This is a genomic window from Capnocytophaga gingivalis (assembly GCF_002302415.1).
Taxonomy (GTDB): Bacteria; Bacteroidota; Bacteroidia; order Flavobacteriales; family Flavobacteriaceae; genus Capnocytophaga; species Capnocytophaga gingivalis.
Window position 1 is genome coordinate 287,005 of sequence record NZ_CP022386.1, and the last position, 115,343, is coordinate 402,347.

The 115,343-nt window shown below is 38.0% G+C and carries 93 protein-coding genes, 2 tRNA genes, 5 pseudogenes and 1 CRISPR repeat array (2 of these 101 only partly in view); of the genes and pseudogenes, 46 read left to right on the forward strand and 54 right to left on the reverse strand.

Annotated features, from left to right (window positions below):
• Positions 1-1,242: the 5' portion of an excinuclease ABC subunit UvrC gene (uvrC, locus tag CGC50_RS01420; protein WP_198541621.1), read on the reverse strand. Its footprint begins 546 nt before the window's first position; only the first 1,242 of its 1,788 coding nucleotides appear in the window; the start codon lies at positions 1,240-1,242; the stop codon falls past the left edge of the window.
• Positions 1,243-1,613: 371 nt separating this feature from the next.
• Here uvrC and bioD point away from each other — a divergent pair, with 371 nt between their 5' ends.
• The 7 genes from bioD to rpsT all read left to right on the forward strand — a co-directional run bounded on the left by bioD (position 1,614) and on the right by rpsT (position 7,217).
• The gene (gene bioD, locus CGC50_RS01425) at positions 1,614-2,231 is read left to right on the forward strand and encodes a dethiobiotin synthase (protein WP_095909390.1); all 618 of its coding nucleotides are present in this window, start codon (positions 1,614-1,616) and stop codon (positions 2,229-2,231) included.
• A gap of 240 nt (positions 2,232-2,471) precedes the next feature.
• Complete coding sequence (locus tag CGC50_RS01430) at positions 2,472-3,953, forward strand: GDSL-type esterase/lipase family protein (RefSeq protein ID WP_095909391.1); 1,482 nt, start codon at positions 2,472-2,474, stop codon at positions 3,951-3,953.
• A gap of 9 nt (positions 3,954-3,962) precedes the next feature.
• Positions 3,963-5,645, forward strand: a complete 1,683-nt coding sequence (locus CGC50_RS01435; RefSeq protein ID WP_095909392.1) for an MBOAT family O-acyltransferase — start codon at positions 3,963-3,965, stop codon at positions 5,643-5,645.
• A gap of 161 nt (positions 5,646-5,806) precedes the next feature.
• On the forward strand, positions 5,807-6,541 hold the full coding sequence (locus tag CGC50_RS01440) for a hypothetical protein (RefSeq protein ID WP_095909393.1): 735 nt from the start codon (positions 5,807-5,809) through the stop codon (positions 6,539-6,541).
• A gap of 196 nt (positions 6,542-6,737) precedes the next feature.
• A tRNA-Glu gene (locus CGC50_RS01445) sits at positions 6,738-6,809 on the forward strand.
• A 29-nt stretch (positions 6,810-6,838) separates the two neighbouring features.
• Positions 6,839-6,910, forward strand: a tRNA-Glu gene (locus CGC50_RS01450).
• Positions 6,911-6,959: 49 nt separating this feature from the next.
• Positions 6,960-7,217 carry a 30S ribosomal protein S20 gene (rpsT, locus tag CGC50_RS01455; RefSeq protein WP_002668130.1) on the forward strand — a complete coding sequence of 86 codons (258 nt, stop codon included), beginning with the start codon at positions 6,960-6,962 and terminating at the stop codon, positions 7,215-7,217.
• 286 nt (positions 7,218-7,503) lie between these two features.
• Here rpsT and ppk1 read toward each other — a convergent pair whose 3' ends face one another.
• The 14 genes from ppk1 to CGC50_RS01525 all read right to left on the reverse strand — a co-directional run bounded on the left by ppk1 (position 7,504) and on the right by CGC50_RS01525 (position 27,130).
• Positions 7,504-9,558: a polyphosphate kinase 1 gene (gene ppk1, locus CGC50_RS01460; RefSeq protein WP_095909394.1), complete on the reverse strand. Its 2,055-nt coding sequence runs from the start codon at positions 9,556-9,558 to the stop codon at positions 7,504-7,506.
• Positions 9,559-9,568: 10 nt separating this feature from the next.
• Positions 9,569-11,407, reverse strand: coding sequence for a BatD family protein (locus CGC50_RS01465; protein ID WP_095909395.1), 1,839 nt, complete (start codon positions 11,405-11,407; stop codon positions 9,569-9,571).
• A 31-nt stretch (positions 11,408-11,438) separates the two neighbouring features.
• Positions 11,439-12,365 (reverse strand): tetratricopeptide repeat protein, encoded by a 927-nt coding sequence (locus CGC50_RS01470; RefSeq protein ID WP_198541622.1) that lies wholly within the window; start codon positions 12,363-12,365, stop codon positions 11,439-11,441.
• A gap of 343 nt (positions 12,366-12,708) precedes the next feature.
• The gene (locus tag CGC50_RS01475) at positions 12,709-14,763 is read right to left on the reverse strand and encodes a S9 family peptidase (protein WP_198541623.1); all 2,055 of its coding nucleotides are present in this window, start codon (positions 14,761-14,763) and stop codon (positions 12,709-12,711) included.
• Between the two features lie 27 nt (positions 14,764-14,790).
• Positions 14,791-16,914: a Tex family protein gene (locus CGC50_RS01480; protein WP_095909396.1), complete on the reverse strand. Its 2,124-nt coding sequence runs from the start codon at positions 16,912-16,914 to the stop codon at positions 14,791-14,793.
• Positions 16,915-16,997: 83 nt separating this feature from the next.
• Positions 16,998-17,804, reverse strand: coding sequence for a M48 family metallopeptidase (locus CGC50_RS01485; RefSeq protein WP_002667987.1), 807 nt, complete (start codon positions 17,802-17,804; stop codon positions 16,998-17,000).
• A 138-nt stretch (positions 17,805-17,942) separates the two neighbouring features.
• Positions 17,943-20,402, reverse strand: coding sequence for a M1 family metallopeptidase (locus tag CGC50_RS01490; RefSeq protein ID WP_198541624.1), 2,460 nt, complete (start codon positions 20,400-20,402; stop codon positions 17,943-17,945).
• 42 nt (positions 20,403-20,444) lie between these two features.
• Positions 20,445-21,338 carry a site-specific tyrosine recombinase XerD gene (gene xerD, locus CGC50_RS01495; RefSeq protein WP_198541625.1) on the reverse strand — a complete coding sequence of 298 codons (894 nt, stop codon included), beginning with the start codon at positions 21,336-21,338 and terminating at the stop codon, positions 20,445-20,447.
• A gap of 125 nt (positions 21,339-21,463) precedes the next feature.
• Positions 21,464-23,119: a ribonucleoside-diphosphate reductase subunit alpha gene (locus CGC50_RS01500; RefSeq protein ID WP_095909399.1), complete on the reverse strand. Its 1,656-nt coding sequence runs from the start codon at positions 23,117-23,119 to the stop codon at positions 21,464-21,466.
• A 240-nt stretch (positions 23,120-23,359) separates the two neighbouring features.
• Positions 23,360-24,142, reverse strand: a complete 783-nt coding sequence (gene mazG, locus CGC50_RS01505; RefSeq protein ID WP_095911254.1) for a nucleoside triphosphate pyrophosphohydrolase — start codon at positions 24,140-24,142, stop codon at positions 23,360-23,362.
• 84 nt (positions 24,143-24,226) lie between these two features.
• On the reverse strand, positions 24,227-25,084 hold the full coding sequence (locus CGC50_RS01510; RefSeq protein WP_002668189.1) for a hypothetical protein: 858 nt from the start codon (positions 25,082-25,084) through the stop codon (positions 24,227-24,229).
• Positions 25,085-25,366: 282 nt separating this feature from the next.
• Positions 25,367-25,711: a preprotein translocase subunit SecG gene (gene secG, locus CGC50_RS01515; RefSeq protein WP_002668058.1), complete on the reverse strand. Its 345-nt coding sequence runs from the start codon at positions 25,709-25,711 to the stop codon at positions 25,367-25,369.
• A gap of 2 nt (positions 25,712-25,713) precedes the next feature.
• Positions 25,714-26,634 (reverse strand): hypothetical protein, encoded by a 921-nt coding sequence (locus CGC50_RS01520; RefSeq protein WP_095909400.1) that lies wholly within the window; start codon positions 26,632-26,634, stop codon positions 25,714-25,716.
• A gap of 1 nt (position 26,635) precedes the next feature.
• Positions 26,636-27,130, reverse strand: coding sequence for an LptE family protein (locus CGC50_RS01525; protein ID WP_002668411.1), 495 nt, complete (start codon positions 27,128-27,130; stop codon positions 26,636-26,638).
• A 78-nt stretch (positions 27,131-27,208) separates the two neighbouring features.
• On the opposite strand from CGC50_RS01525, the gene CGC50_RS01530 reads away from it, so the two are divergent.
• The 21 genes from CGC50_RS01530 (at position 27,209) to uvrB (ending at position 53,602) form a co-directional block, all read left to right on the forward strand.
• A complete protein-coding gene (locus CGC50_RS01530) occupies positions 27,209-27,919 on the forward strand; it encodes a hypothetical protein (RefSeq protein WP_095909401.1) in 711 nt (236 codons plus the stop codon).
• Positions 27,920-27,932: 13 nt separating this feature from the next.
• Positions 27,933-29,180 (forward strand): aromatic amino acid transporter, encoded by a 1,248-nt coding sequence (locus CGC50_RS01535; RefSeq protein WP_095909402.1) that lies wholly within the window; start codon positions 27,933-27,935, stop codon positions 29,178-29,180.
• 75 nt (positions 29,181-29,255) lie between these two features.
• The gene (locus CGC50_RS01540) at positions 29,256-30,479 is read left to right on the forward strand and encodes an aromatic amino acid transporter (protein WP_095909403.1); all 1,224 of its coding nucleotides are present in this window, start codon (positions 29,256-29,258) and stop codon (positions 30,477-30,479) included.
• A gap of 70 nt (positions 30,480-30,549) precedes the next feature.
• Entirely contained in the window at positions 30,550-31,797 is a 1,248-nt protein-coding gene (locus CGC50_RS01545) for an aromatic amino acid transporter (RefSeq protein WP_095909404.1), read from the forward strand.
• A 2,155-nt stretch (positions 31,798-33,952) separates the two neighbouring features.
• A complete protein-coding gene (locus CGC50_RS01570; protein ID WP_198541626.1) occupies positions 33,953-35,713 on the forward strand; it encodes an ABC transporter ATP-binding protein in 1,761 nt (586 codons plus the stop codon).
• 113 nt (positions 35,714-35,826) lie between these two features.
• Positions 35,827-36,813 (forward strand): 6-phosphofructokinase, encoded by a 987-nt coding sequence (pfkA, locus tag CGC50_RS01575; RefSeq protein WP_095909410.1) that lies wholly within the window; start codon positions 35,827-35,829, stop codon positions 36,811-36,813.
• A 78-nt stretch (positions 36,814-36,891) separates the two neighbouring features.
• Positions 36,892-38,211 carry a UDP-glucose dehydrogenase family protein gene (locus CGC50_RS01580; RefSeq protein ID WP_095909411.1) on the forward strand — a complete coding sequence of 440 codons (1,320 nt, stop codon included), beginning with the start codon at positions 36,892-36,894 and terminating at the stop codon, positions 38,209-38,211.
• Positions 38,212-38,228: 17 nt separating this feature from the next.
• Positions 38,229-39,086 (forward strand): NAD-dependent epimerase/dehydratase family protein, encoded by an 858-nt coding sequence (locus tag CGC50_RS01585; protein WP_095909412.1) that lies wholly within the window; start codon positions 38,229-38,231, stop codon positions 39,084-39,086.
• Positions 39,086-40,189, forward strand: coding sequence for a UDP-galactopyranose mutase (glf, locus tag CGC50_RS01590; protein ID WP_095909413.1), 1,104 nt, complete (start codon positions 39,086-39,088; stop codon positions 40,187-40,189). The genes CGC50_RS01585 and glf overlap by 1 nt, the downstream gene beginning before the upstream one ends.
• Before the next feature lie 4 nt (positions 40,190-40,193).
• Positions 40,194-41,420 (forward strand): oligosaccharide flippase family protein, encoded by a 1,227-nt coding sequence (locus tag CGC50_RS01595; RefSeq protein WP_095909414.1) that lies wholly within the window; start codon positions 40,194-40,196, stop codon positions 41,418-41,420.
• Positions 41,417-42,406, forward strand: a complete 990-nt coding sequence (locus CGC50_RS01600) for a glycosyltransferase family 2 protein (RefSeq protein WP_095909415.1) — start codon at positions 41,417-41,419, stop codon at positions 42,404-42,406. The genes CGC50_RS01595 and CGC50_RS01600 overlap by 4 nt, the downstream gene beginning before the upstream one ends.
• Before the next feature lie 66 nt (positions 42,407-42,472).
• Positions 42,473-43,588, forward strand: coding sequence for a non-hydrolyzing UDP-N-acetylglucosamine 2-epimerase (gene wecB, locus CGC50_RS01605; protein ID WP_095909416.1), 1,116 nt, complete (start codon positions 42,473-42,475; stop codon positions 43,586-43,588).
• Entirely contained in the window at positions 43,588-44,601 is a 1,014-nt protein-coding gene (locus tag CGC50_RS01610; protein ID WP_095909417.1) for a glycosyltransferase family protein, read from the forward strand. The genes wecB and CGC50_RS01610 overlap by 1 nt, the downstream gene beginning before the upstream one ends.
• A gap of 3 nt (positions 44,602-44,604) precedes the next feature.
• A complete protein-coding gene (locus CGC50_RS01615) occupies positions 44,605-45,648 on the forward strand; it encodes an EpsG family protein (protein ID WP_095909418.1) in 1,044 nt (347 codons plus the stop codon).
• Positions 45,645-46,694, forward strand: a complete 1,050-nt coding sequence (locus CGC50_RS01620; RefSeq protein ID WP_095909419.1) for a glycosyltransferase — start codon at positions 45,645-45,647, stop codon at positions 46,692-46,694. The genes CGC50_RS01615 and CGC50_RS01620 overlap by 4 nt, the downstream gene beginning before the upstream one ends.
• On the forward strand, positions 46,691-47,497 hold the full coding sequence (locus tag CGC50_RS01625; protein WP_095909420.1) for a glycosyltransferase family 2 protein: 807 nt from the start codon (positions 46,691-46,693) through the stop codon (positions 47,495-47,497). Before CGC50_RS01620 ends, CGC50_RS01625 begins: the two co-directional genes overlap by 4 nt.
• A gap of 36 nt (positions 47,498-47,533) precedes the next feature.
• Positions 47,534-48,691, forward strand: coding sequence for a GDP-mannose 4,6-dehydratase (gene gmd, locus CGC50_RS01630; RefSeq protein ID WP_095909421.1), 1,158 nt, complete (start codon positions 47,534-47,536; stop codon positions 48,689-48,691).
• A 10-nt stretch (positions 48,692-48,701) separates the two neighbouring features.
• On the forward strand, positions 48,702-49,241 hold the full coding sequence (locus tag CGC50_RS01635; RefSeq protein WP_095909422.1) for a hypothetical protein: 540 nt from the start codon (positions 48,702-48,704) through the stop codon (positions 49,239-49,241).
• Positions 49,242-49,273: 32 nt separating this feature from the next.
• On the forward strand, positions 49,274-50,443 hold the full coding sequence (locus CGC50_RS01640) for a metallophosphoesterase (RefSeq protein ID WP_232781160.1): 1,170 nt from the start codon (positions 49,274-49,276) through the stop codon (positions 50,441-50,443).
• An 85-nt stretch (positions 50,444-50,528) separates the two neighbouring features.
• On the forward strand, positions 50,529-51,602 hold the full coding sequence (locus CGC50_RS01645) for a GDP-L-fucose synthase family protein (protein ID WP_095909424.1): 1,074 nt from the start codon (positions 50,529-50,531) through the stop codon (positions 51,600-51,602).
• Complete coding sequence (gene uvrB / locus CGC50_RS01650; RefSeq protein WP_095909425.1) at positions 51,599-53,602, forward strand: excinuclease ABC subunit UvrB; 2,004 nt, start codon at positions 51,599-51,601, stop codon at positions 53,600-53,602. Before CGC50_RS01645 ends, uvrB begins: the two co-directional genes overlap by 4 nt.
• Here uvrB and aroC read toward each other — a convergent pair.
• The 4 genes from aroC to CGC50_RS01670 form a co-directional block, all read right to left on the reverse strand.
• Complete coding sequence (gene aroC, locus CGC50_RS01655) at positions 53,584-54,657, reverse strand: chorismate synthase (protein ID WP_095911255.1); 1,074 nt, start codon at positions 54,655-54,657, stop codon at positions 53,584-53,586. The genes uvrB and aroC overlap by 19 nt on opposite strands.
• A gap of 114 nt (positions 54,658-54,771) precedes the next feature.
• Positions 54,772-55,380: a DUF6707 family protein gene (locus CGC50_RS01660; protein WP_157909404.1), complete on the reverse strand. Its 609-nt coding sequence runs from the start codon at positions 55,378-55,380 to the stop codon at positions 54,772-54,774.
• Positions 55,381-55,492: 112 nt separating this feature from the next.
• Positions 55,493-56,101 (reverse strand): hypothetical protein, encoded by a 609-nt coding sequence (locus CGC50_RS01665; protein ID WP_095909427.1) that lies wholly within the window; start codon positions 56,099-56,101, stop codon positions 55,493-55,495.
• Positions 56,102-56,224: 123 nt separating this feature from the next.
• Positions 56,225-56,833: an IMPACT family protein gene (locus tag CGC50_RS01670; RefSeq protein ID WP_095909428.1), complete on the reverse strand. Its 609-nt coding sequence runs from the start codon at positions 56,831-56,833 to the stop codon at positions 56,225-56,227.
• A 208-nt stretch (positions 56,834-57,041) separates the two neighbouring features.
• On the opposite strand from CGC50_RS01670, the gene cas9 reads away from it, so the two are divergent.
• Both cas9 and CGC50_RS14005 read left to right on the forward strand, forming a co-directional pair.
• On the forward strand, positions 57,042-61,331 hold the full coding sequence (gene cas9 / locus CGC50_RS01675) for a type II CRISPR RNA-guided endonuclease Cas9 (RefSeq protein WP_095909429.1): 4,290 nt from the start codon (positions 57,042-57,044) through the stop codon (positions 61,329-61,331).
• Between the two features lie 38 nt (positions 61,332-61,369).
• Positions 61,370-61,597, forward strand: a pseudogene (locus CGC50_RS14005) (CRISPR-associated endonuclease Cas1); the annotation flags it as partial.
• Between the two features lie 289 nt (positions 61,598-61,886).
• Positions 61,887-62,454: direct repeats of the CRISPR family, unit length 45 nt; unit sequence GTTGTTTGAGGTCACAAAGTTACAAATTTGAAAGCAACTCACAAC.
• 95 nt (positions 62,455-62,549) lie between these two features.
• Here the strand turns inward: CGC50_RS14005 and CGC50_RS01685 are convergent.
• From CGC50_RS01685 to CGC50_RS01735, 11 genes are all read right to left on the reverse strand, one after another.
• Positions 62,550-63,557, reverse strand: a complete 1,008-nt coding sequence (locus CGC50_RS01685; protein WP_095909430.1) for a 3-oxoacyl-ACP synthase III family protein — start codon at positions 63,555-63,557, stop codon at positions 62,550-62,552.
• Positions 63,558-63,621: 64 nt separating this feature from the next.
• The gene (sucC, locus tag CGC50_RS01690) at positions 63,622-64,815 is read right to left on the reverse strand and encodes an ADP-forming succinate--CoA ligase subunit beta (protein WP_002668555.1); all 1,194 of its coding nucleotides are present in this window, start codon (positions 64,813-64,815) and stop codon (positions 63,622-63,624) included.
• 97 nt (positions 64,816-64,912) lie between these two features.
• On the reverse strand, positions 64,913-65,311 hold the full coding sequence (locus CGC50_RS01695) for a ribonuclease P protein component (RefSeq protein ID WP_232781161.1): 399 nt from the start codon (positions 65,309-65,311) through the stop codon (positions 64,913-64,915).
• A 111-nt stretch (positions 65,312-65,422) separates the two neighbouring features.
• Positions 65,423-66,148, reverse strand: a complete 726-nt coding sequence (locus CGC50_RS01700) for a response regulator transcription factor (RefSeq protein WP_095909431.1) — start codon at positions 66,146-66,148, stop codon at positions 65,423-65,425.
• Between the two features lie 55 nt (positions 66,149-66,203).
• Complete coding sequence (locus tag CGC50_RS01705; protein WP_095909432.1) at positions 66,204-67,799, reverse strand: sensor histidine kinase; 1,596 nt, start codon at positions 67,797-67,799, stop codon at positions 66,204-66,206.
• A gap of 61 nt (positions 67,800-67,860) precedes the next feature.
• Positions 67,861-68,469: a dephospho-CoA kinase gene (coaE, locus tag CGC50_RS01710; RefSeq protein ID WP_095909433.1), complete on the reverse strand. Its 609-nt coding sequence runs from the start codon at positions 68,467-68,469 to the stop codon at positions 67,861-67,863.
• On the reverse strand, positions 68,466-69,395 hold the full coding sequence (locus tag CGC50_RS01715; RefSeq protein ID WP_095909434.1) for a CdaR family protein: 930 nt from the start codon (positions 69,393-69,395) through the stop codon (positions 68,466-68,468). The genes coaE and CGC50_RS01715 overlap by 4 nt, the downstream gene beginning before the upstream one ends.
• A 118-nt stretch (positions 69,396-69,513) precedes the next feature.
• A complete protein-coding gene (locus tag CGC50_RS01720; RefSeq protein ID WP_002668348.1) occupies positions 69,514-69,933 on the reverse strand; it encodes a DUF5606 family protein in 420 nt (139 codons plus the stop codon).
• 13 nt (positions 69,934-69,946) lie between these two features.
• Complete coding sequence (def, locus tag CGC50_RS01725) at positions 69,947-70,543, reverse strand: peptide deformylase (protein ID WP_002668472.1); 597 nt, start codon at positions 70,541-70,543, stop codon at positions 69,947-69,949.
• Between the two features lie 63 nt (positions 70,544-70,606).
• Positions 70,607-71,059 carry a hemerythrin domain-containing protein gene (locus tag CGC50_RS01730; RefSeq protein ID WP_095909435.1) on the reverse strand — a complete coding sequence of 151 codons (453 nt, stop codon included), beginning with the start codon at positions 71,057-71,059 and terminating at the stop codon, positions 70,607-70,609.
• Between the two features lie 71 nt (positions 71,060-71,130).
• Positions 71,131-71,502, reverse strand: a complete 372-nt coding sequence (locus CGC50_RS01735; RefSeq protein WP_002667942.1) for a DUF1573 domain-containing protein — start codon at positions 71,500-71,502, stop codon at positions 71,131-71,133.
• 158 nt (positions 71,503-71,660) lie between these two features.
• On the opposite strand from CGC50_RS01735, the gene CGC50_RS01740 reads away from it, so the two are divergent.
• Together CGC50_RS01740 and CGC50_RS01745 are read left to right on the forward strand one after the other, a co-directional pair.
• Positions 71,661-74,300, forward strand: a complete 2,640-nt coding sequence (locus CGC50_RS01740; RefSeq protein WP_095909436.1) for a valine--tRNA ligase — start codon at positions 71,661-71,663, stop codon at positions 74,298-74,300.
• Between the two features lie 147 nt (positions 74,301-74,447).
• Positions 74,448-77,009 (forward strand): ATP-dependent Clp protease ATP-binding subunit, encoded by a 2,562-nt coding sequence (locus CGC50_RS01745; protein ID WP_095909437.1) that lies wholly within the window; start codon positions 74,448-74,450, stop codon positions 77,007-77,009.
• A gap of 72 nt (positions 77,010-77,081) precedes the next feature.
• Here CGC50_RS01745 and CGC50_RS01750 read toward each other — a convergent pair whose 3' ends face one another.
• The 3 genes from CGC50_RS01750 to CGC50_RS01760 form a co-directional block, all read right to left on the reverse strand.
• Entirely contained in the window at positions 77,082-79,382 is a 2,301-nt protein-coding gene (locus CGC50_RS01750; RefSeq protein ID WP_095909438.1) for a helix-turn-helix domain-containing protein, read from the reverse strand.
• A 157-nt stretch (positions 79,383-79,539) separates the two neighbouring features.
• The gene (locus CGC50_RS01755) at positions 79,540-80,304 is read right to left on the reverse strand and encodes a hypothetical protein (protein WP_095909439.1); all 765 of its coding nucleotides are present in this window, start codon (positions 80,302-80,304) and stop codon (positions 79,540-79,542) included.
• A gap of 7 nt (positions 80,305-80,311) precedes the next feature.
• The gene (locus CGC50_RS01760) at positions 80,312-80,737 is read right to left on the reverse strand and encodes a hypothetical protein (RefSeq protein ID WP_095909440.1); all 426 of its coding nucleotides are present in this window, start codon (positions 80,735-80,737) and stop codon (positions 80,312-80,314) included.
• Between the two features lie 138 nt (positions 80,738-80,875).
• On the opposite strand from CGC50_RS01760, the gene mtaB reads away from it, so the two are divergent.
• The 5 genes from mtaB to CGC50_RS01785 all read left to right on the forward strand — a co-directional run bounded on the left by mtaB (position 80,876) and on the right by CGC50_RS01785 (position 86,206).
• Positions 80,876-82,192, forward strand: coding sequence for a tRNA (N(6)-L-threonylcarbamoyladenosine(37)-C(2))-methylthiotransferase MtaB (mtaB, locus tag CGC50_RS01765; protein ID WP_095909441.1), 1,317 nt, complete (start codon positions 80,876-80,878; stop codon positions 82,190-82,192).
• 14 nt (positions 82,193-82,206) lie between these two features.
• Entirely contained in the window at positions 82,207-84,303 is a 2,097-nt protein-coding gene (recG, locus tag CGC50_RS01770) for an ATP-dependent DNA helicase RecG (protein ID WP_198541627.1), read from the forward strand.
• A 146-nt stretch (positions 84,304-84,449) separates the two neighbouring features.
• On the forward strand, positions 84,450-85,400 hold the full coding sequence (locus tag CGC50_RS01775) for an acetyl-CoA carboxylase carboxyltransferase subunit alpha (RefSeq protein ID WP_002668442.1): 951 nt from the start codon (positions 84,450-84,452) through the stop codon (positions 85,398-85,400).
• Between the two features lie 146 nt (positions 85,401-85,546).
• The gene (locus CGC50_RS01780) at positions 85,547-85,780 is read left to right on the forward strand and encodes a hypothetical protein (RefSeq protein ID WP_095909443.1); all 234 of its coding nucleotides are present in this window, start codon (positions 85,547-85,549) and stop codon (positions 85,778-85,780) included.
• An 18-nt stretch (positions 85,781-85,798) separates the two neighbouring features.
• On the forward strand, positions 85,799-86,206 hold the full coding sequence (locus CGC50_RS01785) for a hypothetical protein (RefSeq protein WP_095909444.1): 408 nt from the start codon (positions 85,799-85,801) through the stop codon (positions 86,204-86,206).
• Positions 86,207-86,213: 7 nt separating this feature from the next.
• Here the strand turns inward: CGC50_RS01785 and CGC50_RS01790 are convergent, their stop codons facing one another.
• Complete coding sequence (locus CGC50_RS01790; RefSeq protein WP_095911256.1) at positions 86,214-87,206, reverse strand: helix-turn-helix domain-containing protein; 993 nt, start codon at positions 87,204-87,206, stop codon at positions 86,214-86,216.
• Positions 87,207-87,398: 192 nt separating this feature from the next.
• Here CGC50_RS01790 and CGC50_RS01795 point away from each other — a divergent pair, with 192 nt between their 5' ends.
• The 3 genes from CGC50_RS01795 to CGC50_RS01805 all read left to right on the forward strand — a co-directional run bounded on the left by CGC50_RS01795 (position 87,399) and on the right by CGC50_RS01805 (position 91,875).
• The gene (locus CGC50_RS01795) at positions 87,399-89,726 is read left to right on the forward strand and encodes a TonB-dependent receptor (RefSeq protein WP_095909445.1); all 2,328 of its coding nucleotides are present in this window, start codon (positions 87,399-87,401) and stop codon (positions 89,724-89,726) included.
• Positions 89,727-89,749: 23 nt separating this feature from the next.
• Entirely contained in the window at positions 89,750-90,985 is a 1,236-nt protein-coding gene (locus CGC50_RS01800; RefSeq protein ID WP_095909446.1) for a hypothetical protein, read from the forward strand.
• A 77-nt stretch (positions 90,986-91,062) separates the two neighbouring features.
• The gene (locus tag CGC50_RS01805) at positions 91,063-91,875 is read left to right on the forward strand and encodes a class I SAM-dependent methyltransferase (protein ID WP_232781162.1); all 813 of its coding nucleotides are present in this window, start codon (positions 91,063-91,065) and stop codon (positions 91,873-91,875) included.
• Here CGC50_RS01805 and CGC50_RS01810 read toward each other — a convergent pair.
• Positions 91,865-92,587: a FadR/GntR family transcriptional regulator gene (locus CGC50_RS01810; protein WP_002668494.1), complete on the reverse strand. Its 723-nt coding sequence runs from the start codon at positions 92,585-92,587 to the stop codon at positions 91,865-91,867. The two genes, CGC50_RS01805 and CGC50_RS01810, sit on opposite strands and share 11 nt — an antisense overlap.
• A 264-nt stretch (positions 92,588-92,851) precedes the next feature.
• Between CGC50_RS01810 and CGC50_RS01815 the strand changes: the two genes are divergently transcribed.
• From CGC50_RS01815 to CGC50_RS01835, 5 genes are all read left to right on the forward strand, one after another.
• A complete protein-coding gene (locus CGC50_RS01815) occupies positions 92,852-94,273 on the forward strand; it encodes a S1C family serine protease (protein WP_095909447.1) in 1,422 nt (473 codons plus the stop codon).
• Positions 94,274-94,485: 212 nt separating this feature from the next.
• The gene (locus CGC50_RS01820) at positions 94,486-95,724 is read left to right on the forward strand and encodes a hypothetical protein (RefSeq protein WP_095909448.1); all 1,239 of its coding nucleotides are present in this window, start codon (positions 94,486-94,488) and stop codon (positions 95,722-95,724) included.
• Positions 95,725-96,002: 278 nt separating this feature from the next.
• Positions 96,003-96,767: a murein L,D-transpeptidase catalytic domain family protein gene (locus tag CGC50_RS01825; protein WP_095909449.1), complete on the forward strand. Its 765-nt coding sequence runs from the start codon at positions 96,003-96,005 to the stop codon at positions 96,765-96,767.
• Positions 96,768-96,796: 29 nt separating this feature from the next.
• Positions 96,797-97,891 carry a Nif3-like dinuclear metal center hexameric protein gene (locus CGC50_RS01830; protein WP_095909450.1) on the forward strand — a complete coding sequence of 365 codons (1,095 nt, stop codon included), beginning with the start codon at positions 96,797-96,799 and terminating at the stop codon, positions 97,889-97,891.
• A 2-nt stretch (positions 97,892-97,893) separates the two neighbouring features.
• Positions 97,894-98,670 (forward strand): zinc ribbon domain-containing protein, encoded by a 777-nt coding sequence (locus CGC50_RS01835; protein WP_095909451.1) that lies wholly within the window; start codon positions 97,894-97,896, stop codon positions 98,668-98,670.
• 94 nt (positions 98,671-98,764) lie between these two features.
• On the opposite strand, the pseudogene CGC50_RS01840 reads toward CGC50_RS01835, so the two are convergent.
• From CGC50_RS01840 to nirK, 15 genes and pseudogenes are all read right to left on the reverse strand, one after another.
• A pseudogene (locus tag CGC50_RS01840) lies at positions 98,765-99,384 on the reverse strand (hypothetical protein).
• A gap of 84 nt (positions 99,385-99,468) precedes the next feature.
• A complete protein-coding gene (locus CGC50_RS01845) occupies positions 99,469-100,359 on the reverse strand; it encodes a hypothetical protein (protein WP_095909452.1) in 891 nt (296 codons plus the stop codon).
• 260 nt (positions 100,360-100,619) lie between these two features.
• On the reverse strand, positions 100,620-101,189 hold the full coding sequence (locus CGC50_RS01850) for a hypothetical protein (RefSeq protein WP_095909453.1): 570 nt from the start codon (positions 101,187-101,189) through the stop codon (positions 100,620-100,622).
• A 65-nt stretch (positions 101,190-101,254) separates the two neighbouring features.
• A pseudogene (locus CGC50_RS01855) lies at positions 101,255-101,458 on the reverse strand (IS1595 family transposase); the annotation flags it as partial.
• Between the two features lie 81 nt (positions 101,459-101,539).
• Positions 101,540-101,989: a hypothetical protein gene (locus CGC50_RS01860; protein WP_095909454.1), complete on the reverse strand. Its 450-nt coding sequence runs from the start codon at positions 101,987-101,989 to the stop codon at positions 101,540-101,542.
• Positions 101,990-102,014: 25 nt separating this feature from the next.
• Complete coding sequence (locus CGC50_RS01865) at positions 102,015-102,533, reverse strand: hypothetical protein (RefSeq protein ID WP_095909455.1); 519 nt, start codon at positions 102,531-102,533, stop codon at positions 102,015-102,017.
• A gap of 56 nt (positions 102,534-102,589) precedes the next feature.
• Positions 102,590-102,790 (reverse strand): annotated as a pseudogene (locus CGC50_RS01870) (IS1595 family transposase); the annotation flags it as partial.
• 84 nt (positions 102,791-102,874) lie between these two features.
• Positions 102,875-103,324: a hypothetical protein gene (locus CGC50_RS01875; protein ID WP_095909456.1), complete on the reverse strand. Its 450-nt coding sequence runs from the start codon at positions 103,322-103,324 to the stop codon at positions 102,875-102,877.
• 55 nt (positions 103,325-103,379) lie between these two features.
• Positions 103,380-104,270 (reverse strand): annotated as a pseudogene (locus tag CGC50_RS01880) (IS1595 family transposase).
• 61 nt (positions 104,271-104,331) lie between these two features.
• Positions 104,332-104,892: a hypothetical protein gene (locus CGC50_RS01885; protein WP_095909457.1), complete on the reverse strand. Its 561-nt coding sequence runs from the start codon at positions 104,890-104,892 to the stop codon at positions 104,332-104,334.
• 85 nt (positions 104,893-104,977) lie between these two features.
• Entirely contained in the window at positions 104,978-105,613 is a 636-nt protein-coding gene (locus CGC50_RS01890) for an endonuclease III domain-containing protein (RefSeq protein ID WP_095909458.1), read from the reverse strand.
• 22 nt (positions 105,614-105,635) lie between these two features.
• Complete coding sequence (locus CGC50_RS01895) at positions 105,636-107,066, reverse strand: L-serine ammonia-lyase (RefSeq protein WP_095909459.1); 1,431 nt, start codon at positions 107,064-107,066, stop codon at positions 105,636-105,638.
• Between the two features lie 104 nt (positions 107,067-107,170).
• Entirely contained in the window at positions 107,171-107,836 is a 666-nt protein-coding gene (locus tag CGC50_RS01900; RefSeq protein WP_198541628.1) for an SCO family protein, read from the reverse strand.
• An 86-nt stretch (positions 107,837-107,922) separates the two neighbouring features.
• A complete protein-coding gene (locus tag CGC50_RS01905) occupies positions 107,923-108,690 on the reverse strand; it encodes a formylglycine-generating enzyme family protein (protein ID WP_095909460.1) in 768 nt (255 codons plus the stop codon).
• Between the two features lie 49 nt (positions 108,691-108,739).
• A complete protein-coding gene (gene nirK, locus CGC50_RS01910; RefSeq protein WP_095909461.1) occupies positions 108,740-110,173 on the reverse strand; it encodes a copper-containing nitrite reductase in 1,434 nt (477 codons plus the stop codon).
• A 318-nt stretch (positions 110,174-110,491) separates the two neighbouring features.
• Between nirK and CGC50_RS01915 the strand changes: the two genes are divergently transcribed.
• Positions 110,492-111,559, forward strand: a complete 1,068-nt coding sequence (locus CGC50_RS01915; RefSeq protein ID WP_095909462.1) for a branched-chain amino acid aminotransferase — start codon at positions 110,492-110,494, stop codon at positions 111,557-111,559.
• 49 nt (positions 111,560-111,608) lie between these two features.
• On the opposite strand, the gene CGC50_RS01920 is transcribed toward CGC50_RS01915, so the two are convergent.
• The 4 genes in view from CGC50_RS01920 to CGC50_RS01935 are tightly spaced (at most 54 nt apart) and all read right to left on the reverse strand, a layout consistent with a single transcriptional unit that may run on beyond the window.
• On the reverse strand, positions 111,609-112,454 hold the full coding sequence (locus tag CGC50_RS01920) for a transketolase (RefSeq protein ID WP_095909463.1): 846 nt from the start codon (positions 112,452-112,454) through the stop codon (positions 111,609-111,611).
• A 52-nt stretch (positions 112,455-112,506) separates the two neighbouring features.
• On the reverse strand, positions 112,507-113,241 hold the full coding sequence (gene lptB / locus CGC50_RS01925; protein WP_002668457.1) for an LPS export ABC transporter ATP-binding protein: 735 nt from the start codon (positions 113,239-113,241) through the stop codon (positions 112,507-112,509).
• Complete coding sequence (locus CGC50_RS01930; RefSeq protein WP_095909464.1) at positions 113,222-115,180, reverse strand: helicase associated domain-containing protein; 1,959 nt, start codon at positions 115,178-115,180, stop codon at positions 113,222-113,224. Before CGC50_RS01930 ends, lptB begins: the two co-directional genes overlap by 20 nt.
• 54 nt (positions 115,181-115,234) lie before the next feature.
• Positions 115,235-115,343 carry the 3' portion of a hypothetical protein gene (locus tag CGC50_RS01935; protein ID WP_002668218.1) on the reverse strand. Its footprint extends 542 nt past the window's final position, so 109 of the gene's 651 nt are visible here — the last part of the coding sequence; its start codon lies beyond the right edge, outside the window; its stop codon occupies positions 115,235-115,237.

Consider the following 115,343-nt stretch of genomic DNA (forward strand, 5'->3'; position numbering starts at 1 on the left):
CTTGGCATTCTTGAAGACCACACAAGCAGCTACAGGATTGGTACCCTGTATATTGGAGTTATCAAAACACTCTATATGAGCAGGAGGTTCAGAGAGCCTAAGGTCTCGCTGCATCTGAGTTAGTAGGCGATTGGTATGTCGCTCAGGATCGGTAATTTTTACTTGTTTGAACTTCTCCTGACGATAGGCTTGTGCATTGCGCTCAGAGAGTTGCAAGAGTTGAAACTTCTCCCCTGCCTTGGGAATCGTAAGCGTTTCAGCAAACTCCATTGTGAGAGGAAAGGGTACAATCAGTTCCTTAGAAGCCGAGTGAAAACGCTCTCGAAGCTCTACAATCGCCAATTCCAACAATTCTTGCTCTGTTTCCTCTAATTTTTTCTTTACTTCCAAGGTGTGTCCTCTGACAATAGCTCCATGTGCTACTTGCAAGAAGTTGATATAGGCATATTCTCCATCAGAAACGATAGAGAACACATCTACATTGTGGATCTTGGTGCTCACTATGGTCGATTTGTGTTGATAGTTCTCCAAACTCTCCAGCTTGAGCTTAATCTGATGAGCTTCTTCAAAGCGCAGTGCCGCAGCATGCTCCTGCATTTCTTCTTTAAAATAAGCAATTACTTCCTTGAGATTCCCCTTGAGTATTTCCTTAATTTGCTGTATATTGTGATTATACTCCTCTTCACTCTGAAAGCCCTCGCAAGGTCCTTGACAGTTCTTGATATGATACTCCAAGCAAACCTTGAATTTGCCCTTATCAATATTCTCCTGTGATAGGTCTAACCTACAATTGCGCAGAGGGTAAAGGTCTTTGATAAGGTCTATGAGGGTACGCACTATCTTCAGGTTTGTATAAGGGCCAAAGTAAGTACTGCCATCCTTGAGCATCTTACGAGTAAAGAATACCCGAGGAAAACGTTCATTGGAAATACAAATCCACGGATAGCTCTTCCCATCCTTCAGAAGAATATTATAGCGAGGCTGATACTTCTTAATCAGGTTGTTTTCCAGTAGTAGAGCATCATTTTCAGTGGCCACCACTATATGTTCTATACGGACAATTTTACTTACCAATACCCGTGTCTTAGGCGAATCATGTTCTTTGTTGAAATAAGAAGAAACACGTTTTTTAAGATTTTTTGCCTTCCCTACATAGATAATAGTATCTGTGCTATCATAGAATTGATAGACACCAGGATTATCGGGAAGTGTTTGTACTTGAAGAGCTAATTCGGACATCATTTAGGGATTAGGGGGATGGATTAGAGAAGTTCTGGTATAATAGACAACCATTACTCCTTCTTTTTCTTCTTGGATAGTTGTGGCTTTCCTTGGAGTAGTTTTAGAGAGTGTCAATATAAGCTGACACAAGGTTTCTTTTTGAGTACAAAAGTACAAATTATTTTCTATACTAAAAGCAAAAAAACAATACTCTCTGAATTTTTAATGATATAACCCATATACAACTAACTAAATATTAATATATTAAAAATAAACCTCCCATTATCTTAAGAAATAGATTTGCTATGAAAAAAATTTTTCAACAATTTTGGTAGTTTCGAAAAAATATTTTTTGTACCTTTGTGCACTGAAAAAGCTACTTCAAGAATATAATGAATCATACATATTTTATTACAGGTATTTCTACCGAAGTAGGCAAGACTCTCACTTCTGCCATAGTGGTGGAAGCCCTTCAGGCAGACTATTGGAAGCCCATACAATCAGGAGACAAACATGCTTCTGATACCATGAAGGTAAAAGAGCTTATTTCCAATTCTAAGACCCACTTCTTCCCCTCTTCCTATGAGTTTGAGTACCCTGCTAGTCCTCACCTCTCGGCTCAAATGGAGGGCATTACTATAGAGAAAGACAAGATTGTACGCCCTGTGACCTCTCACCCTTTGGTCATAGAAGCTGCTGGAGGACTCTTTGTCCCACTCAATGATCATGATATCATGATGGAACTGATTGCCCCTTCTGATAGGGTTATCTTGGTCTCTCGGCATTACTTAGGCAGTATCAATCACACACTTCTCTCTGTAGAAGCACTACAAAGAAGAGGTCTCTCCATTTTTGGTATCCTTTTCAGTGGCGCTGAAAATCCAGCTACTGAATCTTGGATTTCATCCTATACGCAGCTTCCTATTCTGGGATGTATCGATGAAGAACCTTACTTTGACAAACAGACAATAAGGAAGTACGCAACTCTTTTTGCGGACAAACTTACTTAGAATAAGTTATGAACAACTGATATTTTTTGTGGATAACTATTTTCAAAAGTATTTATTTCTTAAAAATATCTATATAAATTACTGATTTTTAGTGTTTTAACAAATATATTCACTTAAGGAAATTCATTTCAAAATCTTAAAAACAGAGATATATAGTTAAATAAAATACAAAAGTCCTATATTTGCACAATTTTTGTGAGTAGATTTTGTTTCCTACTCTCAATAAAACAACACTAAACAATGAGAAAGAGAACCAAATTATTAAGAGTTTTTGCACTTTCAGGTGCTATGGTCACCACCATGCTATTGTATTCTAAGATCAATCATAAGACCTTAGGAGTACCTCTTGTGTCCTCTAATGAAGCTAAAGCAGAGGAAGCCCCTGTAGAGTATGAATACATCTACAACCCAAAGGCATTAGATCCTTTCTTTGAAAAACTCAATACACTGGATCAGCACAAAAACAAAAAGCTAAATATTGTTCACATAGGGGATTCTCATATACAAGGAGATGCCATGACCAATGAAATACGCCAACAGTTCCAATCTCAGTTCGGAAATGGAGGCTTAGGGATTGTTTTTCCTTATTCACTGATTCGTACCAATGGCGAACGTTATGTACGTTTTTCGTCTAATATCACTTGGGATAGCCAAAAGAATACGAGCAGAACAGATACCGATGCGATTGGTATTGCAGGATATTCGCTTTTGACCAATAACAAAAATTTTGTCATAGAACTCAATGTAAAAAATAAGGATTATTCTTTCAATTCCTTGCGTGTACTGACCCCTCACAACAAACATCTCTTTGAAGTGGCTACCAACAAAATGGGAGTAGCTATCAAGCCAGCGGTAGTATCCTCTCACATCTCCCAAAAGATGATCCTTCACAAGGTACAAAAAGGAGAAACACTCTATGGACTATCCCGAAAATACAAAACTACTGAAAAGAAAATACAAGAGGCAAACCGCCTAAAAGGAAATACTATCAAGGAAAATGCCATCCTTAAGATTCCTTCTCAAGAGAAAATTGTCAGCAATATTTCCACTGAGCAATCAGTGAATCTCAACGGATTTGAAGCTCTTACCAACAAGGCAGATACTCCTTATGGCTATACTTATAACAACTTAGAAGGATTTGACAAGATATACCTAACCCCAAATACAGAGAGTTCTTACTTTGCACTCAATGGGATTGTATTGGAAAATAACCAAAATGGAGTTATCTATCATACTATTGGTGTAAATGGGGCTCGCTTCTCTGATTATAACAAGTGTAACTTGTTCTTCGAACAGATACAAGCACTACAGCCAGACTTGATCATTGTTTCCTTAGGTACCAATGAGACTTTTTCGAGACTTCCTGCCGAAGATTATGACAAACAAGTAGAAATTTTCATTCAGCAGATACGTTCTCATTATGGAGATTGCCCTATTTTGCTAACTTCCCCTCCACCTTCTTTGTTCAAAAAGAAGCTTCCTAACCCTTATTGTGAGCAATATGCTAATATATTGATTGACAACTCTGTGAAAAAGAATTATGGGGTATTTGACCTCTACAAAATATTAGGAGGAAGTGAGGCTATGTCCTCCCTTATTGCGCAGAACCTAATCGCTCATGACCGTGTACACTACACCCATGCAGGCTATGTGGAACAAGGAGGCATGCTCTTCGATGCCCTGATGAGTAACTATCTGAAATATAAAAATCAGCAAAAATAATCTATACTTTTGAAAATAACAGACGTGCAACAATGGTTGCTTGACCTCTGCTCTTGGGAGCAGCTAAAGAGTTGGTTCCTTTACAATAAGGAATATCCTCTACTCTTCAATAGTAGTCTTTTCTTAGGACTATTCCTTGTTTTCTATTTAATATACATACTCACTAAAAAGCACACATATTTCCGCACATTATATGTAGTGCTATTTTCTCTTTTCTTCTATTATAAAGCAGGAGGTGAGTACTTTATTCTATTATTAGCTTCCTCAGCGGTGAATTATATCATCGCTGTTCTTATGCACAGAAATTCGGAAAATAAGCATGTCAGTTATTTTTTCTTAGCACTAAGTGTGGTGGCGAATTTGGCTATGTTGGGCTACTTCAAGTATACCAATTTCCTCATTGAGAACTTCAACCAACTCTTTAACGGCAATCTCAAGTTCCAGAATATAGCCTTGCCCATCGGTATTTCTTTCTATACCTTTCAAACCATGAGCTATACCATAGATGTATACCGAAAAGAAATCGCTCCAGCTAAGAACTTTTTGGATTTCACCTTTTTTGTGACTTTCTTTCCTCAGTTAGTTGCGGGGCCTATTGTAAGGGCTAAGGATTTTATCCCTCAAATATATAAAAAAGTAACACTAACCAAGGAGGAAACCTCCTATGCCCTCTTCCTTATCATAGGAGGGCTCTTGAAAAAGGCTGTGATTTCGGATTATATATCTATCAATTTTGTAGATCGTGTATTCGATGCCCCCAATAGCTATACTCCCTTTGAAAATCTGATGGCCACTTATGGGTATTCACTGCAAATCTATTGTGATTTCTCTGGATACTCAGATATTGCCATAGGCTTAGCCCTACTGATGGGCTTCACCCTTCCGATTAACTTCCGAACTCCCTACCAATCCCAAAATATCACAGAGTTTTGGCATCGCTGGCATATTTCGCTCTCCACTTGGCTCAAGGACTATTTGTACATTCCCTTAGGAGGGAACCGCAAGGGCTCTTTCTTGGGTTACCTATTCCCTACCCTATTCTTTGCGGCTACCATCTGGTGGGCGTATGGGGTGAGCAAACAAAGCCTGATTCCCTTATTGGCAGTCTTCGGCGTGATTGTTCTCTTTGAAGTCTCTATTCTACTATCTCCCAACAAAGGGAAATCTCTTAGAAGTCATTTCAATCAACTAACTACCATGTTATTGGGAGGCCTTTGGCATGGAGCAAATATACGTTTTATCATCTGGGGAGCTCTCCATGGATTGGCTTTGGCTTTCCATAAGTCCTTCCGTGAGATATTTCCTGAAAAAAATCCAGAAAAGAAAACGTTTGGAAAATGGCTTTTCTCGTTAGTATCAATACTTATCACTTTCCATTTTGTAGCCTTCTGTTGGATATTCTTCCGAGCTAAAGACTTATCCTCAGCTATGGAGGTCATCACCAATATCTCGAAAATCACCTATGATCCACACCAATGGTGGGTCATCATTGAGGGATATAGAAATATCTGTTTACTACTTGTCATAGGTTTCCTCTGGCATTTCCTTCCTCAGAAGTGGAGCAATGGTCTCTGTAACTTGTTTCAAAGAATGCCTCTATTGTTCAAGTCTGTAGTATTAGCTTTTGTATTTTGGCTTATCTATGCCACTGCCTCCGCAGGTCCACAACCTTTTATCTATTTCCAATTCTAACTCGATGATCATCAATGGTTAATGATCTCATACGCTGTCGTGCGCTTGCAGTTCTTCCTACCATGAAAGCTGTTCAAAAAATTCTGTTTTTAGGGGGCGAATTGCAATTCGCCCCTGCAGCACCACGCTGGCAACAGTAATAAAGACTAACAACTGATTATATGAAAAAACTCTTTTCCAAAGCAAAGGGCTTGACTATAGTTATATTATTCTTATTACTTAGTTGCAAGACAATAAAAGAAGAAAATACTGAAATGTTTAAAGATTTTCTCCAACAAGAGAAAATCAATTATAAAAATATCATATATTCTTCTTACTATAAGGATTTTTTCTGTAAAATAGCCCATAAAACCCATTATAAAGATTCTACTTTTTTAAAATATAATAGAATATATATACAAGAAGAACCATATCCCATGCTTTCTTTGTATATATTTCATCCTTCAGGAAAGGTCTTTCGCTCTTATATGAAGCTTGACAACGAAAAACTATCTAAACCTAATGACGAGGGTATTTGTTATACCAAAACAGCAATAAAAATACACTTAGAAGGTGGAGGTTTTTTCCTCTTAGAGGATAATAAGCTCATTTTCCAAGATCATTTCTTTAACTTAGGAGGCAATTTACCTTTTGGGAGAACACATAATGCAGCTATTCACACAGATGTTATTTTTGGGAATATAGAAAATGACACTATTACCTCTTACAAAATGTATAGAGCTAAAAAATTATCCTTTAGTAAAAAAATCTTCGAGCCTGCTGTAAAAAGAGTACGGAAAATATACTTAGAAAAAGATTTGCATCCAGCACTAAAAGAGGACTGTACTAACAAGGAAGTATATTACCTTATTCCTGAGGGCTCAAAAATAGAACTATTCGGATATAAAAAACGATAATGGATGATTGCCTTTCCTACTATTAGAAACTAAATCCTAACCTTTACCTCTATTTTTTGAACAATACAAAATACTGATAATCAATAGAAAAAGAAAAAAATGAAAAAAATTTTAATTTTTTTGTTGAAAACTCTTGCAGATTAAAAAAAAAGTTGTACCTTTGCACTCGCAATTGAGAAACATAATACCACTCAATGGTCCGTTCGTCTAGGGGTTAGGACGCAAGGTTTTCATCCTTGTAACAGGGGTTCGATTCCCCTACGGACTACTACTTAAAATTATGTTTTAGAATTGCGCGGTCCGTTCGTCTAGGGGTTAGGACGCAAGGTTTTCATCCTTGTAACAGGGGTTCGATTCCCCTACGGACTACATATTTTTTAGTAATTTTAGTAAGTACCACTTTAATTGAGATAAGAAAATGGCAAACCATAAGTCAGCAATCAAAAGAATTAGAAGAAACGAGGCAGCTCGCCTTAGAAATCGTTACCAACATAAAACTACTCGTAATGCTATCAAGCGTTTACGCACTACTACTGATGCTTCCGTAGCTAAAGAACTTTTACCTAATGTAGTTTCTATGATTGATAAGTTAGCAAAAAGAAATATTATCCATAAAAATAAAGCGGGTAATCTAAAAAGCAATCTAATGAAACACGTTAATTCATTAGTAGCTTAAAAAAATCATTTGCTCATAGTGAAATATTTAAAATTACTATTAATAAAGACTATTTTGATAACAAAATAGTCTTTATTTTTTATCTACTACTTCTATCTATAGACGAATAGCATCACATATGCACAATAAATTGCGTCTCTACAAGTAACTTATACCAAATCAGGATAGGGCTTGACCAACGATAAGATAGAGATATGAGTTTATTGCATATTAGAAAATTAGCGAATAATATTAACTATTGATTCGTACTATTACTCACATACCCTGTTGTGAGCACTCACTAACTTTATCTGTTACCTATATAATATTCATTGATAGCCTCTTGAGAGGATTTTCCCTCTTTTTTAGAGCGATATACATTGTCTTGTGCTTGATTTATAACACGTGCTTTCACCTTATCCTCCCAAGCCAAATGGAAAGTATCCCATAACTGTTGTTGTATATCCTCCTGATAAATAGGACAAGAAACCTCCACCCTATTATTAAGATTGCGAGACATCCAATCTGCTGAAGAAATATAATAAATAGGAGCTCCTCCATTCCCAAAAATATACAAGCGAGAATGCTCTAAGAAGCGATCCACTATACTGATAACCTCTATATGTTCACTTATACCCTTAAGACCAGGAACCAAAGAACACACTCCTCGAACGATCATCTGTATTTTGACTCCTGCTTGACTGGCCTGATAGAGCTTCTCTATCATAGTTTTACTCGTAAGACCATTCATTTTAAGTTTTAGAAAAGCTTCTTTCCCCTGCTGAGCCAAAGCTATTTCCCTATCTATAAGTGAAAGAAAAGTATTTTTGGTATAGTGAGGAGAAACTAATAAATGATTGTACTGGAATATCTGAAATGGGGTATCAAAGAAAGCAAATACCCGATCCACATCTTCCAATATCTCCTTATGAGCGGTAAAAAGAGTATAGTCGGTATATATCTTAGCTGAATCTTCATTGAAATTGCCTGTACTAATAAAGCCATAACGGCGTATTCCTTCTGCTTCCTCTCGCTCTATCACTCCTATTTTGCTATGTACCTTAAGCCCTCGTATTCCAAAGATAATTCTAACTCCTTCTCGCTGTAAGAGTTCTGCATAGTGAATATTGGCAGTCTCATCAAAACGAGCTTGGAGCTCTATCTGTACTGTTACTTTCTTACCATTCTTAACAGCATTGATCAGTGAGTTAATCACTTGAGACTGTTTGGCCAAGCGATAAATAGTAATTTTGATTGTCTTTACCTTAGGATCTAAAGCAGCTTCTCTTAAGAAGCGAATCAAGTACGAAAAACTATGATAGGGAGTATATTGCAGATAATCTCTTTGAGCGATTTGTGCAAAGAGACTTTCCTCTACCCTAAGTTTCCTAATGGGTGAGGGATAGAAAGGTGGATAGAGCAACCCTTGATTATCACAAGCGGGAAAACTCATATAATCACGTCGGTTGTGATAACGCCCTCCCGCAATGATACTATCAGTAGCTTGTATACACATTTTCTCTTTTAGAAAATGAAGCATCTGCTCGTCTATAAGTTTGTCATAGATAAAGCGTACAGGCTCAGCCTGTTTGCGCCCTTCTACACTATGGGAGATTTTCTCTATAAAGCTCTTATTCAGGTCTGTATCCAAGTCTAGTTCGGCATTACGAGTGATCTTGATCATATAGGCTGAAATCTCCTCACAAGGGAAGATGTAGAAATGTGTAGTCAAACAAAAGCGAATAATATCATCCAAGAGAATAATATAGTTATTGCCATTCACCTTGGGCAATACCACAAAGCGGTCTAAGGTCTTAGGTAGTTCTATCAGAGCATATTGTATCTTTGTTTTCTCTTTTTCCTCTGTTTTGAGCAACATCCTTACAGCCAAGTAGGCCACATCGTCCTTAAGAGTAGGCAAAGCCGCCACTTCATCTAAGATAATGGTAAAAAGAGCAGGACTGATGGTATTGATAAAATATTCCTTCACATACTCCACATGCTGGGGTAGAAGTTCTTTTTCATTGATAATATAAATCTTTTCCTTCTTTAGTTCTTCTTTTATACATTCGAGTATAGCGAGGCTCTTTTGCTGTAGTAGTACTACTTGCTCATTGATCTGTTCTAAGAACAATTGTGCCTTACTGGCGGCTTCCTTATCTTTGATCAACTTGAAATCTCGCTTGACTATAGCATAGCGTATACGGAAAAACTCATCCAAGTTGTTGGAGAAAATCCCCACAAAGCGTAGCCTCTCTACCAGTGGATTTCGGGCATCACTGGCTTCTTGTAATACACGTTCGTTGAAGGAGAGCCAGCTAAGCTCTCTGCTTACTAAGGGAATTTCTGTGATTGAGTTCATGGTTATATCTTTATAATTGTTTATCTAGTAAGGCTATGATGGAGGCTGCTTGCTCGTAATCATTATCTATATCAGCCTGTGTATAAGGAGCATAACGAGCCATTTCACAGTTGGAAAGTAGCTGCAAGAATCTGGCTATTGTACTGCTCTCTACTTGTTTTTCCTCAAGTAACTCTCGCACCTTATCTTTGGACAATTCACTGGTCTCTATATGAAGTTTTGCCTTGAGATAGGTGTGTAATCCTCTTTCCATGGATTCGTAGAAAAGTTCCTTATTATGGATATTTTTCTTAGCTGCTGATAGGTATTTCTTAGCCAATCGGTTTGTTCTACGGCTTCTATTCTCAGCAGTATCATCATTTCTTTTTTGATAGAAGTACCTAAGGAGAAGTACTATAGGAATCAGAACTATCGGTAAAAGCCATAATAGGTAGAATAAGCCTGACCCAAAGAATACTGCTCGATTGATCGGAGCAAGTTTTGCTTCTGTTTTAAGAGGGGCGAATTGGCCTTTCTCTTGTGCAACCTCAGAGGTATTTTCTGGGGAAGTGGCATTATATTCTTCTCCATTGGGTACTTCTATGGTGAAAGGATCTAAGGTAAGAGTCTCATACTTCTGTGTCTCTGGATCGAAAAAGGTAAAACTCAATGGAGCAATAGGGAATTTTCCTTTGTATTGGGGTACTATGGTATAGGTATGGGTGATATCTCCACTGACTCCCGTAGCACTGTGGTTTAGATGCTCTTCTTCCTTAGGAGTATATACCTCTAAGGCTGGTGGGAAAGTCAGTTTAGGCATATCAAAGAGTTTGAAGTTCCCTTTTCCTGAGATAATTACCTCTCCTTGAGCTGTTTCTCCAGCATTGACTGTACGAGTAGGGAAATTCAACGATAGGGAGAACTTACCGACAGCTCCAGAAAAGTTGGCCGGCTTACCTTCCTCTGGTAAGGGGGATACTTTTATCTTCAACGCATTGGATTGCAGTCTTCTGCTACGAGTTACATAAGAGCGGTTTCCAAAGAAATCCACCTGATTGGAGGGCAATTGCAATACGAAAGAGGTAGAAAGAGGAGAAATCTCTTGTTCTCCTGACTGTTGAGGGTATAGCAATACTTGCTTGAGGGTAATACAACGAAAGGGCTTCCCATTGTGCACTACCTCAGTCACTTGTAGTTTATCCAATAGCTGTTGGCTCCAGAAGTTGGCATAGCGTGGATCTTCTATACTTTCAAACCCTGCAATGCCAAAACGAGCTGATAAGTACATCTTATAGGTAATAGTAACAGGCTGATTGACAAATACATGATTACTTGACACTTCTGCTGTGATAAAGAGGTCTTCCTTGGTAGGTTCTATAATTTCCATAGATTGTACCTCTTCTGTTCCAAAAGGATCAAAGCCAAAGGGGAAGTTGCCAAAAGGGCTATTATTACCAAAAGGACTGGTCGGAGGAGTCGTTTGTGCACTTCGAGGATTGGCCACAGGATCGGTCACCTCTATAGTGAGGGGTTTGGTCTTATACTCTTTACCTTCTATAATGACTGATGCTGCCCCTATGGTGAGTTTTCCTTTCTTTTTGGGTTGTAGCATGTAGGTATAGGTCTTGGAAAAACTGCGTACACCATTGATCCAAGAATTAGATACAGATTGGGTAGGTCCTGAATATTCAAAATTCTCAAACGAAGGTGGGGTGAAATTGTCTCCTTCTCTATTCATGATAAAATCGACCCTCAAGCGCTCATTTTCCCCTAAAGACTTACGTGAGGGTTCTGCCCTGAAGGATACTTCTTGTGCAGAAAGCAGGGTAGTGAATGAAAAAAATAATATTTGAAATAAAAAACTACGCATAAACTACTTTTGTAGGAACCAATATAAGTATTTACCAATCTTTCGTATTTGATTTCTTTGCCTTCCCTTTCACTTTATTCGCATTGAGCTTCTCTTGAGTTTTTTTCTCTTCATTATTGATGGCATTGAGAATACGATTCATCTGTTCGGCAGAAAGTTCTTTTCTCTCTCCCTCCTCTGGGGTATTGCTTTCTCTGTTATCTTGGTTATTATTCTCTTGTTTATCCCTTTCAGGACTTCCTTGATTTTTGTTATTCTTATTGTCCTTATTATCTTTGTTTTGATTATCTTTATTATCTTTATTGTCTTTGTTATCCTTGTTTTGATTGTCCTTATTATCCTTATTGTCTTTGTTATCCTTGTTTTGATTGTCCTTATTATCCTTATTGTCTTTATTTTGATTATCTTTATTATCTTTGTTATCTTTATTTTGTTGATTGTTTTGATTATTTTGATTGTTTTTGTTCTCTTGTTGTTGTTTTTTGAGTTTTTCTTTAGCTATAGCCAAGTTATAGCGTGTCTGTTCATCGGTAGGATTGTTTCTAAGAGCTTCTTTGTAGAATTGTACGGCCTCTTCATATTTTTTGTTTTGCATAGCCAAATTGCCTAAGTTATGAAATGCCTTATGCTTGTCCTCCTTAGACGCTTCTTTATTGACTGATGCTTCTTGATAATAATGAGTAGCCTCATTATAAGCCTCTTGAGAGTAGAGTACATCACCCATATTGTATTGAGCTACTGCATTTTCTTTGTTTTTGGATATAGCTTTTCTATAATCCATTTCTGAATCCAATAGCTTATGTGCTTTTTCCGCCTGATACCCTTGGTAGGCAAAGGCTTGTGACTGCCGCTGTGCCTTCTCCCTCTTGGCTAGTTCTGCTTTAGAGAACTCTTTTTCAGCCTTTTGCGAAAAAGCTATTATAGGGAAAAGTATCATTAATAGTTGTATTTTTTTCATAGAAATAAGTACTTACTTTCTGACCACAAAATTACAACATTAATTCTTATAAAAATTCTTTTTTGTCTTTATTTTAAGAATTTCTATAAATATCTACTATACATATTACTAAAATGCTCTTTCCTTTTCACTCAAAAGTTCTTCCTCCTACTGACACATTTCTTGCAGTTCTTTTGGAAGAAAATGAGAAAAAGTTCTCTTATCATGCAAATTAAGAAGAAAAAGAATAATATTTGTAGTCAATAGGAAATGGTTTACAAAAAGTTGGTATGAATCGGTGTAGGGGCAAAGTCCACAAGCTGGTGGAGTGGAGTATGTGAGCAATTCGCCCCTACACTTTTCACTATAGATAAATTCCTTCCAAATCCAAGAGAAAAGTATACTCTCTTGCTATTTCCCGAAGTGCTTCATAGCGCCCCGAAGCACCACTATGTCCTGAACTCATATCGGTATAAAAGAGCAAGATATGGTTATCTGTCTTGAGTTCTCTAAGCTTGGCAACCCACTTGGCCGGTTCCCAATATTGTACTTGAGAATCGTGATAACCTGTGAGCACCAGCAGATGTGGATAGGCTTTACGCTGTACATTATCATAGGGAGAATAGGCCTTCATATAATCATAATAAGCCTTGTCATTAGGGTTGCCCCATTCATCATATTCGCCTGTGGTAAGGGGAATAGAATCGTCCAACATGGTAGTGAGTACATCCACAAAGGGGACATTGGCTACCACTCCATGAAAAAGCTCGGGAGCTTGGTTGATTACCGCTCCCATAAGCAATCCTCCTGCAGATCCTCCCATAGCGTATAGATGCTGGGCACTGGTATATTTCTCGCCTATCAGGTGTCGAGCGCAGGCGATAAAGTCAGTAAAGGTATTTTGCTTCTGCATGAGCTTCCCTGCTTCATACCAGGGACGACCTAAGTACTCTCCGCCTCGTATATGCGCAATAGCAAATACAAATCCTCTATCAAGCAAGCTCAAGCGTGTAGTCGAAAAAGAGGGATCTATAGTGATGCCATAAGAACCATAGCCATAAAGCAATAGAGGGTGACTGCCATCTAAAGTTAGCCCTTTACGATAGACCAATGAAATAGGTACCTTAACTCCATCAGGAGCTGTTGCCCAGATACGCTCCGAGTGGTAATTCTCCTTGGAAAACTTACCTCCCAGCACCTCCTGCTCCTTTCTGACCTGCTGCTCTGAAGTAAGCATGTTATAATCTATTATAGAGTAAGGAGTTGTCATAGAATTATAGATATAGCGCAGCCAATGGGTATCAAAATCCAAATTGAGCCCTGTAGAAGCCGTATAGGTCTCGTTGTCAAAAGGCAAATACATATCCTTGGTGCCATCCCAGCGGATGATTCTTAACTGAGAAAGCCCTTGAGAACGCTCGGTAACTACCAAATATTCTTTAAAGATATCCACTTCCTCCAAGCGAGTATCCTCTCTATGGGGGAGTACTTCACTCCAGTGTTCAAGTTCGGTATGAGTGATAGGAGTCTTGTCCAACTTGAAATTAGTCGCTCCATCAGCATTGTTCAGCACATAGAAATATTCTCCATAATGGGCAATATCATACTCCAATCCCCTTTGGCGAGGTTGAAATATCTTGAAGGTGCCTTCAGGTGTGGAGGCATCCAAGAAGCGGCTTTCGGTAGAAAGAGTACTATCAGACTCAATGATAAGGTATTGCTCTGATTTTGACTTGAAGATGCCAGTATTAAAGGTCTCATCTTTTTCATGAAAGACCAATACATCCTTAGGGGAAGTCTGCCCTACTTGATGACGATATACCTTATGCGAACGCAGAGTCTGAGGATCTATTTTGGTATAGAAAAGGGTCTTGCTATCATTTGCCCAGCAGCTCCCTCCATCGGTGTTTTTTATCTCGGTAGGAAGAATCTCCCCTGTTTTCAAGTTCTTGATAAAAAGAGAATACATTCGTCTGCCACGGGTATCCACAGAAAAAGATGCCCACTGATTATCAGGACTTATGGAATATTCGGCAAACTGATAAAACTTGTGTCCTTCCGCCATCTGATTGACATCAAAGAGCACTTCTTCTCTTGCTCCTTCTTCATCCCTTTGGCGCAGGTAAATAGGGTATTCCTTCCCTTGTTCAAAACGAGAATAGTACCAATAACCATTGTACTTGTAGGGTACCGACTGGTCATCTTCTTTGATACGCCCCTTCATCTCCTGAAAAAGAGCCTCTTCTAAAGCTTGAGTATGCTGGGTCTGCTGCTTAAAATAAGCATTTTCTGCCTCAAGATATGCCAATACCTCAGGGCTATCTCGCTCATTGAGCCAGAAATAGTTATCTATACGTTTGTCGGAATGTGTCTCCAATATCGTCTGTCGCTTAGGAGCCTTTGGGGGTGTTATATTCATCGTTTTCTTAACTTGCTTTGTTTTTTGTTATAGTATCATACTCAAGGAAATACGCTTGCGGGCAGTATCCACTTCAGTGACTTTTACTTGCACTTGCTCATGGAGCTTGACCACCTCACTTACCTCTGACACATAGCCATCTTTGAGCTGAGAGATGTGTACCAAACCACTTTCCTTGATACCTATATCCACAAAACAGCCAAAGGCAGTAATGTTATTGACAATTCCTGGTAGTATCATACCCACTCTCACATCGTCAAATGTTTTTACATTTGGGTCAAATTCGAATACTTTAGCAGCTTTTCTCGGATCAAGACCTGGTTTTTCCAATTCCTTGAGCACATCCTTGAGATAAAGTTCTCCCACTTCTTCATTTTTGTACTTTTTTATATCAATAGCTGAGATAGCTTGCTTATTACCTATAAGCTTTTCTACTGAGATTCCCAAATCTTTGGCCATTTGCTTGATGATAGGATAGGCTTCGGGGTGTACTGCCGAGTTGTCCAACGGATTTTCACTATTGTGCACCCTTAGAAAGGCTACTGCCTGTTGGTAGACCTTATCGCCTAAGCGAGGTACCTTCTTGAGGTCTTCTCTTCTGCGGAAAGCTCCATTGGCCGAACGATAGGCAACAATATTCTCTGCCATTTTCTCCCCTATGCCCGATACGTAACTAAGCAGGGAGCCACTGGCGGTGTTGAGGTTTACCCCTACCTTATTCACACAGCGAATCACTGTAGCATCAAGTTCTTGTTTGAGTAGAGTTTGGTTTACATCGTGTTGGTACTGGCCTACTCCTATACTCTTAGGTTCTATTTTAACCAGCTCTGCCAAGGGGTCGGACAATCTACGACCAATGGAGACGGCGCCACGCACCGTTACGTCGTATGTAGGGAATTCCTCTCGAGCTATCTTTGAGGCTGAGTACACCGATGCTCCAGCTTCGCTGACTACAAAGACCTGTAGAGGATGAGGGAAAGAAATCTCTTTGATAAAGCGTTCTGTCTCTCTCGAAGCGGTACCATTACCTATACTAATAGCCTCTATGCGATACTGCTCGACCATTGTACGAATTTTCTTCATTGCCATAGCAGTCTCGTGCTGAGGAGCGTGTGGAAAAATGGTTTCATTGTGTAATAAATCTCCTTTTTCATCCAAACAAACTACCTTGCATCCGGTACGAAATCCTGGATCTATCGCCAATATACGCTTTTCTCCTAAGGGAGAAGAGAGTAATAGCTGAGAAAGATTATCTGAAAAGACTTCTATGGCCTTGGCATCTGCCTTGTCCTTAACTTCTTGGAGAGTTTCATTGGAAATAGAGGGCTCTAAAAGACGCTTATAGCTATCCTTGATAGCCTTTTTTAGAAAGTCAGCGGTCTGACCGTTGCCTTTGATAATAGTTTCTTCTATAAAAGGAAGTGTATCCTCTGTTTCTACTTGTACTTTAAGGCGAACAAATCCTTCTTTTTCAGCACGTAGCATAGCCAATACACGATGGGAAGGCACCTTGGATAGGGGCTCACTCCAATCAAAGTACTGAGCATATTTTTGAGCTTCTTCGTCATTTTCTTTACCTTTGGCTACTTCTGTACAGAGCTGAGCTTTGCGTTGGAAAACCCTTCTGAGAGTACGGCGCACATACATATTTTCATTGATCCACTCGGCTATGATATCCGATGCTCCTTGTAGAGCATCCTCGACTGTAGCGACGTTGTCTGAAAGATAACGCAAGGCAAGTTGTTCTATGTCAGCCACTCTCTGACTCATGAGCTGCTTGGCTAAGGGTTCTAAACCATTTTCCTTAGCTACATCGCCTTTAGTTTTGCGCTTTTTCTTATAGGGAAGGTATAAATCCTCCAATTCTGTCAGCTCATAGGAAGCTTCTATACGCTTGCGGAGTTCCTCGGTAAGCTTTCCTTGTTCCTCTACACTGGAAAGGATGGTCTCCTTACGCTTGCAGATATTTTCGTAATCGGCTTGTGCTTTAGCTATTTTCTCAATGGCAACCTCATCCAGATTGCCTGTTCTATCCTTGCGATAGCGTGCTATAAAGGGAATCGTGCAGCCTTCCGAAAGCAAAGTCAGTGTATTCTCAATGGCTTTTTCAGTGGTGGACACTTGAGCCTTAATGAATTGGATATTTGTCATAAATAAAAGAATAAGGTACAAAGGTAATAAAAAAGAAAAAAGGAGCAAACAAATACTCCTTTTTCTTGATGGTTATTTTTCTATTATTCGAATCGGGTTACTCCATATTTCTTAGCTTCTGCTTTCACCTTGGGAGCCAACTCTTTAAGGTGTGCAATACGCGACTGATTGGAAGGGTGGGTACTTAGAAGCGAGCTGGAGCTTCCGCCTCCTGAGGCAGCACTCATGCGTTCCCATAGTTTATACCCTTCATCTGGATCATAGCCTGCCAGTGCCATAATCTGAAGACCTATAGCATCGGCTTCGCTCTCATGACTTCTGCTAAAAGGAAGCATTACCCCTACTTGGGTACCTAAGCCATAGGCGGTATTAAACTCATTAAGGTATTTGCTATTGCTTAGTAGTACATTTCCTGCCAATGCTCCTATCTGTTGAAGGGTAGAAGCACTCATACGCTGTGCTCCATGATCGGCCAAAGCATGGGCTACCTCATGCCCCATAATCACTGCAATACCACGCTCATTCTTAGCTATAGGAAGTATCCCTGTATAGAACACAATTTTCCCTCCTGGCATACACCACGCATTGAGCTCTTTGTTCTCTACCAAGTTGTATTCCCAGCGGTAGTCCTTCAGATAGTTCTTATATCCATTTCTATCCAACCATAGTTGTGATGCCTTAGCAATACGCTCTCCTACACGCTTGATCATCTCGGCCTCGGGAGTACCTTTGATAACCTTACTGGTAGAGAGAAACTCATTATATTGAGAAAATGAGGTTGGGAAAAGTGAACTATTCGACATAAAGTTCAAAGTTTGTTTTCCTGTAAAAGGATTGGTTTTACAGGAAGAAACAACTAACAAAATTCCTATTAAAAGTATTTTTTTCATCTTCTATTATTTAATAACAAGTGCAAATGTACATCTTTTTTTTGAATTAGAAGTATTCTATAGGAAAAAATTAAGTAGGTCACCTCAAGAAGAAATGACCTACTTAACCTAAAAATAAAAATCAATTGTACGCTACATTTACCATTTGATATTTTTCAACAGTTCCACCTGTGCTTTGATAGACTGAGAATTAGGATTTTTCTTTAGGAGATCTTCCTTTATTTTGAGTCCTTCTTCAGCTACTGCATGTAAGTGTTTTTTCTGTTCTTCATTCAACCAGCCAAATACATTGCTTAGTGATTTGGTTACTTTCTTGGTGTATTCTGTATTGTCTACACTCATCAGCCAAGTAAATCCTTCTTTGATAGGAGCTTGATATTGTTCTGGGTACAATGGGTAATAGATAACCTTATCCAATAATATAGGCAAATATTTTTCATTGCGGCTCTTAAGTATATAAGGATAGAAGGACATAAATTGTTCAAAGCTAAGTCCTTTCAAGTCGATCATATCGATATACTGACCTGCTTGAGAAGGGTCTAAAGCTACTAAAGCAGAAGCTGCAGCTATTTTAACAGCACGTGAAGGGAGTTTCACTGATTTTTCATACAAGGATTTGTATTTAGCATCTCTTAGGCGAGAGAGTTGTGCAATAGCAGCTGCCTTGGTCAAGTTTTCTGGATCATTCTGTGCCAAATTCTCTACCACAGGTGCCCATTGTGCTACGTTGTCAGGTCTGAGTCCTTGGATAGCTTTGATACGCAAGCGGAAGAAAGGATCCTTTAGAGCTAAGAGAAGAATATCTGAATTCCCTGTAGTAACAGCATACTCAATGGCTTGGTTACGGCTCTTATAGTCTTTAGCATTTTGGTACTGGAAGAGATATTGTTCGGGTGTCTTGTAAGCAGCTTCATCTCCTACGATCAGTCCACGAGGGTCAACGTTGATTAGGCTATACTTAGGAGATACTTTAAAGCGGAACTCATTCTTGGCTTTGGCATCCACCCATACCTCTTTACGCACATATTTTCCTGCGTCATAGATGTCTACCTCTAAAGGGAATTGGAACATAAGTTTCTCATCCTGAGCAATTTCCAATACGGCTTCTCCTTTAGCACTATCATAAGTTACTTTAGGAGTCATCACTACATTTCCATGATTGAAATACCATTGGTTAAAGAACCAGTTGAGGTCACGTCCACTTACTTTTTCCAAAGCAAGACGTAACTGATGTGCTTCTCCTGTTCCAAACTGATTGTTCTTTAAGTACTTAGAAATTCCTTCGAAAAATGCCTTGTCACCCAAGTAGTTACGTAGCATATGGAGGATCCCTCCTCCTTTGTTATAGGATACGGCATCGAACATATCTTCACGTTCTTTGTAGTTGAAGCGTACTAAGTCCTTATCAAAAGAGCCGCTATTCTTATAACCTGTGATATCACGGTTCATATGATAGTCTGCATAGTCTTTCCCATATTTGTGTTCTAACCAAAGATATTCAGAATAGTTAGCAAAGGACTCATTTACGGTAAGGTTAGCCCAGCTTTCTGCAGTTACTAAGTCTCCAAACCAATGGTGGAAAAGCTCATGTGCTATAGTAGCTTCCCAGATATTCTGGTCATTGAGGGATTCTGCATCTTGCTGAGCCATAGAGCTGTGTAGTACAGCTGTAGTATTTTCCATGGCTCCACTTACGTATTCTTGAGCGGTCATTTGGTAATATTTTGGCCAAGGGTAGTCATAATCCAATCTTTTAGAATAGAACTCTATCATTTCAGAGGTCTTTCCGAAGATTCTCTTAGCTACATCTGCATATTCTTTTTCTACATAGTATGTGATAGGCACTTTACCTCTCCATGGTTTGTCCTTAACTTCTGCATACTCTCCTGCTCCAAGGAAGAAGAGATAAGGGGCATGTTTCTGATTCATCACCCAATAGTCAGTACGCATCCCTTTTCCATCTTTTTTAGAAGAGGAAAGTACCCCATTGGAGAGAGTGACAAATTTGTCTGGTACTGTGATGTATATCTCCTGAGAAGATTTCTGGTTGGTCTCATCGATGGTAGGAAACCAACAAGAATTGGCTTTAGTTTCTCCCTGTGACCATACTTGTATAGGACGATCCTTATCTTCTTTGTTGGAGTTGATAAAGTACAACCCTTTAGCATCACTAATGGCCAAACTACCATGTTTGCCTACATTCTCTGGTTGAGCTGTATACTTAATGTATATGGTATATTTTTCTCCTCTTTGGTAGGTTTTGTCCAAGCGAATAGTGAGTCTGTCCTTATCATACTTATAGGTAAGTGGTTTTCCTATAGTTCCTTTCTTATCACTGAGATTTACACTATGGATCAGCATAGCCTGTGCATCCAGCATCAGAGAATCGGTCGGATAGAAATAAGGGGCTGCAGTAAGCCACTCTTCTCCATAAAGTTCTTTTTTCTCAAAATTCAAAGATACACGTAGCTTGGTATGATCCAAGGCACTGTACTTAGTAGCCTCGGCGTGATAGAGGGAACGCCCAGAAGTTTCAGTCTGTGCTATGGCTCCCACAGAGGTTGCAAGCATAGCAAATAATAGATATTTTCGTATCATATATCAAAATAAATTAAAATATTTTTTCTTATTTTCTCTTTTCTATTTCCTTGGGTGATAAGTATTTACCACTTTTGAAAGATAAGAATGGTCTATATGCGTATATATTTCTGTTGTGGTAATGCTCTCATGCCCCAGCATAAGCTGAATAGCCCTAAGGTTAGCTCCATTCTCCAACAAATGGGTAGCAAAAGAATGCCTAAAGGTGTGCGGACTGATAGTTTTAGTCAGCCCTATAGCTGCTGCTGTCTGCTTTATTATGGTAAAGATCATCGCTCGGGTGAGCTGTTTGCCACGCCTATTGAGAAATACTATATCAGTAAATTCCTTCACTTGAGGTACTTCCTTGCGCTGATGCTGTATATAGTTATTTATCTGTTTCTGTGTATACTCACTGATAGGTACCAAGCGCTGTTTGTCTCCCTTACCCAATACCCGTATAAATCCTTCCTCGAAAAAAAGGTCTGAGAGGTGTAGGTTTACCAGCTCTGATACACGTAGCCCACACCCATATAAAGTTTCTATAATAGCCCGATTGCGATGCCCCTCCGATGTGGAAAGGTCTATTCCTGCAATAAGTGCATCTATTTCCTCAACAGAGAGGGTATCAGGTAGCTTCATACCATACTTAGGAGTATCTATGTACTCCATAGGGAAATCTTCCCGATAGTTCTCCAAGAGCAGATACTTGAAAAAACTCTTCAAAGAGGATATAAGCCGCGATTGAGAACGTGCTTGTAGCTCCTTACTCTGCTGATAGACAAACTCTCTGAGTGTCTCTGCCGAGATATTTTCCGGACGCTCCTCTATCTGATGAAGGTTTATATAGTCACTGAGCTTCTCTAAATCAAAGAGATAGGATTGTACTGAGTTTGGAGACATCCCTCTCTCTATCTTTAGGTAATGCTCAAAATCTTTTAAAAGCTTCTTCCACATATCATAAAGCAAAAATACGAATTATTAATCAATTTGACTAATAATTCGTAATATTTTTTTTAATGATGAATTATCAATGATAATAATGCCTAGTTTTATCTAAAATCTAACTACTGACATCTAAATCAAGACTCACAACTACTACAATTGACAAAGTTCATAATCATTTCCTTGGCTACCGACTGGCTACGCTGGTAATAAAGGCTCTTTACTCCTAGCTTCCAAGCCTCAATAAGCACCTTGTTCACATCCCTTACAGGCATGGTAGGTGGTATGTTGAGGTTTAGACTCTGAGACTGGTCTATATACTGTTGGCGCTGTGCCGCTTGGGTAATAATCTCCATAGGAGATATTTCCTTGAAGGTCTTGAATACATTCTTTTCCTCCTGAGTAAGTTCTTGTAAGTGCTGCACAGAACCATCAGAAAGACGTATGCTTCGCCAAATATCCTCATTATTAAGTCCTTTTTCTTCCAAGAGTTGAGTGAGGTATTTGTTCTTACGCATAAAGTTTCCTTTGGAGAGCCCCACCTTGTAGTAGTTGCTGGAGAAAGGCTCTATCCCTGGAGATACCTGTCCTAAGATAGCTGAGCTGGATGTAGTAGGTGCTATGGCCATAGTGGTTGCATTTCTCCTGCCATATCCCTTAAGTAATTCTGGCTCACCATAGATGTGCGCCAACTCCTGAGTGGCTTTCTCTGCCTCACTCTGGATATGCTGAAAAGCACGAGCGTTGAACTGAGTAGCCTCAAAGCTTTCAAAAGGAATCATATTCTTCTGTAAGTAAGAATGATAACCTAATACCCCTAAGCCTACTGCACGATGGCGAATGGCAAAGTTGCGTGCCGACTGTAGGTAGTAGTTCCCTTTGGTCTTCTCAATGAATTCAGAGAGTACTGCATCCAAGAAAAAGATAGCCAACTTCACTGCCTTGGTGTCCTTCCATTCATCAAAGAGTTCTAAGTTCATAGAAGAAAGACAACAGATGAAAGACTCCTCTTCGCTGGAAGGAAGCATGATCTCACTACAAAGATTGCTAGCATGGATGAACATGTTGTTATCCTTATACACCTGTGGGCGCTTACGGTTTACATTGTCTGTAAAGAAAATATAAGGAAGCCCCTTTTGCTGACGTGATTCCAAGACTCTTGCCCATAACTTTCGCTTCTCAGTATCCCCTTCGATCATTTCTTGCATCCAATAGTCTGGCACACACACACCAAAAAATAGGTTTTGTATATGATAGCCTGTATCTTTTATCTGTAGGAACTCCTCAGCATCTGGGTGATCTATGTCTAAATAAGCTGCGAAAGCACCACGACGTACCCCCCCTTGAGAGACTACATCCATAGCTGAATCAAATAGCTTCATAAAGCTCACCGCACCACTGGATTTTCCATTGTCCGTAACGGCAGAACCACGGTGACGCAACTCTCCAAAATATCCAGAGGTGCCTCCACCTATCTTTGTTTGCATAATTACCTCCCCAAGCTTATGGGTGATCCCTTCTATACTATCGGGAATATGTACATTGAAACAGGAAATAGGCAGTCCTCTCTCGGTACCCATATTCGCCCATATAGGAGAAGAAAAACTAATCCAACCCTTAGTAATCATTTCTTTGAATGCAGGTTGTAACTCAGGCTTATACAATCGCTTAGCTGCAGCACTCGTGATACGCTCTATTGCCCCTTCTACACTTTCTCCCTTGAGCAAGTACCCGCGATTGAGTATCTGTTCAGATTCGTCATTAAGCCACCAAATGTCATTTTCTTGGTTCATTATTTTGTCCTTTCTTGTTTATTTGTTCCTTGTTTTGTAAAAAAGATACCTAATAATAAGGCAATTATTAGGTAGAATCTCATGGTTATACAAATCGTTTCTCAGTGCGCAAAGATATAAAATAAACTCCAATACCCACCCACTTATCAAAAGATTTAACAATGTCTTTTTATTACCAAAAAGCAATACTATGTATATCTGAATTATAGAAAAAAACACCTACACAACATTAACAATTATTTAATAGAAATAGACTTTCGATTGTTCCCATAGATCGTTCATTTCCTCAAGAGTGAGATCGGTGATATCTCTACCTTGCGACTTAGCGCTACTCTCAAGAAAATCAAAACGTTGTAAGAATTTCTCATTAGTTAGCGACAAAGCATTTTCGGGATTTATTTTCAAAAAACGAGCATAATTAACCAAGCTAAAGAAGACATCTCCCATTTCCTTTTCTGTTTTCTGTGAATCTCCTTTCTTTATCTCTGCCTCAAGTTCAGAGAGTTCTTCTTGAAACTTCTTCCATACCTCTTCCCTATTGCTCCAATCAAAACCTACTCCAGCCACTTTCTCCTGTATCCGATAAGCCTTGACTAAGGAAGGTAAGCTCTTAGGAACTCCCGAAAGTACCCCTTTACTCCCCTTCTGTAGTTTTATCTTTTCCCAATTCTGCTTGACTTCTTCTTCATTCCTTACCGATACATCTCCATAGATATGAGGGTGCCGCTGGATAAGTTTCTCACAGATGGATTGGATAACATCCTCTATATCAAACAAATTCTTCTCACTTGCAATCTTAGCATAGAAGACTATATGCAGAAGAAGATCCCCTAATTCTTTCTTAATCTCTTGAGAATCATCTGCCAGAATGGCATCGGTAAGTTCATACAATTCTTCTATGGTAAGGGGACGAAGGGTTTCCATGGTTTGCTTCCTATCCCATGGGCATTTCTCACGAAGCTCATCCATAATATCCAATAGGCGACCAAAGGCCTGTAGTTGTTTTTCTCTTTTTTCTTGCATGATTTTATCTATTAAAAAATAAAAAAAGGTCATTCTATAGAAATAGAACAACCCCTTCTAAACATATGTCAAATAAAAACAATCCTAATAGTAAGTAATTTCTCTTTCTAAGAAACTCTTAGGGAACTGATTGATATACTCTATTCTTTCTATCCAATTTCCATGCTTATCAAACTTATATTCGTAAGCTCTTTCTTCCAAGAATACTCCCTTACCATCATAGTATTTTATTTCCTTTTCATTACCTTTGTCGTCATATGTAATAACACTTCTTCTTGATAGAGCATTATTACTATAAATTTCCATCTCCACTATTTGCCCCAATTTATCATACTTGTAAGAAGTACAGTTGTCCACTTGAGTTTCAGAAGTAGTATATTGGCACATTTTTATCAATTTTCCTAACTTATCATACTCATATGTATATTTTGATCCGAAAGATTTGTCCTTTTTAATCCAAGTCTCCTCAATCATACGTCCCTTATCATCATTTTTATATAGATAAGAATCGTTGAGTTCTCCTGTAGGAGAATAGCTATTATAGGCAGTCTTGTATCCCTTATTGTCATATACATAAAGGAATTTCATCTGTAACTTACCATAAGAGTTATATAAGTCTCGAGAAGTACGTTTGCCTTTAGCATCATATTTATAGACTACTTTTTGAGAGAGTTGCCCTACCTTATTATAGGTATTATTCTCTGCTTTGTAGCCTTGCTCATCAAAAACAATGACTACATCTCCTCTCCAGAAGTCTTGTTTATCTCCTTTTGTTACTTTTCCAAAATAATCTACTAATTTATAGGGAGTTATTTTGAATGTCTTTACTTTTCCGTAAAGATTCATATCCTTCAAGTGGTTCTTACTTTCTCTTGAGTTGCCCACCTGTGCAAATACCTGCATCCCACTAACTAATAATAATAGGAATAGTCTTAATTTCATCTTTCGTTTTATTTTAAAATTTCTTTTATTTGTAATTGCAAATATAGAGATTATTTCAATTCTACAAGGAGTTATTCCGCAGAAGTTATCAACATTTTATATATCTCTATTTTTAAAATTTATAAATTCTAATACTATACCAAGGGTTCTACCATAGTAACATTAGACACTCTCTATCAGAAAGATAGCCTCCTATACAAACCGCTTTTCAAAAAGTTTATATTAATAACAACAAAAACAATATTAATATAAATTAATATTGTTTTTGATTTTTATTACATTTTATTTTTGAGGATTGCTTTGTTGTTGTGTTGGAGGGGTCTGTACAGGCTGTTGTGTAGAGACAGGAGGTGTGCTTACCCCATCTAAAACACTTCCACCTCGCTCTGGATGGGCGTTGGTAAGAATAAGATTACTGATAAGGGAAAGTACAATAAGAGACACCCCTAGTGTCCATGTACTTGTATTAAGAAAATCTCCTGTTTTCTTTACCCCTCCTACGATCTGTGCATTCCCTCCAAAAGAAGATGAAAGACCTCCACTTTTAGGCTGTTGCACCATGACTACTAATATCAATAAGAAAGATACCAATAGAATAAGCCCTAAAACAATGTTGAATGTTAGCATAATTATAATTTATTTTGTTGTAATTTTCTAATAATTGCAATTTGTTCTGCAAAATAACCGCTTTTAGCTGGATTTTTAAGCATTAATATCTGATAAGCCTGAATAGCTTCACTATATTTTCCTTGTTCAAGGTATACCTTTGCCAAAGTTTCAGTCATGAACTGTCGTCCTATATCCTTCTTCTCCACAATCTCCACTGCACTCGGTGCATCATAATCCTTATTAACTTCTATCTTAGGATTGCTTTCCAAGAATTTGTCTATCAGATCAAACTTCTTAGCACGGGCATCCCCTTCCTCAAATATATTCTTATCCACAAAAGGTAAATCTACTGAAGCAGTTGCATGGACTCTTCTATCAATAGGTTTGTAGCGTGTCACTTCTAACCATTGGGCAAAAGAATGCTTATCTGCTTTTTGAAATTCTATAGGCTTACCCATCTGTAAAGCCTCTTCCTCACCTCTTGTCTGCTCTGAAGTAGGAACAAAAGAGCCCTTTATATCATCTTGCTCTGTCTGCTCACCTTGCTCTGTTCTCACAGAAGATGCATTGTGATTCTCTATAGGATAATACTCCTTTCGCTCAAAGGCGTCTCCCGTTACATAAGTGGTAAACTCTGACGGAATGGCCTCATCAGCATAAGCTTTGGGCATGGAACTCTTCTTAAAGAAATCTTTCTTTTCCTTAAAAGAAGAAGAGGTGATAAAATCAAACAATAAAGTTCTATTGCCTATATGAGCAGCTGTTATTTTCAGTTCTTTATTATAACGATAGCTCTCTTGTGCATATAATATCTTCAGATACACAGCCTTTACTACCTGAAAATAAGGGTATTCGTGTATGATATTCTCCAGCTCATAGACCTGTGACAAGGTGATATGATTAGGCTGCTTCATGATAAGAGAGAGTTCTGCTGCTGTCATTTTACCAATTCGCTAAAGAAGCATTAAAAATATCCTGTCCTATTCGCTCAAAAATAGCCTCAAAAGCAGCACTCTTGACCGAACTAAGCTGCGCATTGGCAGGGAAATCGTAATAGTGAGAAAACTGTTTTTCGAAATCCTTGTCCTCTTCCTTATTATTAGTAAAGCGCACATTGACTGTCACTGTAAGGCGGTTCTGGGCTGCTCGCTGATCTGCTGTAGCAGCCATAGGAGCCACTGTAAAGTTTGTTATTTCTCCCTCATAGACCAAGTCTCCATTGCTATTGGTAAGCGAAAGATTTGTTTGATTATTAATCAAATCCTGTAGGTAGAAAGTGAACTCTCTATCCATTCCTGGCTCTATCAGCGGCGCTCTATTTTGAAAAAAATTCACCTGAAAAGTTTTGGCATTCCCTGTGCTTCCTCCTGTGAAATTATAGATACCACAAGAGGATATACCACATAAAAGGCACAAAAATAAAATTAGTTTTTTCAACGGAAAATTTTTTGCAAAAGTACAACTATATTTTTAATAAAAAAAATTTTTTTATACCTTTGCAAAAAAATATCACTTATGGGAACTCTGGAAAAAAATAAAGAGAACTCAGAGGGGTCTTTAGAACTCTCTAACGAACTCAAACGCCTACAGAGGAGCTCTAATCTTCTGAAAATATTTAAAGAAATGAGTGTGTTAGGAATTGGCTCTGGGGTAAAGTCTATAAAGAATATCTTATTCTTTACCATAGTGAATCTTATCTTTTTTTTGGTGGGGGTTTATCTACTTTTTAGCCATACTTTTGCTTATAAAAAACTATTTTTCCTGCTTCTTATGATAGGAATAGGTGTACTATTTGTATTTATCGCCATCAGAAAAGTTTTTGATTTGCTTAAAATGGAATATGCTTCCTATCTTTTCAATCAATTTCAACCTCAGATTCAAAAAGTATTCGAAAGTATTTTCCAAAAAGCAGAGAATACCACTGAAAAAATTATCAGTAAAGGGCAGTTGCAAGATACCTTCCAGCGTTTTCTTCCTAAGATTCCCAAGGCTTTCCAAAAGCCCCTGCTCTTTGTGCTTTCTTTTACTCCTATGGTAGGCTTTGTCGCCGATATTGTAGCCACTCCTACCCTTACTTCCCCACAGAAGCAAAGCGATGTCCTATATGAAAAAGTACAACACTATATGCAGGAGAGCGTGGAGGATGAGCGCCGAGGCTATTGGGCACTCTGGGCACTGATTATCAATGCTCTTTTACAGGGATTTTTATTATATATGTTATTGTAAATCAAACTAAAACATGACACAAAAAAAAATTCCCTCCCTACTGGGAGGAGCTATGATTATTGCCGGAACGGCCATTGGGGCTGGAATGCTTGCCAATCCTACCTCTACTGCAGGAATATGGTTTGTGGGTTCGGCAATCATTCTGTTTTATACTTGGTTCTGTATGACTACTTCCGGACTTATGCTCTTGGAGGCCAATCTCCACTACCCTACTGGAGCTAGTTTTGATACCATTGTTACAGATTTGCTTGGAAAGCGCTGGAATTTTCTCAATGGGCTTTCTGTGGCTTTTGTGCTCTATATCCTGACATATGCCTATATTACCTCTGGGGGAAGTATTACTGAAAATGCCATTAATAGCCTACAAGGAGAAGTACAAATCTCTAGAAGCATAGGATCTTTGCTTTTTTGCTTAGTATTAGGCCTTTTTGTATGGTTTTCTACTAAAGCTGTAGACAGGCTAAGCACTATTCTTATTGGAGGTATGATCATTGCTTTCTTTCTCTCAACAACTGGACTACTCTCTTCGGTAAGTAGTCATATATTGTTGGATATTCAAAATAAAAATGCAACAGCACATCTCCCCTACTTGCTTACAGCACTCCCTGTGTGCTTAGTCTCTTTTGGCTTTCATGGAAATGTTCCCAGCTTGGTCAAATACTATAATCGAGATGGACGCCGTGTGATGCAATCCATATTTATCGGAACTCTTTTAGCGCTTTTTATCTATATATTATGGCAAATGGCAGTACAAGGAAACCTCCCAAGAGACAAATTCGCTCCTGTCATAGCTAAGGGTGGAGATGTAGCAGCTCTTTTGGAAGCACTAAGTGCCTATATACCTATCCAATATATAAGTATTGCTCTAAACTTCTTCGCTTATATGGCTATTGCCAGTTCTTTCTTGGGGGTAACCTTAGGACTTTTTGATTATATAGCGGATTTGCTCAAGCTACCTGACACCCCTTGGGGAAGGGCTAAGACAGCCTTACTGACCTTTCTCCCTCCTCTACTACTGAGCTTACAGTTTCCTTATGGCTTTGTCATCGCCATTGGTTATGCTGGATTGGCAGCTACTCTTTGGGCAGCCATAGTTCCCGCTCTATTGGTACAGGCCAGCCGTAAAAAGTTTCCTGAGTCTTCTTATAAAGTGTATGGAGGAAAAGGAATGATTTATTTTATCATCATCTTTGGTTTACTGAATATATTTGCCCAAATAGGAATACAGCTGGGATGGATAGCAACTTTCAGCGGTCAGTAGCAAATGACATATGAGGTGCATTGCCTTTCCCCCTACATCCCTTAAATTCTATAACTCTATAATAACTTTCAAATAATGAACAAACAAAAACTTCCTTCCCTATTGTGGGGTTCTATGATTATTGCAGGAACTGCTATAGGAGCAGGAATGCTCGCTAACCCTACTGCCATGTCAGGTATCTGGTTCATAGGTTCGGTAGTCATGCTGCTCTTTACATGGTTCTATACCGTAGTGGCGGGGCTTATGCTTTTGGAAGCCAACCTTCATTTTCCTGAAGGAGCTAACTTCAACACCATGGTAACTAAGCTCCTAGGTAAAGGTTGGAATATTGCCAATGGGCTTGCGGTAACCTTCACCCTCTATATACTCACCTATGCTTATATCACCTCAGGAGGAGGAATTACTGAAAGGCTCTTGCTACAATTTGTTCCTCAACTTGAGCTTAGTCATAGTGGAAGTTCCATTCTTTTTTGTTTTGTATTAGCCTTGTTTATCAGTATTTCCACCAGAGCTGTCAGCCGATTAAGTACCCTACTTATTGGCGGAATGATTATAGCCTTTTTCCTTTCCACAACGGGACTACTCAGCTCTGTAAAAGCCTCTGTTTTGTTCGATACCACAGCTCAAGAGGATCCCTCCTATATTCTTTATCTATTTTCCGCTCTGCCCATGTGCTTGGTGTCTTTTGGTTATCATGTATGTTTGCCCAGTTTGGTAAGCTACTATCACAAAAACAGCCAACTCGTTATAAAATCCATTCTCATAGGTACAGGAATTGCCTTTTTCATATATGTACTATGGCAAATGGCCGTACAAGGAAATCTTCCACATGAAGCCTTTGCCCCTGTGATTGCTAAAGGAGGTGATGTAGCTGCACTTCTAAATGCCTTAAGTGCTTACATACCGACCCAAGCTATTAGTGTAGTGCTTGATTTTTTTGCCTATATGGCCATTGCCAGCTCTTTCTTGGGAGTAACCTTAGGCCTCTTTGATTATATTGCTGATTTGTTCCACTTTGGTAATAGCTTATGGGGAAGAATAAAAACTACCTTGATTACCTTCTTGCCCCCTTTACTAATGAGTCTTCTTTATCCTTATGGATTTGTAACCGCTATTGCCTATGCAGGTGTTGCTGTGAGTTTCTCCTCAATAATGATTTCTGCTCTAATGGTTCGCTCCAGTAGAAAGAAGTTTCCTCAGGCAACTACCTATCGCACCTTTGGAGGGATTCCCCTCATCTATTTTATGATTGCTATGGGAGTGCTGAATATTGTGGTACAATTAGTGGTAAGTCGTTAGTCGTTGGGCTTTACAGAACTGAGAAACAACATCTTAAATCCAACAACCAAACTTAATTTCTAAATAAAAAATGAACAAACAAAAACTCCCGTCCCTATTAGGAGGGTCAATGATTATTGCAGGAACCGCTATAGGGGCAGGGATGCTTGCCAATCCGACTGCCATGTCCGGGATATGGTTCTTTGGCTCCGTGCTATTATTCCTTTTCATTTGGGGCATCACCACCCTATCGGCATTAATGCTTTTAGAAGCCAATCTTCACTTTGAAAAAGGTGCTAATTTTGACACAATCACAACCCAACTATTAGGAAAAGGCTGGAATATATTCAACGGAATTTCGGTGGCCTTCACCCTGTATATCCTTACGTATGCTTATATTACCTCAGGAGGAAGCATCACCAAGAGTTTGCTCAATCGGTTTGTTCCTGAACTTCCTATCAATCATACTTTTGCGGCATTGCTTTTCTGTCTGGCATTAGCACTTTTTGTAAGTATTTCTACCAAGGCAGTGGACAGGATGAGCACAATTCTTATTTCTGGTATGGTGATTGCTTTTTTCTTATCGACAACAGGATTGCTAAGTTCTGCCAAGAGCGAGATCTTACTCAATACAGTAGCACATACGGAGACTTCCTACCTTCCTTATCTGCTTTCGGCGATCCCTACCTGTTTAGTCTCTTTTGGTTATCATGTTTGTGTGCCTACTTTGGTAAATTACTATGAAGGAAATAGTAAAAGAGTGATGTATGCTATTCTTATAGGTTCGCTTCTGTCGCTGCTTATCTATATTTCTTGGCAAATGGCTGTACAAGGAAACTTACCAAGGTCTGAATTTGCTCCCATCATTGCTAAGAATGGAGATGTAGCTACCTTATTAACAGCCTTAAACAAATATATCCCTACACAATCTATAAGTGTATTGCTTGATTTCTTTGCTTATATGGCTATTGCTAGCTCTTTCTTAGGGGTAACCTTAGGTCTGTTTGATTATATTTCCGATGTATTCAAATTAGGCAATGACCTATGGGGAAGAATAAAAACGGCTTTGATTACCTTCGTCCCTCCGCTACTGATGAGCCTAGTTTATCCTTATGGATTTGTAACAGCCATTGGCTATGCGGGACTTGCCGTAAGTATTTGGATGATTATCACTCCCGCTCTTCTGGTCCGTGCCAGTAGGAAGAAATTTGCAAAAAGTAATTATAAAGTATTTGGTGGGAAGTGGATGATTTATGTAGTAATACTTTTTGGTTTGCTTAATATATTTTGCTATATAGCTTCTCAGCTAAATTGGATTCCTACTTTCAAAGGAGAATAATGTAAATTATAAATCAAATCACACTACTAATAAAATCATTTTTAGATAATAAGAAATAGGTTACAAAATATTTTTTAATACATTTTATTGTCAGACACATTGAAATTTTTGAATATAACAAATCTTACTATCAGAAACTATTAAAATATTTTTTACCACATCATCATAACCTTATGACAATGATTTCAAATAAAAATAAATACGATAACATATAAAAATTTACAAATATGAATAACATAATTTCAAAAATTACAAAATATTTTCTTTATAGTATTTTAGTTGTCCTTATTGGTAAATTCATTTTCTATATACCTATATTTTATACTATGAATATGGATAATTTTAAAGAGATGATACAATTAGAGAGAGTAGATATTATCTCTTTTGTTGTATTCTTTGCTTTGCTTTTACTATGTGAAAAGAAAAAAAGGGATACCTATAAGTTCTATACGCTATTTTATATTTGTTTTCATCTTTTATCTGTTATATCATTTGTAATATACCAATGTATAGAATTTTACATAGGAAGAGATAAACGTTTTGAATACCATTTTTGGAACGAATTATTCTCACACAGAGAGGAAATAATGCAATTATTTCTCAGCAGATTTTTGGACACTGATATCATTTCTGTTTATATAATTTCCTCTTTTTTCATTCTAAAAAAATATGCAAACCACAAAATATAATTCTAAATACTCATCTACTATTAAAAAAATAATATTATGGAATCAACCGTATTATATATAAAAAAATATGCAATCTACAGCTTATTATTTTTGCTGTTTTTTGAATGTATGATGTTTCTTCCCTGTTTAGGATATCAAAATAAACAAGAGGTACTCATACTATTCTTAATTTATCAATTCAATTATCTTTCTTTAGTGCTCATATTTTTTATATTACTCATACTTTTCAGAAAAATAAAGAAGGATACTTATTCATTTTACATTCTGTTCTACAGTTGCCTTATATTTATAGCTACTATTGTTGATATTATTTATCATTTTGGAGAACAAATTCTCAATGATGAAACTATATCTATTTACTCAAATGAAGAGGTTTCAAAAATAACATATATTATGGAATTACTTTATTTTAGATTTTCTACCACTAGTTATTTTTGTATTATTATTGTCTCTTCCTATATAGTACTAAAAAAATACATAAACGATAAGTAAAAATAATGGATATGAAAAAAAACTTCTTTTCTCAACAAATTAAAGCTTGACCTTGCTTTAAGTACTCTTTTCTTTATCATCTCAATGATACCTTTTGCTCTTGCTAACAAAGAAGAGGTGACGGACTCTTATAAGATGGGATTTATTCTTGATCTTATTATTCCCTTTTTATTGAGTTTTACTTTTTTCTTAACGCTTCTTTCTGCAGAGAAATATATCAAAAGTTGTAAAATATGTGAAAGAAACTTTTCAACTTATCTTTGTGGAAATTCTTAGTCTTACTAATATTGGAATTGGGATAATATGTGCTCTTCCCCTACTCTATGTATATAGAAAGATAATATTGGAGAAAAAATAGAAACCATAAGAGAATTATTCATTTTAAAAACCTACAAACTATGACAATACGTGAATATTTTTACTTATTATTTCCTACTGTGTTGCTTTACTTAGTAAGCCTATTGATTACTTTTTTGTTTGTCAAAAAGAATAGATTTTTATACTTTTGTATTATCAATTGGTTACTTTGTACGATAAGCTACATTTTCTTTTTGGGAGAAATGTTCGAGAATATTCGTATGTCTCCTTCTGATTATAGCGATCGTATGTTCGACATCTCAGAAGGATTTCCTTCAATAATGATGGATCCTTTACATCATTTATTATTCTTAATAGCTGTATTTCTGCTTATCAGAAAAATATTTATCAAAAAAATCTAAAAATAACCTTTTTGGAACGATTTTTGATAGAGAAAAAGCTACTCTTTTTTTACTTACCACATAAGTATGAAAAAGCATGTATTGGTCTGGCTTGATCTTTTCCTTGTAAAAAAATGCTGTTATCAATATAAAAAATGATCCTTAATTCTATACCAGAACCTTAGAAGCACACAACAATAGCCATAAATACCATACAGATATGCTCGCAGATAAGCAATGCTCCTGACAACTCCTTTTGATAATCATACAAACAAAATGTCTCAACAAAAAACTAAAACCAACGATTTCAGTATCTTAAAAAAACTTTTTAGCTACACCAAGCCATACAAATGGATATTTGCCTTAGTAGCCTTCCTTTCCATCTATATATCTGGAGCAAGTTCTCTCAGGGCTTATATCTCCAAGGAAATTATCAATACTTATATTGTTCCCAAGGACTACGAAGGCTTATTATATGCCAGTTTGCTCTTGGTAGGGATTCTCCTATCTGAAATTATCTCTCAGATTTCCTTTGCTTATTACTCCGGATGGATAGGACAAATGGTGATTTATGACATGAGAAAGAAGTTATTCTCTCTAATGCTTCGCTTCAATATGAAATACCACAACCAATCTTCTGTAGGAGTATTGATTACTCGTGCAGTAAATGACTTAGAACGTATTGGAGAGATTTTCAGCGCAGGATTTTTTGAGATTATTTCGGATATCCTCAAAATGCTACTGATTATGTCCCTGATGTTGCTAACTGATTGGAAATTATCACTCCTTACTTTCCTGACTCTACCAATTATCATTTATGCTACCCATCTCTTCCAGAAAGCGAGCAAAGCTGCCTTTACAGACATCCGTCGAGAGGTAGCCAACTTAAATTCTTTTGTACAGGAACGCATCACAGGAATCAAAGTAGTCCAACTTTTCACCCGAGAGGAGCAGGAGTACAAAGCCTTTCAAGAGATTAATGAAAAACATAAAAAAGCATGGTTGCGCAATATCCTCCAGAACTCTATTTACTTTCCTATTGCTGAAATATTAAGTTCTATTGCTATTGCTTTGGTTATTTGGTATGGAGGCTTACAAGTTGCCCACCACGAAATGGCCAGTCTGGGGGTAATCTTTATGTTTGTCCAATTAGTTCAGGAGCTATATCGTCCACTGCGCCATATTGCAGACAAGTTTACTGTACTACAAATGGGGATGGTTGCCGCCGGACGTGTTTTTGATATTATGGAGGAGGGCAAGGAAAACCAAGAAGAAGCCCTAGGAGGTATCTGCCGAGACATAGAAGGAAATATTCAATTTAACAAAGTTATCTTTGGCTACAAAAAAGAAGAAGAAATACTTCATGGAATCAGTTTCTCTGCACAACAAGGAGAAACAATAGCCATTGTTGGGGCTACTGGAGCAGGAAAATCCACCGTGATACAGCTCCTCTCACGTTTTTATAAGGCCAATTCTGGAAAAATACTCATAGATGGGGTGGATTGCAACGACTATAATCTGGAAAACTACCGCAAACAGATAAGCGTTGTCCTTCAAGATGTCTTTCTATTTGCCGATAGTATCTTCTACAACATCACCTTAGGAGATGAGAACATCACCTTAGAACAGGTCAAAGAAGCAGCCAAGGAAATAGGCATCCACGACTTCATAGAACAGCTGCCCAACGGCTACCTATTCGATGTGAAAGAGCGAGGAGCTGTACTTTCTGCCGGACAGCGACAACTGATTTCCTTCCTGCGCGCCTATGTACACAAGCCAAAAATACTTATCCTTGACGAGGCTACCGCTTCAGTGGACTCGCATTCGGAAAAGCTCCTACAGCAAGCTACAGAAAAAATCACCCAAGGGCGTACCTCCATTGTGATTGCCCACCGCCTCTCCACCGTACGCAAGGCCGATAGGATCATTGTGATGAACAAAGGAAATATCGTGGAAGAAGGTACTCATGAACAGCTACTTGAAATTCCCAACGGATACTATAAAAACCTGTACGACATGCAGTTTGCTTCTGAATAAACCCTCTGACTACCACAGAGATACAAAAAATAGAGAAAAAACTTTTATTTTTGGAGCTATTATGGATTTTTTCCGTAAATTTGCCCCAATAAATAATACCAATTATAACGATTATGACAAACATAAAAAAAATAGCTGTCCTCACCTCTGGAGGAGATGCTCCTGGGATGAATGCTGCCATACGTTCGGTAGTGCGCACCTGTGTCTATCACAATGTAGAAGTATTAGGAGTATACCGAGGCTACCAAGGAATGATAGAGAATGACTTTACTCCCTTAGATGCTCGTAGTGTACGCAATCTCATCAACCGAGGAGGTACTTTTCTTAAATCAGCACGTTCTAAGGATTTCCGTACCCCTGAAGGGCGCAAGAAAGCCTATGAAAATCTTGTTGCAGCCGGCGCTGATGCCTTAGTAGTTATTGGTGGAGATGGATCCTTCACTGGTGCACTTCTCTTCAATCAAGAATTTGGTTTTCCTGTCATGGGAATCCCTGGTACTATTGACAACGATATCTATGGGACTACCTATACCTTAGGTTATGATACAGCCCTGAATACCGTAGTAGAAGCCATCGACAAGATCCGTGATACTGCCAGCTCCCACAACCGTATGTTCTTTATTGAGGTAATGGGGCGTGATGCTGGCTTCCTCGCTCTGAACTCTGGTATAGGAGGAGGTGCCGAGAAAATCCTTATTCCAGAGCAACATAGTACCTTGGAAGAACTTGTAAGCGAGATAGAGGTCAACCACAATAAAGGGAAAATGTCCAATATTATTGTAGTTGCTGAAGGAGACACTACAGGAAAGAATGTCTTCGAACTTAAAAAATACGTAGAAAAGCAAAACCCCGATTACGATATTCGTGTCACTGTACTGGGACATATCCAGCGAGGCGGTGCCCCTACCTGCTTTGACCGTGTATTGGCAAGCCGTATGGGGGTAAAAGCTGTGGAATCTCTTCTCGAAGGTAAGTCCAACTATATGGTAGGTATCAATAATGACAAAATTGATCTTACCCCTTTAGAAAAAGCCATCAAAGGAGGAGAAAGCAAGCTCGACCCAGATCTTATCCGTATTGCAGAGATTATGAGCATATAATTCTTTTTAGTGAATTTAACAATACTCATTCCTCTTTATTAAAACATTTTTTGTAACTTTGCCAAAAATATTTTTTACATGAAAATAGCAGTTATTGGAACCGGTTATGTCGGTTTGGTATCAGGTACTTGTTTTGCTGAAATGGGCAACAAGGTTACTTGTGTAGATGTCAATAAAGAAAAGATAGAAAATCTAAAAAAGGGAATTATCCCCATCTATGAACCAGGGTTAGAGACCATGGTACTCAATAATGTAGCTAGTAAGAATTTATTTTTTACAACAGAAATAGGGGAAGCCATCAAAGATGCTGAAATTGCTTTTATTGCTGTAGGTACTCCTATGGGAGATGATGGTTCTGCTGACTTACAATATGTACTTTCTGTAGCACAATCCATTGGAGAGACCATGCAGGGAAAGCTCATCATTGTAGATAAATCGACTGTTCCTGTAGGTACCGCAGATAAGGTGCGTACTACTGTACAGAAAGCCTTGGATAAGCGAGGTGTCTCTCATGAGTTTTATGTAGTATCCAACCCAGAGTTTCTCAAAGAAGGTAAAGCTATTCAAGATTTTATGAAGCCTGACAGAGTTGTAGTAGGAGCTGATAATGACTATGCATTAAGCCAAATGAAGGCTCTCTATGCACCTTTCTTTATGCAGCATGATGGCTTTATAGCAATGGACATTCGTTCGGCTGAAATGACCAAATATGCAGCTAACTCCATGTTGGCCACTAAAATCTCATTTATGAATGAGATTGCCAATATCTGTGAGCGTGTAGGTGCTGATGTGAATAAAGTACGTATAGGAATAGGGTCAGACAGTCGTATTGGCTACAGTTTTATCTATCCTGGTTGTGGATATGGAGGTTCATGCTTTCCTAAGGATGTTTTGGCATTAAAGAAATTGGCTGAAGAAGTCAATTACAAAGCTGAACTTATAGAATCTGTGGACAATGTCAATAACCGTCAGAAATATGTCATTGCACAAAAAGTGATAAAAAAATATGGAGAAGACCTCTCTGGAAAAACCTTTGCTGTATGGGGGCTCTCTTTCAAACCTGAAACAGATGATATGCGGGAAGCTCCTGCTATCTATATCATCAAGGAATTAGTAAAACGAGGCGCTAAGATACAAGCCTATGACCCTAAAGCTGTACATGAAGCCAAAGTATGTTACCTAAAAGGTGTTGAGGTAACTTATGTAGAAAGTAAATATGATGCTCTCAAAGGAGCTGATGCCCTCCTACTGCTTACCGAATGGAAAGAGTTCCGTGTACCTGATTTTGAAGAGATCAGCAAGTTACTAAAAGAAAAAGTAATCTTTGACGGACGTAATCAGTATAATGCTTTTGACTTGCCAAACAAAGGATTTGAATATATACAAATAGGAGTTTAAATCAGGTAATAGATAACATGAAAATATTAGTAACAGGAGGTGCTGGCTTTGTAGGTTCAAACCTTTGTGAAACCTTAGCTCAAAACCCTAACAATGAGGTTTATTCATTAGACAACTATTTTACAGGAAGTCGAGAAAACCATGTAGAAGGTGTCAATTATATAGAAGGGAGTACTGAACATATCTTTGAACTGATTGACTTTACCCCAGACCTTGTCTATCACCTGGGGGAATATTCACGGGTAGAACAGAGCTTTGACGATATAGACAAGGTCCTTTTGTTCAACAAAATAGGCACTCTAAAAGTATTAGAGTTTTGCCGAAAACACCATTGCAAATTGGTATATGCTGGTAGTAGCACTAAGTTTGGCGATGGAGGTATAGGTAAAGACCAGAGTCCTTATGCTTGGAGTAAATCATCCAACACAGAGTTAGTGAAAAACTATGGTAATTGGTATGGTTTAGAGTATGCTATTGTTTATTTTTACAATGTTTATGGTAAGCGTGAGATCCGTACTGGTAAGTATGCAACCCTTATTGCACTCTTTACTGAAAAAATGAAGAAAGGAGAACCCCTTACTGTAGTAAGCCCTGGTACGCAACAACGTAACTTTACTCATATTGAGGATATAGTATCTGGATTACTTATTGTAGGAGAAAAAGGTAATGGTGATGGTTTCGGTATAGGAAGTCCCGAAACTTATACTGTTTTAGAGATAGCCAAGTTATTTGGAGGTGAGATACAAATGCTTCCCGAACGTAAGGGAAACCGTATGACCGCTGAAGTAGTTACCCAAAAAACAGAAGCACTCGGATGGAAAGCCAAGAGACATATTAAGGAATTTATTGAAGAGTTGAAAAATAATATTTGGTAATGGAAGAATATGATTATCTAATTGTAGGAGCTGGGCTTTTTGGAGCTGTGTTCGCTTGTGAAATGACTAAAAAAGGAAAAAAATGTTTAGTTATTGATAAAAGAGAACATTTAGGAGGAAATGTATATTGTAAAGAGATAAAGGGAATACAAGTTCACCAATATGGACCACATATTTTCCATACTAATGATAAAGATATTTGGAATTATGTAAATCAGTTTGCTGAATTTAATCATTTTATATATAGTCCTGTGGCCAATTATAAAGGTAAATTGTATAGTTTACCTTTTAATATGAATACTTTTTATCAGCTATGGGGGGTTACTACGCCTACTGAAGCACAACAAATTATAGAAAAACAAATTAAAGAAAGTGGAATTACTTCTCCTAAAAATTTAGAAGAACAAGCTCTTTCACTAGTTGGTAAGGATGTATATGAAACGCTTATCAAAGGATATACAGAAAAGCAATGGGGGCGTCCCGCAACAGAATTGCCTTCTTTTATTATCAAAAGATTACCACTGCGTTATATTTTTGACAATAACTATTTTAATGATAGGTATCAAGGAATTCCTATAGGCGGTTATAATGTTATCATAGAAAATATGCTCAAGGGTATTGAAACAAAAATAAGAGTTGATTATCTTGAGAACAAGAGCCATTATGATGGTTTGGCTCATACTGTAGTATATACAGGTAAGATAGATGAATATTTTGGATATTGTTTTGGGGAATTAGAATACCGCTCCTTACGATTTGAAACGGAAGTTTTAGAGATGGAAAACTTTCAGGGATGTGCAGGGATGAACTATACTGATGCTGAAACGCCCTACACTAGGATTGTGGAACATAAACACTTTGAATTTGGCAAACAAAAACATACAGTTATTACCAAAGAATACTCTCAGAATTGGGATAGAGAAAAAGAAGCCTATTACCCTATAAATAATACAGCTAATCAAGAGTTGTATAGCAAATATAAAGAGAAAGCTTCTACTTTGACCAATGTTATTTTTGGAGGACGATTGGCAGAATATAGGTATTATGATATGCACCAAGTAATTGCTTCAGCATTACAGAGAGTAAAAACAATAAATAGCTGATAGAATGGTATTTGATAAACTAAAACAACATAAAAAGCTCATTGAAAATTTTTCTTATTTGTCTTTTTTACAAATACTCTCATTAATTACTCCTTTAATTACTTATCCTTATTTGGTAAAAACTTTAGGAGAGGTGATGTATGGAACTGTAGTATTTGCACAGGCTGTAGTTACTTATTTTAATATTTTAGTTGTTTTTGGTTTCAATTTTACAGCAGCAAGAGACGTTAGTTTACATAGAGATAACCCTAAGAAATTAAATGAGATTATTAGTGCAGTGACCATTATTAAAACATTATTTCTGATAATTTCATTATCATTAATATCATGTTATATGTTTTATACATCCAAAATGGATTATACCTTATACTATTTATCCTTTTGGATATGTCTCAATGAAATTCTATTCCCTACTTGGTTTTTTCAAGGAATAGAAGAAATGAAATATATTACTTTTATCAATTTTGGAATACGTGTTTTGTTTATAGGAATGATTTTTGTATTTATAAAATCACCTAGTGACTATTTATTTTTTCCTTTGCTGAATGGAATTGGGGCTCTTTTGGCAGGAGTTGTTAGTTTCTCTTTATTATATGGAAAATACAAATTACAATTAATAAGAGTTCCATCAAAAACACTTATTGAATATATAAAATCATCATACCATTTATTTATATCTAATGTTTCTATTCAGATATATGTAAATGCCAATAAGATTATTATTGGTCACTTTTTAGGTATGCGAGAGGTTACTTATTATGATTTGGCAGAGAAAATTACTAATATGGGAAAAGTTCCTCAGGGAATGATTAATCAGGTTTTATATCCTAAAATATCTTTAGAGAAGAATGGTTCTTTTTTAAGGAAAGTTCTCAAAGGTTCAATTCTTATGAATAGTTTTTTATATTTAATGGTTTTTTTATTTTCAAATCAGATTGTAGCTTACTTTGGAGGGAATGAAATGGTATTAAGAATACTATTCCTAACAGTACCTATCATAGGAATAAGCAATGTATTAATGATATTAACCTTGTTACCTTTTGGATATAATAAAGTTTTCACAAGAATTGTCTTTTTATCAGCTTTTTCTTATTTATTAATTGTTTTGACACTTTATGGATTCCATTCTATATCATTATATACACTTACAGCTACCAATGTAGTTGTAGAGTCATTAGTTTCTATAATAGCATATATCTATATTAGAAGAAAAAAAATAATAGACTTATGAGTGATAAATTACTTACTATAACTGTTCCTGTATACAATACAGAAGAATACCTTCCTAAATGCTTAGATTCATTAATCATTGATGAATATATGGATATATTGGAGGTCTTAATAGTTATTGATGGGAGTCCTGACAATTCATTAGCTATAGCTCAAGAATATGCTCAAAAATATCCTAATACATTTATTGTAATTAATAAAGAAAATGGAGGACATAGTTCAGCCATAAATAAAGGATTAGAACTCGCTACAGGAAAATATTTTAAACTCTTAGATTCTGATGATTGGTTTGATAAAGATTCCTTTAAAGTATTTATAGAGAATCTACAAGGATTGGATATTGATATGGTTATGACGGATTATGTTGTAGAATATGTAAGCCAAAACAAGCAAGAATTAGTAGGATTAAATATATCAGAAAATAAAATTTATTCTATTGATCAAGTAGATATAACTAAAATACCAAATTTTCTAGCAATGCATAGAATTGCATATAGAACTTCTTTATTCAAAGAAGTAAATTTCAAATTACCTGAAAAAACATTTTATACAGATGTCCTTTATGCCCATTTGCCTTTTTTTAAAACTAATCGTTTTATTTATTATAAACTGCCCTTATATCGTTATTATGTAGGTAGAGAGGGGCAAAGTATGAATTTGGCTAATATCGTTCGTAATAAAACACATATGTTTTCTATTTTCTCTTTATTATACAAGAATTATACTTTGTATAAAAATACAATAAATAATAACAAAAGACAATATTTTTTAAACTTTCTAAACCAATATAACTTTTATATTTTTAATATCTTATTGAAACAACCTTATTCTATAGCAGAACAAGATATTAAAGAAAGAATTAAATATATAAAAGAAGAAATTAATGAACCTCAGATATATAATACTTTTAAATATCATATAATTTCTAAAACTCCTTTCTGGTTGCTTAGAATGCTCGTAAACACAAAAAATATTATAAAAAAGTAAAAAATATGAATAGGAACAACTTTTTCAGTTATTTAGAAAATTTCTATAATTAAATAAGAAAACAAAATGAAACAGAAACTCCTTTTCATATTTGGTACACGTCCCGAGGCTATTAAAATGGCTCCGCTCATAAAGGCTTTTCAAAAAGAAACAACTTTTGATACAAAAGTATGTGTGACAGCACAACATCGTGAGATGTTGGATCAAGTATTAGATTTCTTTGAGATAAAAGCAGATTACGACCTCAATGTAATGAAGCCTAATCAGAATTTGTATACTCTTACCTCTACAATTATTACAGAACTAAAAGCTGTTTTAGAAGATTGTAATCCTAACTACATATTTGTACATGGCGATACAACTACTACTATGGCTGCAAGCATTGCTGGATTTTATGCAGGAGCTAAAGTGTGTCATATAGAAGCAGGACTTAGAACCTTTAATAAACACGCACCTTTTCCTGAGGAGATCAATCGCAAAGTAACAGGAGCTATAGCCGATTTTCATTTTGCCCCTACCCAACAAGCAAAGCAAAATTTATTAAGAGAAGGGATAGACGAAAAAAGTATTCTAGTAACGGGCAATACAGTGATAGATGCTCTTTTAGAAAGTACTAAAAAAGTAGAAAAATTACAAGACAAAGAGATTGATGCTTTAAAAAAGATAATAGATAGCACTAAAAAGCTAATTTTGGTTACAGGACACCGTCGTGAAAACCAAGGCGAAGGCTTTATACATATCTGTCAGGCACTGAAAAAAATCGCCTTACAAAATCCTGAGGTACAGGTAGTCTATCCAGTACATTTAAACCCTAATGTAAAAGAACCTGTTTATCGTATATTATCAGGTATTGAAAATGTGAAACTCATAGCACCTTTAGCCTATCCTGCTTTTGTTTGGCTGATGAACCAATCCCATCTTATCATTACCGATAGTGGTGGCGTACAAGAGGAAGCGCCTAGCTTAGGCAAACCTGTATTGGTAATGCGTGACACTACCGAGCGCCCTGAAGCAGTAAGTGCAGGTACAGTAATCTTGGTAGGTACCGATGAGCAAAAAATAGTAGGTGAATGCGAGCAACTACTTAACAACCAAGAGAAATATACTAAAATGAGTGCTTTACACAACCCTTATGGCGATGGTAAGGCTTGTGAACGAATAGTCGAATTCTTTAAGAAATAATGAATATATTCAGTAGTCAAAATATTAAAATTTTTCTACCTCCTGAGCGAAATAGTCTGAATGATGCCACTCAATATTATATTGAACTCATTGAAAAGGCTATCGAAAAAGCAGGGGGGAGTTCAATACGTTGTAATAGTTTGAGTGAAATAAAAAATAAAGATGTAGTACTTACTATTGAGCTCAACACCTTTATGCAATGTTTTTTTAAGCGTCGTGGTATTAAAATTATCCATTGGGTACAGGGAGTTTCACCAGAAGAAGTGATGCTTACCAAACCCAATAAACTCTTCTACTATTTGAGATGTATAATAGAATGGTTGATAATGAAATTCACTACAAAAATATTTTTTGTTTCTGAAGCAATGTTACAACATTATGAAAAAAAATATAAAGTAAAGGTAAAACATAAAGCAATGATTATTCCTTGTTACAATAAACATTTGCAGAAAGACACCTTCTTTACCCCCAACAGATATACTAAACCATACTTTGTATATGCAGGAAGTTTAAGCGCTTGGCAGTGTTTTGATGAAATGCTAACTATCTATAAAAAGATAGAAGAAAAACTACCTCATAGCAAATTGACAATTCTAACTGCTGAAATAGAAAAAGCAAATACAGCCTTAACTGAAAAACAAATACAACATTTTGAGGTAAAATATATTCCTTTGGAAGAATTGGAAGTAGAATTGTCAAAATATAAATATGGATTCCTCATTCGTAAAAAAAATGTGATAAATTATGTAGCAACACCTACAAAAATGAATTCTTATCTTTCAGTAGGATTGATTCCTATATTTACAGATGCTGTAGGTGATTTCAAAGAAAAGATTAATTTAAAGGAATATGAACTAAAACTTTCAGCAAATATAAATATAGAAAAAGTTGTACAAAAAATTTTGGAATTTGAAAAAAAGACAAATATAGACCCTCTGAATTATTATAATATTGTAAAAAGTATCTTTGATAATTATTACAATGATGAGAAATATATTAAGTTGATTAGATAGCTTATGCAACAAATTTTAGTAAAAAAAAGCACTATTGGTTTTCTAACCATTTCTTTTTTTATCGCTCTTTTTGTAGGTAATAGAGGAAATACACGAGATACTATTGTCTACTTAACTGTATTTAAGAACATTGATAGCTTAGATCTTCTTAACCCTATAAAATTTTATCTTTTTACAGGAATGGAAATAGGTTTTGGATGGTATTGTTATATAATTAATTTAATAACTCATTCTCATGTTATTCTATTCACAATATTTTCTCTTTTTACATTTCTTATAATATATCTAATCTCTAAAAAACTTAATGTAACAATATTATCTGTTCTTTTATTATATATCTCTACTGGCTACTTCTTGTTACAACAATTTATGCAAATACGGCAAGGGCTTGCCACTCCTTTAGCTTTATTTGCTATAACTGTTTTTATCATGGATAATAATAAATTCTCTATAAAATTTTTATTAATTACCCTATTAGCTTTTTCTTTTCATCAAATAGCTTTACCTGTTATACTTATAGGAGTACTCTTAAGCATTATATTAAAAAAAATAGACTTATCTATTAATGAATTTAAATGGATATCAGTATTTCTCTTTATAATATTTATAATTATTGCTAAATTTTTATTAGTTAATCTCTTAACAAATATATCAAGTAGAGTTGAAGTTTATTCAAATTCTTCAGAATATGCAGAAAATGTAGGTATTTTCAGATTACCTAATATAAAGGCTTTTTTCACCTTTTTATTTATCTTATTTCTCATGAATGAAAAAATGTATAGGAATAAACTTTTTACTATTTTTTTCCTTCTTTTTATTGTAGGAGTAGCTTTTAGAATAGGTTTTTCTGACTTTGCTATTTTAAGTGGTCGTTTTGCCACAGCTTTTTCTTTCTCTGAAATTTTCATTCTACCTTTTGCTTTTTATAGATTCAAATATTTCAATCACATATTTCTAATACTATTTGTAATAGCACAAGCTATAGCTACTTATATGTTTCAAGCTCCTTTTGTCATAGAGGATTATTTTAAACCATTATCTTTATGAAAAAAATAGGTTTTTTCGTTCCTGAGATTAAAAATTGTGGTCCTGTGAATGTAGTATTTAATATTATTTCTTTCCTTAATAAAAATGTATTTGATATACAACTTATTGCTATAAGGAAAAACAATATTGGTTATGAAAAGAATATTCAAAAGCAATGTTCTTTAGGGATCATTTATATGGAGAACTATCCTGATAAAAATATTTTTTTTAATCATTTAAATGATTTAGATATTATACACTCCCATGGTTATTTCCCTGATAAATATATAAAGTTTATCAATAACAATATAGTAAAAATAACCACTATACATTGTCTATTTTTTAATGATTATATCAAAGAGTATGGCTTCTTTAAAGGTTTAGTAGGAGCTATAATGCATCTTTATTTTCTTAAGAATAACCACTTTAGCAAAATTGTAGGTTGTTCAAAATCTATAGAGGAATATCTCACCAAATTTATACAGAAAGAAAAATTATCAAATATAAACAATGGTGTTAATCAAAATATTTTTAAGCCCTTATCTATAGAAGATAGAATATTAGTTCGTAAGGAGTTAGGATTCAAAATAGATGAATCTATTTTTATTTTTGCAGGTAGATTTATAAAAAGAAAAAATGTATCAAAACTAATAGAAATTTTTAACACTCAGAACTTTGATAATAGTAAACTACTCCTATTAGGAGAAGGAGAAGAAGAAGATATTTGTAAGGAAAAAGCAAAAAATAATCCCAATATTCTTTTTTTAGGATTCAATAATACTCCTGAGAAGTATTATCAGTTAGCTGATTTTGTAGTATCTGTTTCTAGTGCTGAAGGTTATCCTATGAGTATTTTGGAAGCAGTTTCTTGTGGTTGTTATGCTTACCTTTCTGATATTCCATCTCATAGAGAATTTTTAAAAAATAATCCTTCTTGTGGAGATTTTATAGAAAATATCTCAAACTATAAATCCTTAGAAAAGAATCATTCTAACAAATCATATTATAACTTATCTGCTCAAAAAATGTCAAAAGAATATACAAAAATTTATATAGAAGAACTATGAAATTCTCAGTCCTATTATCATTATACTATAAAGAGAAACCAGAATTTCTCAAGGAATGTTTAGAGAGTTTAAAAGCACAGTCTTTACAAGCCACTGAAATTGTAATGGTTTTTGATGGTGTGGTTACCCCTGAACTAGAAAAAGTAGTGATACAATATACCTCTATTTTACCCATTAAGATTATTCGATTACCTCAAAATGTAGGTCTAGGAAAAGCCCTTAATGAAGGCTTGAAACATTGCTCTTACAATTGGGTATTTCGTATGGATACAGATGATATTTGCTTACCTGATCGTTTTAAAAAACAAGTAGAATTTATAAAACAGCATTCTGATGTAGTATTATTTAGTGGACATATAGCTGAATTTTCAGATGATAAGACAATAATTACAGGTTATAGAAAAGTTCCTATCAAGAATGAAAACATTAAGAAATATGCCGTCTCAAGGAGTCCTTTTAATCATATGACTGTTGCTTTTCGTAAAGATATTATTGAAGCAGTAGGAGGATACCAACATCATCTTTTCTTAGAAGATTATAATCTATGGCTACGTGTCATCGCCCAAGGATATGAGGTTGGTAATATAGACGATGTATTGCTTTTAGCTCGTGCTGGAAGTAATATGGTTGCTCGTAGAAGAGGAAGAGACTATATCAAAGGTGAATGGAAATTATTTAATTTAAAGAAACAACTAAAACTTCAAAATATCTTTTCGGGTTTTTTTATCTTCCTTTTGCGTGTCTTTCCAAGGATGCTACCTACTGGAATATTAAAAGCTTTATATAAATATCTTAGAAAATAAAAATAAAATTCGTACCTTTGCACAAACAAATCACTAATGCCTAAAAAAGCACTCATTACAGGAATTACAGGACAGGATGGTGCCTATCTTGCGGAATATCTCCTCAAGAAAGGTTATGAAGTACATGGCATGAAGCGCCGTTCGTCCCTCTTTAATACAGATCGTATTGACCATCTGTATCAGGATCCGCATTTGGAAAACCGCAATCTTATCTTGCATTACGGCGACCTTACCGATAGTATGAACATCACTCGCCTTATCCAAGAGGTACAACCTGATGAGATCTACAACTTGGCGGCTATGAGCCACGTACATGTGAGCTTCCAAACCCCTGAGTACGTAGGCAATGCCGATGGATTGGGTACCTTACGTATCTTGGAAGCCGTACGCTTATTGGGGCTAACTGAGAAAACACGTATCTATCAGGCTTCTACTTCTGAACTATATGGATTGGTACAGGAAGTACCACAAAGTGAGAGAACACCTTTCTATCCTCGCTCTCCCTATGCTGTGGCTAAGCTCTATGCGTACTGGATTACTGTAAACTATCGTGAAGCGTATAAGATGCACGCTTCCAATGGGATTCTCTTCAACCATGAATCGCCTATCCGTGGGGAAACTTTCGTGACGCGGAAGGTAACTCGCGCCCTAAGCCGTGTGGCCTTGGGTATGCAAGAGCGTTTCTATATGGGTAATCTCAGCTCTCAGCGTGACTGGGGACATGCCAAGGATTATATCAAGGCAATGTACCTTATCCTACAACAAGATACACCTTCTGACTATGTAATCGCTACAGGTATCACTACGGCTATCCGTGATTTCATTGCTTTGGCAGGAAAGGAAATTGGCCTCACCATAGAATTCAAGGGTGAAGGTACCGAGGAAAAAGGATATATCACCGCGGTAGACAAAGCAGTATTCTCTGAAAAAGTAGGCGAAAAATACCTCCCTCATATAGAAGAAAAAATAGCTAAAAATGAAGCTGTAGTATTGGTGGATCCTCAGTATTTCCGCCCTACCGAAGTGGATTTGCTTATAGGAGACCCTACCAAATCACAAACTGTCTTGGGTTGGAAACCTCAGTATGATCTCAAATCATTGGTGGAAGATATGATGCGTTCCGATATCAAGCTCTTTAAGCGGGATGCCTACCTTAAGGAAGGTGGTTTTACTATTATGAATTATTTCGAATAAAAAAGACTCTATGGAACTTACTCAAAAGCTCAGACATATCTTCATCAGTGACTTAGAAAAGTGCTCTCCTCTTATGGAAGAGGATTTGAAAGGGTTACTTACCAATAGTACTATTCCCTACCTTGAAGGCAAAGATGAAACAGATGTGAGGGCTTTTTGCTTTGAGTATGACCATGACGACATGTCTATTTCTTTCTATGCCTTAGGGGAAAAGAGTGAAATCATCTCAGACATATGCCTACTCCTTACTGAAAGGGAAGAAAATCACTTTCCTTCGGATAGGTATGCCTCGCAGGAGGAGATTTTGGAAGATCTTTTATATGAAACCTCTCTTGAGGAAGCCCAAATAGAAGACCTTTTAAGTGAATATAGAAAAGAAAAACTATCTATTTTCACTCATTGGTTTATAGCTCGTTGGAAAAATGTAACAGAACAGCTCAACATAACGATTGATGCCTATTTCTCCAAAATCAATGCCTTCTATAAAACGGATCTGAATAGCTTAGAGCCTATCAGCACTGAAGAAATAGAGGAAAAATACAACACGTAATATAATAAAACACAAATTCATATTATTATTTTATGAGAAGATTTAATTTTATGTATGCTGCCGCTATGGGATTGCTTACCTTGGGCAGTAATCTATCCGTAAATGCACAGACAAAAGTGCATTATTCTGAGAAAAGGTTGAAGGCTGATACCTCAAAAGCGGATTTTGATGGGCCTTACATCTTCTACACCCAAACAGAGGCAGTGGTAAAACAAATTGTTGAAAAAAATCAACAAGCGACTCTGGTAAGTGAGACGTTCAAGAATCCTATTGCAGGAAAAAAACTCACCTGTTATGTAGACAACAAAGAGCATTTCTCTTTTAAAGTACAGGAGCTACTACAGAACCAACCTTCTGTGTATCAAATGCCTGAAAAGCTCATTGCTATCTCTGACATAGAGGGACGTTATCAGGAATTCAAGCAGTTCCTTATCGCCAACAAAGTGATGGACAAAAACTACAAATGGACTTTTGGTAAAGGACATTTGGTAACTGTAGGAGATTTCTTTGATCGTGGGTTGTTAGTCAATCAGACACTTTGGCTTATCTACTCTTTGGAAGAACAAGCAGAAAAAGCAGGGGGAAAAGTGCATTTTATCTTAGGAAATCACGACCTCATGAATATGAAGAATGACTTCCGCTACACTCGTAAGAAATACCTTGAAAATGCCAAACTTATGGGCGTAGAATACTACGATTTGTACAAACCTAATACAGAGTTAGGCCGTTGGTTAGCTACTAAAAATATCTTAGAAAAGATTGGGGACTATATCTTTATCCATGCTGGTATTTCCAAGGAAGTAAGTGATCTTAACCTTGGAGTAGAGGGTATTAATAAGTTCGCCAGAAACTTCTACTTCGATAATGTAGAGGACAGAGCAGGGGTGGATCCTTTGCGTTCTGTAGTCTATATGCGTGGAAAAAGTCCTACCTGGTACCGCGGATATGGTAAAGAAACTATTGACAAAAATGAGTTTGCTGCCATCGCTAAGAATATGGGGGCTAAGAAGTTTGTCATCGGTCATACCCTTCATGAGTCAGTAACCTACCTTATGGACAAGCAAGTAATTGACTTGGATGTACTTCATGCTCAAGGAACTACCCAAGGACTACTCATTGAAAACGGACAAGAATACATGGTGGATATACAAGGACAGAAATCCGCTATCAAAGAACGTGCTAAGGAAGTTGATGACGATTAATCATTTATAAACTAACAACTATGAAAAATCAATTTAGAATACTTTCTTGGTTATTCTAAATTGATTTTTTACTTATTACACTATTATGAACAAAAATGCGAAAATTTATGTAGCTGGACACCGAGGTCTTGTAGGATCGGCTATTTGGAAAAATCTTAAAAATAAGGGATATACAAACCTCATAGGACGTACTCACACTGAGTTAGACTTGCGCAATACACAAGAAGTCAATGCTTTCTTTGAAAAAGAAAAGCCCGAGTATGTATTCTTGGCTGCTGCCAAAGTAGGAGGTATCTTGGCCAATAATACCTATCGTGCAGACTTTATCTATGAAAATCTCATGATTCAGAATAATGTGATCCATGCAGCTTATGAGAATGGGGTAAAGAAGCTCCTTTTCTTGGGTAGTACTTGTATCTACCCTAAGGAAGCTCCTCAGCCTATGCCTGAGGACTGTTTGCTTACCTCTCCTTTGGAATATACCAATGAGCCTTATGCCATTGCCAAGATTGCTGGCATCAAGATGTGTGAGAGCTATAACTTACAATATGGTACCAATTTTATCTCAGTAATGCCTACCAATCTCTATGGACCTAATGACAATTTTGACTTAGAGAAATCTCACGTATTGCCAGCTATGATTCGTAAGATCCACTTGGCCAAAGCTCTCCTTGAGAATGATTGGCAGACAATCAAAAAAGACCTCAACAAGCGCCCTATCGAAGGCTATATCACAGGAGAGAGCAAACAGGAAGATATTATCTTGGCACTTGCCAAATATGGTATATTCAAGGACAAAGTAGTCCTTTGGGGTACTGGCACCCCTCTGAGAGAGTTTCTCTGGAGTGAGGACATGGCCGATGCATGTGTATTTATCATGGAACGTATCAACTTTAAGGACACCTATACTACCGATAACAAGGAAATACGAAATACTCATATCAATATAGGTACTGGTTCCGATCTAAGTATTAAAGCTCTTGCCGAACTGATTCGTGAAGCTATTGGCTACAAGGGAACAATAGAGTTCGATAGCTCCAAACCTGATGGGACTATGAAAAAACTCACCGACCCTACCAAGCTACACAACTTAGGTTGGAAACATACGGTTTCCTTAGAAAAAGGCGTTAAGATGATGTACGAACATTACCTAAAATGAAATTCCAATTAGTATCCGATTTTAAACCTATGGGCGACCAGCCTGCAGCCATTGCCTCCTTAGTGAATGGTATTAATGACCAAGAAAAATACCAAACACTCTTAGGGGTTACCGGCTCTGGGAAGACTTTTACCATAGCCAATGTAGTGGAGCAGGTGCAGGTGCCTACTTTGGTTTTAGCTCATAACAAAACCCTTGCGGCTCAGCTGTATAATGAGTTCAAGGCTTTCTTCCCCAATAATGCAGTAGAGTACTTCGTATCCTATTATGACTACTACCAACCAGAAGCGTATATCCCTGTTACTGGGGTGTATATAGAGAAAGATTTGTCTATCAATGAGGATATTGAGCGAATGCGTCTCAGTACTACCTCTGCCCTACTCTCTGGCCGTCGCGATGTGCTCGTGGTAGCTTCTGTGTCCTGCCTATATGGTATCGGAAACCCCTTGGAGTTTCAGAAGAATGTCATCTCTATAGAAGAAGGGCAAACGCTCACCCGTACCAAGTTTATGCACCAACTCGTACAGAGCCTCTATGCGCGCACTACGGCCGACTTCCTTCACGGAAACTTTAGGGTAAAGGGGGATATTATCGATATCTTCCCTGGGTATAGCGAAACACCTATTCGGGTACATTTCTTCGGGAATGAAATCGAACTGATAGAATCCTTTGACCGCGAGACAAATAAGACCATAGAACGCTTAGACAAGCTCAATATCTATCCTGCCAATATGTTTGTTACCTCTCCCGATGTGTTGCAAGCCGCTATCCGTGATATTCAAGATGACTTGGTCAAGCAAATAGAGTTCTTCCAATCGGTAGGAAAAACTTTGGAAGCAAAGCGTTTGGAAGAGCGTACCAATTTTGACCTAGAGATGATACGTGAGCTGGGATATTGTTCTGGGATAGAAAACTATTCGCGCTACTTGGACAGACGCCCACCAGGAAGTCGCCCTTTCTGCCTAATAGACTATTTCCCTAAGGACTTCCTTATGGTGATAGATGAGAGCCACGCTACTGTTCCCCAAGTACGCGCTATGTATGGGGGCGACAGGAGTAGAAAAGAGAACTTGGTAGAGTATGGTTTCCGCCTTCCTGCAGCGATGGACAACCGCCCACTTAAGTTTGAAGAGTTCGAAGTGCTACAAAATCAGGTGATCTATGTGAGTGCTACCCCCGCAGACTACGAACTGCAGAAGTGCGGAGGCGTATATGTGGAACAGGTCATTCGCCCTACTGGTTTGCTCGACCCTAAGATAGAGGTACGCCCCAGCAAAAACCAAATAGATGACCTCTTGGAAGAAATACAGAAGTGTGTAGAGGAAGACCAGCGCGTACTGGTAACCACCCTTACCAAGCGTATGGCAGAGGAGCTGACTAAGTACCTGACCAAGATGGAGGTACGTTGTCGCTATGTGCATAGTGACGTGGATACGCTGGAGCGTATCGAGATTATGCAAGACCTTAGAAAGGGGCTTTTTGATGTACTTATAGGAGTGAACCTACTCAGGGAAGGATTAGACCTCCCAGAAGTATCCTTGGTAGCTATCTTGGATGCTGATAAGGAGGGCTTTTTGCGCTCGGCTCGTTCTATGACACAAACGGTAGGACGCGCTGCCCGTAATATAGACGGACGTGCGATTATGTATGCCGACAAAATTACCGACAGTATGCGCGTAACCATTGAGGAAACTGCCTACCGAAGGGAAAAGCAGATGAACTATAACCTCACCCACGGCATCACTCCTCAGCCTCTCCATAAAAAGATTGAAAATGCGCTAAGCAAAAGCCCCATTACAGAATTTCATTACGAGAATACCCCGAAAAAGAAAGAACACTCCCCTACCAAACCTATGAGCAGAGGAGAACTCGAAAAAGAGATACAACAAACTCGCAAACTGATGGAAGCCGCTTCCAAAGAATTGGACTTCATTCAGGCGGCACACTATCGAGACCTACTCAAGGAGCTTCAGGAAAAGCTTCAAGAAAGCTCCTTATAAGCATTGTGTATCAGCAAATAATCGGCAAGCACCAAGGCAGACATCGCCTCTACGATGGGTACCGCACGAGGTACTACACAGGGGTCGTGTCTGCCTTTTCCTTGGAACTGCACCACCTCCCCTGCCCTATTGATCGTCTCTTGCTCTTGCATAAGGGTTGCTACCGGCTTGAAGGCTACACGGAAATAGATATCCATCCCATTGGAAATCCCCCCTTGTATGCCCCCTGAGTAGTTAGTACGAGTCGTGCCATCAGGTAGGAATATATCATTGTTTTGGCTACCTCTTTTTCTAGTAGAGGCAAATCCCCCTCCATACTCAAATCCTTTTACAGCATTGATAGAGAGCATTGCTTTTCCTAACTCAGCGTGCAGGCGATCAAAAACGGGTTCGCCTAATCCCACAGGTACACCTTGTATGACACAAGAAACAATCCCCCCTACGGTATCTCCTTCCTTGCGTACCTCTTTGATATAGGATTCCATTTGCGCTGCTAACACAGGGTCTGGACAGCGTACAGGATTCTTTTCTATTTGGGAAAAATCAAGCTGACCATAATCCTCTTCAGGTAATGATAACTCCCCTACAGCTGATACATAGGCAGTAACTTTTATGCCTTTTAGGAACTGCTTGGCAATAGCTCCCGCCACTACGCGAACAGTTGTTTCCCGTGCAGAACTACGTCCGCCTCCACGATGGTCGCGCAAGCCATATTTCTGCTCATACACATAATCCGCGTGAGAGGGGCGATATAGCTCTCTCAAGTGGTCATAGTCCTGAGAATGTTGTTGGGTGTTGGCTATGATGAACCCAATAGGTACTCCTGTGGTTTTTCCCTCAAAGATACCCGAAAGAAACTGTACCTTATCCGCTTCCTTGCGTTGGGTTACGATAGCCGACTGCCCAGGCCGACGCCTATCAAGTTCCCTTTGTATTTCCTCGAAGTCCAATGCGATTCCCGCAGGGCAACCATCAATCACGCCACCTATAGCCTCTCCGTGCGATTCACCAAAGGTAGTAAGCCTAAAAAGATGCCCAAATGTATTTCCTGCCATAATACTGTTTTTATTTAGATAGTTTTTTGTCCATGTAGGCAATGTACAAAGATACGTCTTTCCTACAAAATAGTCAATAGAAAAACACTATTTTCTCCACAAAATAAGGTTCTGCTAAAAAAGAGCCTTATCAATATGCTTTGCGATAAATTGCTTTTCCTCCTCAATCATAGGATCTAACCTTTCAATAGGATAAGCTTCTGAGCCGCCTCTAATTTTCATATATTTAAGTATATTATATTGGAGGTAATGATGATGAATCTCTGCCTTAATATCATTGCGTTTTATTGCATTTTCTATTTCTTCCGTATGTAATAGAGATCCATTTAGCACCCTATCTAATATTCTCTTAGATTTACGTTGTTGAGCTTCATCTCCTCTTTCAAATACTAGAGTCATTTTATCCATAATGGCTTTAGCTTTTTGAAATTCTTTCCTCTCTTGATATATGAAGTATTCTAATATCAGAACATCTCTCACCTTTTCCCAGATAAGCATATCCCCTGTAAACTCTATTTTATCAATTATACTAGAAGTTTGTAAAGCTAATTCTGCATTTCCCAATACTTCTAATAATATTGCCAATGTTTTTATACTCTGTATGGTATCTACATCCTCTAAATTAGCATTGGTCTTTTTTATAAATTCAATATTTTTTGTAAATACGGTCTGAGGATAAGATTGTAATATCCTATCTAAAATATCTTCTACTTGTGTGTCCATTCTTTTATCATTTAATTTCTTATTAGTAAGCTTATTTTTTATTTCCAAAATAGGATTTTAAGTATGCAAAAGTATGATTACATTTTGCACACACCATACTTACCCCCACTAATTATGCGAATAACTCAGAAAAATCTAACTGAGAGGCATCATCTGAGTTCGGGAGGGTTGCTACTTTTTCCAATTGCAAAAGAAAAGCGTAGCCCTCTCGGAATTTTTCTTCCTTCTCTACTTCTTTTTTCCTCAGAGCTATTATATTTACTTTGTATTTTCCATTAGCAATAGGATACTTAGCTGCCTTATAAGCTATCTGTTTTTCTCCCTCGTAGGTGAGATAATAATAGGTTTCTATGGCTGTAAATTCCTCCAAGTCCTTGTAATTCCACGCTTCCAATTGCTCAAAGCTAACTACCCAAAGCGCTCCATCCTTTACTTCCAAACAAAATGTTTCTTTAGTAGGAACAAAGTCCCATTCCTCAGGAGTTTGCCTATTATCATCTATTGTAAAGAAAACTTGGTAATAGTACGAATGAATATGAGAGATAGGGATAAAAGCCCCTTTTGCTGCAAATTCATAAAAGAGATAAGGGTTCTTATCGAAATAAGAGAGCATTTTCTTAGAACGAATCTTATGCTCCTTGCATTGTTCGTGGAATAGTTGCGCCGAAATAATAGCTATACCATATCCGCTGGAGCTTATGGGCTTATCTGTCTGTATCATTGGCTCTATTATTCTTATATTAAAAGTTAAGAGCAGTTTATTGCTGTATTATATAATTTTTCTCTATCAAGTCCTCTTTTTTTATCTATATGCCAAAAAAGGAAAAACCCTTCTTTACTAACTTTATCCCTCTATCGGTGTGATAGTAACTTCATAAAGCTGCTCAAAAAGCTGTTCTACATAGCTGGCTTCAGCCTTGCGTACCTCTATAAGGAGCGTACAGTTTAGTTCTAAGGTTTGGGAAACAATAGTAAGGTTCCTATCCTTAATGATTTTCATCACCTTATTCATATCCTTATAATCAAAGACAATCTGGTAAGTAAGGTCAATGGTACGTTCCTCTATTTCAGCCTCTTGAAGAGTGAGCTGAGCGGTGGTTTTGTAGGCGGTAATAAGGCCACTCACTCCCAGCTTGATCCCACCAAAGTAGCGCACTACAATCAGTAGGACATTGGTTAGCTCAAAGGATTGTATTTGTCTGTAGATAGGTAGCCCTGCCGTACCACTAGGCTCGCCATCATCATTCGCTCTATAAATAAATTGCTCTTTGCCCAACTGATAGGCATAGCACCAATGCCGCGCAGAAAAGTGTTCTTTCTTAACCGCCTCCAAATGCATTTTTACTTCCTCTTCGGTAGTAATAGGGTACAAATAGCCTATAAACTTACTGCTCTTATCCTTATAGATAATATCGGTAACAGGTTGAGTGATGGTTTTATAGGTGTCTGTCATGGGAAGTGAAGAATGATTAGTGAGAATAAAGTGCAAAGATACAAAAAAAGCCCCGAAGATAGTCGAGGCGCTAAATGTTTTCACAACGGAATCATCCTTATTGTGAGTTGCTTTCAAATATGGTACAAAGATACAACATTTTTTCTAAACAACAAAGATTAATTCGGAAATTTTTCTTAAATTTGTAGCGAAATAAACTTATTAAAACATGAAGAAGAGAAAACATATTTTAGGATTAGATTTGGGCACCACTTCAATAGGTTTTGCTCATATTGTAGAAGATGAAAACAAAGAAAAATCAGAGATTAAGGAATTAGGAGTGCGTATTGTGTCTTTAACCACAGATGAACAATCCGACTTTGAAAAAGGAAAATCAATAACTACTAATGCTAATAGAACTCTTAAGCACGGAGCAAGACTAAATCTTGATCGCTATCAACAAAGGCGAAAATATCTCATAGATTTATTGCAGAAAGCAAACCTAATTACTTCCTCCTCTATCTTAGCTGAAAATGGCAAAAATACCACACATTCTACTTGGCAATTGAGAGCTAAAGCTGTTACCGAACGTGTTGAAAAAGAAGAGTTTGCTAGGATACTACTGGCTATTAATAAAAAACGAGGCTACAAAAGCAGTAGAAAAGTAAAAACTGAAGATGAAGGACAAGCAATAGATGGAATGGCTATAGCAAAGCGCCTCTATGATGAAAACTTAACTCCAGGACAGTTATCGCTACAATTACTTCAACAAAATAAAAAACTCCTCCCAGACTTTTATCGTTCAGATTTACAAAAAGAATTTGACCTCGTTTGGAATTTTCAAAAACAGTTTTACCCTGATATCCTAACAGATAGTTTTTATAAAGAATTACAAGGGAAAGGTAAGGATGCTACTTCAAAAGCTTTTTCTAAAAAATATCATTTTGACATAGCAGAGAACAAAGGTTCTAAAGAATCTGTTCGTTTGCAAGCCTATCAGTGGCGTGTGGAGGCTATATCTAAACAACTTTCAAAAGAAGAAGTAGCTTATGTCTTAACCGAAATCAATAATAATTTGAACAATGCAAGTGGCTATTTAGGCGCTATTTCCGATAGAAGTAAAGAACTCTATTTCAATCGTCAAACAGTAGGGCAATACTTGTATGCACAGCTTCAGGAAAATAGACATAATAGCCTTAAAAATAAAGTGTTTTACCGTCAGGATTACTTAGATGAGTTTGAACGCATTTGGGAAACTCAAGCTTCATTTCACAAAGAATTAACTGATGAACTTAAAAAGCAAATCCGTGATGTGGTAATTTTCTATCAACGCAAACTTAAATCTCAAAAAGGATTGATATCATTTTGTGAGTTTGAGAGCAAAGAAATTGAGATAGAAAAAGACGGAAAAACTATAACTAAAAGCATAGGAGCTCGTGTTGTCCCTAAATCCTCTCCTTTGTTTCAAGAATTTAAGATTTGGCAAATACTCAATAACGTTATCTGCAAAAGAAAAGGTATTAGGAAAAAGAAAATCTCTGCTAAGACTACTCAGCTAGATTTGCTCAATGAATCTTCTCAAACGATTTTTAGTTTGGATATGGAATGCAAGCAACTCCTTTTTGACGAACTGAACCTAAAAGGAGACTTGAAATCGGATAAAGTACTGAAATTATTAGGCTATTCTCCTCAAGAATGGGAAATCAACTACAATCAATTAGAAGGAAATCGCACTCAAAAAGCACTCTATGAAGCCTATTTGAAGATTGTTGAAATGGAAGCTCACGACGTGAAAAATATTTTACAAATAAAATCTGCAAAAGACGATTGGTCTTTAGACGAATCTCCTCTTTCAGCTTCCGAAATCAAAGAAAAGGTAAAGGATATCTTCCAAGCATTAGGAATATGTACTAAAATCCTTTATTTTGACCCTCTTTTACCTGTAAAAGACTTTGAAGAGCAGGATTCCTATCAGTTGTGGCATTTGCTTTATTCCTATGAAAGTGATGATTCTACCTCTGGTAACGAAACCCTTTACCGAATCTTAGAAAAGAAATACGCTTTTAAGAGAGAACACGCTAGAATACTCGCCAATATAGCCTTGCAAGATGATTACGGTAACCTATCTACTAAAGCTATCCGCAAGATATACCCTTATATAAAGGAAAATCAATATAGTACAGCTTGTGAAAAGGCAGGCTATAAGCACTCTAAACTATCTCTAACCAAAGAAGAATTAGAGGCTCGTGAACTGAAAAATATTATTCCACTACTTAAAAAGAACGCTTTGAGAAATCCTGTAGTTGAGAAGATTCTCAATCAGATGATCAACGTAGTGAACGCTTTGATTGAGAAAAACAGTGAACGAGATGCTGAAGGGAAAATTACAAAATACTTCCATTTCGATGAAATTCGCATTGAATTAGCTCGTGAGTTGAAGAAAAATGCACAAGAGAGGTATGAAATGACTCAAAATATCAACAAAGCTAAATCAGAACATCAAAAGATTAGCGAAATACTTCAGAAAGAATTTGGCATCAAGAATCCTACGAAATCTGATATCATCCGTTACCGCTTGTATCAAGAACTGGAACACAATGGCTATAAAGAACTGTATACGAATGCCCCTATAGCTCGAGATATGTTGTTTAGTAAAAATATTGAGATAGAACATATTGTCCCTAAGGCACGAGTGTTCGACGATAGTTTTTCTAATAAAACACTGACTTTCCATAGAATAAATAGTGACAAAGGAGAATCTACAGCTTTTGATTATATTACTTCTTTAAACAGTGAAGAAGAACTCAATCAGTATCTCACCAGAGTAGAGAATGCTTATAAAACAAAAAGCATATCACTTACTAAATACAAGAATTTGCTCAAAAAAGCCTCTGAAATAGGTGATGGCTTTATCAATAGAGACCTGAGAGATACTCAGTACATAGCCAAAAAAGCCAAAGAAATACTTTTCCAAGTAACTAAAAATGTGCTGTCTACCTCAGGAAGTATCACCGATAAATTGCGCGAAGACTGGGGCTTGGTAGATGTGATGAAAGAGCTAAATATGCCTAAATATCAGTCGTTAGGACTTACCGAAGTAGAAGAACGCAAAGAAGGTAACAAAGTAACTGTAATTAAGAACTGGACAAAGCGTAACGATCACCGTCACCACGCAATGGATGCCCTTACGGTAGCTTTCACCAAACCTTCTTACATACAGTACCTCAATCATCTCAACGCTCGAAAAGACGAAAACAACAAAAATTATTCGGTTATTTTAGCTATTGAGGAAAAAGAAACAATTAAAGTTCCAACTAATAATGGTAAGAATAAGAGAGTTTTTATAGAACCTATACCTAACTTTAGACAAGTAGCAAAAAAACACCTCGAAGAAATATTCATTTCGCACAAAGCAAAGAATAAAGTAGTTACCAAAAATGTAAATAAACCTGCTGGTACTGATAAACAACAAATTATACTCACGCCACGAGGTCAGCTACACAAAGAAACTATATATGGCAAATACCAATATTATATCAATAAAGAAGAAAAAGTAGGTGTAAAGTTTGATAAAGAAACTATCACAAAAGTCTCTAATCCTCTTTATCGCGAAGCATTGCTGAAAAGACTGCAAGCTAATGGTAACGACCCTAAAAAAGCCTTTACAGGTAAGAATGCCCTTTCTAAGAATCCTATTTATTTAGATGAAGCAAAAACTAAAACTTTGCCAGAAAAAGTAAATCTCACCTATTTGGAAGAAGACTTTTCTATCCGCAAGGATATTTCTCCTGACAATTTCAAAGATTTGAAATCTATTGAAAAAGTAATTGACCAAGGAGTAAAACGCATTCTTATCAAGCGACTCCAAACCTACGATAATGATCCTAAGAAAGCCTTTGTAGACTTAGAAAAGAACCCTATTTGGCTCAATAAAGAAAAAGGAATTGCGATCAAACGCGTCACTATAAGTGGCGTGAGCAACGCTCAACCTTTGCACATAGGAAAAGACCATTTAGGAAAAACTATATTAAATAAAGAAGGAAATAAAAATCCTATAGATTATGTAAGTACTGGCAATAATCACCACGTGGCTATCTATCGGGATAAAGAAGGTAATTTGCAGGAACAAATAGTTTCATTCTTTGACGCTGTCGTACGAGCTCAGCAAGGGCTTCCTATTATTGATAAAACCTATAAACAAGCAGAAGGTTGGCAATTTCTGTTCACTATGAAACAGAATGAAATGTTCGTATTTCCCAATGCAACAACAGGTTTTAATCCTGCTGAAATAGATTTGTTAGATCCTAAAAATAAAAAATTGATAAGCCCCAATTTGTTTAGAGTACAAAAAATAGCTACTAAAGATTATTTTTTTAGACATCATTTAGAAACTAATGTAGAGACTGATAATGTTCTAAAAAATACAACTTGGAAAAGAGAAGGCTTGTCAGGGTTAAAAGATATCGTAAAAGTCCGTATTAATCACTTAGGCGATATTGTAAGCATAGGCGAATATTAAAACCCCTTTTTGAAAACCAATAAAACACTCTTTAAACTATGTTATACCGATCTATTTACATAGGCAATCCTGCTTATTTGAAGCTGAAAGACAAATAATTAAAGGTTACCGACCCTGAAACTAAAGAAGAGAAAGGCAGTGTCCCTATAGAAGATATAGGGCTACTGATGCTTGACCATTACCAAATCACCCTCTCTCACCAGCTAATACAAGAACTCATGAAGAATAATGTAATCCTTATCAGCTGCGATGAGCGACATGTCCCCTTGGCAAGAAGAATGCTGAGGTACATATCAAACGTGTCAAACAATGGTTACCTCCTTATGGAAAAGTAGCTATACTGACTATCACCGACAAGCAATTTGAAGGAATAGAGATCTTCTATTGTCAATCAAAAAAAGATCCGCCTAAAGATTGTATCCAGCTCACTCTTTTCTAAATTTTTAGAAAACAAAAAACCTTCCTTTTATCATAAGAATAGAATAAAATAGAAGGTTTTTTCTTTTTAAACTTTTTTAATAACCTACAGAAAATCAATCTCTTTAAAAGATTGAGGTTGTTTGAGGTCACAAAGTTACAAATTTGAAAGCAACTCACAACTACTCCGCGGGATAGTTGGGATAGGGCAATGTTGTTTGAGGTCACAAAGTTACAAATTTGAAAGCAACTCACAACGTAGCTTGACCAAAAGCCTCACGGAACTTGTTGTTTGAGGTCACAAAGTTACAAATTTGAAAGCAACTCACAACCAGGGTGGTCTACTTTTCCACCTATTGTCTGTTGTTTGAGGTCACAAAGTTACAAATTTGAAAGCAACTCACAACCTAATTCCTTTATGAGTTCATAATAGGAATGTTGTTTGAGGTCACAAAGTTACAAATTTGAAAGCAACTCACAACCAAACCATCTCGCCCCCCTCGCCCTGCGGGGTTGTTTGAGGTCACAAAGTTACAAATTTGAAAGCAACTCACAACGTAATACTCTGTACCTTTTTTATCGTAAAGTTGTTTGAGGTCACAAAGTTACAAATTTGAAAGCAACTCACAACACCTTCATCTCGATATAAAGGCTTTTACCTGTTGTTTGAGGTCACAAAATTACGAATTTGAAAGCAACTCACAAAAAGAAACTATGTAAGAAACAACTCATAGTATCTTACATAGTTAGATGATAGATGTTTTGATTCTTGATTGGCTCTATTTATTACCTATTCCCTATCTACATTCTAATCACTACGCTTCCCCAGGTAAAACCACTACCAAAAGCAGCTAAGACGAGCAAATCATTTTCTTTGACACGTCCTTGTTCTACCGCTTCCGCTAAGGCTATTCCTATAGACGCTGCTGTCGTGTTCCCATATTTCTGAATATTGTTGAATACCTGTGCATCAGAAAGTTTGAATTTCTGTTGGATAAACTGGGATATACGCAAGTTGGCTTGGTGGGGGATGAATAGATCTATATCCCCTTCGGTAAGGTTGTTAGCCTTAAGCCCCTCCATAATCACTTCTGAGAAGCGTACCACAGCATTCTTGAAGACAAATTGTCCATTCATATAAGGGTAATAGGAGGTATCTTCTGGGTCATTTTCCTTGATAAGATCGGTAACCCACTTCTTCCCTACCCCAGGGGTAACGATAGCCAATTCCTCTGCATACGCCCCCTCACTATGTAAGTGTGAGGAGAGAATACCTTTACCTTCTTGGGTAGTGCGAGAGAGTACCACAGCTCCTGCCCCATCTCCGAAAAGTACTGCCATATTACGCCCTCGTGTGGTGAGGTCTAAGGCGGGCGACTGCATCTCAGAAGCGATTACCAAGATATTCTTATACATCCCTGTTTTGATAAACTGATCTGCTACTGATAGGGCATATACAAAGCCTGAACATTGGTTGCGTATATCCAAAGCTCCTATGGTACCAAGACCTAACTCTTTCTGAGCTAAAACCCCACAACCAGGAAAATAATAATCGGGACTAAGGGTCGCAAAGATAAGAAAATCGATATCTTCCTTATTTATTTTCGCTTTTTCTATAGCTCTCTCGGCGGCACGTACCCCCATGGAGGTAGTAGTATCTTTCCCTCGGGTGGCAAATCGTCGTTGTTCTATCCCTGTACGTTCTCGTATCCACTCATCGGAAGTATCCATCAGCTTAGAGAGATCATCATTGGTTACAATATTTTCTGGCACATAATAGCCTGTGCCTATGATAGTTGAATTATACATAAGTTATTTAACATTAAAAAGAAAGCCTTGATAACAAGGCTTTCTATTACAATATGATACTTGGTTACTTTAGTACTTCTTTTACTTTGTCAGCTGCTTCTTGGAACTGAATAGCTGAATGCACAGCCAATCCTGATTTGTCAATAATCTCTTTGGCAATCTCTGCATTAGTTCCCTGTAGGCGAACGATAATAGGCACTTTAATGTCAGTTCCCATATTCTTATAAGCATCTACAATACCTTGTGCTACACGGTCACAACGTACGATTCCTCCAAAGATATTCACCAATATTGCCTTTACATTTGGATCTTTTAGGATGATACGGAAAGCTGTTTCTACACGAGCGGCATCGGCAGTACCTCCTACATCCAAGAAGTTAGCAGGTTCTCCTCCTGCTTGCTTGATAAGGTCCATGGTAGCCATCGCAAGACCAGCGCCATTGACCATACATCCCACATTACCATCCAAGTCTACATAGTTAAGACCCGCGGCTTTGGCTTCTACCTCGATAGGTCGCTCCTCACGAGTATCACGCAATTCGGCATAGTCCTTATGACGGAAAAGAGCGTTATCATCTATGGTAACTTTGGCATCTACCGCAAGTATTTTATTATCAGAGGTTTTGAGCACTGGGTTGATTTCGAACAAATTCGCATCAGAAGTGATATAAGCTTTGTATAAAGAAGTTACGAACTTGACCATTTCCTTGAAAGCCTCTCCTTCCAGTCCTAAATTAAAAGCTACATTTCTTGCTTGAAAAGGGAGCAATCCCAATTCTGGGTCTATCTCTTCAGTAAAGATTAGGTGAGGAGTTTTCTCCGCCACTGCTTCTATATCCATACCTCCTTCGGTAGAATACATAATCATATTCTTTCCTTTAGCACGATTCAGTAGGATCGACATGTAGTATTCCTTAGGCTCGCTTTCTCCTGGGTAGAATACATCCTCAGCGATAAGTACTTGGTGTACTTTTTTTCCTTCCTTAGGGGTTTGTGGAGTTACCAAATGCATCCCTATGATTTGGGAAGAAATTTCTTTAACCTGCTCCAAGTTCTTAGCAAGCTTCACGCCTCCTCCTTTTCCTCGTCCTCCTGCATGGATTTGAGCTTTTACTACATACCATTGTGTTCCTGTTTGTTCTGTAAGCTTTTCTGCTGCTTTGACAGCTTCATCGGCTGTAGTGGCTACAATACCACGCTGTACACGTACACCGAAGCTTGAGAGAATTTCCTTTCCTTGATATTCATGTAAATTCATAATATAACTTTAATTTGTAGTGGCAAATGTACAAAAAAAATATGACATTTCCATGTTTTTTTCATATTTTTTTTCTCAATCCTTTTTTCCTTAGAAATCAGTCTTGTGTAGAGAGTTCTTTTAACAATTCTCCCACCAAGGCATAGATCTCTCTGTAGGAAAGTTCTTCCTTGCTCATATAGAGCAACGCCAAGGAGTAGGTACGCTCTGTAGAGAGCAGCGACTTCTGATGGCGATAGCTCTCCCTTATCAGGCGCTTCATTCTATTCCTATCCACTGCTTTTTTCATAAGCCTTTTAGGAACACTGATGAGCAGTTGGGTAGGTTGTGTAGAGCCTTCTATAGGGGTATATAGGAGCTTCAATGGATATTTTTTCAATACCTTTGCCTCTCGGAAGAGCTTGTTTACCCTATGGTAATTACACAATCTTTCTGCCTTGGGGAAGGTATTTCTTTTTTCTTTTAGAGAAACCATTTTATTTAGATAAAGTCGCATAAGTGAGTATATGAGTAAAAACCAGCCAGTGTTCACAGCTGTATATGCAATAACAGGTAACAAACAAAAACACTTTGCCTATTACCTGTTATTTTATCTTTTTATGCTATATTAGGCGTTTTCTTCTTCCTCTTCTTTTCCTGTAAGAAGTCGGAAACCTTCGCCATGGATATTTACAATTTCTACATTCTCGTCTTTCTTGAGATATTTACGGAGTTTTGCTATATACACGTCCATACTACGAGAAGTGAAGTAGTTGTCATCTTTCCATATTTTGTTCAGTGCCAACTCACGAGGCATCAAATCATTTTCATGAAGGGCTAATAGGCGCAATAGTTCATTTTCTTTAGGAGAGAGTTTTAGGGGTTCTTCATCTTTGTAGCGTAGGAAACGAAGCTTAGAGTTTAGGAAAAAGTCTCCTATTTGGAATTCGAATTTTTTGCTATCTATTACTGTATCAATTGACTTTCTTTGGAGCATTGCACGAATCTTCATGAGCAATACTTCTGAATCAAAAGGTTTATTTAAGTAATCATCGGCTCCTGATTTGTATCCTTTGATCACATCCTCACGCATAGTTCTTGCTGTAAGGAAAATGATAGGCACTTTTTCATTCTTTTCACGAATTTCCTTAGCGAGGGTAAAACCATCTTTGTAAGGCATCATAACATCAAGAATACACATATCATAAGGATCCTTGCGGAACTTATCAAAACCTTCCATCCCGTTCTTGGCCAAAGTAACATCGAAGCCACTCATGGATAGGTAATCTTTCAATACGGTCCCAAAGTTTGGGTCATCTTCTACAAGAAGAATTTTTTTATTAACTGCTTCCATAATTTCAACATTTAAAAATAATATATTTTTTTACGTTTATACAAAATTTCATTTATTAGATGATAAGGGGCACCTTGATCACAAACGTACTTCCTTTTCCTTTTTCACTCTCGGCATATACTTCCCCATCGTGATATTTTACAATACGCTTTACATAAGCAAGCCCAAGCCCATGACCTTTTACATTGTGCAAATCGCCTGTATGTTCCCTGTAAAATTTGTCAAAGATTTTCTTCAGTACAGCCTTGCTCATTCCCTGTCCTTTGTCCTGTATACGGATCACCAATTTGTTATGAGCAATTTCTGTAAAGACATCTATATCTGGCGCCTGCGGTGAGTACTTAATAGCATTCTCTAATATATTGACAATCACATTGGTAAAGTGCATTTCATTGGCCAATATATCTGAGTTTTCTGCATGTAAGTGCTTCTTGATCTTTCCTCCTCTATCATCGATCAGTAGCTGTACATGAGCTATGGCATTGTCTATGAGCTCATGAGCATCCAGTGGCTCTTTTTCTATTTCTACTTGGTTCTTGTCGAGCTTTGAGATTTGCAAGACATTTTCCACATGGGCATGCATACGCTTATTCTCATCTCGGAGCATTTTCAGATAGAAAGACATTTTCTCAGTATCCTTCATCACCACAGGGTTTTTCATCGCATCCAAAGCCAAATTGATTGTAGCTATAGGGGTTTTGAACTCGTGGGTCATATTATTAATAAAATCAGTTTTGATTTCATTAATCTGTTTCTGAGTACGCATCTGGATAAAGGTCTTGGCAAATGCCCAGATGATAATTGCTGTAAAAATACATACCCAAATAGCCATTACGATAACTGAGGATAGCAGATAGCGTTGCTTATCAGGGAAATGCACCTTTAGCTCATAATGAGATTCTCCTTCTTGATTTCTGAACAAGGGTATGGTGTACATATTCCTTGCTGAAGGGTTGAACCTTGAACTAGCAACAGAGGTTTTTTCCTTATCTACAGAAAGAGACTTATCATATACGGCAAATTCAAAATCTAAGTTCAGTCCTCTGTTTCTAAGCTCTCTCTCTATAAGTATCTCCAGCTGCGAAGCCGTTATCCTATTCTCTATAGAGAGCTTCACTGAAACTTCCCGAAAGAGTTCCTCGAACATGGCTTTATCAAAGGAGGTAATGCGACCTGTCTTTTCCTTAATAGTGGTACTACTGAATCGCTGTCCATCTAACCCTTTACTAGGGCCAAAAGTACGAGAGGTCTGTCGGCTTACATAATTGCGTATCTGAGTAGTATCTCCTTTAGGCAAATTGAAAAGCTCCGAAGGTACGGTATACCCTTCCTCCAATACTTGATGCTTGTAAGTGAATGTCTCCTTTGTATTCTTATTCTCTTGAACAAAAACCAAATCACGAATCTGTGAGGATTTCAAAGAACCTAAGCTATCTTTTCCTTTCAATTCTATGAATCGGGTGATATACTTATTTATTTCCTTCAGTTCTACCGATTCTGAAACTGAATTCAAAGCCTGTTTCACCGAATGGGTAAAAGCTTCTTCTTTATTATCTATAGAGCCCTTAACCCAATAAAACTGAATAGAAATAAGACCTATAAGAGCTATAGGCATTAATATTAAAGTAACAATATAACTTCTCTTATTCATCAGGCAAAATTATAATTATTTTTTTTATATAATTCATTTTTAACAACGTTTAACTTTTTGGTTAATTTCTTACATTTTCAGCTGTCATTTTCACTATTTTAGAATGAATTATTTCGATTTTATCCAAATTTTTATCGATTTCTCTATTTTCAATAACAAATGTTGATAATTCTATTTTTTTTTCATCATTCCATTGATTTTTTATTCTTTTTTCTACCGTTTCTCTATCAATCTTATCACGAAGCATAACTCTTTTTATTCGCTCTTCTAATGGAGCGGTTACCATTATAATAAAATCACAATCTCGGTAGAAGCCACTCTCAAAGAGGATAGCTGCTTCTTTGATTACATAGGGCGCCTGCTGGGATTGCTTCCATTGGAGGAAGTCCTGCTGCACATAAGGATGTATTATAGCGTTGAGTTTGTCCAATTTATCTTTATTAGAAAAAACCTCTTGAGCTACAAAAGCGGTATTGTACCTTCCCTCCACAAAGGCTTCTTCTCCTAAGAGGGTAACTATTTCCTGCTGTAGTTGCTTGTTATTCGCCACAAGTTCCTTTGCCTTGGTATCAGCTATGTATATAGGTATAGAAAAGTGTAAGGCAAACAGATTAGCTATAGTTGTCTTGCCACTACCTATCCCTCCAGTAAGTCCTACAGTTGCTATCATTCGTGTATTATAAGGTATTCTACTTCTTTTTGTTCGGTAAAATTCACGTTCAAGGATGCGGGTTTCTTCCTTACCTCCAATGGTATATATCTATCTTTACGCTGATTATAATCTGCTACTATAGTAATGTCCGTTGGCTTGAGATTGCGTATGGTCTCCACATTTCCTGTGAGCAATAGGGGTACTTCTTCTGGAAATAGCTTCACTTCTACTGAGAAAGGCTGGTGTATGAGTTGCACCTTGGCCTTAATTTCTTGCTCAGTTACATGTACCATTTGCAGGGAGAAGGTTACTTTGTCTGTATCATAATGCAGCTTAGGGGTATCAGTAATGCGTATTTCTCCTGAATAAGAGGTGGTTACATTCCTTTTATATTTCTTCTGCAAATAGACTCCTGTGATGGTATCCAAATCGGCAGCCAAACCACTCACTACAACCGAATCAGGAAATACTTTATAAGAATCTACTTGATAATCCTCTTGTAAAGTTCCTGAAAATTGTAATCTTACAGGCACCTTCTTCTGCTTTATCTTTTTCAAATATATTTTTATAGTATCTGGCTGTATTTCTTCTATTCTCACATCTGGAAAATACTGCCTATTAAGCTGCTGTTTTAGATTTTCTGTAAAAACATACTTATCTTTTCCTACTTTTTTCAACTTGTGTACTGAGAGGGAAAACACTGGGGGCGAGAAGGTATATTTGAACAAAGAAAAACCTACTCCCCTGAGTTTTACTTTTATTGTAGGGGATGCCTCCATCTCTACAAATCTCTCAGTAGGCACTTCCATGTAGCGTAACTTAATAGTATATTGCTGGGTCGCTTCCTTGGATAACTTTCCTACCAACCAAGTAAGTGCTGCCAAGAGAATACAGAAAAGTATCCCTATAGTTCGTTTTGAAAAAAAATATCTATTGAGTTTCATTGTGGCAAAATTATAATTTTATTTTTAAAAATACAAAAAAATTTCCTACTTTTTTACACAAAAAAATACACTTTGCAAAAATAATCTTACAAAGTGTATGCTTAGTTTTTATATAGATTTAGGCTTCAGCCTCTTGTGAGGCTACAGGGGCTTCTTCTTCGAGGAATCCTTTGTCAATAAGTATGTTATACCATTGTATAATCTTCTTTATATCACTGGGATATACCTTATCTTCATCATAATTAGGAATTACAGAGAAGAAATAAGCTTCCAATTCATCCTCTGTTGCCTTGTGAGAAACGGCTGTTTTTTGCCCATTCTCTTTTTCTTTTATGGCTTTGAATACTTCTTCAAGAGGTTTCTCGCCTTCCAAGGTATAAATAGCAATTTCTGAGAGCAGACTCACATTGTTGCGAAGTCCTATACTGATACGCTTCTGGTCAAGAAGGGAAAGAGCTAAGAATCCTGAACGAGTACGAGATTGTAATTGGTAAAGACCTGGTTTACCTGAAATAGTTAATATCTGATTTAACTTCATGTGTAATTATATTTTAACGGGTTCTTTTCTTATTGGTTTCGAAAAATCTCATTTTATAACCTACTTTGACCTTTCCATTGCTTATATTGTTAAGCTTGTTCTTAAGCAATTGTTTCTTAAATGAAGAAAGGTGGTCAGTGAACAATATACCTTCTATATGGTCGTATTCGTGCTGAATCACTCTGGCTACCAATCCTGAAAAGGTTTCGGTATGGGTCGCAAAATGTTCATCTTGATACTCAATTACTATTGTGGGCTTGCGTAGGACATCCTCACTAATACCTGGAATACTGAGACACCCTTCGCTGAATGGCCATGGCTCTCCTTCTTCTTTGAGAATTTTAGCATTGATAAAAGCCTTTTTAAAGCCCTTCAAATAATCTCTTTCAGCATCACTCAGATCGTCATTCTCACAAAAAGGTTCTGTATCTACCACAAAAAGACGGATGGCAAGCCCCACTTGTGGAGCAGCAAGCCCTACACCATTACTGTGATACATGGTCTGATACATATCTTCTATAAGCTTGGGAAGCTCTGGATAATCCTTGGCTATAGGCATACATTCCTTCCTTAGTACAGGATCTCCATAAGCTACAATAGGTAATATCATAACTATATTTATTTAGGGTGCAAAGATACATTATTTTTTTTGAATATTGGTATATTTTACAAACTATTGCCAAAATTCATCACTATAGGATTCTTCCTCTGTATGGGGATCTGCTGAGAGGTTTTTTCCTATCTCTGTGAGCTGTTCTTCTGAGAGGTTTTCTTCCATATAGGGAAAGAGCACTCTCTCTTCGTAGCGGATATGATCATTGAGGCGGGTAGCATATTCCTCTAATAGCGCCGCAGTAGGCTGAGTGGTTATCTGTGCAATAAGGTCTCTTAAGAGGTGGTGTTCCTCCAAGGCCTGATCTATGAGCTTGTTGGTGATATAGGGGAATAGGTATTTCTCTTCTTCCTCAAAATGTGCTTTTTGCTCATGCTCCCAATGGAAAACGACATATTGAGCTATCCGTGCTGGGGCTATCTCTTTTTTCAACCCTTGTCTTATCTTCCATACATGGAGCAAGCCAAAGTGATGATCCTTGGAAAGAGGTACTATATTTGGATTTCGTTTCATAAAGTAATGATAGCAAAAAAGCTGTCTTGTAAGACAGCTTTTGGTTAATATTAAATCTTAACTTTTCCTGATTATTCTACTTTCCCTTTTATTCTAAGGGCTACGTTAGGAGTATCAGTAGCATTGGAAGTAACCATGATAGTTTTAGCGATAGCACCTACACGGTTAGTATCATATCTTACTTCAATCTTACCAGTTCCTCCTGGAGCGATTGGATCTTTAGGATAAGAAGGCACTGTACATCCACAGCTTGAGCTTGCTCCAGAGATTACAAGAGGAGCTTTTCCTGTGTTCTTGAACTCAAATACACGAAGCCCATCAGCACCTTGTTTTATGGTACCATAGTCAATCTCTTCAGTTACGAATTTGATTTCAGCTTTGTTTTGTGCTTGTGCAACAAATCCAAATGTTACAGCAAGTAAGAAAAATAAAATTTTTTTCATTGTTCTAAAAATTAAAATTATAATTACTATTTAGTTTCTTCGCTTTGAATGCAGGTGCAAAATTACGATACTTTTTTTAAAAAACCAATTATATATGATTTTTTTTTTTTAATTTTGTCCCCTAAATCAATAGCGACATTTATACACTAACAAATATCATGCCAAAGATGGAAATTACAACAAAATATTCTCCTGAAGATTTCGAAAATAAGTGGTATTCTTATTGGATGGAAAATGGTTTTTTCTCCTCAACCCCCGATGAGAGAACCCCTTACACCATAGTTATCCCTCCACCAAATGTAACGGGTGTCTTGCACATGGGGCACATGCTGAACAATACGATTCAGGATGTACTTATCCGCCGTGCACGCCTTATGGGACTGAATGCCTGCTGGGTACCTGGTACCGATCATGCTTCTATTGCTACCGAGGCTAAGGTAGTGGCCAAACTCAAAGAACAGGGTATCCAAAAAAGTGATCTCTCTCGTGAGGAATTTCTCAAACATGCTTGGGAATGGACTCATCAGTATGGAGGGGTTATCCTTGAACAATTAAAAAAATTAGGCTGCTCTTGCGACTGGAATCGCACCAAGTTCACCATGGATGATGAGCTATACCAATCTGTCATCAAGGTATTTGTCGATCTGTATAACAAAGGACTCATCTACCGTGGATATCGTATGGTCAATTGGGATCCTGAAGCTAAGACTACTCTTTCGGACGAAGAGGTTATCTACAAAGAACAGAATGGAAAGCTTTTCTACCTTATATATAAGGTAGAGGATTCCGAGGAATATCTCACTGTAGCTACTACCCGCCCTGAAACCATTTTTGGAGATGTGGCTGTGTGTGTGAATCCTAATGACGAGCGCTACAAGCACCTACATGGAAAAAAAGTAATTGTCCCTGTAGTAGGGCGCGCTGTACCAATTATCCAAGATGAATATGTAGATATGGAATTCGGTACTGGAGCTCTCAAGATTACACCTGCGCATGATATCAATGATTATGAGATAGGTATAAAATATCAGTTGCCTATTTTAGATACCTTTACTGATGATGGCAAACTCAACGAACAGGGGATGCACTACCAGGGCAAAGACCGCTTTGAGGTTCGTAGAGAAATTGTCAAAGAATTGGAAGAGAAAAAGTTACTTGCCAAAACTCAGGACTATACCAATAATATAGGTACTTCCGAACGTACAGGAGCTGTGGTCGAACAGCGCCCCTTAGACCAATGGTTCCTCAAGATGGAGGAATTGGTTAAGCCTGCACTGAAAGCCGTTTTGGAATCGGAAGAGATCAAACTCTACCCTAAGCGCTTTGACAATACCTACCGCCATTGGTTGGAGAATGTACGTGATTGGAATATCTCTCGCCAACTCTGGTGGGGACAACAAATTCCTGCTTATTACTATGGAACTGGCAAGGAGGATTATGTAGTGGCCGAAACCAAGGAAAAAGCGCTTGCTTTAGCTAAGGAAAAAACCCATAACCCGAACCTCACTCTGGAGGATCTTCGCCAAGATAAGGATGCTCTTGATACTTGGTTTTCCTCTTGGCTGTGGCCAATGAGTGTTTTCAATGGGGTGCTAGATCCTGACAACAAGGAGTTTAAGTACTACTACCCTACTCAAGATTTGGTAACAGGCCCTGATATTCTCTTCTTCTGGGTAGCCAGAATGATTATCGCAGGATACGAATTTGCCGGCGAAAAACCTTTTACCAATGTCTACCTAACAGGATTAGTAAGGGATAAGCTCCGCCGCAAGATGTCCAAGTCCTTGGGCAATTCGCCTGATGCACTAAAGCTTATCAAGGATTTCGGTGCTGATGGAGTACGTGTAGGGCTCTTGCTATCGTCCTCCGCTGGAAATGACTTACTTTTTGATGAAGCTCTTTGCCAACAAGGAAGTGCCTTTGCTAATAAGATATGGAATGCTTTCCGCCTGATCAAAGGATGGCAGGTGGCTGACATACCACAACCAGATTATGCCAAACAGTCTATTCTTTGGTTCAAAAACAAATTTCAAAAAACACTGAGCGAAACCGAGGATGATTTCAGCAAATACCGTATCTCGGACGCACTAATGAAGATATACAAGCTCGTATGGGACGATTTTTGTTCTTGGCTCTTGGAAATGATCAAGCCTGCTTTTGGTAGCCCTATTGATAAAGAAACATATCGTGAAGTAATTTCCTTATTCGAAGAGAACCTAAAACTCTTACACCCTTTCATGCCTTTTGTTACCGAAGAAATATGGCAACAAATCGCACCAAGAAGCACTCAAGAAGCACTTATTGTAGCTTCTTATCCTAAAGAGGAGGCTTTTGATGAGTCCTTATTACATACTTTTGAGTTTGTTCAAGAGATTATTTCTGGTATTCGTACCATAAGAAAGGAAAAAAACATCGCTTTCAAAGAAGAAATAAGTCTATCGGTTATTGACAATGAGCACTTAGGCAATCAGTGGGACAGTATCATAAAGAAATTAGGAAATATCTCCTCTATTTCTTATACAGAAAAAACCATCGAAGGAGCTATCTCTTTCCGTGTGAAATCCAATGAGTACTTTATCCCTATCTTGGACAAGATCGATGTAGCTCAAGAGATTGAAAAATTGGAAAAAGAGCTCTCCTATGCCGAAGGCTTCCTCAAGTCAGTACGTGCCAAACTCTCCAATGAGAAGTTTGTCAACTCCGCTCCTGCACAAGTGGTGGAGAACGAAAGAAAGAAAGAAGCAGATGCCTTGGCCAAGATAGAAACTATTCAAAAAAGTATCGAAAATTTAAGATAAAATATTCTGTGCAAACATTACTTTTTTAACAAATAAATATTTCTGTGCTATATTATAGCTATTGTACAAAAAATTAATGGCATTATTTTTGCCATATGAAATAAAGTTTATAATTTAGCCATATAAAAAGAAAGGACAACCCAACTTATGAATGATAACTTTTCACCAAGAGTAAAGAATGTAGTCAATAGTGGAAAGCTTGAAGCTATCCGCCTGAAACATAGTGCCGTAGGAACAGAACACTTACTATTGGGACTCCTTAAAGAAACCGAAGGAAGTGCTTTTGATATACTCACAGCGCTACATGCTGACTTCTCTGTTTTGAAGAGAAAAACAGAATCTTTAGCCAATTCTGTCAATTCTTATTCGGATACTGCTGCCACACAAATGGAAAAAAGTATCCCACTGACCCTACAAGCTGACAAAGCTATGAAAGCAACTGTATTAGAACAGAAAACTTTCAAAAATAGCCAGATCAATACCGCTCATCTTCTTTTGTGTATCTTGAGAAATCAGAGTGACCCTACTACCAAATTGCTTAATTTGGAAAAGATTAATTATGAGAATGTAAGACAGCAATTTGAGGTCATTAACAACGAAAAGAAACAAGACGAAAAGGCTTTTTCTGATTCTTATGCTTACGAAGATGACGAAGAGGATGCAAAACCTGACTTTTTGTCAGCCTCCAACTCTAAGAAAAATAATCCTAACCAAAAAACTAATACACCCGTTTTAGATAATTTTGGTAAAGACTTAACAGCTATGGCCATGCAAGGGAAATTAGACCCTGTAGTGGGACGCTTCAAGGAAATAGAGCGTGTTTCCCAGATTCTTAGCCGTAGAAAAAAGAATAACCCACTGCTCATAGGAGAACCTGGAGTAGGTAAAAGTGCTGTAGCCGAAGGTCTTGCCTTGCGTATCATAGAGCGTAAGGTATCACGCGCCTTGTTCAACAAGCGAGTGGTTACTCTGGACTTAGGATCCTTAGTGGCCGGGACTAAGTACCGTGGACAGTTTGAGGAACGTATGAAGGCTATCATGAACGAATTGGAACAGAATAAGGATGTTATCCTCTTTATAGATGAGATTCATACTTTAGTCGGTGCCGGAAGCGCTTCTGGTAGCTTGGATGCTTCTAACATGTTTAAGCCTGCCTTGGCACGTGGAGAGATCCAATGCATTGGCGCTACCACGATGAATGAGTATCGGGAATCTATCGAGAAGGATGGTGCCCTCGAGCGCCGCTTCCAAAAGGTGATTATTGAGCCTACTTCTTATGAAGAAACTATAGAAATCCTCAATAATGTAAAGGGAAAATACGAAGACCACCACCATGTAAAATATACTCCCGAGGCCATTGAGGCTTGTGTGAAGCTTACCACCAGATATATTACAGACCGCTTCCTTCCTGACAAGGCGCTGGATGCTATGGATGAAGCTGGAGCACGTGTATACATCTCTCAGATAAAGGTCTCTAAAAAGGTAGAAGCCTTAGAGGAAGAAATCGCTAAGATACAACAGCTTAAGAATGAGGCTGTAAGTGGAGCTCGCTATGAGGAAGCCGCTCGTTATCGAGACAACGAACGTACCCTATACAAGCAGTTAGACCATGAAAAAGAACTTTGGGAAAAAGAGTCTCTTAAGAACCGTAGTGAAGTAGGTTTCGATGATATAGCACAGGTAGTCTCCATGATGAGTGGAGTGCCTATCACTCGTATGGAACAATCCGAGATGAAGAAACTTTCGTCCTTGGAACACATCATTACAGAGAAGGTCATCGGACAGGAAGAGGCTATTTCCAAGATTGTAAAAGCTATCAAGCGTAACCGTACCGGACTTAAGGATCCTAACCGACCTATCGGTTCCTTTATCTTTATAGGACAAACAGGGGTCGGAAAAACACAATTGGCCAAGATCTTGGCTCGTGAATTATTTGACTCTGAGGAATCTCTTATCCGCTTGGATATGAGTGAATATATGGAAAAATTCACAACCTCTCGCCTTATCGGAGCTCCTCCCGGATATGTAGGTCACGAGGAAGGAGGACAACTCACTGAGCGTGTACGCCGTAAGCCTTATTCTGTTGTCCTCTTGGACGAAATCGAAAAGGCTCATCCTGATGTATTCAATATGCTCTTACAGGTATTAGATGATGGTTTCCTTACCGATAGCTTAGGCAGAAAAGTGGATTTTCGCAATACAATTATCATCATGACTTCCAATATCGGTGCTCGACAAGTGAAGGAATTCGGACAGGGAGTTGGTTTCTCTACTATGGCTAAAACAGCCCAAGCGGAAGAGTACGAACGCTCTGTTGTAGAGGGGGCTCTTAAAAAGGTTTTTGCTCCTGAGTTCCTCAACCGTATTGACGATGTGGTGATGTTCAACGCTCTTGACAAGGATAATATCAAAGGTATTGTCGAGGTAGAACTCGAAAAACTATTGGATAGAATGAAAGGATTGGGATACTCGTTACGTATCACAGACAAGGCGAAGGACTTTATTGCTGAAAAAGGATATGACAAACAGTTTGGAGCTCGTCCTCTCAAACGTACTATTCAGCGCTTTATAGAAGATGAAATCGCGGAAAAGATTGTCTTAGGCGAAGTGAGAGAAGGAGACACTATCTCGGTAGACTATGCTGATAAGGATGAAAAACTCACCTTCCTTGTAAGCAAAATCAAAAATATCCCTATAGATGAAGAATAGGTTTTGAATGAAGAACTTTTCTAAAGGAAATAAAAGAGGCTACTTTCTTGATTTGAAAATAGCCTCTTTCTTTTATGCTTCTTTGATTTTTTTCTGACGAAACCAATATGCTCTGAAGAGCTTTATCTCTCCAAAACTATACTCCTCCCCTACTCTTGCCCTGAGCTCATTGAGGGTTTCCTCCTCGGATATAGTAGGCAAGGTCTCCTGTAGGTGTTGTAATCTTTGGGAAGAAAGTACTTCCTCTATGGAAATAACACCTTCTTCTACATACTTAGTCAGATGACCATAGATGGTGGATTCGGTAAGTTTTCGCTCTGTCGCAATCTCCGCCACATTCTTTTTCTCTCTCCAAAGCTCTAAGGTACGGGCATAGGTAGATATCTTCTCTGCTTTTTCCTTTTTCCCCTTTTTCTCCTTCTTTCCTTCGGCAACAAGGGTAGGTTCTTCTGTTGAGAATTTTCCATTAAGTGAATTCTCTCGCCATTTCTCCAAAGCACGTCCTATCAATCGCTCTCTATAGTTCTTAGCTCTCTCGAATGCTCTCTTTTCCTCCTGTTCTGAAGAAGGAGTTATCATGGATTCTAAGATAATTTTTGTTTTAAGTAACTGAGTAATAGCATCTATCTGTATATCTTCTAACTGGGTAAGCTCTTCGCTAAAGGCTTTCACTTGTTTTTTCCCATTTACTTGCAAGTGGGTATAGAAAGTCTCTATTGTCAATCGTTCCAGTTGTGGAAAGAAGTAATCATGAGCCTTGTGAAAACGCTCCAATAAGTAGTGTTTGTCATAGTCTGGTTGGGAGAGGATTCCCTTGAGCTGATTGAGGAACTTTTCCGAATGTTGCACTATGGTATCATAAGTCTTAGCCTGCTCCTGAGCCCATTGGCGGAACTGACTCTTGAGACTTCGAGCATTCTCCACTTTATACGAATTGACATGTGCCCCCCATTGTACCGCTAAGTCCAACCAAGAGAAGGTCTTAAGCACCTCTTTCTCCAAAAAGGCCTTTCTTTCTAAGGAAAAAGTATCGGCTAAGGTATCTGGATCGGCTTTCTGCGAGGCATAGTCTATCACATCAGTAGCGGTGAAGAACTCTTTGGCATTGAGGGAGGAGAGCAGGACAAGCCCATCAAGACTTCTTAGCCGTGAGAGAGCTACATAAGTCTGCCCTGAAGCAAAAGCATCTGCCAAATCAATTACGGCTTTGTCGAAGGTAAGACCTTGACTTTTATGTACTGTAATAGCCCATGCTAAGCGCAAAGGATACTGAGTAAAAGTCCCCAATACCTCTTGCTCTATCTCCTCGGAGTTGGTCTTGCTCTTATACCGAACATGCTCCCATATATACTTACCTACCTCAATAACAGTATCTTCGCCCGAAAGTCTCACTCGTATTTCATCCTTGGATAGGTATACCACTTCGCCTATTTTTCCATTGTAGTAGCGCTTAGGAATCTCTAAATCATTTTTGACAAACATCACTTGAGCACCTACCTTCAGGGATAGTTGGGTATCCAAGGGATAGAGATATTCAGGGAACTCATCCTTCACCTCCGCCTGATAGGTATATACTGGCGCCTTAATAGCACTGAAAGCAGCTGCATTGAGCTGATCTGCCTTGTAGTTATGGGTGGTCAGGGTGATATAGCCATCATTATAAGAAGGCTTAAAGGTAGGTTGTATATACTGTTGTAGTATTTGTATATCTCTCTGGGTAATCTCATTGGTTCTCAAGTGATTGAGTATCTGCACGAAGTCCTCATCGGATTGTCGGTATACTTTTTCCAATTCTAAATACAAGGGAGGATTTTCCTCTATCACTTTAGCATGGAAAAAGGAGATTCCTTTGTAATAATGCTGCAAGATATCCCATTCGCTTTGTTTCACCACAGGGGGAAGCTGTAGCAAATCGCCTATAAAAAGCACTTGTACACCTCCAAAAGATGCCGAAGAACCTCTTATGGACTTTAGAACAGTATTGATCATATCCAAGGTATCAGCGCGGAGCATACTCACTTCATCTATAATCAAGAGTTCTAATTTTTGGAGTACTCTTCTCTTATAGGTATTCATCTTTTGCTGCTTCATAAGGGTCTTGGAGGTCACTATATTGAGGTTACCTGGCCAAGCAGCTTCTTCCTTATAAGTAGGGACAAAGGTAGCCAACGGCAACTGAAAAAGAGAGTGTAGGGTAACTCCTTTGGCATTGAGGGCTGCAATCCCTGTAGGGGCTGCTACCATTACATTTTTGTAAGTAGTTGCAATGATCTGATGCAATAGAGTTGTCTTCCCTGTACCTGCTTTTCCAGTTAGGAAAATAGAACGATGTGTTTGATTGACAAAATCTAATACATACTGTGCTATATCCATAGTATTATATTTTAGGCAGTACAAAGGTACAAAATTTAAGGAAAAGAGAAAAGAAAAAGTTTAGAATTAGGTAATAGATAAAGCCAGCAAGTACCCATAGCTGGGTATGTGAGTAAGCTCGCGTGAGTGAGTATGATTATTCTTCACTTTTCGTTTTTCATTCTTCACTCAATTGTCTCAGTTGGTTATACAGAGTTTCTAAGGCGAAGACTACCTCCTCTTCCAATACTACATCGGAAAGGAGTAGATTTTCTGTGGCTTGTAGAAAGGTGCGCTGGGTCTGAGGTGTGGTAAGCCAAGCGGTTATCTGCTCATTGAGCTCTGGGCGCTTGTCCTTAAAATAGCTATGCTTGAACACTATTCCTATAGGGTGTAAGCTATAGGTAAGAAGTTCTTGAAAGTCGTACAATGCCTTTACCTTACCGGATTGCTGTAGCCAAGTATCCAAAAGGGGAGCTATAGGTAAGCCACTCAAGCCAAAACAAACCAACCAATCCTCTGCTGTGCTATATAGGTGGGGACACTCACCCTCAAGTACTTCTTCGAAAAAGGCTTTTGCAAAGCGCTCCATAAAAGCTATTTCTCCCTCTTTCCATATATGAGTACGCTCAAAATGACAACGAGAGAGGGAAAAGCCCTCGTCTATATAGAGTGTTTCCCCTACCGAAAGTAGCTCCAACATACGGGGCAGGAAATAACGAAGCTCTACTATAGCCTTGTCTTCATTGTCAAACATGGCACTGATATAGGTTTCTATCAAATCCCTAGAAAGCTCTCGTAAAGGGGTGGTTATCAATAGCTTTTGTTCCTTCTCAGTGATACAATTGCCACAATCACAGACTGTCAGTGGAAGGCTAATGTTATAGGGTGCAAAAAGCCTATAAGCTTCTTCTATATAAGGGATCAGTTTTTTATTTTCCATATGTTACCTAACTTAAATAGTTTACCCACATAAAAGTACTTCCTCCTTTGCGGTCATAATGAACTCCTACCTTACCCCAATCGAAAGAGCGTTCTTCTCCTATATGGGTGGTGAGCCATTGTTTATAATATTTCTCTGTTTGTAGTTCATAAGCCTCGCTCCAATCCTCCCAAGAGGTTTGTCGCTCATTCATAGAAAACTCTATAGCGGATAGGCTTTCTCCTTTGAAACAAACCTCCACATAGAATAGTTTTCCTTCAAAGAAACATTTATCAAAATATATCCAATAATACCCCGTTCCTACTTCCCATATTTTATAAGAAGGAAATTGCGAACGAAGGCTTGAGTAGGTGGTATCTCTCGTAATTACAACTTCTTTTATCAGTAAGAAATCACCATTTGTAGTGTCTAAGAAAGTATGTGTTTGCTCCATGATAGCTATTTTTTACAGCGTACAAAGATACTTCTTTTTTAGATAGAAATACGGTTTCCTCTAAAAACTTTCGCCTATTGTCGTTAATCATTAATCATTATTTTTTTGTATCTTTGCCCCCAAATTTCTTTTACCCTTATGAAAAAACGCGTTGCTTTTTATACCTTGGGATGCAAGCTGAATTTTGCCGAAACGGCTACCATTGCCCGCAGTTTTGAGAATGAAGGTTTTGACAAGGTGGATTTCGAGGAACCTGCTGATATCTATGTCATTAACACTTGTTCCGTAACGGAAAATGCAGACAAACAGTTCAGGCAGATTGTTCGCAAAGCGCTTAAGCACAACGAAAATGCTTTTATAGCCGCAGTAGGCTGCTATGCCCAGCTCAAGCCTGAAGACCTCATCGCTGTAGATGGGGTGGACTTGGTATTGGGTGCCAAGGAAAAATTCAACATCACTCAGTATATTGACGACCTTACCAAGCTCAACAAGGGGCAGATTCATTCCTGTGATATCAACGAGGCTGATTTCTATGTAGGAAGCTATTCTATAGGCGACCGTACTCGCGCTTTCCTCAAGATTCAGGACGGTTGTGATTACAAATGTACTTACTGTACTATCCCTATGGCTCGTGGTATCTCTCGCAGTGATACCATTGAGAATATCTTGCAAAATGCCAAAAAGATATCCGAGAATAACATCAAAGAAATTGTTCTTACTGGAGTCAATATAGGAGACTATGGCAAAGGAGAGTTTGGCAACAAAAAGCATGAACACACTTTCTTGGAGTTGATCCAAGCCTTGGACACGGTTGAGGGAATTGAGCGCTTGCGTATCTCTTCTATCGAGCCTAACTTACTCAAGGATGAGACCATTGCTTTTGTAGCCCAGAGCCGCAGCTTTGTTCCTCATTTTCACATTCCTTTGCAGAGTGGAAGCAATGATATCCTCAAGAAGATGAAGCGCCGCTACCTCCGCGAGCTCTATGAGGATCGTGTGGCTAAAATCCGTGAACTCATGCCGGATGCTTGTATCGGGGTCGATGTGATTGTGGGCTTCCCTGGCGAGACGGACGAACATTTTTTGGAGACTTACCATTTCCTAAACCAACTGGATATCTCTTACTTACATGTATTCACCTATTCCGAACGTGCCAATACCGAGGCGGTGGAAATGGAGGGAGTAGTCCCCAGTGAGGTACGTGCCAAGCGAAGCCGTATGCTCCGTGGCCTCTCTGCTAAGAAGCGTCATCACTTCTACGAACAGCAGCTCGGATCCACCCATCAAGTGCTCTTCGAGAGTGATAATAAGGACGGATTCATGCATGGATTCACCGAGAATTATGTAAAGGTAAAAACTCCTTTCGCTCCTGAACTGGTCAATACCTTACAGAAAGTGGTACTCAAGAAGATTGATCCTGATGGTATTGTTACGATAGACCTTGTCAATGATTAAAACCTTTTATTCGTATGCTGGAGACACCTATTGAATACTTAAGAGGAGTAGGCCCTCAGCGAGCACTCTTGCTCAAGAGTGAACTTCAAGTGGCTAATTTTCAAGATTTGCTACATCTGTTTCCTACGCGATATATTGACAAAACACAGTATTACAAAATACAAGATCTGAGAGAAACCACAACCGAGGTTCAGGTCGTCGGGCGTATCATTCACCTGAAAACGGTCGAGGGAAAAACCAAAGCTCAACAGCGCTTGGTGGCTACCTTTACCGATGGGACTGGCAACATGGAATTGGTGTGGTTTCGTCCTTCTCAATGGCTCAAAGATCACTTGCTCCTAAATGTTCCTTATGTGATTTTTGGCAAATGTACCCCCTTCGCTGGGGTATTCTCCATGGCACATCCTGAGATGGAAACACTTGAGGAGCATCAGCATTCCCTTCAGGGAAATATACAAGCGGTATATCCTTCTACAGAGAAGCTCACCAAAAAAGGAATCACTCAAAAGGTGATGCGCAAGCTCATAGAATCGCTCTTTCAGGAGGTTGGCAAGAATTTTTTCGAAACACTCCCTCCTCAGCTACTTACCTCCTTGCGACTACTTCCTAAGGGAGAAGCACTCTTTCAGATACATTTTCCTCAGTCACAAGAACTTCTATCCAAAGCTCAGTTCCGCCTGAAGTTAGAAGAGCTCTTCTATATACAGCTACAACTAATCCAGAAAAACTATCTCAACAAAAAGCTAAAAGGATATCCCTTTCCTTTGGTAGGGGATTATTTTAACACCTTCTACCATAAGCACCTTCCCTTCCCTCTGACCAATGCTCAGAAACGGGTTATCAAGGAGATACGTAGCGATATGGCTACAGGAGCACAGATGAACCGCCTTCTACAGGGAGATGTAGGAGCTGGGAAGACAATCGTAGCGCTTTTTGCCATGCTCTTAGCTTTGGATAATCAATACCAGGCCTGCCTGATGGCTCCTACGGAAATTCTTGCGCAACAGCATTATCAGTCCATAGCTTCTCTACTTGCCCCCATGGATATCCAGCCCGCTCTACTGACTGGTAGCACAAAAACCAAGGAGCGCAGGAAGATTCTCGAAGAACTGGAAAATGGGCAACTACAGATTGTCATAGGTACCCACGCCTTACTGGAGGACAAGGTCAAGTTCCATAACTTAGGCCTTTCTATCATAGACGAACAACATCGTTTTGGTGTAGAACAGCGCTCTAAGCTCTGGCACAAGAATGCTCTACCTCCTCATGTGCTAATCATGTCGGCCACTCCTATTCCTCGCACCTTGGCTATGAGCCTCTATGGGGATTTGGATGTCTCGGTTATCGACGAACTTCCTCCTGGCAGAAAACCTATACAGACATTGCACCAATATGATACCCATAGGGCTAAGGTATACCAGTTTCTTCATGATCAGATTGCTAAGGGACGACAGGTATATGTGGTGTACCCTCTGATTGAAGAATCAGAAGCGCTGTCTTTTAAGAATCTTTCCGAAGGATACCAGCAGCTCTGTAGTGCTTTTCCACCCCCTAAGTACACTATAGCAATGGTACATGGGCAGCTAAAACCTGAAGAAAAGGAAGCTCAGATGCAGCTTTTTGTAGAAGGTAAAGCGCAGATTATGGTCGCCACTACTGTGATAGAAGTAGGAGTCAATGTTCCCAATGCTTCGGTTATGCTTATAGAGAGTGCTGAGCGCTTTGGACTCTCTCAGTTACACCAATTGAGAGGACGGGTAGGACGAGGGGCTGAGCAGAGCTATTGTATCCTGATGACCGATGTCAAGCTCAGTCATGACTCTCGTACACGTATGGAGACCATGGTGGCCACTTGTGATGGCTTCCAAATCGCAGAAGTAGATCTGAAGCTACGAGGCCCTGGCGACCTCATGGGTAGGCAGCAGAGTGGAGTGCTCTCTCTGAAAATAGCTGACCTTGTCAAGGACAGCCAGTTACTGAAGGTAGCTCGTGACTATGCCACTGACCTTATCCGTGTAGACCCTGAACTGACTGACCCCGCCCACCTGCAGGTAGCCCATACCCTGAATATGCTCAAAAAGAATAAGGGAATATGGAACCTAATCAGTTAATGGTTAATGATCAATGATTAATGACTAACTCAAAACTTAAAACTTAAAACTCAAAACTTAATTATTGCTTTTTTCGAAAAAAATACGTACTTTTGCACCGCTAATAGTGTAGCTTTTATTGCTACTTTCTTTCAAACTTAAAGAATATGGAATATTTAGATTTTGAGCAACCTATCAAGGAACTCGAAGAACAATTAGATAAATGTATTGCCCTTGGAAATGAAAGTAATGTAGATGTCTCTGACACTTGTAAGAAGCTTACCAAGCGCTTAGAACAGGTAAAAAAAGAGATCTATGAGAACCTTACTCCATGGCAGCGTGTACAGGTATCCCGACATATTGACCGCCCTTATGCTCTTGATTATATCAAGGCGCTCTGTGGAGATACTTTCTTGGAACTCCATGGTGACCGTACTGTAGGAGACGATAAGGCCATGATCGGAGGCTTAGGAAAAATAGGAGACCAATCCTATATGTTTATAGGCCAACAAAAAGGGAATAATACCAAAAGTCGCCAGTATCGTAACTTTGGGATGCCTAACCCTGAGGGATATCGCAAGGCTTTACGCCTGATGAAATCTGCCGAGAAATTCAATATCCCTGTAGTTACCTTTATTGATACCCCTGGTGCTTACCCTGGTATAGAAGCTGAGGAAAGAGGTCAGGGAGAGGCTATCGCACGCAACTTATTAGAAATGGCGCGCTTGCAAGTGCCTATCATTGTCTTTATCATAGGCGAAGGTGCCTCTGGAGGTGCACTCGGTATAGGGGTGGGTGACAAGGTATTTATGCTGGAGAATACTTGGTATTCCGTAATTTCTCCTGAATCTTGCTCTTCGATCCTTTGGCGTACTTGGGAGTACAAGGAGCGTGCCGCTGATGCCCTCAAACTCACCGCTAAGGATATGAAAGACAATGGCCTTATCGACGAAATTATCAAAGAACCTCTTGGCGGTGCGCATCGCGACCGAGAAGCAGTCTTCGAAAGTGTCAAGAAAGCTATTGAGGATACCTTTAAAAAACTCTCCAAACTCTCAGTGGAGAAACTTATCGAAAAGAGAATGGACAAATACACCAGTTATGGTGTCTACAAATAAAAATTGCAGCAATTATAAGAATGAAAAATTGGTTTAAGATTGTATGTATAGCCCTAAGTATAGGGCTATTGGCGAGCAGCTGTGGCGCTTTCCAAGGATTTGCCTGCCCTCACGGCAGAAGATGCTAACCTAAAATACCTTACTCTATGTCGGCTAAAGTACGAGCTTTCCTCTTCAATTTTCTTTGTTTTGGAGCCTTGTTTATCCTTATTCGCTTAGGGATTCTCTATTTTTTTCCTGAGCTTTCCTATGCGGTAACTTTTGCAATTACTGGGATTCTCTCTATCTTACTCTCTCCCCGCTTTGCTGCTTTTGAGCAAGAGGGAAAGGAAGTCCTACTGATGCGTTGGATTTTCCTCAAAGGAATCCGACAACTATAACTCCGTTATATTTATAGTATGCAAATACAGCTAAAGAGATTAGGCAAGAAGAAAGTACACTTAGTAGAGGTAACTTTGGCTCACACTCCCCACACCCTGAGGGAACTCATCACCGAGTGTGTGAGGAGCGAGGTGGAACGCTTCAATGCGTCACGGGAGGAAACCTCTCTCCTACCCTTCCTCTCTCCCCTAGAGATAGGCGAGCAAGCCCAAGGAGGGAAAATCACCTTTGGAGAAAAAGAGAATAGGACTCTGGCTGACTTAGACACAGCTCTTGATACGGCATTATTGGCATTTACCGATGGGCTTTTTACTGTTTTTATCAATGATGAAGAAGTTAAAACCTTGGACGCTCCCCTGACTATTGAGGCTGATACTGTTATCACCTTTATTCGACTTACCTTCTTAGTGGGAGGATACCGGTAGGTTCTATTTATTGCCCCCTTACCCCCTGCGGAGTCATGCCAAACTTACGCTTGAAAGCTGTAGAAAAGTGTGAAAGGTACTCATATCCACACTGAAAGGCTATTTCACTGATGGACTTATCTGTATATAATAATAGCTGTTGGGCTAAGTTCATCTTATAATCATACAAATAACCAAAAATGGTATTGCCAAAAACTTCCTTAAACCCATAGCAGAGTTTTTTCTCATTCATTCCCACTTCCCGAGCCAACTCACTGATAGAGGGGGTATGTAGCAAATCACTGACAATCATCTCACTTACTTCATGTATCTTGTCTATATCGGTATGGGTCTTACAGTACTGATAGGCTTGGTACTTTTGTACCTCCATTTGCTGAAGCTGCAACAAGAATAATTCCAATACCTTAAGATCGGCATAAGCACCTGCGGCCTTACCCAAGAGCTGAGTATTGTCTAATTGCTGCAAAATAGCCTGCATCTGCATAGAAGTACAGAAGCTACCCCTATTATTGAGCAAAAAATTCCCTCCTTTTTGGTATCTTTCATAGATATTCTTAAAGGTATCAGGATATTTTTCTGCCATTTGGGAAAATTCTGCCTCGCTTACAGCTATGGTAATCACTTCCAAGGTATCATTTTTGAGAAAAATATCCCTTCCTAAGCATTCTTCCTTGCAGAAGAAAAGATTATGCCCTCCTTGTTTGGAGGAAAAAAGTTGCCCATTTATATCTACAAATATTCCTTTCTGGGACTTCGTTACAAAATAAAAACGTACTGAGGGAATGGCCATACGTCCTTCAAAAGAATAATTGTCATTTACTTGTGCTGTCCAATTATAATAGGTATGCTGTCCTATTTCTTTCCCTTGGGTGATGAATGTCCCTATCTTATTCTGAAGCCTGCCATAATAAGCCTCCATCTCCTGTTCACTCTTTATGAGTGGAACCTCTACTTGCGCTACGCTCAGCTCCTGCATATCTAATATTGATAATCGCTTCATCTTATTTTTGCTATTGAGATTAAAATCTTTGCTATTGAGATTAAAATAGAATAAAAACAAAAAACGTAAGTTTGCTCAACTTTATTAGTAATTTAGAACAAAAATAAATAATTTTCCTGATACTGACAAATCTATTTCCCTTTTTAACAAAACAAAAATATCTAAAACACCATCAATCAAAGAGATAAACTTATGTTATTCAAAAAGATTTTCTATCTATTTTTACTATTTTCTCCGACTCTGATAGCCCAAAACAAAGGAGTTCTCTCTGGAAAAGTACTTGATAAGAGCACTGGAGAGCCCCTGATCAATGCTGAAATCATCATCAAGGACTTGAACAAAGGTACCACTACAGATGATAAAGGATTCTATCAGATACACAACCTGCCCTTAGGCAGTTACACTGTATCTTTCTATTATCTTGGCTATCAGAGTGTAAGCAAAAGGATTAATATTACTGAACAAACACACCTGAGTGTATCCCTAAAGGAAGAAAAGCAAGAAATCGGAGAAATGGTCTTCACTGCCAAGACTATTGCTCACCAGAAAAAAGAGGAAGCCATGCCTGTTACTGTAATTGACCTATCCAATATACGGGGTACTGTGAGCAGCGTACAGGACATATTGATTAAGACCGTGGGGGTTACCATCCGCTCCTCAGGCGGGGTAGGAAGTTCCTCTCGCCTTTCTGTACGTGGCTTGGAAGGCAAGCGTATCGGTTTTTTTATAGACGAACTCCCTTTGAGCGAACAGACAGATTATATTGACATCAATGATATTCCTGTGGATATGATTGACCGTATCGAGATCTATAAAGGAGTAGTACCTGCCCGCTTCGGTGGTTCCTCTCTTGGTGGGGCGGTCAATATCGTCATTCGTGAATATCCTGAAAAATATGCTGATCTAAGCTATGGGCTAGAGTCCTTCAATACACACAAGCTACAAGCGGTATTCAAGCGCAACCTCAAGGAAAAAGGACTTACCTTTGGGGTTGGTGGTAGTTATACTACCGCTGATAACAACTATACTTTTGAATCTCCTTACCGCAAGGGCTTATATATCACTCGTAATCATGATAAATACCAGAAAATACTAGTAGGGGGAAGTTTTAAAGCTCATAAATGGTGGTTTGATGAGGTAGAAGTAGAGCCTGTTGTGGTCAAAACTTACAAAGAAATTCAAGGGATAGAGTATGATATCCGTGAGGCACATAGCCATTCACTTATGACAGGATTGGCAACCAAGCTAACAAAAGACCATTTTTTGTTGGATGGGCTGAATTTTGATATGCTCAATGGCTTGGTACTTACCCAAATGAACTTTATAGATAAGGCCACTCGTCGCTACGAATGGGACGGTTCCTCCTACCCTACTCCCTCACGCTATGGGGGTGAAGTGGGCTACAATTTCCCTTCGGATTCCGATGATCGAAAGTTTTCTTTTGTCAATAAGACTAACTTGGAGTATCTGATCAATCAAAACCACTCCTTGAATTTCAATACAGTACTCTCTATTGCCAAAGGTACCCCTAAGGACGAACTCAAGAAGCAAAGTCTGGGTAAGCAAGTGAATTTTGATTCTCACATGCTCAGCTGGGTCAGTGGGCTAACGTATGATTTCCGTACTTCCGATGATGTCTTCCTCAACTCCCTTACAGCGCGCTACTATCTCTATACCATGCATACCCAGAGGGCACCCCTCTTTGTTCCTGGTCAGTACAATGTAGATTTGAACAAAAGCAGCTTTGGAATCAGTGATGCCTTGCGTTATCGTTTTCTCCCGTCCTTTATGGGAAAACTATCCGTAGGGCATGATGTCCGTATCCCTACCGAGAGCGAACTCTTAGGCGATGGGATTGCTATTGTCCCCAGTGGAGATTTGCTCCCTGAGCGCAATACCAATATCAATGTGGGCTGTCTACTGGATCTGATAGGCAAGCACCCAAGCAATGCTCAAATCGAACTGAATCTTTTCTATATGCATCTGAAGGATATGATCCGCTATACTGCAGGACTTATAGGAGCTCAGTATCAAAACTTCGGGGAAATGCGCACCATAGGAGTCGAGTTCGAAGCCAAAGCGGACATTCTTCCCTCCCTCTATGCTTATGTGAATACCACCTATCAAGACCTCAGGGACATACGCGACTATGAGCCTGCCAGCACTATACCCAATCCTACCAAAGACAAGCGTATGCCTAATATCCCTTATCTCATGGGCAATATAGGCTTGGAGTTCCACCGAGAAAACCTTTTTGGCGGCAACGGACAGAATACTCGTCTTTTCTTGGATTATGCTTTTGTAGAAGAATATTTCTATGATTTCGAGATGACCCAGCTCGATAAGCGTCGTATTCCTCGTAGCACAACCTTTGATTTGGGCTTTGAGCATAGTTTTCTCAACAACAAACTCTTTATCTCAGGAAAAATACGTAATCTTACCGACCAAAAAGTACTCACCGAGTTCAATCGTCCCCTCCCTGGGATCAACGGAGGGATAAAACTCCGTGTTATATTCTAAAATCAACTAAAAATCATATTATCATGTATTCAAAATTTTTCTTAACCACATGCACCCTTGCTCTGCTGACTGTCTCTTGTAAGAAAGATGACAACAATGCAAACCAAACACAAGTCCCTACTATAAGTAAAAGTAGTGGTAAGTATCTATTAGAAACCTCTGTAAAAAATGAGGATGGTATGAGTGGAAGCTCCTATATACAGCTCTCTGACAAACTTGAGGGAAGTATAAATAATTCTCAAGGAGAACAAATAGAATTTGGCTCCTCTGTACAAGTAGTAGGCTATGATGTCTATCTCTTTGATACTATGAAAGGAGTCGGAGGAACTACCCGATGGAACTATGACCCAGCCACTAAAAAGCTCACCAAAGGAGCAAACCTTCCTGCACCTGCGGCTTCTATGATAGGACACCTCGAAAAAGTAAGTGATTCCAAGGCTTACTTACCACTCTATGGTCAAGGGGTAGTATGGATTATCAATCCTAAAACTATGGAGAAAACAGGAGAAATTGCTCTAAACCAATATGCTCATGGAGATACCAATCCTGAACCTGCCATGGGGCTTATCCGTGATGGCAAATACTACCTATGCCTAAACCAAGTAGATTCCGGACAAGGCTGGCAACCCTATACTGACTATCAACAGAGTGATATAGCTATTATCGATATTCAAACTGATAAGGTAGAGAAAATAGTCTCTGAAAAGGCTACAGGTCTTACTTTCCCTACACGTCCTATGTCGCAATGTAGTGGTATGCTCTTCACCAACGAAGCTGGTGACCTCTATGCCGCTACAGTAGGATATTTTGGTTTCAACCCTAATAACACCAAGTGTGGCTTTATCTGTATTCCTAAGGGTGCTACTGAGTTTGACACCAATAAGTCTTGGGATATCTCCACCACTGCCATTGAAGGATACGAGCATAAGGCCTCCACAATCTTAGCTACACAATATATAGGTAACGACAAAGTCGTCGCTTATGTAGGTATTCGCGAACTCTATACCGAAAATCCTTATACCTCCAAGAGTGCTTTGGCTATCTTAGTTGACCTTAAGTCTAAAACTATCAAAAAGATAGATGGTATTCCCCTTACCGATGGGCATAGTGTATTCATTACCAAGATGAAGGATAAGGTTATATTTGCTGCTTTTGGAACCGATAAGGTAGGGCTGTTCTCCTTTGACCCCACTACAGGAGCTGTGCAACAAGTCCTTAGCACTCAGGGAAACCCCGCTTATTTCTATGCTTTTGAGTAAGAAATCAATTTAGGGTTTTAGAAGAATAAAACTACAACTAAAACCCTATATCTCTATAATTCTATAACCCTTAGATCATGAAATTAGACAAAATTCCCGAAACCATGCTCATTACCTTATGGGCAAAAGCTGAGGAACGCCACTACTCCCCTCCCTTTCTCATTGACAAGAAGGCAGAAGAGATGCTCCCCCTGATAGACTATGATTTTTCTAAGTTCAGTCGCTCCAAATTCAGCCAAGCAGGGGTCTGTCTTAGGGCAAGCCTTATTGACAAGGAAACCCAAACTTTCCTCTCCATTCATCCCGATGCAGTGGTAATCCAGCTGGGTGCTGGACTCGATGCACGTTACGAACGCTTAGGATGCCCTGAGGTTACCCATTGGTACGAACTTGATCTCCCTGAAGTGATTCAGTTACGCAAAGATTTTTTTCAAGAGAATGATAAGCGTAGTTTTATAGCTCTTTCTCTCTTTGATATGGAGTGGGTAGAACAGATCAAAGCACATACAAAGCCTATTCTTATCCTTATAGAAGGAGTACTGATGTATTTCGATCCAGAAGAAGTAAAAGCCTTTTTTCTATCTCTCTGCCAGAGACTTCCAAAAGCAACAGTCCTTTTTGATATGTTGGCTTACAGCCTTGTTGGGCATGCCAAGAATCATGACTCTCTCAGCACAATGGACAAGAAACAACGACCTGAGTTCAAGTGGAGTGAGCGGGATAGTCACACACTTGAGCAATGGCACCCTGCCCTACATGTAGAAAGAGAATACTTTATGAGTGATTACAACCGAGGGCGTTATCCTTTTATCTTTAGAATGCTCTACAAAATTCCCTATTTTTATAAAAGGTTCAATCAGCGAGTAGTAGTATTAGGGATTAGTAACTAATCCCCAATACTTTGATATAGTGTGCATTGAGATGCTCTCTCATAAGCTCTCTGAAAGAAAAAGGAGTACCTTGTTTGAGTTCTTCTAAGAGGTCTCGGTGGGTAACTTGTTTGCCCCCTTCGGGGAGTATATAAGCGGCTTGATAACGATTCAGATCATGTACATATTGGAAAATAGGCATAAAGACATCCTGAAATTTTTTCAAAATATCATTCCCTGCCATCTCATACAGTTTTCCATGAAATTGTCGTTCCTCTTCTATAGAGAAATTAAAACTATCACAGCGCTGCTCTTCTGAGTTTTTTACTATATCCTCCAAGTCCTTAAGTTGTCGAGGGGTCTTACGAGCAAATACAAAGTCTGCCATACCTACTTCCAGCATCAGCCTAAGCTCGAAGAGGTTCGAAAGTCGCCCTACATCTACCAAAGCAGGGTCGAGCATCTTTTCAAAATTGTGTACCAAATCAGGCTCCAGAATGACCATCCCTCTGTGCTTGCGAGATTCTACCAAGCCTAAAGTCCTAAGTCGTAGCATGGCTTCTCTTATCGCTGTACGGCTCACTCCTAAGGTCTCGGCAAATTCCAATTCCTTAGGCAGTGCATCTCCAGCCTTTAGCGCATTCTCCTTAATATACTCAATAATATGCTTCTCTACCCTATCTACTAAGGAATCATTCTCTGAAGCAGTTGTTTTCTCCTTTAATGGCTTCATAAGAGAGTCGAATTACTTATATTTATTTGGTACAAAATTACAATTTTTTTTCTACCTGACCAATATAACTGACATTTTTATTTCCTCCTCTATTCTTCCTACCCAAAAGCTATTGATAAGAATATCAATGAACTAAATTAGAAGATGCATTAAATTCTTGTTAATTTTTTAATCCTATTCTTTTTGGCATTGTTTTTGATAAGCATTATTCGTATTTTTAGAGTTAAAAAAATAGATATTATTAATTATTTTAAGATTTTAGATATGAAAAAATATTTTACATCAGTTATTTCCGCTATTATGGGCGGAGCTATTGCCTTAGGTGGCTATCATTTTATTACTAAAAATCAAGAGAATAGTACTTTTTCTTTCTCTTCTCAAGGAGATAGTACTCATGTGGCTCAGACAAATTTCCGTCAAGTAGCCAACTTCAACTTTGATGAGAATAGCTTTATCAATGCGTCCAAGAAGACTGTCAACAGTGTTGTCCACGTAAAGAATATGACCATAGCGCCAGAGATCACCTCTATCTTTGACCTCTTCAGTGGAAACACTCCTCAGCAAGGAGGCAAGGAAAGATTGGCTGGAACAGGTTCTGGAGTGATTATCTCTCCGGATGGATATATTGTTACTAATAACCATGTGATCAATGGGGCTTCTTCTGTACAAGTAACCTTAAATAACAACCAAACGTACAAGGCAGAAATCATTGGTTCTGATAGCAGTTCTGATATTGCTTTACTCAAGATAAAAGCTCCTGAAAAGTTGCCTTTCCTTTCTTTTGCCGATTCAGATAATACTCAGATTGGCGAATGGGTATTGGCCGTAGGGAATCCTTTTAACCTTACCTCTACCGTTACAGCAGGGATTATCAGTGCCAAAGCAAGAAACTTAGGCAACCAGTACAACGGAAAGATAGAGTCTTATATACAAACAGATGCTGCTGTCAATTCTGGAAATAGTGGGGGAGCACTCGTGAATCTCAATGGGGATCTTATCGGTATCAATACAGCAATTGCTTCTGCCAATACAGGTACCTTCGTGGGTTATTCTTTTGCTGTACCAAGCAATATAGCCAAGAAGGTAGTAGAAGACCTTATCGAATACGGGAATGTACAGCGTGGTGTCTTGGGTATTGCGGGTACAGAGCTCAATTCTGAGACAGCCGAAAAACTCAAAACCAAACAAACTGAAGGTTTCTATATCGATAGTGTAGAAGATGGTTCTGGTGCTGAGAAGGCGGGAATCAAAAAAGGAGATATCATCACTCAGATGGACAACATCAAGATTCGTTCTTTCTCTGACCTTAGCGGACATATCAATACCAAAAGACCTAATGACAATGTCAATATCGTAGTTCTCAGGGATGGTAAAGAAAAAGAAATCACTGTAAAGCTCCAGAAAAATGATTCCTTCATAGCCAATGACTTAGGTATTATTATCAAAAACCTTTCTGACAAGGATAAAAAGGATTTCAAACTAAAAGAAGGAGTCAAAATAACCAAAACAAGTCCTCTGTATGCAGAAAATGGAATTAATTTGGACGGAAAAGTACTAATTTCTATCAATGGAAAAGAAGTAAAAGATATTGATAGTGCCAAGAGTATCCTTGAGAACAGCAAATCACAGCGCTATGCCATCATTGTACAAAACAAAAATGGTGAAAAAGAACGCTATTTCTTATAAAAGTATATTTATTTATATTCATACCTTTAAAGTTTGATTTTTATTAGTGTTAAGTAGTCTGCCTTCTCTTAGGCAGACTATTTTTTTTAGACTTTAACTGGGTACAGATAAAAAAGCACTCCCCTTAGCACCTAAAATTTTAGTATTTCTAAAGGTTGTTATTTCATAATTAATTTCTAACTTTGCCCTCTGTTACTACAGAGATATTATCTATGAATACTCGCAAAGATATTCAGTGGGCTTTTCTATACTTTATCATCACCGTACTACTGGGTTTTTCCCTTAGGATGTCTTACGTTACGGACGCTTTTTTCAATGTCCGTCATGTAACACATTCGCATTCTCATGTGGGACTATTAGGCTGGATATATACTATACTCACTTCTCTCATCTGTCAATATTTCCTCAAAGAAGAAGACAGAAAGCCCTATCGTATTCTATTTCTCTGTACCCAAGTGACCATTTTAGGAATGCTTTTTACTTTCCCTTTTGGCGGGTATTACCTATATTCTATTATCTTTTCTTCTCTTTTTGTACTCTGTACTTATGCCTTCAGCATATTTTTCCTCAAAAGGAGTAAAAAGTTCGTCCATTTGCGCTTTACCCTTTCCAAGAGTGTAGAGCCTGTATGTGAACGTCCCTTATCCCTGCGCTTTGTCCGCTGGGGGATCTATTTTTTGGTAGTATCAAGTATCGGTATCTGGTTGCTCCCTGTGGCGATTGTCAAGACAGGCAAGGGAGATTGGTACAATAGTGCCCTATATTTTTTCCTACACTTCCAGTATAATGGCTGGTTCTTAGCCGTAATCTTGAGCCTTCTGGTAGGGGAAATCGAACACAAAAGTCTATTGATTAGCAAGCAACTCTATAAGGCTTTCTATTGCTTTATCTTAGGTACTATAGGGTCTGTAACCCTATCCTGGGTAGGCTTCTTTGATCATCCTTTGCTATATATTATTGGCAATATATCTGGATTCCTACTCCTGATCAGTGTTTTCGAGATTTATAAAGCTTATAACCAATTGGAAAAACCCGCTTTCCTCATGAAAGCCTTCCTATTGTTATGGGCTATAAAAACACTCCTAATGTTCTTAGGATCTTTCCCTTGGATTGCTCAAGTGATTCTCCCCAATAGAGAGTTTATCATCAGCTACTTACACTTTACTTTTTTAGGTGTCATTGCCTTTGGGGTGCTCCATTTCCTAAGCAGGAACTTGTATATACGCTTCCCTTGGTGGAGTCTCTCTCTCTACACTACTGCTTTTATAGGTACTGAAACCCTAATCACCTACAAGGGTATAGCCATCTATGCCCAGTGGTTCCTCCCGAATAATTACCCTATTCTTTTAGTGGTTTTCAGCACTCTTTTCTTTATAGCAGTAGGAAATTGGTGCTATATCATTTTTAGAAAAACACACACATCCTCCGACCAAATATTTTCTAAAAAATAACTTTAACACTTATTATAAACTGAATACTTTCTAAAACTCTTTAATCTTACGTAAGTTAAAGTTTTGTTTTGGAAAGTTAAAGTTTGTTATCTGTTTTACTGCATCTTTATTGTTGTTTTAAAATATAATTAATTCATTTTTAGTTATTTATTAATTTAAGTTATTTATTAATTATCAACATACCAAAAACTTATTAACAGATTAACATAAAATACATTTGTATATTTCCATAGTTTTTCGGAATTTTGCCTCGTTATCAATAAGTTTCTTTATCCAATATGAAAAATTTTGTCTATTTTTGTCTCATTTCTTTTTGTTTGGCTTCTTTTTCTTCTTATAGTCAGGCATCCAAACCTATCTCCCCCAAGATTACTGAGATTATCAAGGACAGTCTCTTTGCCCCTCATGACAATTTCGAGTATGCTATCAAGCGCTTATATATCGATATCAAGGGGAGCGAACACAATCTTGATTTTAAGGCCTTTCGGTATGCATACATAGGATATCAAAACATGAAGCTAAAGAACAAACTCAATGAAAAACGCTTGTTATCTATCATTGATTTTACAAAGGATAGCGATAAAAAACGTTTCTATACTATTGACTTGGAGGCTAAAAAAATTCTCTATTACACTTATGTAGCCCATGGAAAAAAGACTGGGATGTCTTCCTCTACTTATTTTTCCAATGAAAATGAATCTCACAAGAGTAGCTTAGGCTTCTATGTTACAGGCAGAACTTACAATGGGGATGCAGGTTTTAGCCTTAAGCTCTACGGAGATGAACGCAATTACAATTCTAATGCTTATAAGCGTGGGATTGTTATCCACACTGCCGATTATATGAATGAGGATTTTTTTCAAAAAAATGGACGCTATGGGCGTAGCTTGGGATGTCCAGTACTCCCTACTGACATCTACAAACAGGTGATTGAAACTATCAAAGAAGGGACTATGGTATTCGCTTATTATACCAACAAAAGGTATCTCGCTTCTTCCAAATATCTCAAGGTAAGTAACCTTACCAAAAATAATACTTTCTAAAAAGATAGGACTAATTCTTTATCTAACAAATGAAAATACAAGATGTCATCCAGTACTTGGAGACTTTAGCTCCACTTGACTATGCAGAGAGTTTTGACAATGTAGGACTATTAGTAGGAAATGCTCAAGAGCCTTTCAGGGGGGCACTTATCACCTTGGACACCTTGGAAGAAGTGGTTGAGGAAGCTATCCAAAGGGATTGTAACCTTATTGTAAGTTTTCATCCTATTATCTTCAGTGGGCTTAAAAGCCTTACAGGAAAAACTTATGTAGAGCGCGCTGTAATTAAGGCTATTGAGCACCATATAGCTATCTATTCTCTACACACAGCCTTAGATAATTCTTTCTGGGGAGTCAATGCTCGTATCTGTGACCAATTAGCTCTCTCTGAGAGAAAAATTCTCCTTCCTCAGCCTCATACTATTGAGCAATTGATAACTTATGTTCCTTCTGAGCATGCCCAAGCACTGAGGGAAAAACTTTTTGAAGCAGGAGGAGGCAATATAGGTAATTACTCTCATTGTAGCTTTAACCTACAGGGGGTAGGTACTTATCAGGGCAACCAGCACAGCCATCCTACTATTGGGGAAAGAGGGGTATTCCACCAAGAGGAAGAAACTCGCATCTCTATCATATTTCCCAAGCATCTAAGAACCAAAATGTTGCAAGCACTCTTTACGCATCATCCGTACGAGGAGGTGGCTTATGAGATTCTTTCTTTGGAGAACGAACACCAACATATTGGTTTGGGTATGATTGGCCTACTCCCCTCGCCTATGGAGGAAAAGGATTTCATCTTGTATGTAAAGCAACGTATGCAAACCTCTTGTATCAGGCACTCTCCCTTCTTAGGAAAGAAAATACAGAAAGTAGCCGTCTTAGGGGGAAGTGGAGCTTCGGCTATTGGAGCTTGCCTGAAGGCTGGGTGTGATGCGTATATCACAGCTGATGTCAAATATCATGAGTTTTTTAAAGCCGAAGGTAGGATACTTTTGGCTGATATTGGACATTATGAAAGTGAACAATTCACAAAAATGCTTTTATGGGAACAACTTACGAAAAAATTTCCTATCTTTGCATTTTATTTAGCGAATACAAATACAAATCCTATCAACTATTTATAGTTATGACAAAAAAAGAAGTATCCGTAGAGGACAAACTAAGAACCTTATACGCCTTACAACTTATTGATTGTAAGATAGATGAACTAAGAAACGTACGCGGCGAACTCCCCTTAGAAGTAGAAGATTTGGAGGATGAAGTAGCTGGATTAGAAAGCCGTGCGGAACGTCTTGTCAATGATATTGACAAGATAAATGTTGACATTTCTACCAAGAAAAATCTCATCGAAGAGAGCAAAGGACTTATCAAGAAATATGCCGAACAACAAAAAAATGTTCGCAACAACCGTGAGTTCAATGCTATATCTAAGGAAATTGAGTTCCAAGAGCTCGAAATCCAATTAGCTGAAAAACATTTGAAGGAATTCAAAGCAGAGATAGAACAGAAAAAACTCTCTATTGCTAAGATAAAAGACCAATTAGAAGAGCGTAAAAAACACTTACAACATAAGAAGGAAGAGCTCTCCTCTATCCTTGAAGAAACTCAAAAAGATGAGGAAACTCTTTTGAAGAAATCCTTGGAAATCTCTTCTCAGATAGAGCCTCGCTTGCTTAGTGCCTATCAGCGTATCAGAAATAGTGTGGTAAATCGCTTAGCTATCGTAGCTGTAGAACGTGGTGCTTCTGGAGGATCTTTCTTTGTCATCCCTCCTCAAGTACAGGTAGAAATCTCTACCCGCAAGAAGATTATTACCGATGAGCACAGTGGCCGTATCCTTATTGACCCTGATTTGGCTCGTGAAGAAAAAGAAAAAATGGAAGAATTCTTCCAAGCTATGTAAACAAATTGCTTAAAACCAATCTTTTTCATTAGAAAAGGCTAAAAGTTTCTCACTTTTAGCCTTTTTTCATTTTTCTATTTTTTGAGGTGTCTATTTAATTACAAACTAATTGACTTTGGGAAACGGGAGAACGTTCTACAATTCTTTTTATTAATTTGTTAAAGATAGTATCTTTATTTTGTGAGCGATTAATTCTAAAACTGTATTCCGCTAAATATCGGTCTATGTTAAATTCTGACACCCAAGAATATATATCTCATAGCTTCTACCTTGTTTTCCTTCCTCTTTTCCTCCTATGGTAAATTCATCAACCTAAACGCTATCATTCATTTTGTGCGATTCACTGGATTTCATAGCTTCACGGACTTTTTGCATAAAATAATGTGCAGTCTGACGACTAATTTCATAACGACGAGCAACTTGTGAGGCTGATAACCCTTTAGTTGTTGTTGTCATTTCAAAACATATATAAAATGCTTTACGTAACCCAAATTTTAGTCTATGAAATAGTGTTCCAGCTGTAGGACTTTCTGTATCTCCACAGATATTGCAAGTGCGTGAAAAATCTTTGCGAACTTGGTATTTTGTATGTCCGCATTTACGGCAACAATACCCTTTTTCCCATTTTATGGAAGCTAAGTATTCTTCGCAATCTAAGTCTGTTTTAAAGCGTTCAGTAAACTATAAGAGGCTTTGTCCCTTAAATAATTCCATAATACATTAATTTTCAGAGTGTAAATATATGAAATTATTTTGACACCTCAATAAATAATAAAATTAATAGAAATTAATAAACAACTACCAAGGAACTTCATCATCTTCTTTATTTATATTATTAGTTAATAATAAGTTTATTTTTTTAATAAATTCTTCTACTTTATAAATAACATCATTTACATTATTAATATCTAATATAATTTCATTACCATCTTTATCTTTTCCATTCCTATGAACCATATGATGTCTATTAATGACTATCTTCATAACTTCATTAATGTCTGGAAATTTAATGTCAAAAGTTGTTTCATAAATACCTTTTACAATGTGTAAATTATGATATATAATTCCTAAAAGATGTTCTTTTACTTTACTTTCTAATTGTTCGCGTTTTATAAATATCTGATTTAAAGAAAATTTTTCTTTTTTAAAATTTTCATATGTTTCTACGAACTTCCTAAATAAAATATTATCATTTAGCACATTATTAATTAATGTTGTTGAAAGATAATCTTCAAGACAAGTAATAGTACTTGAATATATCTGTCTTTTTAATGTCTTTTCTAATTCATTATTATTAAGCGATAGTTTATTTAATTCTTTTAATTTGTGCATTTCATCAATAAAATTAGAGTATGGATTTTCTGAATACAAAAAAGAATTTATTTGTTCATCCATATAATAATCTGGTATTTCTGTAATTATTACTTCATTTTCTTCTTTTAATCCTATTATCGAAACATAAGCATCAGCATATCCGACATTAATGTCAATAATAAATTCTTTCTGACAATTTTCACAAATTACAAATTCTTCTCTATCAACATAGGAATCACTAGCCTTCTCAGCCATATAATTTGGGTGCGGTAAACCAAATTGCTCAGTTTTTATAGTATTATGACATTCATTACATTTAAATTCTAATTCTATGGCAGAATTACCAAAAGGGGAAAAATCTATATATTTATACATTTTTATATACTATTTTGAATTCATTCCTAATTTATTCAATTGAGGCATCTATTTAGCTACATACTAATTGACTTTGGAAAACGGGAGAACGTTCTACAATTCTTTTCATTAAATGGTATACCACAGTTCAATAGTTTCTACCTTCATTTCTCATCGAAACCACACCTCTCACCGTGATTTGAGCCTTTACAGAAAGCCCTATCACTAAACTGAATAATACAAATACTTTTTTTATTACTCATTCTTTTTCTATTAAAAACCTATATACTAACAGCTGGAGTATAAAAATCCTCCGTTGGGAAGAACTCCTTCTTTGTTTTCGAATCTTGGAGCTTAATGATATTTTTCTTGTCCTTATCTAAAAAAATCTTAAAAATTTGCTTTTCTTTCGTTTCATCATTTGTTAGTTCTACATTATCGCCAACAATTTTAACGGATTCAGAAATCCATGGATAATCCACTAAATCAAAATAATGCGTACGAGGGGTAAGGTTTTTATCCAATTTAGCTCCTTTTTCTACAGAGTAAATTACTTTCAGAGCAGAAATATGAGGTTGCTTTTTGTAAGAGCTAAATTCTTTATCCGAATGAAATTCAAGATAGATTTTATAAATCATCCTGTCTTCATTAGCGATAATAATAGAATCCTTTACTTCCATCTCCCATTGAAAAGCAAGCATCCTATTATCTTCAAAAATCCTTTGGTAAGGAGATTTTTGCACTTTTTGTTTGGTAATTTTTTCAGGTGGTGGAGGAATAGATTTTTTCTTCTTTTGTCCAAAAGCCACAAAGTGAGCCGCCACCATGACAATTAAAAGTAATTTTTTCATAAGTTAATCTAATTTAAATTCATACGAAAATCCTTCGTGGATTAAATATTTATTGAGGTGTCTATTTAGTTACATACTAATTGACTTTGGGAAACTGGAGAACGTTCTACAATTCTTTTTATTAATTTGTTAAAGATAATCTCTTTGCTCTGTGAGCGATTGATTCTAAAACTATACTCAGCTAAATAGCGGTCTATATCAAACTCTGAAACCCAAGAATATATACCTCGTATCCAAGACTTTACTTGATGTATTACCTTATGTAAAGTTGTTTATTTTTCTCTTCTGATAGCTTTGTAAAACAACGTCTATTATTTTTATAGTTTTCAGCTATACATATTTTCAACAACTCAATATGGTCTTTCACGTAACATCTCTATAATTTCCTGTTCAGTTTCTTTATATATGTTCATAGGAATAGATATAGATATCTTATTCTTATAAGAAGCTATTTGTTTAAAAAAATCACTATCAAATAAATCTAAGCTGAGAAAACTATCTGTATAGTATATGTTTGTATAAAACCAAACCTCTTCCATCCCCAAAGTATAGAAAATATCAAAATACTCTTTTATGACATCAGATAACCAAGAAAGATAATCTACTAATTCATCGTCAGCTATATAAACTTTAGGATGCGATAAAGAAATACAACCAAAGTCATATTTTTCACCTTTTTTATTCATATCATTTGGATGGATGATAGAGTCTATCTTAATCTTATTACCTAATATTTTAAGTATTTCATCTATTAATAACTCTGTTCCAAATATATCTATGGTGATATAATAAGCAATCATATTTATTCTAATTTATCTCCTGTGTTTATCCATATATTTTTTTATTAGTACGAAACATCTCTATAATTTCCTGTTCAGTTACTTCATATATGTTCATAGGAATAGATATAGATATCTTATAAGAAGCTATTTGTTTAAAAAAATCACTATCAAATAACTCTAAGCTGAGAAAACTATTTGTATAGTATATGTTTATAACAAAACAAGCCTTTTCCATCCCCAAAGTATAGAAAATATCAAAATACTCTTTTATGAAATCAGATAACCAAGAAAGATAATATACGAATTCATCTTCATCTGTATAAACTTTAGGATGCGATAAACCAATACAACCAAACTTATATTTTAATTCATCGTCATCTATATAAACTTTAGGATGCGATAAAGAAATACAACCAAAGCCATATTTTTCACCTGTTTTAGGGTTCTTATCATTTGGATGGATGATATTCCCTATCTTAATCTTATTACCTAATATTTTAAGTATTTCATCTATTAATAACTCTGTTCCAAATATATCTATGGTGATATAATAAGCAATCATATTTATTCTAATTTATCTCCTGTGTTTATCCATATTTTTTTTATTGAGATGTCTATTTAGCTACATACTAATTGACTTTGGGAAACGGGAGAACCCTCTACAATTCTTTTTATTAATTTGTTAAAGATAGTCTCTTTGCTTTGTGAGCGATTGATTCTAAAACTATACTCAGCCAAATAGCGGTCTATATTAAACTCTGAAACCCAAGAATATATACCTCGTATCCAAGACTTTACTTGATGTATTACCTTATGTAAAGTTGTTTATTTTTCTCTTCTGATAGCTTTGTAAAACAACGTCTATTATTTTTATAGTTTTCAGCTATACATATTTTCAACAACTCAATATGGTCTATTACGTAACTTCTTTATAATTTTCTGTTCAGTTTCTTTATATATGTTCATAGGAATAGATATAGATATCTTATTCTTATAAGAAGCTATTTGTTTAAAAAAATCACTATCAAATAAATCTAAGCTGAGAAAACTATCTGTATAGTATATGTTTGTATAAAACCAAACCTCTTCCATCCCCAAAGTATAGAAAATATCAAAATACTCTTTTATGACATCAGATAACCAAGAAAGATAATCTACTAATTCATCGTCAGCTATATAAACTTTAGGATGCGATAAAGAAATACAACCAAAGCCATATTTTTCACCTTTTTTATTCATATCATTTGGATGGATGATAGAGTCTATCTTAATCTTATTACCTAATATTTTAAGTATTTCATCTATTAATAACTCTGTTCCAAATATTTCTATGGTGATATAATAAGCAATCATATTTATTCTAATTTATCTCCTGTGCTTATCCATATTTTTTTATTGAGGTGTCTATTTAGCTACATACTAATTGACTTTGGGAAACGGGAGAACCCTCTACAATTCTTTTTATTAATTTGTTAAAGATAGTCTCTTTGCTCTGCGAGCGATTAATTCTAAAACTGTATTCCGCTAAATAGCGGTCTATATTAAACTGTGAAACCCAAGAATATATACCTCGTATCCAAGACTTTACTTGATGTATTACTTTGTGTAATGTAGGAAAATTCTTTCCGTCATTACTCGGTTTTTGAGTTACATTATAGTCTTTTATAGGTCTATAGCCTTTCCACTGGTCAGTAGTAACTTGTGCTGTTTTACTAATATGTTTGTCAAATATTGTTCGTAATGATTTTGAGGAAAAATCAGATATTTTTAGTGCTTAAAAGCGCTTTACTTTGCCTTGGTTACTAAGTTGTATCGTACAAAGAACTTTCTTTTTCTTTGTGTCATAACTTCTACCTTGTTTTCCTTCCTCTTTTCCTCCTATGGTAAATTCATCAACCTAAACGCTATCATTCATTTTGTGCGATTCACTGGATTTCATAGCTTCTCGGACTTTTTGCATAAAATAATGTGCAGTCTGACGACTAATTTCATAACGACGAGCAACTTGTGAGGCTGATAACCCTTTAGTTGTAGTTGTCATTTCAAAACATATAAAAAATGCTTTACGTAACCCAAATTTTAGTCTATGAAATAGTGTTCCAGCTGTAGGACTTTCTGTATCTCCACAGATATTACAAGTGCGTGAAAAATCTTTTCTGACTTGGTATTTTGTATGACCACATTTGCGACAGCAATACCCTTTTTCCCATTTTATGGAAGCTAAGTATTCTTCGCAATCTAAGTCTGTTTTAAAGCGTTCAGTAAACTCTAAGAGGCTTTGTCCCTTAAATAATTCCATAATACATTAATTTTCAGAGTGCAAATATATGAAATTATTTTGGCACCTCAATTTTTCTTTATTAATTTGAGCTTTTATTCTGTCTTAATTTCCTTACAACCCATACCAAAAATAGTACAATCATCACACTGAAAGTCATCATCCCGCTAATGTTTTTTAGAAATGTGCAGACACTCCCCAATTGAACAAGCGTAGGAGACAACTCAGGATAACTTTTGAGAGTAATGAAGATACTGATATTCTCAGAATAATCAAAAAAACTGGTAATCAATGGTAAATAACACAAACCTTTTAACCATTTATTTTGTATGGAGAGTTGTTGTAATAGCCTGATGATAATCCAAGTATAAGTCACTGCAAAAAGGCCTGGATAAAATATATCAAAAAATAACTGAGGAAAAAGATAGTAACTTCGCCCCTCACTTCCTAAGGCTGTATATAGTGCTTGCACCTCTTCCAAAGTATAGCCGCCTGACCTAATATCCAATATAGGTAAGCCTTGCGAAAGTTTTTGCAAATGAGGGATACTCATAAAAATGATTAATGAATAAAGCAAATTAGTTACAATAAATATTATCCATATCTGGCGATTATTCTTATTTCCAAATAAAAATTTATTCATATATCTATTATTTTATTAAATTATTTATTGAGGTGTCAAAGTATTTTCAGAGTGAAAATATATGAAATTATTTTGACACCTCAATCTATTTTTTCTTCTTTGCCGTTTTTATACCACTGGTGATAATATCCTTAGTGATATCCCAATTGCGTGCAGGCGAATAGGCGCGTGCATAGTAAATAATCTGTAAATGAAGCTTATTCCATTTGCTTTTGGGGAAAAATTTCTTAGCATCTTTCTCACTCTGTACGACTGTGGAACCATTGGATATTTCCCAGCGCTCAAGCATCCTATGTATATGAGTATCCACAGGAAAGGCTGGCACACCAAAGGCGGTACTCATCACCACACTGGCTGTCTTGTGTCCCACCGATGGCAACGCTTCCAAGGCCTCAAAACTTTGAGGAACTTCCCCTCCATACTTATCTATAAGGATATGCGATAGATGATAGATGCCATGCGACTTCATAGGGGATAGCCCTACTGGCCTTATGATCTCTTGTATCTCTTCTTGGGTAAGTTTGATCATATCATAGGGATTGTCCGCCTTAGCAAAAAGCAAAGGAGTGATCTGGTTCACCCTCGCATCGGTACATTGGGCAGAGAGCAACACTGCAATCAGTAGGGTATATGGATCTTTGTGATCCAAGGGTATAGGAGGATCTGGATATAGCTCCTCCAAGGTCTCGGTGATAAAGTGTAGCTTCTCTTTCTTATTCATAGGCTTTTTGTATCTCTATAGGCTAACAATCGGCCATACTCACCGCTACCGCAAGTCCTGCTTCGGAAGTTTCTTTGTATTTTGTATTCATATCCTGGGCTGTTTGCCACATAGTCTGAATTACTTTGTCCAAAGGTACTTTGGCATTCTTTGGATCTGTATCCAGTGCCAGCTCGGCTGCATTGATCGCTTTGATGGCTCCCATGGCATTACGCTCTATACAAGGGATTTGTACCAAGCCTCCTATAGGATCACAGGTAAGCCCCAAGTGGTGTTCCATCGCTATCTCAGCGGCAATCATCACCTGCTCTGGAGTACCTCCCCATAATTCACATAGTCCCGCTGCCGCCATAGCTGAGGAAACTCCTATCTCAGCCTGACAACCTCCCATAGCGGCAGAGATGGTAGCCCCTTTTTTGAAGAGACTTCCTATAATACCCGAGGTAAGCAGAAAACGCTCTATCTCCCTGTCACCTGCCTGAGGATTATCTATGGCTAAGTAGTAGAGTAATACGGCAGGAATAACCCCCGAACTACCATTGGTAGGCGCTGTAACTACACGCCCCAAAGAGGCGTTTACCTCATTGACAGCAAGGGAAAAACAGGTTACCCACTTGAGTATTTCTCTAAAATCTACTTTCTTTTGACGAATAGCCCCAAGCCATCCTTCGAAATTGGTATAGGGCAGATGTTCGCCCATGAGTTTCTTATGAATATCGAAGGCGCGCCTTCTTACATTGAGCCCTCCTGGCAGAGTCCCTTCGGTATGGCAGCCTATATAGGCACATTCTATCATTGTATGCCATATACGAAGTAGCTCCGAATGGATCTTAGCTTCTTCTCTTAGGATCTTTTCATCTTCGAAAATGATATCGGATATATTCTTTTCTTCTCGCTGACAGTGAGCAAGAAGCTCTTTCGCAGATTCGAACTCGTAAGGAAATGACCTCTGCTCTTCTTTTTTCTCTGCTGCACCCTCTTCCGATTTTTCTTTAACGATAAATCCTCCCCCTATGGAGTAAAAGGTTGAGGCATAGTCTTCTATTGCTTCTCCCGTTGCGGTAAAGGTAATCCCATTGGCATGGAATGGAAGAAATTTTTTATTGAAAACAACATCTGTTGCTGGATCAAAATCAATAAATCGCTCCCCTGCTAAGTGTAACTTTTTATCCTTACCTATCTGACTTATGATAGTACTGATACTATCCACAGGTATATATTCAGGATCAGTACCACTCAGCCCCAACATAGCAGCTAAGTCCGTGGCATGTCCCTTCCCAGTGAGTGAAAGAGAACCATATAGATCCACACGCACATGTTGTACCTTTTCTAATATTTGTCTTTGCCTTAGCTCCTTTAGGAAAGCTTCTGCAGCACGCCAAGGTCCCAAGGTATGGGAACTGGAGGGGCCTACCCCTATCTTAAGCATTTCGAAAACACTTACGTATTCCATAGAATTTTACAGAAATTATTTTTCGCAAAGTTACGAATTTATAATCAATTTCTAAAGTGTTCTCTCTATTTTTTTATATCTCTACTGATTCTCAAAAAGGGAGATTACTTGATTTTTTCAAGCTGTTCTTTTATTTGTTGAACTATGCTACTGCGGTCTATTCCTAAGCCTTCTTGTTGGGCTGCGAGTTCTCCTTTTGTATTGAAGACACTAATAATATTCGAATGGGAAAAATCCACAGGAGATATCTGCTTGTAATTCACTGCCAACACAGCTGCAAACTCGCGGGTCTTTTCTTCATCCGAACGCAAGAATACCCATTGGTCATCATCCATATGGCTCTCTTGGGCAAACTTCTTGAGGTGTTCTGGAGTATCTACCTTAGGATCTATACTTACCAAGATATACTTTACCTTCTCTTTGTGAGGGGCTTCTGATGCCTCTACTGTTTTGCGTATCTCACGCATATCCGCAATAAGGATAGGGCACGCTGCCTTGCAGGAGGTATAAATCATCACCACTACCAGGACATTCCCTTGGAAATCTTTCCACTGCACCTGATTTCCATTCTGTGTAGTCCAAGTATCTGGAAGATTATAGATAGAGAGATCCGAAATCTCAGTAGCTCCCCCCTCTTCTTTTTGAGATTTTGTGGCGGTATTCTCTACCGTCTCAGAAGGGGTTTCGGCTTCCTTAGCCGTATCTGTTGTATTGTTTTTACAGGCTTGGAGACATATAACCCCCATAGCCAAAAGGAAAAACCTTTTCATAATGGTTTATTATTAATTGTTATTTTTTACCTATTTTCAAGGGGTTAAGAGAAAAAACACAAATATTGATCATTGAACATTAATCATTATTTTGCGCATCTAAACCCTAAGTTTTTTGTAGTATAGTTAGCCTTGAGGCTGCCTCGAAGGGAATAGCGCATAAAGGCCCCATAGTTCGTAAGATCCGTAGCATTCAGAGCACTCCCCCCACAGAAGAGACCATCATCTCCAAAATTATCCTTGCGTGCCTCTCCTGAGAAGAACACACTATTGAAATCACTCACCCACTCCCATACCAGACCATGCATATCATACACTCCCCAATAGTTTTTTTGGGTACTTCCTATTTTGTTAGCATAGGTGTTGGGAGTCTGTAGCCAATGGGTGATATAATCGGAATAGCTTTTCTTCTTACGTGCATCTGCCGAAGTCTCATCAGCTCGGGCAGCATACTCCCATTCATCTATTGTAGGAAGGCGTTTCCCTTGGCATTCACAATATTTTTTAGCAGCAAACCAAGACACATTTGTCACAGGAGCCTCAGGATCCAAAGGAGAAAAATCCAAATCACTTTTCCAAGCAACAAGGTAGCTCTTTTGAGCAAAGATTCCCTTAATCTTGGAGCGTTGCCACTGAGGGTTTTTCTCTAAAAAATCTCTATATTGGGCATTGGTAACCGGATATACATCAAAAAAAAATGAGGCTACCCTTACCGCCTTGGTCTTTTTCTGTCCTTCCTTGACGCCATACATAGGGATATAGCTTCCCCCCTTTATCTCTACCATAGGGGTAGGAGCTTGTGCATATATGCCCTCAAGTAAGAATAGCAAGCAGACTAATAGTCGTTTTTTCATAAGTGAGTAAAAAATAAGGGGGGCACAAAAAGCCCCCCTTTTCATCCTGTTATTTCTTTATCTTTTGTACCATTTCTGGAGTAACAACCTTTTTGCTATTATCCCAAGTGTTATAGACATAGGTAAGTACATCGGCTACTTCCTGTACAGAAAGTGGCTGAGGGGTCATTACATTGTTATATTTCTTTCCATTTACGGTTACCTCTCCTTGTTTCCCGTGTAGTACTATGTCGATAGCTCTATCTACATCGGCATTAAGAAAGTCTGATTTGGCCAGTGGAGGAAAAGCTCCCTCTAATCCTTGTCCTTGTGCTTGGTGACAAGCCACACAAGTCTTGGTATAGATTACCTTTCCATCGGCTATTTGTTGTTCTTTTGTCTTATTGACAATCACATCTTCTTTAGGAGTTACTGCTATAGTGACATCCGATACGTAGGGTTTAGGTTCATTCTTACCATATATCTTACGATTCTCTTCCCCTTTGGCTACCAATAATCCCAAAGCACCTTTGTTAAAAGCGCGGAAGATGGAGTGGTCTACCAGTACATAGGAGCCTGGCACATCTACTTTGAACTCTACAATAGCAGCCCCTCCAGCAGGGATAAGGGTAGTCTGTACATTTTCATTGGTAAGTTTTCCTCCTTCTACATGTACACGATCAAATATTTCTCCAATTACGTGGAATGAGGATACCATATTAGGTCCTCCATTTCCTACAAATAGGCGGACAGTTTCTCCAGGATTGGCTGTAAGAGCTCCATCTTGGGTAAGGGAACCTACCTTTCCGTTGAAGAGTACATAATCAGGCTTTTCAGCCAAGGCTTTGTCTTGATTGAAGGCTTGAGTACCGCCTGCTCCATAGGCTCCATCAGTATAGAAGTCTCCTTGCATCACGTAGTACTCTTTATCCACTGGGGGAAGTCCTCCTTCGGGTTCTACTAAGATCAGTCCATACATCCCATTGGCGATGTGCAAGGGCACAGGGGCTTGAGCACAGTGGTATACATAGAGTCCTGGGTTAAGGCACTTGAAGCTGAAGGTACGTTGCTGACCGGGAGCTACCAAGGAGGCTTCTGCTCCTCCTCCAGGTCCTGTTACAGCATGAAGGTCTATGTTGTGGGGAAGCTTGTTGTCTTGGTGGTTCTTCAGAGTAAACTCTACCTCGTCACCTACTCGAGTACGGATAAAGCTTCCTGGTACAGTACCTCCAAAAGTCCAAAAGAGATACTTGGTACCATCCATGATTTCTCCTTCTTTCTCAATAATCTCCAAGTCTACTTTTAGCTTCATCGCTTTACGTGTGCCTACTGGCTTAGGTACATGAGGTGGAGAGGTAAGCTCTGCGACTACAGCTTCTCCTTCTACAGGAATATCTGTGGTGGGGATGGGGGTTGTTGTTTTTTCGGGTTCGCTGCCTCCACAAGCTCCTACAAGGAGAGAAAGCGCGAGAAGAATTGTTAGTTTTTGGGTATACTTTTTCATTTATTAGTACTTTATATGTGGCACAAAAGTAGTACTTAATTTTTTTAAATACAAACATTTTAACACAAAAAAATAAAAAAGGGTTTTATAAAGAAATAAAACCTAAATAGCTAAAGCATGAATACAAATTAGAAGTTTTTACTACAGATATTTTCCGTAAAAGGAATTGAAAAGATTGTAACGATATGTTTAAAGTTACAAACTCGTATAGCATGATTTAGGGAAGAATCAAGAGACAAAATCAAAATTACGTTAATTAATCGTGATTTATAAGCCATTACTTATTAATTTCGTATCTTTGCGCTAAAAAAGAATATAATGGATACAACCAATCTTCCCATCTCTATTGAAAAAGTAGCCAAAAGTAGGCTATCTGAGGTTGATTTCTCAAAACTTAACTTTGGGCAAATCTTCTCTGACCATATGTTCATCTGTGATTATAAGAATGGACAATGGCAAGATGCTCGTATAGTGCCTTATGGGCCTTTCTCTGTAGAACCTTCCCTTAGTGTATTCCACTATGGACAGACCATTTTCGAAGGGATGAAGGCTTACAAAGATGACCGCGGGGAGGTATTCCTCTTCCGTCCTACGGAAAACTATGCGCGCATGAACAAATCTTGTAAGCGTATGTCCATGCCAGAGTTCCCTGAAGAACTTTTTGACAAGGCACTAAAAACTCTGGTGGATTTAGACCGACTATGGATACAACCAGGACTGGGTAATGCTCTATACTTACGCCCGTTCATGATTGCAACTTCTGCTGGAGTGCAAGCCAATCCTTCTACTGAATATCGCTTTATGATCATCACCTCTCCTGTACAGAGCTATTACAAAGGAGGAGAACTAAAAGTGAAAATAGCCGATCACTATAGCCGTGCAGCCAATGGAGGTGTAGGGTTTGCTAAAACAGGAGGTAACTATGCTGGACAATTCTACCCTACTGCCTTGGCTAAAGAGGAAGGTTATCAACAAATTATCTGGACGGATGATGCCACTCACCAGAAGTTAGAAGAATGTGGTACCATGAATGTGGTAATTCGTATAGGAGATACCCTAATATCTCCTCCTCCTACCGAACGTATCTTGGATGGGGTCACTCGCAAGAGTGTCTTTGCTGTAGCAGAGAAGTTGGGTATTGCCATTGAGTCTCGCTCTATCACAGTAACAGAGGTATTGGAAGTAGCCAGCAAGGGTACCCTCAAGGAAATTTTTGGTTGCGGAACCGCAGCAGTAATCAGCCCCGTAAATGCATTTAGCTATGAGGGTAAGGAATATCGTTTACCTGATTTGGAGGATAGTTACGCCAAGCGTATCAAAGAATTCTTACTTAATATACAATATAATAAGTCTGAAGATCCTTTCGGATGGCGTGTAAGAGTCTAATTCTTAGAGAAAAAAAGAGGCTGCCCCAGTAGGGCAGCCTTTTTTATGCTTAATAATCACCAAGGGTTTCGGGATTTTGAGCCAATGCTTTGGCCAATTGTTCGTCATTGGGTGCCTTGCCATGCCATGCATGGGTACCCATCATGAAGTCTACCCCATGTCCCATCTCGGTATGAAGGAGTATACATACAGGTTTTCCTTTGCCTGTAAGTGCTTTTGCTACTTTGAGTCCTTCCAAGATAGCTGCGATATCATTTCCTTTTTCTATGGTTACCACACTCCAGCCAAAAGCCTCAAACTTAGCCTTGAGATCTCCTAAGGGGAGTACTTTATCGGTAGGCCCATCTATCTGTTTGCCATTGTAATCGACGGTTGCGATAAGGTTGTCTACCCCTTTGCCAGCAGCATACATCGCTCCTTCCCATATCTGTCCTTCTTGTAGTTCTCCATCTCCATGTAGGGTATAGACCAGGTGAGAGTCTCCGTTGAGCTTCTTAGCCAAAGCAGCACCTATGGCTACTGAAAGACCTTGCCCTAAAGAACCTGAGGCTATACGTATCCCTTCCAAACCTTCGCATGGAGTAGGATGCCCCTGTAAGCGTGTGTCGAGCTTACGAAAAGTAGACAGTTCGCTGACTGGAAAGAAACCCCGACGAGCCAATACGCTATAGAATACAGGCGAAATATGCCCATTGGAAAGGAAAAATAGATCTTCTCCCTTCCCATCCATCGTAAAAGGTAGCTTGATGTCCATTACCTCATTATATAGGCAGACTAAGAACTCAGCACAGCCCAATGAGCCGCCTGGGTGTCCAGAGCTAACTCCGTGTACCATTCTCAAAATATCCCTACGCACTTGGGTGGTAAGGTCAGTAAGTTGTTGAATATCTGACATTTTACTATAATTTTATGTGTGTTTATTTTATAAAATACTCGTTATCAATATTTTAATTTCTTTTCTTAAGTTCAAAATTATTCCCCAGATACACTTCTCGTACCATAGGATCATAGGCCAATTCCTCTGGTAGACCGGCCTTGAGTATGCCTCCTTCGTACATAAGGTAAGTACGGTCTGTGGCTGGGAGGGTTACCTCTACACGGTGGTCGGTAATAAGAATACCTATATTCTTGTTCTTGAGCTGAAAGACAATATTCTGTATATCTTCCACAGCGATAGGGTCTACCCCTGCGAAGGGTTCATCCAAGAGGATAAAGTCAGGGCTAGTAGCCAAGGCGCGTGCTATCTCGGTGCGTCGGCGCTCCCCTCCAGAGAGTAGGTCTCCCCTATTCTTGCGAATATGCCCTAGGTTGAACTCATCAATAAGGGACTCCATCTTATGGATCTGCTCTTTCTTACTGAGCTTGGTAAGCTGTAGTACCGAAAGTATATTATCCTCTATACTCATCTTTCTAAAGACACTGGGCTCTTGGGCTAAGTATCCTATCCCATGCTGAGCACGCTTGTACATAGGAAACTTAGTAATCTCTGTATTATTCAGATAGATATGCCCAGCATTGGGCTTTATAAAACCTACTATCATATAAAAAGAGGTAGTCTTCCCAGCTCCATTAGGCCCCAGAAGACCTATGATCTCTCCTTGTTTTACTTCCAAGGAAATCCCTTTGACCACTCTTCTTCCTTTGTATTCTTTGACTATATTTTCAGCTCTTAGTGTTTTCATATTTTACTTTGATCAATTCTTGAAATAATTTTTCTTTTTCTGGGGTAAGCCTATGGTTCTTGATAAGGTTTTTCTGTACACTGATCCATCTGTATAGAATAATGGCCTGTGGTGTTTTCTCTGAGGACATGGGCAAGCGACCATTTTTCTGTACAAAATCAGACAATGAGTTGTAATTCTCCTCCCATGTGCGCTTTTTTACTGCCTTTTCTATGATAATCTCGTAATCCTCAGGGTATTCCTTCCCTTTCAGCCCTACATAGGATCGCTGAAAAAAAACAAAGGTATCTGAAGCATCAGCTTTGAGATTGGTCAATACACTTTTAGAATGGGCATTAGGTCTATATGGAGCTAAGTATTGAATGATTTCCTTAAGGGAGATGGGCAAACTCTTGTCTTGCAAATATTCCCTGACGATGTCTCTAATGGTTCCTCCCTTGAAATTCTTTATACTTTTCTCCCATTTTTTGAGCCCAAAGTAACTACTTCTCCCCATAGGAATAAAGCCATAGGCTCTTCTCAGTGCCGAACGGACTCCTGTATGGGTAATATGAGTATTGGGGTATAGCTCTTTAACTTTTTCTGTAATTTCATTCACTGATGAGGGTTTCCCTAATATATCCAAGGCTTCATAAGCATACTCATGAATCTGTTTGTAAGTATTGCGAGGAATGATGAGCATCCCCTCTTCTACTCTGAGAGAAAACTCTCCCTTTAGTACATGAGCTACTATAGGTATCATTCGCTCACAAAGAGCAGCATCGGCTTTCCTAAACTTTAGTAGGTACTCGTTTAATGGCAAGCCATAGTCCTTTTCTACCTTTTCCTTAAGGAGTTCACTTACACTCTCTACCAGCTTTTCCCATGGTAGTACAGATGCTATTTCACTGGAAACCAAATAGATTCCCTTCCAATTATGTCTGGTTTTCTTCTGTGAAAAACGCAGATACAATACATCGGCAAGGTTCCCTACTATACTGAATCGCTCTAAATAGATATGAAGGATAAAATAAATAAAATTCTCCGTAAAATCAGTATGGCTCTGTTGGTTGATCCATTGTACTTGCTCAGGGGAGAGAGAGAGTACTTCCGAGGAAATATCTATCTGACCACGAGCGAATAGATCTGTTTCAAAGGACTGAATGATTGTTAGTTTGCTAAGAAAATCTAAAACAGCCTGATTGCGAATTTGCCTTACTCGCTCATGAGTAATCTGCATCTGCTTGCCTATGGTCTTAAGCTTTGCACCTTGTGTCTGATTATAGATCCTAAACGCCTTAGAAAAAAGTGCTATTTTACTTTCATCGAACAAGGCTGGAGTCTTGAGAAAATAATCTGCAATTTTAAAAATTCCCAATAGGGTCACCTCCTTAGGAATTTTCTCTATAGGATAGATACTTTGTATAAAAAACTTTTTCTTAAACTCAGGCAACTGCTCGGGATCTGTTATTGTGGATAGTGCAGTAACAAATTTCTTTATATGCTCGAAATAGGCATGAAATTCCCCTCCATTTCTACGTCCTATTCCTTTCATTTTAAAAGATTTACACAATGGATCTAAGGCATATTCACAGAAAATCTGCAAAGGTACTCCTTGCCTAAAATAGGTATTAATCACAGTTTTTAGTCTAGGAGAGAGGGACTCTGTGAGCATCCCTATATACTCCTGGAGAATCTCTTGAGCAGCAGGCGACAAGGTATCTATACTGAAGTGAGAAGGTTCATAGGGAATGTCGGAAAAGGATTCTTCAAAAGTCGTAAATATAATACTTTTAAGCTCCTCCTCTATATAAGTATCTGTATTTTCTACAGACATAAAATACCCCTGTTCGCGATAATAATTGCGAATATCCTCCAAGGTATGCCACTGTTGCTGTAGGCAAATACTATAGGTTCGTAAGCTTATTTTACTATTTCTTAATAATTCTCTCAGTTGCATTATAGTAGACTAAAAAAGAAAAGAACTCTTCTCAAGAGTAAGGTGATTTATTTTTTAGAAATCAAAACGATAAGGCATGTGATTGAATTCCTCTTCTAAGAAAAGCCAATCTTGTACATTGGATACTATAGAATACACCATTTTCTCTGTGAGAACTTCCCCT

What these genes read in the sequence shown, in the direction of transcription:
- bioD (WP_095909390.1), top strand. Translation starts at nt 1,614, where the DNA reads ATGAATCATACATATTTTATTACAGGTATTTCTACCGAAGTAGGCAAG.
- CGC50_RS01430 (WP_095909391.1), top strand. Translation starts at nt 2,472, where the DNA reads ATGAGAAAGAGAACCAAATTATTAAGAGTTTTTGCACTTTCAGGTGCT.
- CGC50_RS01440 (WP_095909393.1), top strand. Translation starts at nt 5,807, where the DNA reads ATGAAAAAACTCTTTTCCAAAGCAAAGGGCTTGACTATAGTTATATTA.
- rpsT (WP_002668130.1), top strand. Translation starts at nt 6,960, where the DNA reads ATGGCAAACCATAAGTCAGCAATCAAAAGAATTAGAAGAAACGAGGCA.
- ppk1 (WP_095909394.1), bottom strand. Translation starts at nt 9,558, where the DNA reads ATGAACTCAATCACAGAAATTCCCTTAGTAAGCAGAGAGCTTAGCTGG.
- CGC50_RS01465 (WP_095909395.1), bottom strand. Translation starts at nt 11,407, where the DNA reads ATGCGTAGTTTTTTATTTCAAATATTATTTTTTTCATTCACTACCCTG.
- CGC50_RS01470 (WP_198541622.1), bottom strand. Translation starts at nt 12,365, where the DNA reads ATGAAAAAAATACAACTATTAATGATACTTTTCCCTATAATAGCTTTT.
- CGC50_RS01475 (WP_198541623.1), bottom strand. Translation starts at nt 14,763, where the DNA reads ATGAATATAACACCCCCAAAGGCTCCTAAGCGACAGACGATATTGGAG.
- CGC50_RS01480 (WP_095909396.1), bottom strand. Translation starts at nt 16,914, where the DNA reads ATGACAAATATCCAATTCATTAAGGCTCAAGTGTCCACCACTGAAAAA.
- CGC50_RS01485 (WP_002667987.1), bottom strand. Translation starts at nt 17,804, where the DNA reads ATGAAAAAAATACTTTTAATAGGAATTTTGTTAGTTGTTTCTTCCTGT.
- CGC50_RS01490 (WP_198541624.1), bottom strand. Translation starts at nt 20,402, where the DNA reads ATGATACGAAAATATCTATTATTTGCTATGCTTGCAACCTCTGTGGGA.
- xerD (WP_198541625.1), bottom strand. Translation starts at nt 21,338, where the DNA reads ATGTGGAAGAAGCTTTTAAAAGATTTTGAGCATTACCTAAAGATAGAG.
- CGC50_RS01500 (WP_095909399.1), bottom strand. Translation starts at nt 23,119, where the DNA reads ATGAACCAAGAAAATGACATTTGGTGGCTTAATGACGAATCTGAACAG.
- mazG (WP_095911254.1), bottom strand. Translation starts at nt 24,142, where the DNA reads ATGCAAGAAAAAAGAGAAAAACAACTACAGGCCTTTGGTCGCCTATTG.
- CGC50_RS01510 (WP_002668189.1), bottom strand. Translation starts at nt 25,084, where the DNA reads ATGAAATTAAGACTATTCCTATTATTATTAGTTAGTGGGATGCAGGTA.
- secG (WP_002668058.1), bottom strand. Translation starts at nt 25,711, where the DNA reads ATGCTAACATTCAACATTGTTTTAGGGCTTATTCTATTGGTATCTTTC.
- CGC50_RS01520 (WP_095909400.1), bottom strand. Translation starts at nt 26,634, where the DNA reads ATGACAGCAGCAGAACTCTCTCTTATCATGAAGCAGCCTAATCATATC.
- CGC50_RS01530 (WP_095909401.1), top strand. Translation starts at nt 27,209, where the DNA reads ATGGGAACTCTGGAAAAAAATAAAGAGAACTCAGAGGGGTCTTTAGAA.
- CGC50_RS01535 (WP_095909402.1), top strand. Translation starts at nt 27,933, where the DNA reads ATGACACAAAAAAAAATTCCCTCCCTACTGGGAGGAGCTATGATTATT.
- CGC50_RS01540 (WP_095909403.1), top strand. Translation starts at nt 29,256, where the DNA reads ATGAACAAACAAAAACTTCCTTCCCTATTGTGGGGTTCTATGATTATT.
- CGC50_RS01545 (WP_095909404.1), top strand. Translation starts at nt 30,550, where the DNA reads ATGAACAAACAAAAACTCCCGTCCCTATTAGGAGGGTCAATGATTATT.
- CGC50_RS01570 (WP_198541626.1), top strand. Translation starts at nt 33,953, where the DNA reads ATGTCTCAACAAAAAACTAAAACCAACGATTTCAGTATCTTAAAAAAA.
- pfkA (WP_095909410.1), top strand. Translation starts at nt 35,827, where the DNA reads ATGACAAACATAAAAAAAATAGCTGTCCTCACCTCTGGAGGAGATGCT.
- CGC50_RS01580 (WP_095909411.1), top strand. Translation starts at nt 36,892, where the DNA reads ATGAAAATAGCAGTTATTGGAACCGGTTATGTCGGTTTGGTATCAGGT.
- CGC50_RS01585 (WP_095909412.1), top strand. Translation starts at nt 38,229, where the DNA reads ATGAAAATATTAGTAACAGGAGGTGCTGGCTTTGTAGGTTCAAACCTT.
- glf (WP_095909413.1), top strand. Translation starts at nt 39,086, where the DNA reads ATGGAAGAATATGATTATCTAATTGTAGGAGCTGGGCTTTTTGGAGCT.
- CGC50_RS01595 (WP_095909414.1), top strand. Translation starts at nt 40,194, where the DNA reads ATGGTATTTGATAAACTAAAACAACATAAAAAGCTCATTGAAAATTTT.
- CGC50_RS01600 (WP_095909415.1), top strand. Translation starts at nt 41,417, where the DNA reads ATGAGTGATAAATTACTTACTATAACTGTTCCTGTATACAATACAGAA.
- wecB (WP_095909416.1), top strand. Translation starts at nt 42,473, where the DNA reads ATGAAACAGAAACTCCTTTTCATATTTGGTACACGTCCCGAGGCTATT.
- CGC50_RS01610 (WP_095909417.1), top strand. Translation starts at nt 43,588, where the DNA reads ATGAATATATTCAGTAGTCAAAATATTAAAATTTTTCTACCTCCTGAG.
- CGC50_RS01615 (WP_095909418.1), top strand. Translation starts at nt 44,605, where the DNA reads ATGCAACAAATTTTAGTAAAAAAAAGCACTATTGGTTTTCTAACCATT.
- CGC50_RS01620 (WP_095909419.1), top strand. Translation starts at nt 45,645, where the DNA reads ATGAAAAAAATAGGTTTTTTCGTTCCTGAGATTAAAAATTGTGGTCCT.
- CGC50_RS01625 (WP_095909420.1), top strand. Translation starts at nt 46,691, where the DNA reads ATGAAATTCTCAGTCCTATTATCATTATACTATAAAGAGAAACCAGAA.
- gmd (WP_095909421.1), top strand. Translation starts at nt 47,534, where the DNA reads ATGCCTAAAAAAGCACTCATTACAGGAATTACAGGACAGGATGGTGCC.
- CGC50_RS01635 (WP_095909422.1), top strand. Translation starts at nt 48,702, where the DNA reads ATGGAACTTACTCAAAAGCTCAGACATATCTTCATCAGTGACTTAGAA.
- CGC50_RS01640 (WP_232781160.1), top strand. Translation starts at nt 49,274, where the DNA reads ATGAGAAGATTTAATTTTATGTATGCTGCCGCTATGGGATTGCTTACC.
- CGC50_RS01645 (WP_095909424.1), top strand. Translation starts at nt 50,529, where the DNA reads ATGAACAAAAATGCGAAAATTTATGTAGCTGGACACCGAGGTCTTGTA.
- uvrB (WP_095909425.1), top strand. Translation starts at nt 51,599, where the DNA reads ATGAAATTCCAATTAGTATCCGATTTTAAACCTATGGGCGACCAGCCT.
- aroC (WP_095911255.1), bottom strand. Translation starts at nt 54,657, where the DNA reads ATGGCAGGAAATACATTTGGGCATCTTTTTAGGCTTACTACCTTTGGT.
- CGC50_RS01660 (WP_157909404.1), bottom strand. Translation starts at nt 55,380, where the DNA reads ATGGACACACAAGTAGAAGATATTTTAGATAGGATATTACAATCTTAT.
- CGC50_RS01665 (WP_095909427.1), bottom strand. Translation starts at nt 56,101, where the DNA reads ATGATACAGACAGATAAGCCCATAAGCTCCAGCGGATATGGTATAGCT.
- CGC50_RS01670 (WP_095909428.1), bottom strand. Translation starts at nt 56,833, where the DNA reads ATGACAGACACCTATAAAACCATCACTCAACCTGTTACCGATATTATC.
- cas9 (WP_095909429.1), top strand. Translation starts at nt 57,042, where the DNA reads ATGAAGAAGAGAAAACATATTTTAGGATTAGATTTGGGCACCACTTCA.
- CGC50_RS01685 (WP_095909430.1), bottom strand. Translation starts at nt 63,557, where the DNA reads ATGTATAATTCAACTATCATAGGCACAGGCTATTATGTGCCAGAAAAT.
- sucC (WP_002668555.1), bottom strand. Translation starts at nt 64,815, where the DNA reads ATGAATTTACATGAATATCAAGGAAAGGAAATTCTCTCAAGCTTCGGT.
- CGC50_RS01695 (WP_232781161.1), bottom strand. Translation starts at nt 65,311, where the DNA reads ATGCGACTTTATCTAAATAAAATGGTTTCTCTAAAAGAAAAAAGAAAT.
- CGC50_RS01700 (WP_095909431.1), bottom strand. Translation starts at nt 66,148, where the DNA reads ATGGAAGCAGTTAATAAAAAAATTCTTCTTGTAGAAGATGACCCAAAC.
- CGC50_RS01705 (WP_095909432.1), bottom strand. Translation starts at nt 67,799, where the DNA reads ATGAATAAGAGAAGTTATATTGTTACTTTAATATTAATGCCTATAGCT.
- coaE (WP_095909433.1), bottom strand. Translation starts at nt 68,469, where the DNA reads ATGATAGCAACTGTAGGACTTACTGGAGGGATAGGTAGTGGCAAGACA.
- CGC50_RS01715 (WP_095909434.1), bottom strand. Translation starts at nt 69,395, where the DNA reads ATGAAACTCAATAGATATTTTTTTTCAAAACGAACTATAGGGATACTT.
- CGC50_RS01720 (WP_002668348.1), bottom strand. Translation starts at nt 69,933, where the DNA reads ATGAAGTTAAATCAGATATTAACTATTTCAGGTAAACCAGGTCTTTAC.
- def (WP_002668472.1), bottom strand. Translation starts at nt 70,543, where the DNA reads ATGATATTACCTATTGTAGCTTATGGAGATCCTGTACTAAGGAAGGAA.
- CGC50_RS01730 (WP_095909435.1), bottom strand. Translation starts at nt 71,059, where the DNA reads ATGAAACGAAATCCAAATATAGTACCTCTTTCCAAGGATCATCACTTT.
- CGC50_RS01735 (WP_002667942.1), bottom strand. Translation starts at nt 71,502, where the DNA reads ATGAAAAAAATTTTATTTTTCTTACTTGCTGTAACATTTGGATTTGTT.
- CGC50_RS01740 (WP_095909436.1), top strand. Translation starts at nt 71,661, where the DNA reads ATGCCAAAGATGGAAATTACAACAAAATATTCTCCTGAAGATTTCGAA.
- CGC50_RS01745 (WP_095909437.1), top strand. Translation starts at nt 74,448, where the DNA reads ATGAATGATAACTTTTCACCAAGAGTAAAGAATGTAGTCAATAGTGGA.
- CGC50_RS01750 (WP_095909438.1), bottom strand. Translation starts at nt 79,382, where the DNA reads ATGGATATAGCACAGTATGTATTAGATTTTGTCAATCAAACACATCGT.
- CGC50_RS01755 (WP_095909439.1), bottom strand. Translation starts at nt 80,304, where the DNA reads ATGGAAAATAAAAAACTGATCCCTTATATAGAAGAAGCTTATAGGCTT.
- CGC50_RS01760 (WP_095909440.1), bottom strand. Translation starts at nt 80,737, where the DNA reads ATGGAGCAAACACATACTTTCTTAGACACTACAAATGGTGATTTCTTA.
- mtaB (WP_095909441.1), top strand. Translation starts at nt 80,876, where the DNA reads ATGAAAAAACGCGTTGCTTTTTATACCTTGGGATGCAAGCTGAATTTT.
- recG (WP_198541627.1), top strand. Translation starts at nt 82,207, where the DNA reads ATGCTGGAGACACCTATTGAATACTTAAGAGGAGTAGGCCCTCAGCGA.
- CGC50_RS01775 (WP_002668442.1), top strand. Translation starts at nt 84,450, where the DNA reads ATGGAATATTTAGATTTTGAGCAACCTATCAAGGAACTCGAAGAACAA.
- CGC50_RS01780 (WP_095909443.1), top strand. Translation starts at nt 85,547, where the DNA reads ATGTCGGCTAAAGTACGAGCTTTCCTCTTCAATTTTCTTTGTTTTGGA.
- CGC50_RS01785 (WP_095909444.1), top strand. Translation starts at nt 85,799, where the DNA reads ATGCAAATACAGCTAAAGAGATTAGGCAAGAAGAAAGTACACTTAGTA.
- CGC50_RS01790 (WP_095911256.1), bottom strand. Translation starts at nt 87,206, where the DNA reads ATGAAGCGATTATCAATATTAGATATGCAGGAGCTGAGCGTAGCGCAA.
- CGC50_RS01795 (WP_095909445.1), top strand. Translation starts at nt 87,399, where the DNA reads ATGTTATTCAAAAAGATTTTCTATCTATTTTTACTATTTTCTCCGACT.
- CGC50_RS01800 (WP_095909446.1), top strand. Translation starts at nt 89,750, where the DNA reads ATGTATTCAAAATTTTTCTTAACCACATGCACCCTTGCTCTGCTGACT.
- CGC50_RS01805 (WP_232781162.1), top strand. Translation starts at nt 91,063, where the DNA reads ATGAAATTAGACAAAATTCCCGAAACCATGCTCATTACCTTATGGGCA.
- CGC50_RS01810 (WP_002668494.1), bottom strand. Translation starts at nt 92,587, where the DNA reads ATGAAGCCATTAAAGGAGAAAACAACTGCTTCAGAGAATGATTCCTTA.
- CGC50_RS01815 (WP_095909447.1), top strand. Translation starts at nt 92,852, where the DNA reads ATGAAAAAATATTTTACATCAGTTATTTCCGCTATTATGGGCGGAGCT.
- CGC50_RS01820 (WP_095909448.1), top strand. Translation starts at nt 94,486, where the DNA reads ATGAATACTCGCAAAGATATTCAGTGGGCTTTTCTATACTTTATCATC.
- CGC50_RS01825 (WP_095909449.1), top strand. Translation starts at nt 96,003, where the DNA reads ATGAAAAATTTTGTCTATTTTTGTCTCATTTCTTTTTGTTTGGCTTCT.
- CGC50_RS01830 (WP_095909450.1), top strand. Translation starts at nt 96,797, where the DNA reads ATGAAAATACAAGATGTCATCCAGTACTTGGAGACTTTAGCTCCACTT.
- CGC50_RS01835 (WP_095909451.1), top strand. Translation starts at nt 97,894, where the DNA reads ATGACAAAAAAAGAAGTATCCGTAGAGGACAAACTAAGAACCTTATAC.
- CGC50_RS01845 (WP_095909452.1), bottom strand. Translation starts at nt 100,359, where the DNA reads ATGTATAAATATATAGATTTTTCCCCTTTTGGTAATTCTGCCATAGAA.
- CGC50_RS01850 (WP_095909453.1), bottom strand. Translation starts at nt 101,189, where the DNA reads ATGAAAAAATTACTTTTAATTGTCATGGTGGCGGCTCACTTTGTGGCT.
- CGC50_RS01860 (WP_095909454.1), bottom strand. Translation starts at nt 101,989, where the DNA reads ATGATTGCTTATTATATCACCATAGATATATTTGGAACAGAGTTATTA.
- CGC50_RS01865 (WP_095909455.1), bottom strand. Translation starts at nt 102,533, where the DNA reads ATGATTGCTTATTATATCACCATAGATATATTTGGAACAGAGTTATTA.
- CGC50_RS01875 (WP_095909456.1), bottom strand. Translation starts at nt 103,324, where the DNA reads ATGATTGCTTATTATATCACCATAGAAATATTTGGAACAGAGTTATTA.
- CGC50_RS01885 (WP_095909457.1), bottom strand. Translation starts at nt 104,892, where the DNA reads ATGAATAAATTTTTATTTGGAAATAAGAATAATCGCCAGATATGGATA.
- CGC50_RS01890 (WP_095909458.1), bottom strand. Translation starts at nt 105,613, where the DNA reads ATGAATAAGAAAGAGAAGCTACACTTTATCACCGAGACCTTGGAGGAG.
- CGC50_RS01895 (WP_095909459.1), bottom strand. Translation starts at nt 107,066, where the DNA reads ATGGAATACGTAAGTGTTTTCGAAATGCTTAAGATAGGGGTAGGCCCC.
- CGC50_RS01900 (WP_198541628.1), bottom strand. Translation starts at nt 107,836, where the DNA reads ATGAAAAGGTTTTTCCTTTTGGCTATGGGGGTTATATGTCTCCAAGCC.
- CGC50_RS01905 (WP_095909460.1), bottom strand. Translation starts at nt 108,690, where the DNA reads ATGAAAAAACGACTATTAGTCTGCTTGCTATTCTTACTTGAGGGCATA.
- nirK (WP_095909461.1), bottom strand. Translation starts at nt 110,173, where the DNA reads ATGAAAAAGTATACCCAAAAACTAACAATTCTTCTCGCGCTTTCTCTC.
- CGC50_RS01915 (WP_095909462.1), top strand. Translation starts at nt 110,492, where the DNA reads ATGGATACAACCAATCTTCCCATCTCTATTGAAAAAGTAGCCAAAAGT.
- CGC50_RS01920 (WP_095909463.1), bottom strand. Translation starts at nt 112,454, where the DNA reads ATGTCAGATATTCAACAACTTACTGACCTTACCACCCAAGTGCGTAGG.
- lptB (WP_002668457.1), bottom strand. Translation starts at nt 113,241, where the DNA reads ATGAAAACACTAAGAGCTGAAAATATAGTCAAAGAATACAAAGGAAGA.
- CGC50_RS01930 (WP_095909464.1), bottom strand. Translation starts at nt 115,180, where the DNA reads ATGCAACTGAGAGAATTATTAAGAAATAGTAAAATAAGCTTACGAACC.